Here is a 115343-nt window from a genome sequence, read left to right on the forward strand (position 1 = left end):
GTTTTGTTTTATCGAACCGAGCCCGGCATCTTCTTCCTAACCGAGTTTACGTCGAACCCATTGCGCTCTTGGACGCCAGTGATCAACGCGTTTCCCATTCCCGCCTCACCGCAGCTCATCGGTACTTTAACGCTCTGCTCGATGCAGTGACTGATGACGGCGGCGATCAACATCGCTTCGGGCCCTCTTTAACTGCCACCTCAAGCGCCTGGCTTAGAGGCACCGCCTTGGAGAATAGGAAGCCCTGAGCAGTTCTGCAGCCGAGCTTGTACAGAATTTGCCGGTCCGCCTCTGTTTCGACGCCCTCGGCCATGACATCGATCCCGAGCGCCCGACCAAGATCGATCACGGTTTTGACAAGCAGCCGGTCCTCCCGAGACTTGGCCAAGCCGCGAATGAAGCCTTGATCTATTTTCACCTTGCGTATCCGGCTGTCCTTGAGCGATGCCAACGTGGAAAAGCCGGTGCCGAAGTCATCGAGCGCGATGGAAATGCCGGCATGTGAAAGCCGTCCGAGCTTTTCATCCAGTCTTTCCGGGTCCACTGGAGATTCTTCGGTAATCTCGATTTCGAACATCGTTGCAGGGAGGTCTTTTGCCGCCAGACCATTCAGAACCATGTCGTCGATATCGCCGGCTTCCAATTCGCGCGGTGAAACATTCATTGCCACACGAACATCTCGACGGTCAGCTTTCACCAGGCCGTCGATAAGAGCACAACAGTCGGAGAATACCCTTTGCGTTAACAGTTGAAGCATTCCGGTTTCGCGCGCGGCTGTCATGATTTCGGGTGGAGAGATGGAACCATGGATCGGATGGGACCATCTCAGCAAGGCTTCAAAACCGATCACGGCCTCGGTATCGAGTCTTACGATGGGCTGGAACCAAGGTGCCACCCTTCTCGCCTCTATCGCCGAATGAAGGTCGCGTTCGATGGACTGGCGACGTTGCAATTCCCTGTCGAGTTCGGCATCGAACAGGCGAAATTCGTTCCTGCCACGACGCTTGGCCGTGTAAAGAGCGACATCCGCCCGCAGCAACATTTCCGTCAGCCCCGGCCTTTCAGCCAAGTATATTCCGATCGATGCACCGATCCGGACGGACGCGACCTCACGATAGGGGCTGGCGACTTTGGCTATGATGTTGGATGCGAGGGTACTGGGAGAAAGCGAACTCCTGAGTGAGGGAAAAAACAGCACAAACTCGTCGCCGCCGATACGGGCGAGCGTTGAGCCTGCCGGCGCTTCCTGCTCTATGCGGCGGGCGATCATGGCGAGCAGTTCATCACCGGTCCTGTGACCGTAGGTATCGTTGATAGATTTGAAGCCGTCTAGATCAATCAGCATTGCAACGAACGGGCCGTCTGTATTCTCGAGCTGATTGATCGCGTGTTCGAGGCCCCGTCTGTTGAGAAGGGCCGTCAGGGGGTCCTCTCTGGAATTGCGCTCCATTTCCGCCGCAAGCCGCTCCGCCTCATGTCTCAGGCGGCTTGCTTCGCGGAAGCGGGTTTGCCCTACAAACGAGCTTCGAACCAAGCCGCCCATGAAAAGCAGAACGGCAAAGGCCAGAACGTAATCTTCAAAGTTGCCTTTCGCCGACAAGCACCCCACCGTGATCAGGAGTGGCGGTGTGATGAAGTTGGTCGCTACTGCCGCGTATGAACTGCCGTATGTAACCGCACCAGCTGAAATGCCCGCCAAAATGATCAGATGCAGCGGCGCTTGAGGTGTCGTGTAGCCAACAGTAAGGACGGCAAGAAAGGACCAGGCAAACCCTGCCAGAAGAGCAAGGACGCCAAACCAGCGAAGCTGCTGCGAAATCCCTGTTACCGTCTCCTTTAGCTGATAATGGGCGAGTGCAAGGCGGGCGGCATTTATCGCATTGACGACTAAGAACCAGATTGCGGCGGCAAAGCCGTTCCCGGAAAGGGCCTGCACGGTCAAAATCAGGCCGGATAGGACCATGCTTATCGGCATTGACACGAAGAGACCTGCCCTCAGATCACAAAGCTGATCCTGAAGGATTCTGGCCTCCAGCGCGTCTTCTTCTTTCAGGGTCGGGCGGGTCAGCTTGCATCTCCTGCTTGTACGCAGCACATGCCTATGCAAGCCTACTAAAGGAGGGGTTAACTACTCAGCGCGATATCAGCGTTTGGGCTGATAAAGCGCTGACACAATGCCTCTTCGGGCGACATTTAGCGCCTGCCGCGGGAAGCTGTCGCCTCTGCGTGCAGGGGCAGCGACTACTCCGGGGAATGTAGCCACTCTGTCCCAAGCGCCCCCAATACACGAGCAAAAGTCCAAAGCTGCTGGTACGGTTTCATCGCCTAAGCATGGCCGAAATGCCGTGCCGCACAAAGGGAACATGTTGGGCGAACCGAAGCCCCACATGTCTTGCAAGCCGCGCCGCCGGGTGCTCGCTTGAGTAGAGTCCGACGAGAATGTTCGTGCTATGGAAGAGCGGCGCCGCTGACAGGCGCAGCCACCTTTCGTATCCGTGCAGCATGTCGGAATCGGCAATCTCGCGACCGTCGCGACATGCTGTTAGGATTCCATTGGCGAGTTGCTTCTGGCTGCTGATACCGATGTTGAAACCATGCGCAGTCACTGGGTGCATGCCGATAGCAGCGTCGCCAATGAGTGCGGCGCTCGGAGCTCGGAATTTGTGCGCCCAAGTCGTGACCAGCGGGTAGGTATAGCGCTTGCTTGCCAAGGTCATTTTTCCAAGGCGCCCTCGACACCGGTTCGTCAATTCCCTCAGAAACAAATCGTCGCGGAAGGCAAGCAGTCTCTCGGCGTCGTTTGAGCGGAGAGTGAGCAGCAGCGACGACACGCCCTCCGCCAGGGGCAACATCGCTATCGTTTGATGGTGATCGAACCATTCGATTGCCACCTGGTGGTGGGCGTGCTCATGCCGCACCCGGCATATTAGCATCGAGTAGCCAAGCCGATTGATATCGGCGCCTATGCCGAGCAGATCACGAGTGGCGGACAGACGTGAATCGGCGGCAACGACAAGCCTAGCGTTCAACTGCATGCCATCAGACAGCGTTACGACTGCTCCTGTCTGGCTGGTTGTTGCATCTACGACCGAGTGGCCGCACAGGAGCCGCGCGTGTTTCTGCAAGTGGATGATCTTGAACAGCGCGTCGCGGATCCGGCAATTTGGGACCAAAACTCCGAGGGGTTCTCCAGACCCGCTGGGAGGATCGAAGCGCAGAGCGAAAGGGCTCGAACCGTTTAGCACGCGCGCGCCGTGAAGCGGTGATTTGTCCGAAGCGGGGATGGCGTCCCAGGCGCCGAGCTCGCGAAGGATTCTGATCGAGGCGTGGGTCAGCGCGATTTCGCGACCATCAAAAGGCGGATTGGCGAGACTATCGATTGAGTTCTGTTCGACAACTGCGACTTTGAGTTGGCTTTGAGCGAGTGATGCAGCGAAGGAAAGGCCGACCGGCCCGGCTCCGACGACAACAATATCGAATCTTTCATCAGGGCCGCCCATCAGCGTGACGCCGTCGCGGTGGCTATCCTCGTGAGACGCTGGTTGAGTTCAGCCTCCTGTTGTGCGCTGCGTTCCAATGCCCATCGCACAGCCTCAAGGCGCAGGGCGGGAGAATCCGCATAAATCAGCAACGAAGCAGGCAATCGCCTCAAACGCGTACGCGGGTGATCGGACCAGCGCTCGCGTCCGCGCAGCCAAGCACATAGCCAGCCACCAAGCGAGATTGTCACGTGGGCGGTTTTTGACCGACGCAGCGCCCATACCTGCCTGTATGCAGGGTCGGCTCCAATCAGGTCGTGGAACTCGTCAACCAGAGCACGGACCGGTGGACCACCCGCCAGACAAATGAAAATGTTATTTGAGGCTTCTGATGACTGCATGTTGTCGGCATTCATTGGTTGAGAAGTGGCCTCTCCATACGGCGACAGCGCTGAATTCAGCTTTCCAGCAGCCACACTTGCATGGAGCCTTTCGCCCGATTGTCCCAGAGATAATATGGCAGAGCGGTTAGCCGACAGCCTGAAACGATCGGGGGCGCATTCCTGTACAGGCTGTCTCCCCACCCTTGGTCTTCGACACGCTCCGCGGAGGCAGTCAGTGTGACCACGCCGTCGAAGAGATCGCCCCGTTCCACCGTTTCGATCCAGGCGTCTCGCGGCAGTTTGAGCTGCTGCACCGCCCCCCCGGGATTGTCGACCTCTTCAACGCAATAAACCAACGGCCCGCGCTTGAGCGCCACCCGGCCGATGTCCTGCTTGACCAACGGATGAGCATAGATGCGCTCGGGAGACATCGGTAGCTCGAGGGCGATGATGTCTCCGGCATTCCATAGCCGCGAGATCGAAAGATAGCCATTTCTGGTGCATGCCGTCACGTCGACTGCACATCCCCCAACCGAGGCTTCGGCTTCATGAGCCCAACCGGGAATGCGGAGGTTGATGGTGAACTCGGCCGGCGCGTGAGGGCTGACCTCGATCCTGATCGAGCCGAATAACGGATAGGCGCTGGTTTCCCGTAGGAACACATTGCCCGTAGCGAGCTGGATGTTCGTCGAAATGCCGCCGTAGAGATGGAACGCGATTGCGTTTTCACTGGCCGAGACGAAATAGCCTCCGACCGAAGCAATAAGACGAGACGTATTCATCGTGCAGCATGGGCACGGGTGCCAGGCCCATCTGCTGCGTCGCCCATCGCTCGCGAGCGGATTGGAGTAGAAATAGCGCTCGCCATCGCGCGAAAGGCCGGTCAGCGCTCCATTGAACAAGGCCTGTTCCAGAACGTCGGCGTATCGGCCGTCGAGTTCGAGATGCAGCATGCGATGTGCCCAGAAGATCAGGCCAACCGACGCGCAGGTCTCCGCATACGCCGTATCGTTCGGCAGGTCGTGGTCCTCAGTAAAGCCCTCATTCGCTGCAGCCGGACCCAAGCCGGACGTGATGTAGATTTTCGAGGAGATGACGTCGGCCCAGAGCACCTCGCATGCTTTCTTGAGGCTGTCGTCATTCAGTTCCGCCGCGAGGTCGGCCATGGCAGAAAGCATGTACATCGCTCGGACCGCGTGTCCGACCACCTTGGTTTGCTCGCGCACCGGCCTGTGCGATTGGTTGTACTCATATCTTTTCGCCCAGAGATCCCTGAGGTTCTCCCCGCGCGCGACCGCTTCCTGATCGAAGTAGTGCGGCTGGCGCCCGCGCTCATTAATGAAATAGGCCGCGAGATCGAGATGTATTCTCTCTCCCGTCAAGCGATAGAGCTTAACGAGAGCCAGCTCGATTTCCTGATGGCCGCAATAGCCGCGCTGCTGGCCGGAGTTCGGGCCGAAGGTCTTGCGCACATGGTCAACATAGCGCTCAAGGATGTCCAGGAGCCGGCGCCGGCCCGTCGCGAGGAAGTAGGCGATGCCGCCCTCGAGCAGATGTCCAAGATTGTAGAGTTCGTGATTGTCGCGCAGGTTGGTCCAGCGCTTGTCGGGCTCGCGCTGCAGGTACCAGCAGTTCAGATAACCGTCGGGGGCCTGCGCCTTTTCGAGATCATCGACGATCTTTTCGATCCGTGCCTCGATGTCGGGGTCACGCCTGTGTGACAGCGCGTAGGATGCTGCTTCTATCCACTTGCCGGCGTCGGAATCCCAGAACACCTGCCCGAAATCGTGCTGGTTGCCTGGGACGTTCAGTGGCAGCGACTGGTTCGGCAGTGTGAGGGATAGCAATACACCTTGCTTGCCAAGCTGGACGTGCTGGCTGGGGATGGTCCGTGTCAGCACCGTCTCCAGCCGCTCGCGCCAGAATTGCCCCTCCAGCGCGACATCAGCGAACCGAACTGGCTTGAACTCGCTCATTCGAACGCATCGGCTCCTGAAATGACGTGCACCGGCCCGCTCGCGGCTTCGACGGTGCCCGCGCCACCAGCGAACACGGCCAGCACCTGATGCCGCTCAGCTTCCGTCCGGCTAGGCATGCGTTTCCCCTTGAAAGACTGGTCGATTGAAATCAGGCCGACGAGGAGTCAGCACTGATCTGGGTCAGCCAGACACGACAAACCCGCGCCGCGGGTACACGATCGACCGGTCGATCCGCTCCGTTGCACTTGGAACACGTACATCGCCAAGCGCTCGTCCGGCCGTGCGAGGTACTTCGTGGCATCAGCCGCTTGCATCGCGGAATAGGCGACGCGGTCTTCGAGCGACAGAGGCATTTCACAAATCCGGCTTGGGAGGCTAGCTGTGGAGCCTCAGCGACGAGGCCGACGGGCTGACGACCCACGCCCGCACAGTCGTCTGCACGGCGGCTTGAATCAGCGTTCCGGCCTCTCCTCCCGGTCAATGAGGATACGCTCGGCGGCTCCATCGAGATCCTCGTATTGACCGCTCCTCAAGGCCCACAGGAAGCCGGACAGTCCCAACGCGCCGAGAAAAAGAGCGACAGGTATGAGATAGACAAGCGTCGTCATGAGGATCGTGCCAATGCGCCGATACTGGAACGTTTGCCGTGCGTACGAACCGTCTCGGGTGGGCTCGCTGCAAAGCCTTGCAGCCTCAGCGCATTGCCAATGACAAGCAATGAAGAAGCCGACATCGCGATTGCCGCGATCAGCGGCGTGACGTGTCCCAGGATAGCGATCGGCACGGCGATGGTGTTGTAGACGATTGCGATGGCGATGTTTTGCCGGATCAGCCGTCCGGCCTTTCGCGAGACGTCGAGGGCAAGGGGTACTACCGAAAGGCTTTCGCGCAGGAACACGAAATCCGCTGCTTTGCGGCCGACATCGGCCGCCGTCGCTGGAGCGATCGAGACGTGTGCCGCGCCCAGCGCAGGTGTGTCGTTGAGGCCATCGCCAACCATCAGCACCTTGTGGCCATCCTTCGCGAGCGTTTTGATACACTCGACCTTGCCCGACGGAAGCAGCGCCGGGACAAAGTGATGGATGCCCAACGTCGCCGCGACCTCGCCACAGGCAGCTACAGTATCGCCAGACAGCATTTCCACGGAAACCCGCGCGTTGTTTAATTGCTCGATAGCCGCTCTGGCGTCTGCACGCAGCACGTCCTCGAAGATAAAGGCCGCCACGATGATCCCGTCTTTGGTCAGAACCGTTCCGCCGTATCTGCTTTCCTCGCCGGCTCGGGCCTTCCACCCGGCCCAGCCGCGTCGGCCAAGCCGCCAGGTGCTGCCAGCGGCGGTGGCTTCTATCCCGAAACCAGGGTGCTCGCTGACGGACTCGAGCTTCGGCTCACCGCCATAGCCGGCACAGCCGGCTATGGCCCTTGAGAACGGGTGGCGGGAATGCGCCGCCATGTCGGCAGCGATTGCCAGCATGGCCGGATCGATCGATGACGCGTTGACGAGCCGGGGCTGTTCGAGCGTAAGCGTTCCTGTCTTGTCGAACACCGCCGTGTCGATCGCCGCCAGGCGCTCCATGGCCGAACCATCCTTGACCATGACGCCGCGTTCGAACAGACGCCGCGCGGCGACCACCTGCACGATTGGCACGGCGAGACCGAGCGCACATGGGCAGGTGATGATAAGAACGGCGATGGCGATCGTCATTGCCCGGTGCCAGTCGCCGGTGGCCACCATCCAGCCAAGGAACGTCACGAATGCGGTCAGATGGACCACTGGAGCATAGAGCGCTGAAACGCGATCGGCGATCCTGCGATAACGCGCGCGTCCGCCCTCGGCGGCTTCCATCAACCGGACCATTTCGGCCAGGAAAGAATCCTTCGCGGCGGCCGTCGCCTCGACGGTCAGCGGGCCTGTGAGATTGAGCGTGCCGGCCTGCACCGATTCCCCCGATGTCACGGTTCTGGGTGTGCTCTCGCCGGAAACCAGAGAACAGTCGAGATCGGAAGAGCCTCGAATGATCTTGCCGTCGACGGGGATCCTTTCGCCGGCGGTGATCAGCAGCTGCAAGCCAGGTTCGATCTCCTCAACCGGCAGGTAATCGCGCGAACCGTCCTCGCGCAGCACCATGGCGCCCCGCGCCGCCAGCCGTGACAGGCCGTTGACGGCGGTCCGGGCACGCTCGCGCATCACGTGATCCAGCGTGCGGCCGATCAACAGGAAGAACAGCAGCGACACCGACGCGTCGAAATAGGCGTGGTCGCCATGGTTGATGGTCTCGTAGAGGCTCATTGCGTAGGCGAGCGATACGCCAACCGCAATAGGCACGTCCATGTTCATGCGACCGTGACGCAACGCATTCCATGCCGAGCGGAAATAGATTCCGCCGGCGAAGGCGAGCGCCGGGATGGCGATCAGCGCCGAGACCCAATGGAACAGGTCACGCGTCGCCCCTTCAGCGCCTGACCAGACCGAGACGGAAAGCAGCATGATATTGCCCGCAGCAAAGCCGGCGACCGCGACGGCCCGGATCAGCTCCGAAAGCGTTTTATCCTTCTCGCCAACCTGCGGGTCGAACAGATGCGCCGCGTAGCCCAGCCGTCCAAGCGCGGCGGCGAATGGCGGAACCTCATTCCCACGCCACCGGATCGATACCCGTTTCGTCGACAGGTTGACCCGAACGCCCTCGATGCGATCGAGCTTTCCGAGAGCCGTCTCGATCGCCTGGATGCAGGCCGCGCAGTGAACCGTCGGCACCGACAGATCGGTCTGGCTAAGGTCATCGCCAAGCGAGCGGCTTGCTAGCCTGATCTCGTGGCTAGCTGGCAAGCTGGATGTCGCCCCGTCCAGATTCAGCGCCATTTCAGCGCCCGGCGCACAGCAGCTCATAGCAGTGCTCCCTGAGAAACCATGATCCGCCGGACGTCGCGATAGGGTTCCGTGAGCCCCGCATCGGCATCGACTTCTACGATCCAGACGCCGTCCCTTGGCGTATGCTGGGCGGCAAATTCCTGGCCCGAGGCGAGCGCGAGACTGACGGCTTTATCCTCGGCCTCGTAGGCGGGATGACGGAACAAGACCCTGACGCCGTGCAACTCGAGCGGTTTGCCGGCGGCATCGCTGAGGCTGTAGCGGACCTCGCCCCATGCGATGGTCAGTTTTCCGGTCCAGCCGAGTGCGGCCTGCGCGCGCCCTTCCTCGGCCTTTCGGTTGAACTGCTGGCTCGCGACATAAGTGTTTTCGACGATAAGGCCGGTCCAGCTCGTTGTGGCGAGTGTCGCCAAGGTTAGGTTCACACCAACGATCACGCCGAAAAAGCTAAGAATGATAAGCAACATATGCCTGCCGGTGAATTCGTGGGGCCTTCGCGCATTGACGCTCATCTAACGATCTCCGGTGCGTTGAAGGTGGCGGTGTATTCGTCCGTTTCGAAACTAGCCTTGTCCTCGACGCGGAATTTGAACGTTTGGGTTGCGCTTCCGACCTGGTCTGTCGGCTGGCGCACGAAAACCTTCAGCATCTTCAGGCGATCGGGTTCGACCGCGACGGCGAAGGACCGGTCTGCGGGAAGGTCGATGCCAACGACGCTCATCTCGGCGCCCCGCAGGCCCTGCATGGTGACAACGATCGTCCTTGGCTCGGGGATCATGTTGAGCAGCTTGACTGTGTAGCCGTTGCGAATCGAACCGTCGGACAGCGTGACGAACTGCGGGTTGCGCTCGTGCAGAACGTTGACCTCGAGCCGGTCGCGCGTCAGCAGCGAATAGAGCAGCGCAATGCCGACCGCCGACCATGCACCCATGTAGATGAAAGTGCGCGGCTGAAAGACCTTGCGGATATGGAAATCGGCCAATTTGTCGGAGAAAGCGCCGCCTGCAGTCGCCACCGCCATGTTGGCGTTGTAATCGGACAGCGTCGCATAGGAGATCAGTCCGCGCTCCTTGCCGAGTTTGTCCATGACGCTTTCGCAGGCATCGATGCACAGCGCGCAAGTGATGCATTCGAGCTGCTGGCCATCTCGAATGTCGATCCCCATCGGGCAGACGGCGACACAGGCATTGCAATCGACACAGTCTCCGACCGACTGCCCGGCGGCCTGGACCTTCTTGGCGTGCCGCGAGCGAGGTTCGCCGCGCCAGTCGTTGTAGGTCACGGTGAGCGAATTTTCGTCGAGCATGGCCGCCTGAATGCGCGGCCACGGGCACATATAGGTGCAGACCTGCTCGCGCATCAGCCCGCCGAATGTGTAGGTGGTTGCCGTCAGCACGCCGATGGTGATGTAGGCGACCGGCGCAGCGGTGCCAGCGAAGACCTTGCCAATCAGCGATGGCGCATCGGCGAAATAGAAGATCCAGGCGCCGCCGGTCGCTGCCGCTATGACCAGCCAGATGGCGTGTTTCGACACACGCAGCACAAACTTGCGTGCAGTCCACGGTCCGGCGTCGAGCTTCATGCGGGCATTGCGATCTCCCTCGATCGCGCGCTCTACAGCCAGAAACAGATCGACCCATACGGTCTGCGGACAGGTATAGCCGCACCAGGCTCTGCCAACTGTGGATGTGATCAGGAAAAGGCCGATGGCGGCCATAACGAGAAGGCCGGCCACATAGAAGAACTCCTGCGGCCAAATTTCGATGAACAAGAAATAGAAGCGGCGGTTGGCAAGATCAATCAGCACGGCCTGATCGGGAGCAAATGGACCTCGATCCCAGCGCAGCCAGGGCGTCAGGTAGTAAATGGCCAGCGTGATCGCCATCACCAGCCACTTGAAGCGACGGAAATTACCCGAGATTCGCTTAGGGAAAACCTTCTTGCGTGGGGCATAAAGCGGCTGACGGGTGTTGGGGAGGTCGATCGCTTGTGCTTCGGGCGGTTCTGTCTGCGTTTTATCACGCACGTAGCATCTCCAGTCCCGCAGCCGATGTCAGGGCCGCCCGTGGAACAGCCTCCCCGTAGGGCGGTCCGTGCCGCAGCCGGAATGGTGTCGAGGCCCGGCTCACGCCGGGCCCCGTCGCTTGGCAGGGGGAGGGCCGAGAATAGGCTTCCGTTCCTATTCTCCGCCGCCAAGCGAATGGATATAGACTGCAAGTTCCTTGATCTTGACCTCGCCGAGACGCCCACCCCAAGCCGGCATAACGCCATGCTTGGGGGCGCGGACCTGCGCGGCGATTGCCGTTTCGTTCGACCCGTAGAGCCAGATCGCATCAGTCAGGTTGGGTGCGCCAAGCTCCCTGTTTCCCTTTCCATCATCACCATGACAGGCGGCACAATTCTCGGCAAAAACATCGGCCCCGACCAACCTTTGATCGCCAACAGCGCCGGAAAGACTCGAGACATAAGTGCTGACCTGTCTAATCTGCTCGGGTGTAATGATGTCACCAAAGGCCGGCATTTCCGACAGGCGCGTATCGGGATCGGAGGCAAAGCGGATGCCATGCGTGATTGTCTCCTGGATCTGATCGGCCTTGCCGCCCCACAGCCAGTCGTCATCATTCAGGTTGGGAAAACCCTTCGAACCCTGGGCGCCGGAGCCATGGCACTGAACACAATTGACCTTGAACGCGGCGCCCCCCGCAGTGATGGCGAATTCACGCAGCGCATCGTCGGCCGCGATCTCCGAGACGGTTTTGGCCTGAAGGGCGGCAACATACTTGCCCTTGGCGACCTCGGTCACCGCAAGCTCGTTCTTGACATCGTTGCGGCTCGAATAGCCAAGCACGCCTCGGGTGGCGGATCTCAGCATAGGCCATGCGGGATAAGCGATCGTGTAGCCGATCGCCCAGACGATGGTGACGTAGAAGGTGATCACCCACCAGCGCGGGAGCGGATTGTTGAGCTCCTTGATCCCATCCCATTCATGGCCGGTGGTCGAGACGCCGGAGACTTCGTCAATGTACTCACCGCTCATGATCAGTCGTCCTTGAGAGGGATTTGAGCAGCTTCATCGGCTCGCGTCCTGCTGCCGGGACGGAGCGCAATGGTGATGCATCCGACGAAGAACAGCGCCATAGCGAGCAGGCCCCAAGTGTCGGCAAACGCCCGCATGAAGTTGTAGGTCATCACCATTTCTCCTCAGCGGTAACCGGCGGCTTCATCGTAGTTTTTGAAATCGACCAGAGTGCCAAGCATCTGGAGATAGGCGACCAGGGCGTCCATCTCGGTGACCTGTTGCGGATCCCCATCGAAGTCACCGAGCTTGGCCTTTGGATACCTCGCTTCAAGACCGGATGTGTCGACGTTAGGATTCGCCTGCGCCATGAGATCGGCATTCGCGTTGGCGATCATGTCATCGGAGTACGGCACGCCCACACGGCTGTTCGCGATCAGGTGCGTCGAGAAGTCCTTCACCTCGATCGGCCTTTCCTTCAAGAACGCGTAGCTCGGCATAATCGATTCCGGAACCACTGAGCGCGGATCCACAAGATGCTGAACGTGCCATCCGTTCGAGTAACGGTCGCCGACGCGGGCGAGGTCCGGTCCAGTCCGCTTCGATCCCCACTGGAAAGGGTGATCGTACATAGACTCAGCCGCCAGGCTGTAGTGTCCATAGCGCTCGACCTCGTCGCGAAATGGCCTGATCATCTGGCTGTGGCAGAGGTAGCAGCCCTCACGCACATAGATGTTGCGCCCGGCGAGTTCGAGCGGCGAATAGGGCCGCATGCCTTCGACCTTCTCGATCGTATTGTCGAGATAGAAGAGCGGTGCGATTTCGACAGTGCCGCCGATCGTCACCACCAGGAGGGAACCAACGAGAAGAAGCGTGGCGTTCTTCTCGATAAGCGCGTGTTTGTCCATCAGGCCCATTTTCAGGCTCCTGATCGCGCTGGTCGGACGGCGGCGATAGGACGCGGCATCGGTTCCTCCTCGCGTTGGTAGCCGAGGATTGTCATGGTGACATTCCATGCCATGATCAGGGCGCCGGACAGGTACATCGCGCCGCCGATGGCACGCATGATGTAGTAGGGATGCATGGCGGCCACAGTTTCGGCGAAGGAGAAGACCAGGAAGCCCTGCTCGTCGTATTCGCGCCACATCAGGCCCTGCATGACGCCAGAGACCCACATCGCCGCCGCGTAGACGACGATCCCCAGGGTCGCCAGCCAGAAGTGCCAGTTCACCAGCCGCAGCGAATAGAGCCGGTCGCGGTTCCACAACTTGGGCACCATAAAATAGATCGCGCCGAACGAGATCATGCCTACCCAACCGAGCGCGCCGGAGTGCACGTGCCCGATGGTCCAGTCGGTGTAGTGCGATAGCGAATTGACCGTCTTGATCGACATCATCGGGCCTTCAAACGTCGACATGCCATAGAAGGCTATGGCCATCACCATCATGCGGATGATCGGGTCCGTCCGCAGCTTGTCCCAGGCGCCGGAGAGCGTCATCAGACCGTTGATCATGCCACCCCAGGAGGGCATCCAAAGCATGATCGAGAACGCCATGCCGAGCGTCTGGGCCCAGTCGGGCAAGGCGGTATAGTGCAGGTGATGCGGGCCAGCCCAAATATATAGAAAGATCAGCGCCCAGAAGTGGATAATCGACAGGCGATAGGAATAGACAGGCCGGTTGGCCTGCTTGGGCACGAAATAATACATCATGCCGAGGAAGCCGGCGGTGAGAAAGAAGCCGACGGCATTGTGGCCGTACCACCACTGCGTCAAGGCATCCTGGACGCCGGAGAAGGCTGAATAGCTCTTCGAACCCACAAACGAGACGGGCATCGACAGATTGTTGATCACATGCAGCATCGCGATCGTCACGATGAAGGATAGGTAGAACCAGTTGGCGACGTAGATGTGCGGTTCCTTGCGCTTCAGGATGGTGCCGAGGAACAGGACCAGGTAGGCGACCCAGACGATGGTCAGCCACAGGTCTACATACCATTCGGGCTCGGCATATTCGCGGCTCTCGGTGATACCGAGCAGATAGCCCGTCGCAGCCATAACGATGAACAGCTGATAGCCCCAGAACACGAACCAGGCGAGATCGCCGCCGAACAGCCTGGCGCGGCAGGTGCGCTGAACTACGTAGAGCGACGTGCAAAGCAGCGCATTGCCGCCGAAAGCGAAAACCACGCCGGATGTATGCAGCGGCCGCAAGCGGCCGAAGTTGAACCAGGGCTCGATGTTGAGATCCGGGTAGGCAAGCTGCAGCGCGATGACGACGCCGACCAGCATTCCCACCACGCCCCAGAACATAGTGGCGATTGCACCGTAGCGGATCGGCCCATCCATATAGGCGGATGGGTCGATTGCAGCAGGCGCTGCGAAGCTCGTGTTCCGAAGAAGAATGGCGATAAAGCCAAGCAGCACGATGAGCAGCACCAACATATGCTGCCGAAAAGGTTCGTCCACCCCGAAGCCGGCAGCCACCAGGGCCGCAAAAGCAACCAGGCTTAGAAGGACGATCTCTGTGCCGAATTTCATCGCAGGTCCCGATCTCGAATCCGGTGAGCGCCAAATCCACTGTGCACTCATTGCGCAGCCGCCGCCTGTTCGCCCTGACCCATGTCAGGGCCGCAAGATTTTTCGGCAGCTAGGTTGACCTAATGTCGGCGTATGAAAGGCAGATGTCGGGAGGAACCGCGCCACGGCGCGTGTTTTCGCTCGCCTTGCTTTCCGCCTTGCTATGCTCGACTGCACTGGTTGGCGCGAGCGGAAATGCGGCCGCTTTCGAGATCTTCGGCATCAAGCTGTGGGGATCGTCGGAAGATGAAGATGCCGACATCGTCGATCCGCTGCGCTATGCGGTGACCATAGAGGCGCCCGACGCCGACGAGGATCTCGCCGAAAAACTCGAAAACGCCTCGGCGCTGAAGGACGACGAAGAACGTCCGGTCTCCGGTTCGCTCGGCCTGCTGGCCAAGGCGCGTGCCGACCGCGATCAGCTTGTCGCCGCACTTTACGCGGACGCCCGCTACGAGGGCGTCGTCACCATCACCATCGAAGGCAAGCCGCTCGACGATTTGCCGCCTGACGCCGAATTTTCGGGTCCGCAGCCGATCCCGGTGGTGATCAACATTGCGACCGGGCCGAAATTCACGCTTGGCGACATCAGGCTGGAGGGCGATGCGGCGGGGCTGGCGGGCGCCGATTTCGGCCTGATCGCCGGCGGCGATGCCGGTTCCGGTGCCGTGCTCAAGGCCGAGGCGTCGATCGTGCGGGCGCTCAAAGAGGAAGGCAGGCCGCTGGCCAAGGTGACGGACCGCGAGATCGTCGCCGACCACGCCACCTCGACGCTCGACGTAACGCTGACCGTGGCGGCCGGGCCGGTTGCCGGCTACGGCGACACCACGGTCGAGGGCACCGAAAAGGTCGACCGCGATTTCACCGAATATATGACCGGCCTGAAGCGCGGCCGCCAATATTCGCCGGAAGAGATCGACGAAGCGCGCGACCGTCTGCTCGGGCTGGAAGTCTTCAACAGCGTGACGCTGAAGGAGGCCGACGGTCTCGACGCCGACGGCAACATCCCGATCGGCGTCGAAGTAAGCGAGCGCAAGCCGCGCTATTTCGGCCTTGGCGGTACCTTCTCCAACACCGAGGGGCTCGGCCTCGAAGGCTATTGGGGTCACCGCAATCTGTTCGGCCGTGCCGAAAAACTGCGCATCGAGGGTGAAATCAGCGGCATCGGCAGCAACGAACTGACCGAGCTGAACTACAATGCCGGCATCATGTTCGAAAAGCCGGGCATGGTCGGGCCGGCGTCGAAATTCTTCGCCGGCGTCAGCACCGTATTAGAGCATCCCGACGCCTACGACAATTTCTCGGTCAAGGGCAACACCGGCCTGTCTTATGAACTCGACAAGCAGCAGACGGTTTCCGCCGAAGTCGCGCTCGACTATTCGAAGATCACCGATTCTTTCGGCAAGCACACCTATCTGATTGCCAGCGTTCCGCTGCGATATGTCTATGACAACCGCGACAACCGGCTGAACCCGACGACCGGATTCAGGGCGCTGGCCTATGCCGAGCCGAGCTACGACATTTTGAACGGTGCGGCCTTCGTCAAGCTAAGAGGCGAAGGATCGGCATATCAGTCGCTCTATGCGGCCTCGAAGTTCGTCTTGGCCGAACGTGTCGCCATCGGCTCGATCATCGGTGCCGGCCTTCAGGATGTTCTGGCCGACCGGCGCTTCTATTCCGGCGGCGGCGGCTCGGTGCGCGGTTATGCCTATCAGGGCATCGGTCCGAAGGACGCCCACGGAGAGCCGATCGGCGGGCTGTCCTTCTTCGAGACCTCGGTCGAGATGCGCATCGCCATCACCGACACGATCGGCGTCGTGCCGTTCGTCGATGCCGGCACGGTCTCGACCAAGCAGTTCCCGGATTTTTCCGACATTCAGGTCGGCGCCGGCGTCGGCCTGCGCTATATTACGCCGTTCGGACCGCTGCGCATCGATGCGGCGGTGCCGCTCAACCGGGGTCCCGATGACCCGCATTTCGGCATCTATGCCGGCATCGGCCAGGCGTTCTGATGACAATGGTCAAGCGCATCCTCCGCATTGTCCTTTTCACGCTGCTCATCGTGGTGGCGGCGGTGGTCGGTGCGCTCGTCGTGCTGACCAAGACCGAGCGCGGCCGCGCCAACCTCGCCGGCATCATCTCGACCGTGGCGTCGACCGATGACCGGAAGGTCACGGTCAGCGGCATCGACGGCATCTGGTCCGGCGCGCTGACGGTCGACCATGTGGTGCTGGAGGATCGCCAGGGCGCCTGGCTGGTGGCGCGCAAGGTGGCCGTCGATTGGTCGCCGCTGGCGCTGCTGTCCAAGAACTTCAGTGCTGATTGCCCGCGGCCGAGCGCATCGAACTCGCACCTCGGCCGGTGATCGGTACGCAGCCACCGGCGCCGAAGCCGCGCCGCTGACGGTCGAGACGGTGCTCAACGTCACCCGCCAACACGGCAAGCAAGGCAATGATGATGCGAACGTCCGTTTTTCGCCGGCGGACAGCAAGTTCGCATAATCTCAAGACGTCGGAGCCGGCCGGCGGCGTCATCGCGATCTGTTCGGTCAGCCGGATGCGCCTCCGCATCGTCGTTTCGGTCACCGGGTCGGGCGTAGAGGCGATCGCGGGCGATGTGGATGAGGCAACGTCTGCAGAGCGGCAATCTTGCCTCCACCGGCCGGTTACGCGTTGGCCACCCTAGCATGGTCATTGTGATCCGTTAGAAAGCGCGGAAGGCTGTTGCGATCGTGCTACGCGGCTCCATCGAAGGCTGGCGGCGACACGCATAGAACGCGAACATGTCCTGCCGCGGACCCGAATAAGCGACGTGGGCCTCGCGGGTTAGGGTTGCCGCGCGCCTAGGCCGCCACAGCGCTGCTCCAGCCGGCTCATGCTGTCCACCATCACATGGCGTGTGTTCTCGATCCGGATCACGCCGTCAGCCCGCAATCGCGTCAGCTGCCGGGTCACAGTCTCGTTCGTAATTCCGAGGAAATCAGAGATCTCGGCACGCGTCAGCGGCAGATCGAAGGACGCTGACCTGGCTGCCGGGTCAACACTGGAATCCATATTCCGAGCGATCATGAGGAGAAAACTCGCCACCTTTTCCGATGCGGTCTTGCGCCCCAACGTCACCATCCACTCGCGTGCTTCATCGAGTTCATTCAGCGTCTGCTTGAGCAGGCGATGCTCGAATTCCGGCGACTTCTTCATCATCCGTTCGACGGCTGCCCTTGGAAACGAGCACAGCGTGACAGCTGTCACCGCTTCCGCATTGATCGAGCTTTCCACCTTAAAAGGACGTCCCACAAAATCCGGTGCAAACTGGAGACCGACGATCTGCTGGCGCCCATCCGAAAGGCTCTTTGTCAGCTTCACCACGCCTGAAAGCACGTTCGAATAGCTGTCGACCGCCTGTGCGTCGCCGATCAGTTCCACTCCTGACTCGATCTGGCGCCGAGAGCAAGTCTTGGCGAGCCCAACCAAATTATCTGGATCGAGCGCACCGCAGACGCCGCGACGCCGTGCCTCGCATGAGAGGCAAAGAACGGGAATGCCGGAAGTATGAATGTCTTGCCGTACTGTCATGCGCTCGCTCCACCCGATCCCAATTGCCGGCAGGATACCAATCTAGGGTAGAGAAATCCTTGCGGCAGTTTGTCCTTGCTCGTGGTTTGATCGAAGTCAGGGATTTGGCTCACCAATGCGTCCAGAGTTCCAGCGATGCAAACACGGTGGACAAGGACATGCAATCGGCATTAGCTGCCAGGATTGGCGAGAACGTCCCGCGCTATACCAGTTATCCGACTGCGCCGCATTTTCACGCAGGTGTCGATGCCGCCGTTTATCGCGACTGGCTGGAGGCACTCGAAAGTGGCGGCGAGATCTCGCTTTATCTGCACATCCCCTATTGCGACAGACTGTGCTGGTTCTGTGCGTGTCATACCAAGCAGACGCGTCACTATGAGCCGGTGGCCGCCTATCTGCGGTCGCTAAAAGCGGAGATCGCGACGGTTGCGGGTCTCGTCAGCAGCAAGGGGCATGTCCGCGCAGTCCACTTCGGCGGCGGTTCGCCCACCATGCTGAAGCCCGGGGACATGGTGGCTCTTGGCACGTTTTTGCGCGACAGCTTCGATTTTGTCTCGGATACGAAAATCAGCGTCGAGATCGATCCAAACGAGATGGATGAGGCGCGTCTTGATGCGCTCGCCGGAATCGGCATGACCAGGGCGAGTCTCGGCGTCCAGGATTTCGATCCAAAAGTGCAAAAGGCAATCAACCGCGAGCAAAGCTTTTTGCAGACGAAGGCTGTCGTCGACGGAGTTCGCTCCCGCGGGGTCGGTTCTGTGAATCTGGACCTGCTCTACGGCTTGCCGCACCAGACCAGGGAGAGCGTCTGTTCCACCCTAGCGCAGGCGCTGACCCTGGAACCGGACAGGATGGCGTTGTTCGGCTACGCGCATGTGCCCTGGTTTAAGAAGCACCACACGATGATCGACGAAGTGTGGCTGCCGGGCCCTGCTGAGCGGTTCGTCCAATCGCAACTCGCTGCGCGAGCGATTATGGATAAGGGATATGAAACAATTGGGCTCGATCATTTTGCCAAGCCGGGCGGTGCCTTGGCGATAGCGTCCCGCGCAGGGGCTTTGCGTCGCAATTTTCAGGGCTACACCGAGGATCGCTGCGAGACTTTGATCGGACTTGGCCCCTCGTCCATCGGACGTTTTCGCCAGGGCTACGTACAGAACAAGACTACAACCGCCGAGTACGAAGGCATGGTTGCGCATGGCGGGCTGGCGACTGTCCGGGGTATCGCGCTTTCCGACGACGACCGCGTTCGCGGCTGGATCATCGAAAGGCTGATGTGTGATTTCGCCTTCTCGGCAGTGGATCTGGTGGAGCGCTTCGGCAAAGCCGGCCAGAAGCTCCTTCTTCAGTCAAGTACCATGGCCCTCCACGATCCCGTTCGATTGCTTGAACTCGATGGCGACAGTTTCGTCGTGCCGGCTGAAAGTCGCCCCTTCGTCCGAAGCATCGCGGCCAAGTTCGACAAACATTTCCAAAGCGGAACGGCCAGGCACTCGGTCGCGGTTTGAGCCAGATGGTGCGGTCGCGGTTTGAGTCGGTCGCGAACCGACTGCTCGACGTTTGACTAGCCATTGGCGACTTAGCAACAAGACGCGTTCAGAACCTGATGGGAAAGTCGTTCGCCATAGGCGACGCTATCGTCCGCGTACCTGAAGATACGAAAGTTAAGGTCTCTCTCTCGTTGGGGAAACGAACGACAAGGCACAGCCATTTCCAATCGAAGACGGGCAAAGTTAAACTGATGCGCAGCATCTACGTGCTGCCGATGATGACATCGACGCAGTGTTACTCCGCATCCTTGGTATACCCCGGTGCCTGGCTTCGGCACGACACGCTAGGCCGCGACAGCCAGACAGGATTCGTGTTCCTCTAGCGATAGAGTAGATGGACACCCGGCGATCGGGTGGCGAGCCATGGGTGGACTTACCAACTCTCTGCCTCGATTACTCGGAATCTGAGCCTCCCAGGCTTTGGGGCCTGTCCGGTATGTTGGCCGTCAAACCTTCTTTTCTGGCCTTGGCAAACGCTCGGTCGCCTTCCAGAAACCCCGCCAGCATAAATGGAATGAGTTCGGCCACCGTTTCCGACTCGCCGTAGGTCTCCCGGTAAAGCGCCGCATAGTCCTGGAGCGCTTGGCTCAGATCCGCGCTAACGGTGATAGTGATCTTGGAAGGCGTCCGGTCTGGAAGCTTTCCCAATTTCAGGTTGGCCATGACTACTCCTGTTCAACTCGGGTACTCCCGCAGCACGAGATCCTTGTGTACGACAACGCGCAGCGGCCAACCGGGGCGGACGGTGATGGTGGGTTGAATATTGAGGTTCTTTTCGGTGATGCGCTGGCCGGCCCGACTGACGTTCTGCTGGGCGGATTCGCGGATTGCCTTCACCAGATCGCTTTCGTCTTCCCCGAGGCTCAATTCCGTGCCGACGCCAAGCAATGTGGCTAATGCAACTCCCTTGATCAGCTGCCAGGTGTGGAAATCCACCTTGTCCTCAAGGCCAGCATAGCCGGCAGTGTCTGTCGCGGGCAGATTGTCGATTTCGATTGACGAGCCGTCGGGCAGCAAAATGCGTTGCCAGACCAGCAGCGCGCGTCTTTGCCCGAAGGCGACAACGCTGTCATAGGTGCCGATCAGGCGAGACCCCTGTGGGATAAGCAAGATACTGCCGGTGACCGTGTCGTGCACATTCTCGGTGACCTGTGCGACGACGAGGCCGGGCACGTCGGAATTGATGCCGGTGATCAGGCTTGCTGCGATCACGCTGCCGGCCATCAGCTGATACGGCGAAGCCGGCGTCTGCAAGGAATGCGGGTTGTAGATCCCGCTTGTGTTCCGCTGGCTGATAAAATCGAGCTTGCGCTGCTGATTGTTCTGGTCGCTCTCGGCCGGGGCAACGGAAGCCGACGCGCGTGCGGCATCGGATTGCCGAAGCGGCTCAATTGGCCTCTGCACATCCTGCCCACTGCCGGCGACGTCTATCTGCCGGGATCGATTCTCGACCGAAAAAAAGACTTGCGATTCACGTGCCTCAATCGCCTGATGAGCAAGGCGCTGTTCCTCGTCGGAAATCTCGTGCCCCGGCGCGATGCCGAGCTGGCGCTGGCGTTCGAGGATCGGCCGACCCAGATCGCCTGGTAATGGCGGGCCGAGCACAGGCGCGTTCGGCTTCATGCCGGAATAGTCTCTTGGAAGCGTTTCAAGTCCCTCGGCGGTTGGCTTGCGCTGGGTGTTGTAAAGCTCTTCCGCCTGCTCTTTGATGCGCAGTGCCGGTCCCTGCAACGCCAGGATAGTGACGCCGAATATGGCGCTGGATCCAAGTGCAGCGATCGCGATGATAACACCGCGCTTGAACCGCACCGCACGACGGGGTGAGGCCCGTAACTGCAGCTGTTCGGGATCGAGTTTCGGCGGAGCATTGGAGTGGGAAGTATCGGTCATGAGCGCTTCCCCCTCACCTGCCGGAACGCGCAAAAAGTGCTATCCGCCGGGGCGGTTGCCGGCCGTCAGTTCTGGTGATGCGGACCACCTGCTGCTGCTTGGCGCCGAGCCGCAGTTCGGCCGCGGCAAAGAGGCGATCGACGATGTAATAGTTGCCGCGCATGCGGTAATTGACGAGCTGGCTGTCTCCGTCAGCTCCGACGACGAAAAGCGGCGGCGCCTCGCCCTGATCGATGCGGCGCGGGAATTCGATATAGACCTTGCTGCCATCGTCGAAGGCACGCGTCGGCCTCCAAGGCGGCGAGTCGCCAGCGATCGAATAGCGGAAGCGGATATTCTCGAGCGCCAGATTCGACGCCACCGGCATGGCTGCCTCGGCTTGAGCGTTGCTCCGGCGAAGCGCGATGATCTGGTCCTCGCTGTAGGTCCAGGAAATCGCCGCCATAGCCGTCTTTTCCGTGCTTTGAAGCTGCAGGTGATAGGTCCGCCGGTTGGTGCTGATGACCAGATTGGTGCTGAGCCCCGATGCGAAGGGCTTCACCAGCACATGGGTTCGCTGGTTGTCGCCGGATCCACTGACGGTGTCGCCAATCACCCAGCGCACCGTGTCGCCGGCCGAGACGGATGAGAGTTTCTCGCCTGGTTGCAGCGCGATGTCGACGACGCGCTCGGGTGCGGCGTAGAGCTGGTAAAGTGCGCCTTCCGTGTAGGGATAGACCTGTACCGCGTTGACATAGCCATACTTGGTGGGCTGCTGCGTCGCCGCCTTGTTGGCATCTGCGACACGTTCTTCAGGGGAGCGCTTGTCTGCAACGATTTTGCCCGGTTCGGGCTGCAGTTGGCCGGGTAGCGGCAGGGGCTTTGGCACCTCGACGACCTTGACCGGCTTTTCCGGGGCCTTTTCAATTGCCGCCGGTTTGAACTCAGCAGCGTCATAAGAAATCTGAGGTGGCGGTACCGGCTTCGCTGCACAGGCGCAGAGGACCGCTGCCGACGCCGATAGAATCAGCGCGGCACGGACCGAGGACATTTTATTCTTCATTGGCGGACTCCTTCGGGGAAACGGGTGTCGGCGCGGCGCTGTCGAGTTCGCGCGACCAGTCGATGGCATTGATGAAGACGCCAAGGGGATTTCGGCGCAGCTGGTCTGCATTGCTTGGCGGGCGGATCACCACTGTAAGGATCGCGGTCCAGCGACTGGTGCTGGCAAGGCTGCCGCGCTCATAGACCTGTTCGGCCCACTTGACCTGGAAGGAGTTGTCGGAGGCTCTCACGACACTGGTGACCTGCACCGAAACACTGCGCGTACCGATCTTTCCGAACGGGTCGTTCGCCTTTGCGTATTCATTGAGGAAAAGAGCGGCACGGTCGGTGGCGAAATCGTAGGCCGAAAGCCAGTTCTGGCGCACCAGCACCGGATCGGTGGAGATGGCGCGGACATTCGAAACGAATCGGCCGAGGTGCCAGGCAATTTGTGCATCCGACGGCTCGTAGTTCTGGATCGCTGGTGCGACGGCGCGTGCTTCGCCGAACCGGTCGACCTCGACGACGTAGGGAACGTCGCGGCTTTGCATCGATTGCCACATCAGCCCGCCGGAAAGCCCGATCGCCAGTGCCAGGCTGCCGAAGGCCATGAGCCGCCAGTTCCTGGCTTGAACGCGGGCGGACCCGATACGCTCATCCCAGAGCTGGCCGGCCTTTTGATACGGTGTGACGGGTTCGGGTGTCTTCCCGTAACGCTGAACGGGTCGCTTGAAGAGCATCTAGTCGTCCTTATCGTTGAGGGAGGGATTGGCGCTGCCGCCCGGCCGATCGCCCTCACGGAGGGCTTGCATCGCGGTGTGACGATGGGCTCGCGCGGTCTGTTCGGCACGAAGGCGCCTCGCCCAGGTCGGCGCAGTGTCGGAGCTCGCAGCGGCAGGACTTCCGGTCATTGACGCGGTCGGCGTACCGCCGGTCGCAGTCCAGGCGACCTCACGGCCGGCATCGGCGCTGCGCCTGACAGGTTCGGCAGCTGATCGCGCTCTGCCTATCGCGGCGCCGGCGACGGCACTTGTGACGCCGTGCATTCCAGCAGCTACGCCGGAAAGGCCGGAGTCGGGCGAGGTTGCACGTCCGATCTGCCAAGCCGTGGAAGCAGCCGATCCCATGGTTGTGCCGGCGCGGACTGCGGCAAGACTGCCGCCGGTTGCCATGCGCGCGCCGGCAAACGCCGCACCTCCGGCAACGAGCGATGCACCAGCGGCGGCCGCCGTGGTTCCGAGCGCGGCGCCCGCGCCAAGCTGCGGTGCACCAGAGACAAGACCCGAGGCGATCCCCGGCCCGAAGACGCCAAGCCCAAGCAGGGCCAGCGCGCCAAGCACCTGTGCCATGGCGGCGGCCAGATCCGGCTCCTTGCCTTGCAGCGCGGAAGCGAACTCGCCGAAGAGCGTGGAGCCGATGCCGACGATGACGGCGAGCACCATGACCTTTATGCCCGATGAGATCACATTGCCGAGCACGCGCTCGGCCAGAAAGGCCGACCGATTCCAGAGTGCGAAAGGCACCAGAATGAAACCGGCCAGCGTCGTGAGCTTGAACTCCAGGATGGTAATGAAGAGCTGGATGGAAAGAATGAAGAAGGCGATGATGACCAGGAACCAGGCCACAAGCAGCACGAAGATGGTGAGCGCGTTGCCGAAGAACTCGGGGAAGCCAAGAAGCCGGCTTGCGTGATCGAGCAGCGGCCAGGCGCCCTCGAAGCCAGCGGCGGCAATGCGGCCGGGGCGCAGGAGATTGTCCGGGGAGAGAGTGCCTGATGAGGCGTTTATGCCGAGGCCGGCAAAGGAGCGGTAGATGAGGTCGGAGAGATTCTTGAAATTGTTCAGGATGAAGGCGAAGACGCCGACATAAAGCACCTTCCGGGTGAGCCGCCCGAGAACATTGGGTTCGCCGCCGAGCGCCCAGGCCAGGCCTGCCAGTGTGATGTCGATGCCGATCAGGATCGTAGTTAGGAAGGCGACGTCGCCCGAAAGCAGGCCGAACCCGCTATCAATATAGCGGATGAAGGTCTCCATGAAGCGATCAATGACGCCGAGGTCGTTCATGCCGCCGCCTTCCTCGTTCGAAGAGATGCTTGTCAGTTGCCGGGATAGGCTGTGCCGGAGCCAAGGAAGCGCCGCGTGGTCTCGCGGGCAGCTTCCTCGGACTGCGCCTTGCGCGCCGCATCCTCAGCCTCAGCCCGAAACTGCGTCGCGAGCAGCGTCTGGATCTGCATCTGCTGCTTGGTGGAGAGGGCGATGAGCTGGTTGGTGGCCTGGCTTGCCTGAAGCGAACCGGCCGCGCCTTGGCTGCGGTTGACGAGATCGGACAGCAGGTCGCCATCGGTACGGACGTTCTCGACAATCTGCGACTGGACGCCCATGGTCTGGCGGAATGCCTGCATCGCGCTCTGCCAGCGCTCGCGCGCGGCGCTCGCCACGTCGCTGACCTTGATCGCGGCGTCGTAGCTTTCCGGATATTGCTTGCGCCACTGGTCTTGAAGCTGGTCGAGATCAAAGCTCAGCCCGCTCGCCTGCTCCATCAACCCGTCGACGCGATGGAGCGCGCCGGTGAGTTGACCAACCGAGGAAAAGTCCAGACGCTGAAGGTTGCGCGCCATGTTCTGCAGCATGGTCGCCTGGTTTTGCAGCGACTGAATCTGGTTGTTGATCTGCTCCAGCGAGCGTGCCGCCGTCAGCACGTTCTGCGCATAGTTCGACGGATCGAACACGATCAGGGCGGAGGCCGGCTGGATGTAGTCGGCCATCGGTTTGGCGATCAGGGAAACGGTGATCAGGCTGGTGAGAAGGCGGCGCCGCATCATGACGATTGCTCCTTGTTTGGTTGATGGAATTGCCGGAGAAGCTCGGCGGCCCAATCGAGGCCGCGTGCGCTCAGGAAACGCGATGCAAAGCTGTCCTGCCCGTGCTCGGACAGGATGGTGTCGATCAGGCTCTGAGTGGCCGGATCGGAAGTGCCGCACAGCGCCAGAGCAATGGGGCCAAGCCCGAGTTCGAAGAGACGGTTGCCACGGCGCGACTGCAAATAGTAATGGCGCTTCGGCGTGGCGCGGGCGATCAGTTCGATCTGCCGCTCGTTCAGACCGAAGCGCTCGTAGGCCGCCCGCGCCTGCGGTTCCACGGCACGGTCATTGGGAAGAAAAATGCGCTGTGGACAGCTCTCGATGATCACCGGCGCGATCGAAGAGCCTGCAATGTCGGCAAGCGACTGCGTCGCGAAGACAACCGACACGTTCCGCTTTCGCAGCACCTTCAGCCACTCGCGGATGCGGGCGGCAAAGAGCTGGTTGTCGAGATACACCCACGCCTCATCGAGCATGAGCAGCGTCGGCCGACCGTCGAAGCGCTCCTCGAGCCGGTGGAACAGATAGGTGAGCACCGGCACAACGGCGCCTTCCTGATGCATCAACTCCTCGGTCTCGAAACACTGCACATCCGACAGAGCCAGCCGATCATCATCAGCATCGAGCAGCCGGCCGAAGGGGCCGTCCAGCGTGTAGGGCATCAATGCAGACTTCAGTTCATTGGACTGAAGCAGGATCGACAGGCCGGTCAGCGTACGTTCCTGCGCCGGCGCGGTGGCAAGGCTGGTCAGTGCCGACCAGATCGCCTCCTTCACCTCCGGCGTAACGGTGACGTTCTCATGGGCAATGAGGCCGGTGATCCATTCTGCTGCCCAGGTGCAGATAACCTGCTTGTCGATGTTACGCAGCGGCTGAAAGGCAGACGTGCTGTCGGCGCCTAGCGCGTGGTGCTCTCCACCCATGGCAAGCGTTGCGGCACGCGCGGAATTGCCCTTGTCGAAGACGTACACCTGCGCGCCGGCATAGCGTCGGAACTGCAGAGCAATCAGGCCAAGCAGAACCGACTTGCCGGCACCGGTCGGACCAACGACCAACATATGGCCGACATCGTCGACATTGGTGGAAAGCCGGAACGGTGTCGACCCGCTGGCCTGGGCAAACAGAAGCGGCGGGGCCTCCCGCTGGGTGATCTTGGCCAGATGCTCGTTCGCCGCCGGGCCGGCCCACACCGACGACAGCGGCATGAGATGGGCAAGGTTCAGCGTGTGAACGAGCGGCTGGCGAATGTTGGCATAGACATGACCGGGCAACGAGCCGAGCCACGCCTCGACCGCATTGGTGCTTTCACGGATTGTGGTGAAGCCGAGGCCGTTGACGATGCGTTCGACCGCGCGAAGTTTTTCCGCGGCGGCTTGGTGATCCTCGTCCCACACCGTCACCGTTGTCGTGAGGTAGCCGAAGCCGACGTGATCGCCGCCCAAAGCCTGAAGTGCTGCGTCGGCATCGAGTGCCTTGTTATCGGCATCGCTGTCGAGGAGCGGGACGGGTTCATTGCTCACGACCTCGCGCAGGATGGCCGCAATCGACTTGCGCTTGGCAAACCACTGCCGCCGCAAGCGCGTCAGTGTCTTTGTGGCTTGCGTCTTGCCGAGCGGAATGAAGCGCGTCATCCAGCGATAGGCGAATTCCTGATGATTGAGCGCATCGAGGATTCCGGGCCGCGCGACGTTTGGGAAACCGAGGATTGTGAGCGTGCGCAGGTGCTGGTCGCCCAGCATCGGCTCCAAGCCACCGGTAAGCGGCGCATCGACGAGGACGCCGTCGAGATACATCGTTGTTTCTGGCACGGCCACTGGATGGCGGCCGGTCGAGATTGTGCCGTGGAGATAAGTCAGCGTCTCTGCATCGTCGAGAACGCGCACTTCGGGCATGAAGCCCGACAGAAGATCCAGAACCCGGTCGGTCTCGTCACGGAACCGCGCCAACTCCTGATGCCAGTCTCTCGCGCCTTCGCAACGATGCGCATCGACCAGCGCGCTTTCGGCACGTGCCTGGCCATCCGGCGGCGGCATGAACAGCAAGGTCAGGTGATGACGGCTCTCGAAGTGCGCGACCTTGCCCTCGAACGCCGCGCGCCGTTCTTCGTCGACCAGCCATGACGCTGCGTCGGGAAAACGCGAGCTCGGATAGTCCAGCGCTTCGATGCGCTCGGCCTCAAAGAACAATGCCCAGCCGGAGCCGAGCCTTCTCAGCGCATTGTTCGCCCGCGCGCATATGCCGACAAGTTCCGCTTCCGTCGCGCTTTCGAGATCGGGCCCGCGGAACCGGAAGGTCCGCTGAAAGCTGCCGTCCTTGTTGAGCACGATGCCTGGCGCGACCAATGCGGCCCAGGGCAGATGGTCGGCAAGCCTTTCGGCTTTGCTGCGGTATTCTGAAAGCTTCAGCATCCAAACCAACCCTTCTGACGAAGATGACGGACAAGCACGCCCGCGAAGTCCGGATCGCGTCTTGCGGCAAAGACCGCGAGCGTGTGTCCCGCGATCCAAAGCGCCAGCCCGGCAATCCACTGCTGCAAGCCAAGGCCGATGGCGGCGGCCACTGTGCCATTGAGGATCGCCACGGCTCGCGGCGCACCGCCCAGCAGGATCGGTTCGGTCAGGGCCTGGTGAACGGGAACTTCAAAGCCCTCGATATGCTGCTGTCCGCTCGCCATCAGACGAGCGCTCCGCCGCCGAAGGAGAAGAAGGAGAGGAAAAAGCTCGATGCCGCGAAGGCGATCGACAGGCCGAAGACGATCTGGATCAGCCTGCGGAAGCCGCCTGCCGTGTCACCGAAGGCAAGCGTCAGGCCGGTGGTGATGATGATGATCACCGCGATGATCTTGGCGACCGGTCCCTGCACCGACTCCAGGATCTGCTGCAGCGGCTGTTCCCAAGGCATCCCGGAGCCAGCCGCATGAGCCTGGGCTGTGAGAAGAAACACGAGCGCGGCTGACGAACAAACGCGAAGCTTATTGCGCATGGAAGTGACCTTTCAAAATTGCTGAAGTTGCGGGAGCGTGAGTTGGGTGACGGCGTAATCGCCGCTGCCGTCGAGGCCACCGACCTCGGCGATAGCCTCAATGCGACGCGACGAGCCGCGCCCCGCGATGAACACGATCAGGTCGACGGCATCGGCGATGAGGCGGCGCGGAACGGTGACAACTGCTTCCTGTGCGAGCTGCTCGATACGGTAGAGGGCGGCGCGGGCCGAATTGGCGTGGACCGTGGCGATGCCGCCGGGGTGCCCGGTATTCCATGCCTTCAGCATGTCGAGTGCTTCCGCGCCCCGGACTTCGCCGACAATGATGCGGTCGGGTCGGAGCCGCAGCGTTGAGCGCACCAGATCGGCGAGTGTGACCGAACCCCGCCTCGTCCTCAAGGCAACGCAATCTCTCGCTGCGCATTGCAGTTCGCGCGTGTCCTCGAGCAGGATCACCCGCTCGTCACATTTTGCGACCTCCGCCAGCAGCGCATTGGCAAGCGTTGTCTTGCCCGAAGACGTGCCGCCGGCGACCAGGATGTTGCGCCGTTCGCGAACGGCCCTCTTGAGCGCATCGACCTGCAGCGGCAGCATGATTCGGTCCGCGACATAGTCGGCCAGCGTGTAGAGCTTTGCCGCTGGTTTACGGATGGCAAAACATGGGGCGAGCACGACCGGCGGCAGCAGGCCCTCGAAGCGCTCGCCCGACGGCAGTTCGGCACTGACAATCGGATTGTCCGCATGCGCCTCGACCCGCACATGGGAGGCGACCAGGCGGATGATGCGTTCCGCCTCGGAAGGGTGCATATGCACGCCCGTATTGACTCGACCCTCGCCCAGCCGGTCGAGCCGCAGTGCACCGTCGGGATTGACCATCACCTCGATGACGGATGGTTCGGCAAGGGCTTCGGTGATCGCCGGCCCCATGGCAGTGCGCAGCATGGCACGGCGGCGATGGTCGGCTTCCGGATGAGAACTCATTGTTCCCCTTCCCCGCTATTGTCGCTAACAAGCGACCGTTTCCCGGAAGCGATCTGGCGGCCGACCTGCTCGACGAATTTATCGAAGCGCTCTTGGGCAATCGCTTGCGTCGCCTTGTCCGGCACCGGGGTGTGAGCATGAAGCGTGATCGAAAAGCGGATGAAGAGCGCCAGGCTCTCCAAGATCATCTCGACATCGCGCCTGACATGTCCGACGTCCCGGGAAAGACGGTCGAGCCTCTTGCCGTAGCGCTGGTCGAGTTCATTCTCCCCACGCCGCTCGATAAGGGCCTCGACCGCCTTCGCCACGACCGCTGATTTGGTCGTCGAGGGATTGCGGCTGAGCTTCTCCAGCTTCTCGCTCAATTCGGGCTCAAGCAGAAACTGATGACGAATGCGGTGCGGCTTCATGCGGCTCATTCCAACTGGCCGGCGCTGCTGCGCCGGGTGCGGAAAGAGCATCGGCCAGACACTCGAAATCGCTTATGGCCGTTATCTACGCTGAAATGCGCCTATGCAGCGGAGCTCAGAAGCCGGGCACGATGTCCTTGTCGTCGCCCATTCCTTCATTGATGCCATAGACGCGCGCCGCGGTGGAAATCCGATCCATGACGCGCTTGTCGGCGACCACCTCGCTATCATCGTCGATGGGCTTGAACAGGTCGCCCTGATCAGGCGCTTGGGCAGTGACAGTTTGTTCTTCGGGGAGGCCTGGATGACGCTGCTGCTGGACACCGCCGTCGTCGTCGATCGCTGCGCCGGCGCTTTCATCGTCGGCACCAAGACGGAGGTCGACGCCGCGCACCTGTCCGCTCCAATCATCGGTGCGCGACATAGGCCGGTCCGCATAGGCACCGTTTCGCAGCACCGGCGAAGGCAACACCCGCTCCGTGAAATTCTGATCCTGATAGTAGCGCAGCTTCTTCGCGCGGATCGGCGGCAACCCCGAAACCAACACCAGTTCATCAGTTTGCGGCAGCTGCATCACCTCGCCTGGCGTCAGTAGTGGCCGGGCGGTCTCCTGGCGGCTTACCATGACGTGCGAGAGCCAGGGCGCCAACCGATGGCCGGCATAGTTGCGCATGGATCTGAGTTCCGTCGCCGTGCCAAGTGCGTCCGAGATGCGCTTGGCCGTGCGCTCGTCATTGGAGGAAAAGGCAATCCGCACATGGCAATTGTCGAGAATGGCGTTGTTTTCGCCATAAGCTTTCGAGATCTGATTCAAGGATTGCGCGATCAGATAGGCGCGGATGCCGTAACCGGCCATGAAGGCGAGCGCGGTCTCGAAGAAGTCAAGGCGACCGAGTGCCGGAAACTCGTCCAGCATCATGAGTAGTTGATGCCTCCGGCTCTTTTTTGGATCACCCTCCAGGCGCTCCGTCAGGCGCCTGCCGATCTGATTGAGCACCAGTCGCACCAGCGGCTTTGTGCGCGAGATGTCGGATGGCGGCACGACCAGATAGAGTGACGTCGGTCGCTCGGCATCGAGGAGGTCGGCAATGCGCCAGTCGCAGGCTGATGTCGCTGCCGCCACCGTGGGATCGCGATAGAGGCCGAGAAACGACATGGCGGTCGAAAGAACGCCTGAACGCTCGTTCTCCGACTTGTTCAATACCTCGCGAGCTGCCGAGGCCACGACAGGATGGACCTGGGGCTTATCCGCCGCACCGAGATGGTTGGTCGTCATCATCCGCCGCAGTGTCGCGGCAAACGAGCGTTGAGGGTCCGACAGGAAGGTGGCGACCCGAGCGAGCGTCTTTTCCTCTTCGGCGTAGAGCACATGCAAAATGGCGCCGACCAAGAGTGAGTGACTGGTTTTCTCCCAGTGGCTTCGCCGTTCCAGCGCGCCTTCCGGATCTACCAGAATGTCCGCGATATTCTGGACGTCGCGGACCTCGTCTGGACCTTTTCGTACCTCCAGCAGCGGGTTGTAGCGAGCCGACCTCGGATCGGTCGGATTGAACAGAAGACAGTAGGAGAACTTCGACCGCCAGCCGGACGTCAACTGCCAGTTCTCGCCTTTGATGTCGTGAATGACAGCCGAGCCGGTCCAGGACAGAAGCGTTGGAACAACCAGTCCCACGCCCTTGCCTGATCGTGTTGGGGCAAAGGCCATGACATGCTCGGGCCCGTCATGGCGCAGATAGCGATCCTTCAGCTTGCCTAGGAATACGCCAGCCGGCTGAAACAGCCCTGCCGTCTCAATCTCCTGCGTTGCGGCCCACCTTGACGACCCATAGGTGGTGACCGACCCGAGTTGTCGCGCGCGCCAGAGCGAGCCGGCGATCGCGGCGGCACAGCCCATGAACCCACTGGCGCCGGCAAGCGCACCGGCCTTATCAAAGACCTCGGGCGCATAGGCGTCAAACTGGAACCACCATTCGAACAGTTTCCACGGCTCGTAGATCGGCCAGCCAGCCGCGACTAACCATGGCGCGCCGAGTGGCGACTGATGGCCCAGCATGTGGGCGCACCACTGCGTGGCCGCCCATACGCCGAGTATGACGATTGCGAACACGACGGCGATCTGCCCAATCAGCAACTTCGTAGGCGTCATTGGCTTGCTCCGCTGTTCTGGATGTGTGGGGCAAGCATCGCGCGGCGCGGTATGAACTGAAATGCACACTACGCACGATCAGTTGCGATGAGGGAATGGGCAGGGACTGCTCAGACTGGAAACGCGAGAGGCCAGTGGTGCGCCGGCAAAGACTTGGGACAGCGCCGCTTCGGTTCGCCCCCGGGATACCCAGCCTGTAGCCGAGAGTCGCTCGGCTACAGCATGGCCGCAAGATGCGCTGGTAGCCAAACCGCCGCCGTCCGACGATTATGTCGCCGTTTTGTTCCCGAATAAGCGATTGCGGTAAGAGAACGCTTTAGAAACTCGACTTCGTCGATGTTTTCCTAGATCGCAAACACCGCTTCAATTTTTGCTTCGGTCTAATCAATCGCAGGCATCAACGTTCAGCGCCGCCAATGGTCCGTGCACGCTCACGCTCGCAGAAACACGCGCGTTCGGACGAGCCCACGTAGCACATGCTATGCGAACGGTCGCCGGCGAGTCACGCCCTTCGCTGAAAAAGACTTCGGATGGTCGCGCACAATGTCGATAGACCAATAAAGATATGGCCAGTGGCCGCGGACCTGATCTGGGTCTCGTCGACATCCAAGTGCCGGTGACGCGCACTTGGTCCGGTTGAAGTGTATTTCCGATGGACTGGCGCCATCTATGAGCGCGTCATAATCATTCGACGGTGACCGATTTCGCGAGATTGCGCGGCTGGTCGACATCTTTGCCCATGAAGACCGCCGTGTGGTAGGCGAGAAGCTGTATCGGAAGCGAGAAGATCATCGGCGCGATAATCTCGTCGACGGCCGGCAGTACGATCGTATGCATCGTGTCGAGTTTCGACGCAGCGGCCCCTTTTTCATCGGTTATGAGGATAATCCGCCCTCCACGGGCGGCCGCCTCCTCCATATTGGAGACGGTTTTGTTGAAAAAGCGATCATGTGGCGCGATGACGATCACTGGCATGTTCTCGTCTATCAATGCGATTGGACCATGCTTCAATTCACCAGCCGCGTAGCCTTCAGCATGGATGTAGGAAATCTCCTTGAGCTTCAGCGCACCTTCCATCGCCAGTGGGAAACTGGTGCCGCGGCCGAGATACAGGACGTCACGACACTTTGCCAGTTCGCGCGACAGGAGCTCGATATCTGGCTGGATGCTGTTCAGTACCCGGCCCATGATGCACGGCATTTCGGCAAGGCTCCCGACGAGCGCCTTCACCTCATCTTCGGTTACCGTTCCACGGGCCTTGGCAGCGCTAATGGCGAGTGTGGCAAGTACCGCAAGCTGGCAGGTGAAAGCCTTGGTGGAGGCGACGCCGATCTCCGGGCCGGCAAGGATCGGGAAGACCGCGTCGGCCTCCCGAGCGATGGTCGATTCGCGGGTATTAACGACAGCGCCGGTTTTCAGCCCACGCTCCTTGCAGTACCTTAGGGATGCGAGCGTATCGGCGGTTTCGCCGGACTGCGAAATGAAAAGAGCCGCCGATTGCGGCGGCAACGGGATCTCCCGGTACCGGAATTCGGACGCAACGTCGATTTCGACCGGCAGGCGCGCATAGCGCTCGAACCAGTATTTTGCGATCAGTCCGGCCAGATAGGCGGTGCCGCATGCCGAGATCGCCACGCTCGGGACGCTGGCGAAATCGATGCAAGAAGCCGTATCGACGGAATTCCCTTCGATGTTGATGTAGTGACCGAGCGCACGGGCGATGACCTCGGGCTGCTCGTAAATTTCCTTCTTCATGAAGTGGCGATGGTTGCGCTTATCGGCCAGGTATGCCCCGGCCATTGAAGTCTGGCGCGGACGCTCGACGGGATGGCCATCGAAATCGAAGATATCGGCGCCTGTCTTGCCGATAACGGCCCAGTCACCGTCGACGAGATAGGTGATTGCATTCGTGAAGGGAGCAAGCGCGATGGCGTCGGAGCCCAGGAACATTTCGCCATCGCCGTGACCGATCGCCAGCGGTGGTCCATTGCGCGCCGCCATTATGGTCGACGGATCATCCTCGAAGAGAATGGCAAGCGCGTAGGCGCCCCTGACGCGCTTCAGCATGGTATGCATTGCCTCACCTCGCCCCATGCCCTCCCTGCGGTGTCCTGCTAAGAGATGCACGACGACCTCGGTGTCGGTGTCGGTCTGGAACTTGGCGCCTGCCGCCGCCAGTTCGTCCTTCAATTCGGCGAAATTCTCGATAATCCCGTTATGAACGACGGCCACACCGTCCGTAAAGTGCGGGTGCGCGTTGCGCTCAGTTGGCGCCCCATGAGTTGCCCAGCGCGTGTGTGCGATGCCGATGGTGCCACTCAGCGGCTCTTCCTTCAATCTCGCCTCGAGGTTGAGGAGCTTGCCCTTGGCGCGCCGACAGTGCAACGAGCCCTCGGCGATGGTGGCAACGCCGGCTGAGTCATATCCTCGATATTCGAGACGCTTCAATGCGCCGACCAACCGCTCCGACACCGGCTGGTGCCCGACGATGCCAACAATTCCGCACATGCTCGTCTCCGAATTCTTCCCGGTTGCGTCAGTCGACCCGAAGGGCACCGCCCGGCACCGAGCCTCCTAATAGCAGGTGGTAAACTGGTAAAATCGATTGTTGGGATAGCTGCCATCCAGCCAGTGGATAGGCGAGGACGTGTTTGACCATCCGGCGACGCGGACTGCTCATCTCGGCCATCCGGGTTTCCTGACGCAAAGGTGAGTTTGCATCAACTTCATCTTCCCAGACAGTGAGGAACCAATCAAATTCGCCCGAATTGCCGCGACTTGCGGCTTGGTTCAATGCTTTTCGACCTGCCCAGCGGGACGATTATTCCCTGGCATGGCGTCGCCACTCTGCCGACTTGGGCCATGACGCTGTTCATCCAGCGCGCCGAGCATCGTGATACTCAGACTCTGCACGCCGGGTGGGGAAATTCACCCGCGGCGGTCAACATAGCCAGGCTGCCTACGCTGCCGCCGCAACCGGGCCCTGTCTATCTTGAGCAGGGCCGAATGCCAGGCCCTGCTGATGGCGTTAAGGATAAATTGCATTTCTACCTCGCTATGCAGCCCACGGCATTACCACTCTGCGTCAGGCGACTTGATCGTCCTTCCAAAGATCGCTCTCGATGCGAATCGGGTCGCTATCAGTTCGCTTTTTGGTTGGCTATGCAATGCATTTGAGCGCCGTCCTTCGCACGGCGGTCTTCCGCCCTGCAGCGAGGCGAAGCGGAAGCGGCGCGCAAGACCGCCGTGTCGTCAGCGCGAGTCTTACCGGCTGCAGGCAGCAACGTCACATCTCTCGGGCCGGCGCCATGCTTTGCGGAACTTACGCCGCTCGTTCGCCGGCCATTCCAGTTTTTCGGCGCTGTTCGGGTGGTCAGCCCTCTACGTCATGAGGTCGGGCCGCGGCAACTCGGGCTCCGCCGGCAACAGGCACGCTGCAGGCTCTTACTCACAGTGTTTGTGGCTGCACCGCCAGCGGAAAGTGGGACCCAAGGAAAAGGTGACCTCCGGCTTGCCCACTTGAAGGCCTTGCGTGTCCCGCCAGTGAAAGCAATCCTTCTGTTCGGAAAGCATGCACATGATCCCCAATGCGCTGTGTGTCGAATCATCTCGGCGCAGGCATCGTCGATGCTTCACCTGAAGGCATCGCTGTCAGATCGCCGGCGCCTCGACGAACAGGCTGGTCATTGGCGAGCCCCTCCTGTCCAGTGCAGGCTCGCCGACGATTGCGTCGTGGATGGCGTAATTCTCACCGCGGGGGTTTGGGTCCTGAGATGGGCGGTGCCCGGCAAGTCGGCCTGGGCGTCAGCCAGATACTCGGCGTGTGGAAAACGCACTGTGACCTTCCATCTGGATATTGCGAAGACAAAGCGTAGCGTCGAACAACGAGGGATTTAGACCTTTGTATCCATGGCATCGATGATTTTCATTCAAAGAATCGATTTTCCGATGTTGCCCAGCCCTACTACAAAAGCGCGAAATTCACCCGGTGTCCGGCGCGGGATCGCCGGCCTCGGCTAGATTCAGCCCGAATTGAAGTGGCGGCGATCGAGCAGACGGATCCGACCGATCGCCGAGCTTTTGATGAGCTCGGCTGTGAGAAGGAACTCCAGCAGGCCCGCAAGCTGGGATCGTGGAGAGGGGTCGGGCGGCGACCGAACGATGCCGTCGGGTATTCGAATATGGTGGGATTTGCTCGGCACGGCAGGAGCGTCGTTCCGTATCCCCGCTGCCGAGCGTGAGCTAAATAGCACCGTCCAGCAAGCTGGAAAGAAGACCTCCTCGGGCTCCGACGCCTCAAATGATATCGCGGCACCGGAGGGCTGACGCTAAAGCTAGGGCGGAGCATACGGTCTCGGAAAACTAGTTCCAGATCGCCGTATAAGCCATAGCTTATCTTTTTGGAGCGCTTCGTAGCGGTAGATCACATCTCGATGACCTGCATGGATACTGCTGACAAGTGCGGCGCTTCGACTGGACGTTATGATACAGGGCGGCAGGAGGAGCTTTCCGTGAGTATGAGAATTCCGATCCGGATCGAACTGGAAGCGCTCAACTCGCGTGTTATCGAGCTTTTCGAAAGGTCTCTCCGGAAGCATTCAGTAATCGAGGAATGCTACGCTGTTGCTGGCAACACCGATTACCTTCTGTTCGTCTCCGTAAAGGAAATCCAGGAGTTCGAGGCGATACACCGTAATGTTCTTTCGAAGCTTCCCGGTGTGAAGAAGATCAAAGCCGAGTTCCCCTTGCGGCGCGTGCTCCCGATTTGATGGAAATTGCTCCACGAGCCGGGCTGGTATACACCTTGGATATTCTCGGCCCAATTTTTTGAGGGCCGTCCGCTTCGCCGATTGCCAGGGCTGCCAGAATGTTGCCTCGGCCTCCAACATCACGCCGCGAGGAACGAAGCATCCGACTGCCTTCGGCATTACGACTCCGTCTTTCAAGGACACTGCGATTTCATATCGAGCGACGACGGCGGTCAGGACGTCCTGGTAGGAAGCCCGGCCTTGGGAGTGAAGCGACGGTTGCCGTGAGATCATGGGGATGCTGCCGCACCTGCGCATGGCTGCCACGCAAGTCATGAAACGCTGGGCCCACTCCTTTGCCGACCGATGTTCCAGGAGATACCCTCGCGCTGCACCATGCCAGAAACCTCTTTGCCGATATGCCGCTCGAGCACCGGCCGCCACGGGACCAGCACGAACTCGCGCGATTTCTCGATAATGGCGTATTTGCCGCTGGCGAGCTCAACTGAGCGGCGGAGCGTGCCCTCTACCCGGTCTCCGGCTCGCGCTTCAGCATAGGACAGACCGAGCTCTTCCGAAAGCTGACCGGCAACCCGGTTCAGCTCACGCTGGCGGAGGATCGAAATCATGTTGGCGCGATAGACGGTCCGGTCCTGCTCTTCAAACGCGAGTCCTTGAGCAATCAGCCACTGCCGCCTGCGGGCTTGCGCCTCCCGCACCTCACGGCCAAAGCCGGAGTTGCGCAGGGCCTCCGGTGTATCAGAAGCCATCTCCCGGTCGATCCATGTGGCACCGTCGAAACCGACCTGCTGCTCCAGCGGCATTGATGAGAGCTCGTCGACGACAACAGGCGCAGCCGCGGCTCGCTTGCGCTCGTAGTCGGCGACGTGGTCGAGATGGTTGGGCGCGATGGTCCATGTGCCGTCGGCTTCGCGCCTGACCGTGCCGGTCTCGCGGCGAATGGCTTCCAACCGTCGCACGTGGGTTTCGGCGAACGGTTCGCGGGCAGATGGATCATGCTTCAGGTGGATATCAACATTGTAGCGCCCGCCATGGACGGCGGCGATCTCGACGACGGTGCGGTCAACCTGCCTCGGCTCGGTGCTTCTCGGGGTGACACGGACGATGCAGCCCTCGGGCGTCGGTCCGGTGGCCTCCCCTTTGCCGACATCGATGTAGTGGCTTTTTCCGTCCACCCCATCCACGATGAGGTAGTGGCGGTCGTTGATCTCGTCGGCAAGGCCGCGCGCGACAACGCGGCCAACGACAGGTTGCGCGAACTGCCTGGATCGTTCGTGGATCACACAGTCGGCGGCACTTCGGAATAGTCCTTTGCCGGCAATTTCGCGGTGCATCGTCTTGATGATGTCACCGTGCTGGCCGATGCGCCGCAGTGTTGCTTCGAGTTCATCGTCGAGGCGCCAGCGGCCAGAGCTGATCTCCTCGGCCAGACCCATCCGCTCGAGTTTGCGCAGGCGACCCTGGTGCAGCGTCTGTCGAAAGGCGTCGCGACCGACCGGCGCAACCAGTCCGTCGTCGCCGCGCATGCTGATCAGCTGCCGGTCGATGCTGGTGAAGCGCTCCTGCTCCATTTCCTGGCGCAGGCGCTGCTCGATCTCGCGATCGGTTCGCGGACCGAGATCGAGGCTGACCAGCTCGGCCGCCCGTTCGCGCATTCCGCTCGAGATATATTCCCGCGCTATGACGAGGTTCTCGCCGCGATCGTCCTTGCCACGGATGATGATGTGGATGTGCGGGTGGCCGGTGTTGAAATGATCGACGGCAACCCAGTCGAGCTTCGTGCCGAGATCCTCCTCCATCTGCGCCATGAGCCGGCGCGCGAGTGGCTTCAGGTCATCATACTCGGTGCTGTCTTCGGGTGCGACGATGAAGCGGAACTGATGTCGATCGCCCTCGGCACGATCGAGGAAGGCCGTGCCGTCGACGCTGTCACTGTCAGCGCCGTATAGCTCGCCAGGCGCGCCCTCCCGGGTAACGCCGTCGCGCTGGATGTAGCGCAGATGCGCACGCGCCCCATCCTGGCCTTTGCCGGCCAGCTTGACGACGCGCGCCTTGACCACCACCCGCCGCTGCCGGAAGGCAGCATATCTGTCGCGTGATTTCAGCAGCGCGGCGGCCGCGCCGCCGCGCCCTGCCCGGCTGCCGTTAAAGCGGCCGCCGCGCGGGGGCCTGCCGCCGGCTCTGTTGATCGCCGCCCGGACCTGGCTGGCGAAGCGTTTGCCTGCCTTCGAGCCGCGCGAGCCTATTCTGCCTAGCTTCGGCCTGAATTCGTCATCCTGCACCGTGGCCTCCCGACAATTTCAAGCAGAGTCAGAGACTTGCGCGTTCCACCCTCCCGGCTCGGCCGGCAGCCTCCGCGAAAAACGATGTGCAGACAAAGACTTCGCCGGCTCCTGGAGGCGATGCCTTTATCTTGCCTTACGCCGACCTTCCGCACCCGCCCTTTCCCGCGCCGCAAAACCCCGCCCCGCTCGCCGAGTCACCCGCCATTCGGCTCTTTCGTCCGAGCGCGATCAGCGCCGAGCGGCACGAAGAGATCGCCTTTCGCTTCGCCGGTGGGAACGCCATCACGGGGGAAGAAGAGCGAGCGTCCGGAGGGGGCGTTCTGGCTGTTTGGCGCCTTGGACTCCCCTTCGAGTTCATCCATGTCGGTGGCTAAAGCCCCCTTTTCCCTGAGCTGTTTAAGGTAGGCAACCGTCTCCTTCGGCAGCGGCTTCCCACGCTTCAAATGCTCTTCGTAACGCTCGGGTCCTGCGTTGTAGGCGGCAAACAGGCCGGGGAATCCGAAGCGGTCATACATGGCGCTGAGATAGGCGGTTCCGGCCAGGATATTGTCACGCGGATCGTGCGGATCGGCTCCCAGACGGTATTCGGCACGCATGTCCTCATAAGTTTCGGGCATGACCTGCATCAGGCCCATTGCGCCCGCGCGTGATGTGATGGGGCGGCCGTCGAGCATGGTCCTGCCACCGCTTTCGGCATCCATGACGGCGTAAATCCAGGCTTCGGGAATACGGAAGCGTCTGCTTGCTTGCGCTGTGAACTCGTGCCACCTTTGAAGCTGCGGACTTTGGGAGATGGCGACCGGCTCAGCGCCGATCGAGGCGGAACAGACGCATGACGCAAAGGCGATCGTGCCGAACATCAGGAGAGTCATTCGGTCCATATCGGCACGAGCCTCCCGATGACATTTGGAGCTGGGACAGGCCCGAAATAGCGGCTGTCGAATGACCGGATATTGTCGTTCCCGAGCAGGAAGACTTCAGTGTCGGCGAGCGTGCGGCATCCGTTCCACCATGGCAGCGGGCGGCCTCTGGTGTCAGTTGGCAGCCGTCGCGCAACGATCTCGCCGGCGATGATGATGGCGTCATTGAAGGCGCAGACATGGTCGTCCGGCAGCGCGGCAAGACGTTTTACCAGCGGCACGTTGCGGGGCAGATAGCCGCGCTCGGCGGCGAGTTCGGCGACCGATTCTGGCGGACGGACGAGCACGAGATGACCCGTAGCCGGTGCTGCAAACCCGACGCGATAGAGGCCGACGGGCGCGCTAGCGGAGGCGTTCCAGACCAGCCAGGGCGTTGGTTTGACGAAGCCGGCGAAGCCGATCAGGGCCAGTCCAATCACGGCAGCGGCGATGGTTTTGCGTGCCCGGAAGCGCCGCAGACGGCTGCCGATCAGATGGATGGAAGGGTGCCGGCTCATGAGCGGCCTCCCTGACCGGTTTGGCCGGAACCGGCCTCACCACCCTCGGCAGTGGAGTGCTGCGGGTGTCCTTTCGACCAGCCGTCGAGTTCGTCGATGTGGTAGCGGACGTAGCGGCCGTGCTTGCGGAATTTCGGGCCGCCGCCCGTGAGCCGCATCTTTTCCAGCGTGCGCTGGGAGAGCCCGATATAGAAGGCGGCTTGGGCTGTGCTGAGAAAGGGACTGCCCTTTTTGGCGCGGGCCGCGCGTTCGTTTTCGTCGTCCATGATGGTCCTCGTTTCGCTTCGGACAAGTGAGGACGAGGATGGGCGAGCGAGATCGTCTCAGGGACGGGCGAACACTCGGGGGAGAGTTTTCGCCGCCCTTTCGGGCGGACGGGGTTTGAGTGGAGCTCTTGGGAATGAGCCCCGCGCCGGCTCGGCGCGAGGCTCAAGGTCGGCCGATCAGTCGGCCGGGTTCCAGATGATGGCGTAGGTGTCGTCATCGTCCTGGCCGGCGGCGCGGCCGAGATTGGCGTAGAGCTTGCGCGGTCCGAACTCCGGCGCTGCAATCGACAGGCTCACATAGTCCTTGCCGGAAGTTTCGCCGGTGCGGATCCAGCCGGCGCCAACTTCGACCCCTTGCGTCAGCACCCGGAAGTCGGGATGGTTGTCGGCGCACTTGGCCTGATTGGGGACGATGTCGATGTCGGCGCGGACGCTGAGCGTCTTGAGCTGGCCCTTGTAGCCGCCGTTTTCCTGCTTGTTGACGTAACCGATCGCGGTCATTTCGAAGTCTCCTTTTGCTGTCGCCGGGGACCATCCCCTGCGATGGCGGACCGTGATGGGCGCGTCCGGACCGCCTGAACCCGACAGGGCCGAAGCGCTAGCGGAGGACCCGAGCGGGCAGCTTTTTTGAAGCGAAGCGGCGCGAGGAAGCCGCCGCAGGCGGCGGGGAAAAAAGCTGATTGGCGAGGGTTTCGGGCGGCCGGATCCGCCCATAGGTCACAAGCCAGCCGCAGGGGATGGTCCTTTAAGAGAGCATGGAGATCGATCGTGGGAAGCGCGGTCGCTGCAGCCAGGCAGGAGGGCCGGAATAAGGCCTGCGGGCTGATGCGGTGCCCATGCCGATCGAGATCGTACCCACAGGTCGGGCGCCCGAGCGGGCATCCAGCGGGCTGATGGATCCACCGAACCAAGGAGTTTGCCGGCCGGATTTTGCTGCACAATGCAGGGCAAAGGATGCTCGAACATGCAGCTAGTGCGACCGTGGTACGGTGCCAGCGCGGCGGCTACCGCGAAGCCGCTATACGCAGACGAACGGCGCCGGACCCGTGTCCATTGATCGGCCGTGGGAAGCCGGCTCGATCAGTGCAGCTTTCGACCGGGAATTTCATCCAGCGCTGCAGCCAGGCCTCGACCTTCTGCCTGCCGTTTTTCGCCCGAAAGAAAGTCGCGGATGATCTTATTTTGCGTCTTCACCTTCTCGGCGACTTTGCCGTCCGCGACTTGCTTGCCGCCGACTTCGGCAAACAAGGTGGAGGCGGGCGATGACCTCGATCAACGAGGTTTCGAGGGCGGCGGCGTCGCCAGTCCATGATGGCGCAGGGCAAAGGATCGGGCCTCGCCGCGCTTGTCGGGGAGCGATTTCGCGGCGAAATAGCGTCGCCGTCCTGCACGATCTCTAAACTTCCGGCGAGCCGTTGGGCAGCACCAGAAGCGGCACGAGGACGCCGCGCGCGAACGGACGGGAGGATGTCGGCAATCGGCGGCGCGTTTTGCGTTGCGCATGTTGAGGGCGGACATGTTCAGTCGGTCAAGTGGAATATCGGCAGCTGCATGGTCTTTCTCCCTCGTTTGGGGTGCGGGTGTCCCGCCGGGAAGGCCGAAGGTCGATGCGGCGGGACGATTTTGCTCTAGCGGCGCTGTTCCGCAGCGTCGGGCGGAAGCTCGGAATGGGATTTGGCAAGTGCTTCCGCTGCCTGCCGCAGAAGCCGCTCGGCTTCGGTGATCTGGCCGGCGCTGCGCGCGGCCCTCGCATAGACGGACAGCGGAAAACGCGCTTTGAAATGAAGGTCGCGCTCGATGCCCAGTCCGAGCGGCCCCTTTACGGTTTCGAGTTCGGCAAGGCTGACGCTGCCGAGTTCAGGGAAGCCGAAGCCGAGGTCGCAAAGGCCGAACAGCGTGTCGCCGTCGGCATCGAGTTCGGTTAGAAGCCAGGTCGCAGGCCCAGTCGAATCGAACAATTTCACGACAGGTGCGTGGTCGGTTTCTGTGTCGGCAGCGCCATTGGCGAGAAGACGGGCGCGCAGTTCATCGGTGATCAGGATCATTGCGGAATTCCTTCAAAACGGTTCGGGCTGATTGAGGGCGGCTTTTTGAAACAGGCGGATACGAGCGGCTTCTGCGCCGCGCGGGGGCTATCGGCGCCCCCGTTAGAAGCGCGCAAGGCGGTCGCGCATGGCGATTGAGCGCGCTCATGCGGCGATATCGGCATGCGCCTCACCTTCGACGTCGGCATTGAGACCAAGCAGGAAATCGGCGGCTTTCGAGGCATGGCTGGCGGCGCGGAAAATGGCGCGATTGTCCTCGCGCAGAACCGTCAGCCATGAGCCGATGTAATCGGAATGGCGCACCGTCGGCTCAATGCCGAGACTGGAGCAGACGAAGGCGGCGGTGATTTCGGCGACCAGTTCCTCGCGCGCATAAGTCCTGGAGCCGAATGAGCCTGACAGGTCGCGCGCGAGTCGCGTCGGGTGGCCGGTCCAGTGGCCAAGCTCGTGAAAGCAGGTCCGGTAATAGTCGATCTGGTGGAAGAACGCCGGCTGGGGCGGCACGTGGATGGTGTCGCTGCCGGGCATGTAGAAAGCGCGATCGCCACCGATACGGAAATCCGCACCGCTTCTGAGAATAAGTTGCTCGGCCTGCGGAACGATTTCGCGCGCCGGCAGCGGCTCGGCGGCGGCGTGGAGATGGTCGGGCAGATTATCGCACTGCGCGACATTGAAGACGGTAAAGCGCTTCAAAAAAGGCACGGCCTGCGGTTCGTCGCCATCGGCCTTGGCGCGTTCCTTTTCGTCCTTGGGAACGAAGCGGTCAGCATGAACGATGGTCGTGCCGCGCTCGCCCTTCCTGACATTGCCGCCAAGGGCAAGCGCCTGCCGGAAGGTGAGCCAGTTCTGGCTGGGGTATGAGCGCTCGATGACGGCGCCCCACAGGATCAGGATATTGATGCCGGAATAGCGGCGCTGGGTGGCTGCATTCCTGGGCAGGCCAAGGTCTGCCTTTGCTGTGCCCCAGGGCTTGACCCACGGCACGGTGCCGCGCTCCAGTTCGGCAACGATGCGGTCTGTGATCTCCTGATAGAGGCTGGCGCCTGAGCACCCGCCCTTGCGTGCGCCAGCCGCTCGGCTGCCGGAACGCTTGTTGTTTGCACGCATTGTCTGGTCCTCCGTTCGCCAATCGCGCCCTCCCCCGGAAGCGGGGTGGGCGGCGAAAGCGACCGGAAAGGCCCGCCGTAGAAGGCGGACCGCATCCGTAGGACCGGAACGAAGAGGAGGACCCGGAGCCGCAGGCGGAGGGTTGCGGGATGCCGCGGCGGGCCTAGAAGGGAGTGCCGCCCACCCTGCGCCACCGGGGAAGGCCACCACAAAAATCGACGCCGGCCGACTGGCCGGCGACCGTCAGCAGCCGACAGGCTGCCCGCGTCAGGGGGCGAAGCCGGATGGCCGAGACCGCCTGAGCCTGTCGAAGAAAAGCGGGCTCGGTGCACGAGCACCCGGCGCGCGCCTTCAGGCGCGCGGGCGCTCAGGATTCTGGTCCTCGAGAGCAGTTGATGCGGTCAAAATACCGATTTTGCAGCTGTGGAAGACTGAATCTTAGCCTTTGCGCGCACATCAGCGATGCAGCGTTGCAGCCCGGCCATCTCGACCACCCCGGCTAGCACTTGGTCGCCGACCACCAACGCTGGCGTGCCGGTGATGTACAGAGCGTTGGCGAGCGCGCGATCTCGTGCGATGGCGTCGGTGATGGCCGGGTCTTGCATGTCCCGCTTGAGGCGCTCAACATCGAGGCCCACACGTGCCGCAACGGCTAGAGTGGTCCTTTGGTTGACCGGGCCGGGGAAAGCAAAAAGGGCGCGATTGAACGTTTCATATTTTCCCTGTTTGCGAGAGCGAGCGCCGCGCGCGCGGCGAATTGGGAAGGCGGTCCCAGGACCGGGAACTGTTTACGCACAATCCTCAGATTGGGATCATGCTCGACGGCTTGCTGGAGAATGAGGTCCATTCGCTCGCAGTGCGGACAGTTGTAGTCGAGGAATGAGACGATGGTAACGTCGCCTTGCGGATTGCCGGCGATCGGCGAGGCGGGGTCGTTGAGGAGGGCGTCGCGATGCTGCGGAATGAGTATCCGCCAGTCCGCCGCGAGCAGGCGACGGCCTTCCGGCAGTTGCAGGTTCCCGAGGGTATGTCGATTTTGCATTAGCGCCCCCAGCACGGACACGGCGAGGGCTAAGAGAGCGATCACGGCGGCATTTGGCTTCGGCATGGGTAGGGCTCCAATCAGCAGTGAACGGCAGGGCAGCAATGGCTGGCCCGTCGGCGAAAAAGTTGGTCGTTGCTTTGGACCGCTTGACCCGCAGTTCCGCCAGTATCGGCAGTCGCGGGGAGCAAATAAGTGTCGGTGCCGGCGCCATCTGGCGGTTCCTCCATGTCGCCTTCGCTCCGACGAGCCGACCCCAATCGCCGAGCGGCGTTCGCGTGAGTTGACCAGCAGCGGCCGCCGTTCGTCACGCCGGGCGACCTGAGCTTCCAACGCCAGAGCGCCGAAGGACTCGCTCGTGAGAGCCTCTGACAAACCTCCTTTATCCGGCTCGCTCTGTACCGTGCGGCAATGAGCGTTCCCACTGCGTTGCGGAGAAAGATCGCCAGCACACGGCACTCCGATATAAAGTGGTCGACGCGAAGAATAAGCGCCACGCCGGCACCCGGGACGGTCGGAACGACAAAGAGCATTGCAGCGAACGTGACGAGGCCTGCATCGGTGATGCGAATTGTTCTCTTCGAAGGGAGCAAGGCGACGAACAGCAGCAGGATCCGACCGCCGATCGACAGATGCGTGTGCGTCGCCTGGGCGATGAACAGGGCGGGCAACGTCATGTAGATATTGATGCCCTCTCGATTGAAAAAATGTCCGGCCGGGATGACCAGGCCCAGGACCGAACGCCTGGCGCCCGCCCCTTCAACAAGCGCGGCTTGCATCAGGATGCCGACCAGCTTGAACACCGGCGCGAGGAGCGCCTGAAGCAAGGAAAGCACAGGCTTGCCCGTGTCTCCGGCCATCGCCAGCGCGATGCCGAACAGAACCGAGAAGAACAGGACCTGCAGGATGTCGCCTTCGGCGAAGGCACCAATGATCGTTGACGGGATGATGTTCATCAGGAAGCCGGTCACCGACTGCTCGTGGGCCTTGGCGGCATAGCCCTGCACGGCCTGGCCATCGAGCGAGGCCGGATCGATGTCGAGGCCGGCCCCAGGCTGAACGACATTGCCGACAATGAGACCGACGATCACTGCGAGGCTCGAGAAGGTGAGGAAATAGATCATCGCCTTGCCGGCGACCCGGCCGACCTTCTTGAGATCGTTCATGCCGGCAATGCCGGTCGTGACGGTCAGAAAGATCACCGGCGCGATAATCATCTTCACCAGCTTGATGAAAGCATCGCCGAGCGGCTTCAGGGCCTCTCCGGTCCCCGGATAAAAATAGCCAACTGCGACGCCAAGCGCGATGGCGGCAAGCACCTGCACGTAAAACCGCGCAATATGGGGCTTACGAGGCCCGGCGTTTGCGCTGTGGACTTGTGGAGCTAACACCGTCGCTTTCCCTGACCGGATCTGGGCGGGCTCTTCCTCGCTTCAAGGCTTCTCCCGGGCGGCGCTCCGGTCGAACGCTGCTGCCTCTCGGGCGCAAGTGCCATGCCAAACAGCGGCGGCGCGACAACGTGCGGGACCTTTCACGCAGTGCTGCATCGCCGCAGGCGTGTGCCCGTCTTCGAAACAAGGGCAGACTGTTGGGGATTGGAGGACACGCAACCTGACAGCGGCCGAAAATCCGTCGAGGCAACCTGTTCCCTTGGGTGGCTGCGATCGGGATTTAGATGGTCGATATCTGGCTATGGCAATGTCCAAGGCCTCGCTCAGTCGGCTAGTATGTCGGATATCGAACAACTCGGTCGACAGGCGATCGCTACCACGACCGTCTAGTCTGCCGCCCCACAAGATGGAGTAAATCGACCGGCCGTGTTTATGACACAGGCCCTAAGCTGCCTCCTGGCGCGCGATCGTGCTGGTCGCACCACCCGCGAGCCACAATAAGTTTATCCCGTCTCTTACAATGATCCATCAAAGCGTTTACCTCGGCAATCACGAGGTCGGGCGTGATGTCGAACTTGCAGCGCACTTTGATCGGACAGCGCCGCACTTTGTCCAGACCACATCCGCGACATTCAATAACGCTCATAAGCATGCTGACCAGGGGACCTCGAAACCCCCAAATTTCCGGCAGGTGTGACGCGGTGAAAATGCCGACGGTAGGGCGGCCAAGCTGGGCAGCGACATGCCCAGCGCCTGAGTTGTTCGACACCACGAGCGCGGCCGATTTGATGAGATGATTGAATTCCAATTCTGACAAGTCGACAGCCGTTCGAATCTCCGCGGCTCCACGGTCGCGAGCTATCTTCGCAACCTCCTCAAGCGCTTCCCGGCTTTCGCCACGACCCACGAGAACCACCTCACCACGGGTAGAAAGAGCAGCGACAAGTTTGCCGAAATTTGCAAGCGGCCAATCTCGAAGGCCGGAATTCGAGAACGGGGCCACGACGATCGGGGCCTTGCTTTTCGTTGAACTCTGGCGGTGACCCGCTTGCCCTTCGCCGTCGAAACAGGCCGCTGCCTTCGCGACCAGAAAGAGGAGGATTTCCGACACATGCTGGAGACGTACCTGCTTGCGGTCAACGAACCAATCAAGCCATCTGCGAGGGAATTTGTCGGCGATCCTTATTTTTTGGGCCAGCTTGTAGAAGATGGTTCTGCGCAATTTGAGATTGAATGGCGCTATCGCAATATCGATCTGCTGCATGCTGTGACGATCAACTATCGCTGCACGATGCCTGGCTGGGACTTCCAGCAAAATCGGCCTTGTCTCATCCGGAACACGCATATCAATGGCAAGATCAAACTCTCCGGTCAGCAGCGGCCTTATGTCGGCCGCTTTTTTGCGCGTTTTGACCGTTGGGTCGCGATGAAAAAAATCAAAAGCAACGTAATCGTCGGCGAGGTCGAACTGTTTTGCAGTATCGATGTTCCAGCTTCCGACCACCAGCGTAATGTGGGCATGCGCAAAGCGCTGACGCAGGTCCTTCAGGGGCGCCAAAGACATCCAAAAGTCGCCGACATAATCAAGCTTGAGCACCAAAATTCTCATTTTTGCGCTTGACTGTTCCGGTTCTTCCCAGCTGCGGTATATAATTTTATTGGCGTCGTGCTTCGTAAAGTATCCCATTGCGATTCCGAAGATTATACGGGGTAACACTGCTAGCCCAGTGATGCCTGTGTAGGTTGTAGTGCTTCCTGTTTTATCCGCGTCAACAAGGCAACCGGCAATATTACTTAAACGATCTTGGAACGACTGGTCATTGCCGTATCTCGCCGCCGCGAGTGAGAGGAATTCCAGCGTCCAGACCCCGTCGGCTGGGAAAGCTTTTGCCGACGAGCGAGCAATGAGGGCGGAAAGATGGGTTGCCGAATTTCTTTGCGGGAAAGCGGCCTAGGCGGCGCTAGCCGTTCGAGCGTTCTGACAGGGGAACCTTGCACCTACCTGAACGAGAAGTCGCAGAGTTCGAAATCGTCGCCCTGCTGCAGCTCATTCCCAGGACAATTTCCAGCGCACGTCTGAGCTCATCAAAGATTTCCCCTTCAGGGTCCCTTTTTACGCGACAGAGGCAGCGGATGATCGCTGCGGGTCCGGTGCTGTCGTCAATGCGAGATTCCGGAAGATTGTTAAAATCGATAGTTTGGATGAAGCCCATCCACGCTATGGATAGTGGAAATGCCAGCCGCGATCAGCACCGCTTAACTGATGATGCCGGCTTTCGGCACTTCCGGACTGAGGCGCCCGCGCGCCCTTTCCTTTGGCGGGCGCGGGCGCCAAGCCTCGACGAAGTGTTCGTAACCCTTCTGGGCCTGCTCGGCGACACGCATCTCTTGGTTCCGCCGCCAGCCCCGGCATTGCCGAGCACCGCGGCAATAACCAGTCGGTCATCGGTCTCGATGATCTCGCGCACCAAGTCGTTCATCGCGTTTATATTGCGCCAGGATTCGTCGGCGGCGCTGTCGGCGCCCTCGATGATGCCGAGATGGATGCCGTTCGGCCAGCGATCCGCGTCACCCGCAGCACAAGAACCGGAAGCGAGCGTGCCTTGGCCCTCGTGATCGCCTTGCGCAAGGTATCGCAATCTTCCGACGACATCGCGCCGTTGTGGAAGCGGAATTCGAGAAGTCCGACGCCGTTCTCCTCCCGGTAACGGCAGGGTTCGGGTCCTTCGATGATGGGCAGATTGCTTGCTTTGGCACCGAGCAGCCGGAGCGCCGGCAGTTTCAGCGAGCGGGAATCCGGTCGCCGGAGATGGCCGATCCACAGCGCCCCCTCACGGAAGACCATGGCGAGAGCGTGCCGCGAACGGCCGATGAGCGCGCCGGCAGGCCCCGGAAATCCTTCCGCACGCTCAGCGTCAAACACCAGGAAAGTCTGTCCGGCGATCGTCATCGTAGCGCCGGGATCTCCGTCCGACGCCCGGATGATGCGTAGCGCTTCCTCGGCCGAGTGTCGGGTCGGGTCGAGGATACGGTCGGACCTCCGGCAGGCGGGTCGCACCCTCTGCCCCAGTTCGCCGGCAGCGCCGCCCCTTCCCTGCGCTCGATGCGGCCGATCGCTTCGAAGACGCAGGCTACGGCAACCTGGGTCACTTCATGTCAGTAGAGGCTCGACTTCCGAGCGGGGCGCATCGGAAATTCCGCCCAAGCCCAGACGGGCCCCGCATCCATTTCCTCCCGAGGCTCGATCAGTGTGACGCCCCAGGTCGCTTCGCCGTCGAGGATCGCCCAGCACGAGGGCGCTCGGGCCGCGATCGCCACGGATGCCCGGATGGACGATCAGGCAGAGCGTTCCGCGCCAGACATCGGCCGGGATCGGCCGCTTGAGGAAGGGCGCGATCACGAGGTCCGGCGAAAAGAGAACGACCGCCTCGCGAGTGAAGTCGTCATGGATGTCGAGATCGACCGTCACTTCGTGACCAGCCCGTCTCAGGTCGACATGCAGGCGCTGGGAGAGCGAGTTGAAATCGTGGCAGAGAAGCAGGATGCGCATCACCCTCTCTTAGCAGATCCGGGGCAGTTGTTCGCCCGACAGCCAGTCGACAATCCGGCCGCCGCCAAACGAGGTCGTCATCTGGACAAAGCAGTTGTCGTCGGCCACGACGTGGCCGACCAGTGCCGCCTCACTGCCAAGCGGATGCGCGCGCATCGTCGCGAGCACGGCGTTAGCGCCCTCCGGCGCCACGACTGCTACCAGTTTCCCTTCATTGGCGACATTGAGCGGATCGAGGCCGAGGAACTCGCAGGCTGCAGCCACTTCCGGTTTGAGCGGGATCTTGTCTTCGTCGATGCGGAAGCCGACCCGCGACTGGCTGGCGATCTCGTTCAGCGTCGCGGCGATGCCGCCGCGCGTCGGATCGCGCATTAGCCGGATATGCGCCCCGCCAGCCGCGATCATGTCTGCTACCAGCCCGTGCAAGGCCGCGCTGTCGGACGCAATGTCGGTGTCGAATTCCAGGTTCTCGTGTTTCGACATCACGGCGACGCCATGGTCTCCGATCGAGCCGGAAATGATCACCGCATCACCGGGCCGGGCGGCGTCCGACCGGAGATCGAGCCCGTCCGGAACCATGCCGACGCCGGCGGTCGAAATGAAGACACCGTCGGCCTTGCAGCGCTCGACGACCTTGGTGTCGCCGGTGATGATCGGCACGCCGGCCTCGCGCGAGGCGGCGCCCATGCTCTGGGCGATGCGCTCGAGATCGGCGAACGGAAAACCCTCCTCGATGATGAAGCTTGCCGACAGATAGAGCGGTACCGCGCCCGCCATGGCGATGTCGTTGATCGTGCCGTGCACGGCGAGGGTCCCGATATTGCCGCCGGGGAAGAAAAGCGGCGAAACGACGTAGGCGTCCGTGGTCATCACCATCCGCCCGCCAGGCACCGAAAAGGCCGACTGGTCGTTGCCGGCCCTCAGCCAGTCATTGTCGAAAGCCTTGTGGAAAATGCCCTCGATCAACTGGCCCATGGCGCGCCCGCCGGCCCCGTGCGAAAGGTCGACACGGCCGTTCGCGACATCGAGCTTGCGCCTGTAGGCCTTGATCATCATGTTCATGCGACCGCCCTCCCGACATCCACCTGCCGCGCCCTCTCGCGGAAGCGGCCATAGGTCCAGTGCGCGGCGCAGGCGCCCTCCGACGACACCATGCAGGAGCCCATCGGTGTATCGGGCGTGCAGACCGTGCCGAACAGCTTGCAGTCGGTCGGCCTCCTGACGCCGCGCAGGATCGCGCCGCATGCGCAGGCCGGGTTGTCCTTCGCGGCGGGCGTCACCATCGAAAAGCGCTTCTCGGCGTCGTAGGCCACATATTGCGGCCGAAGCCGCAGCGCGCCATAGGGCACTTCGCCGAGACCGCGCCATTCGAAGCTCTCGCGCAGCTCGAAGAAATTCGCCACCTCGGCCTGGGCCTTTTCGTTGCCGAGCGCGGTCACCGCGCGGATATACTGGTTTTCGACCTCGTGCCTGCCGTCATTGACCTGGCGCACGAGCATCAAGATCGCCTGGATGACGTCGAGCGGCTCGAAGCCCGCAACCACCACCGGCTTCTGGAATTCCCCGGCGAAGAATTCGTAAGGTTCGGTGCCGATGACGGTCGAGACGTGCGCAGGACCGACGAAACCGTCGATCTTGATCGTGCCGAGCTTGCGAACGTCAGGGCTTTCCAGGATGTTCTGGATCGCCGCCGGCGTCAGCACATGATTGCAGAAGATCGAGAAATTGCCGAGCCCCTTGGCTATCGCCGCCTTGAGCGCGAGCGCGGTCGGTGGCGTCGTGGTCTCGAAGCCGATGGCAAAGAACACCACTTCGCGTTCGAGCTCGGCCTCGGCGATCCTGAGCGCATCGAGCGTCGAATAAACCATGCGGATATCGGCGCCGGCCGCCTTGGCCTTCAAGAGGCTCGATCCGTTCGAGCCCGGCACGCGCATCAGGTCGCCATAGGTGCAGAGCGTGATCTCCGGCCGCATAGCGAGCGCGATTGCCGCATCGATACGGCCGATCGGCAGCACGCAGACGGGACAGCCCGGTCCGTGGATCATCCGCACATTGGCCGGCAGCAGGTCCTCGAGACCATAGCGGGAAATAGCATGCGTATGGCCGCCGCAGAACTCCATGAAGTGATAGGAACGCCCTGGATCGGCGAGAGCGGCGATCTGCCGGGCGATATCCTTGGCGAGCCTGCCGTCGCGATATTCGTCGATATATTTCATGCCGCATCTCCCATGGCAGCAGCTTCGCGGATGAGGGCGAGCGTCCTTTCCGCCTCCTCCGGATCGATCTTCGCGAGCGCATAGCCGACATGAAGGACGAGATAGTCGCCTGGCCGGACATCGTCGACCAGCGCGGTCGAAACGATCTTCGATACGCCGTCGAGCGTGACCTTGGCCATGTGGTCGGGCAGTACTTCCTTGACCTGGACCGGTATCGCTAGGCACATGTCCGGCTCTCCTCCGCTGATGCATTCTCGTTCATGATGACCTGCCGCGCATGAGCGGCCTGCCCGAGCGCGATGCCGCCGTCATTGGCCGGCGCAAGACGTGGCAAATAAGCTCTGAGACCGCGCTCCCGAAGCGCTTGCGCAAGTCCGGCCGCAAGGACCCGATTCATCAAGCATCCGCCGCCGAGCGCGACCTCCGGGATGCCGAGGAGTGTCGCTTCCCTCGCGGCCCATTCCGCAAGCCCCGCGATCAGCGTACCGTGAAAGAGATCGGCCGCGTCAGCGCCGCTCAGTCCTTCCCGCGCAAGATGCAGGATTAGCGGCCGGAAATCGAGCACCCCGTCCCGAATTGCATAGCCGTCGGAGAGACAGCGCGGCGCCCGGACCAGGGCCTCGAGCTCCATCGCCGCCTGCCCTTCGTAGCTCTGGACGAGACGAATGGCTGCTATCGCCGCGGCGGCATCGAAGAGCCTGCCGAGGCTGGTTGTCCGGGACGGCTGCATACCGCGTTCGAACATCGCCGTGAGCTGCGCAACACCCGGATGACCTGGCCAGAGCTGCGACGCGAAATCAAGGCATCCGGCCTCCTGCAGGGCTGCCACCCCCATGCGCCAAGGCTCACGCGCCGCGCGGTCGCCACCAGGCAGCGGCAGCGATGTAAGCGATCCCGCTCGGCGCCAATGACCCCCATCGGCGATGAGCATTTCGCCCCCCCAACTCGTGCCATCGGCGCCGAAACCGTGGCCATCGAGCGCAAGCCCGAGAACCGGGCCGGAAAGCCGATGCTCCGCCACCACGGCCGCGACATGGGCGACATGATGCTGGACTGCCACTACCGGCAGGCCCAGGCTCTCTGCCATCCGCACCGAACGGAAATCCGGATGCAGGTCCGAGGCCGCGAATTCCGGCTTCACGTCCAGGATCGAACAGAGATGGGTGATCGCCTCGCGCTGGAAACGGATCGCCTCGGCGTTATTGAGGCCGCCTATATGCTGCGAGAGAAAGGCCTCGCGCCCACGTGTGACGCAGATAGTGTTCTTGAGGTCGGCGCCGGTCGCGATCACCGCAGGTCCATCCTCGCCGAGATCGACGGGCTCGGGCACGAAGCCGCGGGCGCGACGGATGAACGCGGGGGCGCCATCGATGACCTGCATGACGGAGTCGTCGGCGCGGACGGTGATGTCGCGATCATGGGTGACGATCAGATCCGCAATCGCGGCAAGGCGGCGCGCGGCGTCGGCGTTGTCGGCCACAAGGGGCTCACCACCGGGATTGGCGCTGGTCGCGACCAGCGCTGCAGGTCGGTGCGGCGAATGGCAGGCGAGTTCGTCGAGCAGCACATGATGCAGTGGAGCATAGGCGAGCATCAGCCCAATCCGCGCGAGGCCGGGCGCGATGAGCTTAGAGAGCGCACCGGCATGTGCCTCGACCAACACGATCGGGCTCGCGGGCGAGGTCAGCAAGGCTTCTTCGGCATAGCTCAGTCGTGCGAACTGCCGCGCCGCCTCGATGCCGGCGACCATGACGGCAAACGGCTTCTGGTCACGAGCCTTGCGCAGCCGGAGGAGATCGATCGCTGTATCGTCGCGGGCGTTGCAGAGCAGGTGGAAACCGCCGATGCCCTTGAGCGCGACGATGGCGCCGCCTTCGAGCCGCGCCGCAATCTCCGCGATCGAATGGCTGAGACTCGGGCCGCAATCGGGGCAGGCGACCGGCTCGGCATGGAAGCGCCGGTTCTCCGGATCGATATAGTCCGAGGCACAGGCACGGCACATCGGAAACGATGCCATCGAGGTCTGCGTCCGGTCATAGGGCAGCGCGCGAGTGATGGTGAAGCGCGGGCCGCAATGGGTGCAGTTGACGAAGGGATAACCGAAGAAGCGGCTCGCGGGATCGGTCAGCTCACACCGGCATTCGGCGCAGGTCGCGGCATCCGCGCCGATCCGGGTCGCGCTCTTGCCGCCAAGGCTCTCGAGTATCTCGAACCGCTCGCCACCGGCTGGCGAGAGTTCGAGCACGTGGATCGAGTCGATGCGGGCGAGCGGCGGCGCCTGGGTCCGGATCGCGTCGGGAAAGCGGCCCGCATCCGGACCCTCGATCTCTATCAGCACGCCGGCACTGTCGTTCAGCACGAACCCAGAAAGCCGCATAGTCCGCGCGAGCCTGTAGGCGAAGGGCCGGAACCCGACACCCTGCACGGCGCCGCGCACCCGGAGCCTGAGCCGCCGGATCGGGTTTTCGATCGGTCGTGCGAGCGCCCTCGCCATGGTTCATGCCACCTTCGGTCACGCGGCCCGGTGGGCGGCGGATGCCTCGAGCCACGCATAGAAGGCTTCCATGCCCTCTCCCGTGCGGGCGGAGACCGTCAGCGTCTGGAGGCGCGGATTGACGCGCAGGGCGTTGGCGATGCAGAGGCCGACATTGAAATCGAGATGCGGCAGCAGGTCGGCCTTGTTGAGGATCATCAGTTCGGCGGCGGCGAACATGTTGGGATATTTGAGCGGCTTGTCCTCGCCTTCGGTGACTGACAGCACCACAACCTTGTGGGCCTCGCCGAGATCGAAGGCGGCGGGACAGACGAGGTTGCCGACATTCTCTATGAAGAGCGCAGAGCCTGGTTCGAGCGCGAGATCCTCAGCCGCGTGGCCCACCATGTGGGCGTCGAGGTGGCAGCCCTTGCCCGTGTTGATCTGGATGGCGCGGGCGCCGGTCTCGCGGATCCGGGCCGCGTCGTTCGAGGTCTGCTGGTCACCTTCGATAACCGAGATCGTGAGGCGGTCCTTTAGGTCATCGATCGTGCGGACCAGCAGGCTGGTCTTGCCCGAGCCGGGGCTGGAGACGAAGTTGAGCGCAAAGATGCCCTGGCGCTCAAAATATCGCCGGTTCTCTTCCGCATAGGCGTCGTTCTTGGAGAGGATGTCTCTCTCCACCTGGATGATCCGCTCCTGGCTCATGCCTGGTACATTGACGCCGGCGATCCCCTTGCCATAATGGTCGCTGCAGTCCGCGGCATGGTGATGATCATGCCCGCCATCGCCATGGTGGTGGTCGTCGTGGTCGTGATGATGGTCATGGCTGTGACCGTGCCCGCGCTCTTCGTGCTTTTCACCCTCGACGGAAGAAGTCCCGCAACCGCATACCGTGCACATCATCTCACCTCCATATCCCTGATCTTCAATTCGTCGCCTGCCGTCATCTGGACCCGATGCCGTCCGCAGTCCGGGCAGGCGCCGAACCGCTCCTCCAAGGCGACCGTCTTGCCGCAGTCAAAACACCAGCCCTCGCCGGCAATGCGGTTGATCTCGAGCGTCGCCTCGTCCGCAATCGTGCCGTGTCGCACGGCCTCATAACAGAACATCAGCGCAGCCGGTTCGACGTGGCTCAGCACGCCCACGTCGAGCCGGACCGACTTCACGCGTGTCGCGCAGTTCTGCCGCGCCGTGTCGCAGACGATCTCGATCACACTCTCCATCAGCGACATTTCATGCATGTGCGGCCTCGCGAACATTGACCTCAAAGGCCACGCAAGGATCGAACAGGACCGCGAGCCGCGACACCGATCTCACGGCGGCCTCATCGGTCCCGACGGGTGACGACAGCAGTGTCTCGACGAAGGGGCCGGCGGGATGAAAATTCCATTCGGTCGGGGCAAGGATGCGATAGGACGAAAGCCTGCCGTCACCGCCGATCTCGGCCTGATGATAGAGCCGGCCACGCGCGCATTCCACAGCACCATAGCCACCGGCGCCCGGCGTGGTCCCGCCGCAGGCGAGTGATGCTCCGTCGTGCTTGCCGGTTGCTGCGAGAGCCGTCAGTTGTTTGAGGCAGAGGCGCACGTCGTTGATGCGGGCTAGCAGTCGTTGGACCAGATGGGAAGCCTCCACGTCATCGGCGGCGAGCCGGGCATAAGCGCCCGTCTCCGCGACGCGGCCTAGGAGATGCGGCAGGCTTGCATAGCCGGGCTCAGCGCAAAGCCGGGCGATGACTTCCGGATCGTCATTAATGGTCAGTGGATCGGGCCGCCGGCGATTGAAGACCCGATCGTCGCCTATATCCTGCAACATCGCGGCGCAGGCTGATTCCGGCAAAGGTGTGTCGCCCTGGCTCGGGATGCCGAGCTTGCTGGCCGCCGCAGACAACCGCGCAGCGGCGGCCGCCAAATGCGCCCTGTCGATTTGCCCGGCCTTGGCCGCGGCGATGATTGCTTGCGAAGCGGCCAGCGCTTCGCGGAGATGTCTACCGGCGGTTGCGCCGAGCGATGCCGGCAGGGGGCATGGCCAATGGAGGATGAGTGCCCGCAAGGGTTCGAAAATCCGCTCGGCGAGCAATCCGGCGCCGGAGCCGATCCGTTCGTCCACCCTCATCGCCATATCCGCTGCATTCAGGACAGCGAGCCGCGCCGCTACGGATTGCGCAAAACCGCAGAGCGAAAAGACTTGACCGGCAAGAGGGGACGCCTCTTCGGGCCTGCGGCCGACGAACATGCGCGTCAGCCCCTGGGGGCGGTTCGCCTTCACCGCGACGGAACAGGCAAGCGCGCGCGACACGGTTACGTCGATCCTTATCGTGCCTGCCCCGAGAAGGAATGTCATTCCGACGCCTCCTCGCGCCTGCGGAAATGCCCGCCCAACAGGTCACGCCGGTTGACCGCCGCGGGCGGGGCGGGCGGCGGTTCGAGCGTGGCAGGATCAAAGAAGGCCCGGGCCGCTTCGTCCGCTGTTTCGAGGGCAGCCTCCATCGTCGCGAACTCGAAGACCGGAGAAAACAGCGAGCAGGAATCGACACGGTCAATCGCATCGAGTTCACCGGCAATGAACCCGACCTCACCCGCCGGCAGGCCGACACGGAGGGTCGTACCGGTGGCAGCTGGGGCGGAGGAAGGGCCCTGCGGCAGATCCGCTGCCACGAGATTCATGAACCATGGTGTAATCACGATGCCGAACGCACGACCGCCGTAAGTCCGAAAACCGGTCGAGGCAATGCCAAGCGCGGGATTGCAGATCGGCACATCGGCCATGGCGGTCGCGTAAATGTGCCGGTAGCAGGCCTCGAGCCGCCGGCCGAGCGCCTGCGCGGGATCGATCTCGGACATCTCTGCGACGTCAGCGTCCATCACCTAGCCTCATGAACTTTGATTGCAGCGCATCGCAATTTGGGCAGCGCCAGTCTTCCGGCAGGTCTGCAAACGACGTCCCCGGAGCAATCTGCCAGACCGGGTCACCCTCAGCGGGATCATAGACATGCCAGCAGATACCGCATTCCATCTGGTCGTCGTCCGACACGGTCTCGCGCTTGCCGAAATTCTCGAAGGCGCTCATTTGAAATAGGCCTCCTCGATCTCACGCAGTCTCGCCTCGGAGTCGCGGAAATCATCCTCGGCGGCGATCGCGACCGAGGGAATGTCGCAGATCTCCAACGTATCGAGGATGATCGTGTCCATGGCGTTGTAGAACTGAACCGACCAGACATTGCGCGCGCCGGTCACCACGATGCGGCAGGTGCCATAGCCGCGCGAGGTGAGCTGCACCGGCCCGGCACCCAGCGTTTCCTGCAGGAAGGCCATGTCCTCCGGGCTCATCGGGAAGAGCGAGAAGGTGATGATATGGCCCGGATCACCGTCGCTGTAACGGGCGATGCGATCACCGATCTCGGTCAGCACGGGCATGACGTTCATGGCGCCGGTCGGCGCCGGCCCGTGGCTGATCGACTCCGGCAGCGCCGAACACGCCTGTTTGACAGCGGCGGGAATGCTCGCGACCTCGACATAGTCGGCAATGAGCCGGCCCTCACCGTCGGTGAAACGGACGCGCCAGACGCCAGCCATCACCGCCTCCTGCATCTGGGCCGTGATGCCGTTCGCCAATGCCGCGATGCCGGCGACCTCGCCCTCGCCGAGAGTCTGGGCGATCAGTTCCTTGTCGTCGTCGGGGAAATCGGTGATGTCGAATAGCCGGCCCGGCCGGTCGGCCTTCTGAACGGCGAGCGCGTCAGCGAGTTCCGGCAGGAGCATCGCCGTCCGCCGACATCGGTGGATCATTTCCTCGGCGCTGCTGGTGGCGAGGAAATTGAGCTTGCGGGCACGCAGCGGCGCCTCGGCGCCGATCGGCATCACCGTCATCGCCGCATCCTCGCCCTCGGGGGCGACCCAGAGTCCGGCCTTCATCGCGCGATCTCCTTGCCGGCATGGGTGATCTCGACCTTCAGTCCGCCCGAGGGCACCATGACCGGCGCGTTGGGCGCGAGCCAGGCGCTGATCTTCTCGACATATTCGGACCAGTCGCGGATCTTGCCCAGCACGCCGACCGGTTGGTCTCGACGAGTCACGGCGAGGCTCGGCATCACAACGACGTTAAAGCGGGCCTTTAGCTTGTCTGCGGCCGTGCGGAGGACCACGGCGCCGCGCAAGCGGCCTTGGAAGGCCTTGAGGATATGCGGGAGGACGACGGCGACGTCATCGGCTTCCGGACGCTGCGACGGATCGCCGGTGAAGAACAGCACGGCATTGTCGGGTTCACCCGCCGCCGGAGCGAGGAAGGCATCGATGTTCGTCTCGTCGATGAGGGGCAGGCGCGCCCGCTCGCTCAGGGCGCGGACCAGGACAGATGGCATAGTCTCCTCCACAAATCACGATGCAAAGCATTCGAAGGAAATGAGAAGCAAGCGGCGTGCCAGACTTGGGAAAGTGAGCACCAAGATTCATGCAGCTGGCGATGCGCTCGGGCTACCGGTTCGCCTGATCGCCAGCCCCGGACAGCGCAACGATATCGCCTTTGCCCATGATCCCGTCGATGGCTTCGAGGCTGGTGCCACGATCGCCGACAAGGGCTATGACGCCGACCACCTGCACGAAAAGATCGCTGAAAGGGGAGCTGAAATCCGTCATCCCACCGAAGCGCAACCGCAAGGTCCAGCGTCCCTACGACACTCACCTCATCGAGCGCTTCTTTTGCACAAGCAGTTCCGCCGTGTCGCAACCCGCTACGACAAGCTGCTGGCAAACTTCATGGGCTTCGTTAAACTCGCAGCTATCGCTATCTGGCTCAGATGTTAAATCGTCACTACGGCCGAGGTGGAAAGTCCTTCCCCTTTGGAAATTTTTTTCTCACTCGCTACGCAGATGCGGCGGCAGTTCCGGCTCGCGCGAGGTGAGATCGGCAAAGAGGGCGTCGAAAGCCCTCCCCTCGACAGCTTCAGCAAGACCCGCGAGTGCGTTGTCGATGGCGCGGGCCTCGTCGGCGTCCAGCACCCGGATGGCGGAGGCGAGATGGGTGAGTAGGTAGGTTCCCGGCGGTTGTGGGCCGACCAGCATGAGGGAGATCGAGGATATCCGGCCATGTCGCTCGCAGTGCGCGACGAACTCATTGCCGGCGACGACCCGCATGGGAATGCCGATGCACATGATGCTCCTCCTCCGTCGTCCAGATCTTATGAAATCGGGAGCCGCGGTGTGCAGGGTCCCCACACGACTACCGACCGGCCTCAGCCCTGGGAGAAGTCCGGCCTCAGCCCTGGGAGAAGTTCAGCCGGCCAGCTGGACTGCACCGGCAAGGGCAATGGCCACGCCGGCGGTCCGCGCGGCAACTCGCTGGGCGTTGCCGAACCTCAACAAGGCCAGCCCGAAACCGGTGAGATGCAGGATGACCGTGGCAGCCATGAAGCCCGCCACATAGCCGCCCGCATGCGCCATCGCCGGAAGTTCGGTGCCATGGGCGTGGCCATGGAAGAGCGCGCATGTTCCAACCACCGTCGCCGCGACCGACGTTGAAACCTTCACTTCGAAAACAACCAGCAGACCGAGCAGCGCGACGGTCAGCGCGATCCCGGTTTCCACCATTGGAAAAGCGAGGCCATAAATACCCAGGCCGCCGCCCACCGCCATAACCGTCACGAAGGCCAAGGGAACGATCCATCGGGCTTTACCGCCCAGCGTCAAGGCCCAGAAGCCGACCGCGACCATCGCCAGGATATGATCGAGACCACTGAACGGATGGCTGAAGCCGGCAACCGCGCCGTCGGTGTGAAGGCCGGCATGCGCGTGGGCGATGTCCGGTAGCGCCATCACGACGAGCGTCGCCGCAACCCTACGGAAATTCATGATATCCTCCTCAATAGCGCAATGCGGCCGATTCGGCTCGGCGCTCGTAACGTTCGAAATCGATGTCGTTTTCAAGTAGTGGCGAAACCCCGGCCCCTTCCGGTCGCGCGGTGACGACGACGCCCCAGTCCCGCAGTATTCCTACTGCCGTTTCGATTGCGCGCGGTATGACTGCCTTGACAGGCGTCGTCAGCGGGCCGCCCCAGTCCTCGAGACCCAGCGGCTGGCACCCGATGAGAACCAGCCGATCGGGACAGTGCCCCATGAGGTCAGCGGCGCTCAGCACCTCCTGGAAGCCGGTCTGATGCAGGCTCATCTTCTTGGCGCCAGTAAATTTCGGCACCTCGTCGTCTTCCACGATCTTTATCGTGCCCGGCTCGAGGCCGTAGTCGATGGCGTCGAACACGATCAAACGATCGTGTTCATTGACGAACTGCACGAGATAGAGCCCCTGCGTGCCGCCATCGAGGACGGTGACGTTGTCGGGCACCCGATACGCCTTGTGGAAGGTTTCCACCGCGCGCACGCCGAAGCCTTCATCGGCCCAGAGGATATTGCCTATGCCAAGCACGAGAATCCGAGGGGAAGGCGAAGAGGCCAAGGGATTTGGGGCGACCATCTAGTCCTCACTGTCCTTGAAGAGCCGTTCGCCGGAAATCATCGACGAGATGATGCTCTGTCGGCTCATAATGTCCTCGCGGATCGCCACATAAATGTGAACCATGACGAAGACGAGGATTACCCACATGCCGAGATGGTGGAATGTGTGGATGTCCTGGCTGTTGGACCAGATCGAGAACACCCAGCCGAAAAGCGCATATTCCCAGCCGTCGCGGCCGGCACCCTCGCTATAGAGCCCAAAGCCGGTGATCACCATGAAGAAGAGCGGCACGGTGAACATCAGGAACATGGTGAACTGGGAAAGCGGGTTGTGGCCGACATACTTCGGCTGCCGGGCCAAGAACGTGTACCACCGCAACTCATGCAGCCATTCCTTCCAGAAGCGGCCGCTCCAGAAGGGCACATAGAAGATCTGGCGGGCATGGATATTGCCGACAAAGGCCCAGTAGACCCTGAGGATAAGGAACACGGCAAGGACCTGCCCCGCCGCGAAGTGGATGAAGCGGATATACCCCATCAGGAAATTGGCGATGGCCTCGCCCGGCACGGAAGGCAGCGGCGAGCTGATGAAATAGCCGGTTAGCGCGAGCGTCAGGATCGAGACGGCGTTGACCCAGTGCCAGATGCGCACCGGGGCTTCGTAAACATAGATGCTCTTGTGCTCGACGGCCTTTTCACCGTCGGCGTCGGCGGCTGCGAGAGTTTCATGGATATGACTTATCCTCCTCACCGGACCTGGACCTTGGCCATTTCCTGACCGTCCGGGCTCATGACATGCGTCGAGCATGCTAGGCACGGATCGAAGGAATGGATGGTCCTGAGGATTTCGAGAGGTTGGGTGGGGTCTGACATCGGCGTATCCATCAACGAAGCCTCGAAGGCGCCAATATTTCCTGCCGGATCGCGAGGGCTGCCGTTCCATGTGGTGGGCACGACGCACTGGTAGTTGTCGATCTTGCCGTCCTTGATTTTGATCCAGTGCGCGAGCGCGCCGCGCGGGGCCTCGGTAAAGCCGACGCCCCTGACCTCCTTGGGCCAGGTTTCCGGCTTCCACTTGTCGACATGGGCCGTAGAGAGGTCGCCGGCCCTAATATTGGCAATCAGCTTGTTCCGGAAATAGCGCATCTGGTGGCCGGCCCAGCTCGATTCGAGCGCACGGGCTGCCGTGCGGCCGAGTGTCGAGAAGAGGGCTGAAACTGGAAGGCCGAGATCCTTGAGCACCTTTTCGATCGGGTCCTTGAACTCCGCCTTGTTCTGGGCGTAGCCGACGACCCAGCGGGCGAGTGGCCCGACCTCCATCGCATGGCCGCGCCAGCGCGGCGCCTTGATCCAGGAATATTTAGCGGCCTCGTCGAGCTGCTCGATATTGGTCTTCGTCCCCTTGGCGTTGGGGCCGAGTTCGTAGTGTGGCTCGGTAACCCCGTCCCAGGGATGCAGGCCCTTTGTCTCGTCGGGATATTTGTACCAGGAATGGGTAACGAATTCCTGGATCTGTTCGGGATCCTCATGGTCGACCGGCAGCACTTCGACGAGATTGCCATTGATGATCGCGCCGCGCGGCAGCTTCAGGCTTGCCTCGGAGTAGTCGTTGACGTGCTCGGGTACGTCGCCATAGGCTAGCACGTTCTTGCCCGACAGACCGCCTCCATAGAGCCAGTCCTTGTAAAAGGAGCCGATGGCCATGATGTCGGGGACGTATACCTTGTCATTGAACTCGATAATCTGGTCGATGATCGAGGTGACCATGTTAAGCCGCTCCATGTTGATCGCGCCGACCGCACCAGTACCGTCGATATTGATCGGACAGGGTACCCCGCCAACCAGCCAGTTTGGATGCGGGTTCTTGCCGCCGAAGATCGTGTGGATCTTGACGATCTCCTTCTGGAAGTCGAGCGCCTCCAGATAATGCACCACCGCCATGAGATTGGCCTCAGGCGGCAGCTTGTAGGATGCATTGCCCCAATAGCCGTTCTTGAAGGGTCCGAGCTGGCCTGACTCGACGAATTTCCTGAGCCGAGTCTGGATGTCTTTGAAATAGCCTGGAGAGGAAAGCGGCCAGTCGGACACGGACTGCGCGAGCGCCGAGGTCGCCTTCGGATCGGCGGAGATCGCAGAGATCACGTCCACCCAGTCGAGCGCATGAAGATGGTAGAAGTGCACGACATGGTCATGCACCTGCAGCGCCAGCTGCATCAGGTTGCGGATCGAATTGGCATTGTCCGGGATGGTGATGCCGAGCGCATTCTCGACCGCGCGTACAGAGGTCAGCGCATGCGTGCCGGTGCAGACGCCGCAGATGCGCTCCGTGAATGCCCATGCGTCGCGGGGGTCGCGGTTCTTTAGGATGACTTCGATGCCGCGCCACATGGTGCCGGTCGAGACCGCATTCCGGATGATGTTGTTCTCATCGACATTGACCTCCACCCGCATATGTCCCTCGATGCGGGTGACGGGATCGACGACGATGCGCTTGCCCGAATTGTCCAGTGTGAAGCCGTTGGGTGTTTGAATTGTCACGATGCTGTTCCTCCCCGAGAGTGATTATGATGCGTCGGCTTTTTCGCGCTTGGTGGTCACGCGCTTGAAGGCGGTTACCGCGGCATGGGCGGCGATTACGCCACCCACGATGCCGGCGGCGGTCATGCCGACCTTGTCGGCGTTGGCCTCGACGCCGAACTGGTGGAGGTTCGTCAGACGGTCATAGAAGCTGCCGTTGTCCCAGAAGCCGTCTTCCGAGCAGCCGATGCAGCCGTGGCCTGACTGGATCGGGAAGGAAACGCCCCCGTTCCAGCGCACGGTAGAGCAGGCATTGTAGGTGGTCGGGCCCTTGCAGCCCATCTTGTACAGACAGGAGCCCTTGCGTGCGCCCTCATCGTCCCACTCCTCGACAAACTGGCCGGCATCGAAATGCGGTCGGCGGTAGCACTTGTCGTGGATGCGCTGCGAGTAGAACATCTTGGGCCGGCCCTGCCGGTCGAGTTCCGGCAGCTTGCCGAAGGTCGTGATGAAGGTGACGACCCCGGTCATCACCTCCGCGATCGGGGGACAGCCTGGTACCTTAATGATCGGCTTATCGAGGATGACCTTGTCGATCGGTGTCGCCTGGGTCGGGTTCGGATTGGCCGCCTGGACGCAGCCCCAAGAGGCGCAGGCGCCCCAGGCGATAATCGCCATGGCATCCTCGGCCATCCACTTCAGCTTCTCAACGAAGGGTTTGCCGCCGTCGATGCAGAACATGCCGTCCTCGTTGAGCGGCGGATTGCCCTCCACGGCGAGGATGTACTTGCCCTTGTACTTCTCCTTCGTCTCTTTGAGAATCGCCTCCGCTTGATGGCCGGCGGCCGCCATGATCGTATCGTCGTAGTCGAGCGAGATCATCGACAGCACGACGTCTTTGACGAGCGGATGGGCCGAGCGGATGAAGCTCTCCGAACAGCAGGTGCATTCGAGCCCATGCATCCAGATGACGGGAACACGTTCCTTGGTCTCGAGTGCTTCAGCCATCGCTGTCGCGGCACCCGGGCCGAAACCGAGGCTCGCGGCCGTCAGGCTGCAGAACTTGGTGAAACTGCGCCGGGTAATCCCCTGGCGACGAATGACGTCATATAAGGTTTCGGCAGCTGCCATGTTGCTACTCTATGCCCCATCGCATCGCCCGGATGGAGGCCGGGCTCTGTCAGAATGCTTGCAGCAAGAAGCGGACCAATTTTCATTATTTCGACCATTTTCTTGCTACAGATTTGAAATGTTTGGCGTTTTTTTAAACGGCCTCCGGTGGGCGGTCGGCATGGCGAAAGCGGGCCGGAAAGTCGGCTTTCACCGCTGAAAACTGTCTTACCGCCGCCGCGCGGCGCCAACTGCATCCCAATGCGCGGTGCAGTCATGCAGGGATCGAAGGAGCGGATCACATGCTGCAGCACCGCGGACTTCGAGCCCAGTCCACCGGTATCGAGCCCGGCAAGCGCCGCTTCGAGCGGCCTCTTCTTGGAAGGCCGCCTATAAATCGGGCAGCTGAACTTCTTCGGTGAGATCGCCCATCTGACGGAGCCCGCCGCCTTCAGTCGCCGGCTTGCCGAGGTCCTCCGCCGCCGCGAGTGCTGCGGCTGCCGCCGGTTCGCCAACGGGGTTCTGGCGCATGTCTGGACACCCGGCGGTCCAACAGGCTCTGCGCGACCACTACTTCGACGAGCTCGGTCTTCCTCGCCTCTATGTCTCCGCCCAAGCTTAATTCGGTCGAACCGTCGTGGTACGTGACCCGTATGCCCGGTGGTGGGCAGGGGCACCGCCGCGAGGCGGCTCCTATCCGACCAATGTCGGATTTCCGACGATGTCGGATTTCCAACAGGATGGCAAATCCGCTAGCGCATTGCGTGACGCTGTCACGTTGTCTGCGTATGAACGCGCTGAAGCGGTGTACGCTACTGTCAGCAGAGCGCAGTCACGGCCTTCCACTCCGCCATTGCGTTCAGACGGTGAAGATGGATCTGAAACGCGGAGTGTCTTGAGCGAGGTGGAACGAAGAGGTTGCGGAGGGGCGGAGAAGATCGAGACGAAGCGCTGAGGGATTTCCGGTGATCGGAAGCCCTGCATCGTTCGCTCCCGTTTTCGCAACGGCATATGGCCCCAGTGCATTATTGGGACATAGATTACGGTAGGGATGTCGGCGATCATGAGGCGCCAATCCTAAGCGGCAGGAACCCTTCACCATCGACCATGAGATGGTCTGACCAGACGTAATCGCCCGTGATGTTGATATGGTCCCAGCCCAACGGCGAGAGCTGGTGGATTATCCGCTTATCGAATGCCGTTCCGCGCCGGCGCAAGAACGTGCGCTCCATGTACGCTCATTGCGGAATTGCTCGCGGCGGATTCGCTTACAGAATGCGGATCGATCGTGATCGATCAGTACTTGGGCGCTTCATAGCATAGGCGAAACATTTTAGACTCTCATTTACGAGCATTTGCCAGAGGTCAGCCGGAGCGCGAGCCCGGCGTCGGCGGTGAGCCACTTGGACGGCAGCAACGTCTTCAAAAACCGTTGGAATGTGCGTGGGGCCGGTGGACGAAGGCGTGGGATCGGCCTAGACGACGTTCGCAACTCCCTGAATCCCTCCGAAAGTACCACTATGAGGCAGCAGCAGCGCCCCTTTGTCGTCGAGATCAAACAGAAGCGTGGGCTCGTGAAGCGGCCACAGTCCATCTGGGGCGGCGTCGACCTGGCCGCGATCGCGAACGATGTCGCGGAAACGAAGACGGACGGTGCGATCGCGGAAACGACGCCGCAGCCGATATTTCCCGATGAAGATGTTCGTTCTCAGCCCATACTCACCACCGGTGAAGTAGTATCCGACGCCAAGCACGTGACCATGCCCGACGCGTCGCTTCCCGAGCCGTCAATGGCTGAGGAAGCGAAGATTCCGGAGACATCGAACGCACCGGCTGGCGTCAGACGGACCCGCAGCAAGAAGCGGTAGCAGAAAGATGCGCCTTTGCCGTGTGGTGAACGATGGAAGGGACGCGGCGCCTGCCAGTGAGTGCTGCGGCAGAGCCGACATCACCGATAGGCGACGGCATCAGGATTGGAATCTGCCCTTGTCGAACTATCCGATGGCGGGAAAATTTCTTCTTTGGCGGCAGTACCGTGCTGACGTTGGCCCGCCGAATTTCCGTCCTGCCGGAACGCGCATCGTCACCAACATGATCGATACAGCCATCGCAGCTGCCGAAGAACACCGGCACGTCATGCTGGGCGGCGATTTCAATGTCGATTTCCAGACCGCGACAGTATTTGCCGGTCTGCGTATCTTGGCGATCAGCACGATATCGCTTTCATCGCCGTGCATCCAGCGCTTAGCGTCTTCGACCCATGAACAGGCGCGGAAAATCGTCATTCTCGCCGATCACACCAAATTCGGCTCGTTGGCGCGCTACCGGATCCTTCTCATTCCGCGAAACGTCACGCATCGGCACTCACGACGATCCGTATGCGCCCTGATGATAGATCAATGCCGGGCCCGGCTCTCCGCTCGCCACATATCGGACGCTGCCGAGGATCAGCGCGTGGCTGTGGCGGACGATCATGTCTTCGACCGCGCAGTCAACGGCGGCAAGCGCCCCGTCGAGTGCCAACGCGCCGGTTGCAAGTCTAAGCCAGCGGGCCCCCTCGTAACGTTCTACCCCCGCCAGGCCATCGCGTCCGGCGAAGCGGTCGGCAATCGCAACCTGGTCGGCACGCAGCACGTTCACGCAGAAATGCCTATGCCGCCTGATTGCTGCCCAGGTTGACGAGTTCAGGTTGATACTGACGACCATCACCTCCGGCTCGACGGACAGTGAGTGGGCGGTCGTAACGGTTGCGCCCGTCCTTCCGTCGCCAATACCTGCAGTAACCACGGACACGGCTCCAGCCAGGTGACGCATGGCAGATTTCAGGGGGATCCGGGTTTCAATCAGGGGAACGCGCTCGGTTAATGTCATCTGGACAGCCTCATTGTGTTTTGCAGCTTCACGACGCCTCACGACGCAAGGCCGTCTTGGTACCCAAGCCAATGGTGGATTTCGGCGGCGATGCGCTCGGCATGCGCGGTGACTTCGGGAATTCCCATCAGTTCGCCAACGCTGCCGCGCGCCAGCGGCCCACTGACGAAAATGCTGCCAAACGGCCGCCCGGATGTGCCGACCGCACGGCCTTGGCTGTCGGTCTCCAAGCCGAGTCCAATCGGGTCGAGCCGGGCCAATCCCATCCGCGCGAGCGCCGCAATCGCCGTTCTGGTCCGCAAGATATCGGCATGCGCCGGCCCGGTTGTCACGATCACGCTGTCAAAAGCCTCGGCAATGAGACGCCGTTGGCCACGCAGTTGCTGCCTGACGCGAATGCGTCCGTCGATCTGATCGGCGCCGACAATCGATGCGGCGCGATAGGCAAGCCTGCCCTCGGCAACCTGGCGATCGAGCACGTCCATGATCTGTGGCGCAACACGGAAGCGATGCACATCCCACAGCGCGCGAAGATGGCGCACCAGACGGCGCTGCTCAGCGAGCGGCAAAGCCTGCCAGATGACCTGTCCCTGCCGCCGGACGGCGTCGAGGACGGGATGCCAGTCTTCGCCAGCCCGAGCGGCTGTAGCAATCGCGGTGCGGATGCGCCTGAGCAGCACTGTGGCGCTGCGTGAAGGCAGGGTGGTAAAGTCGCCGGCCGGATCGACTGCTTTCAAAGCATGTCCGCGCGATCTGTAACCATGGCGCGAAAGTGCCGTGATGCGGCCGCGATGGCCCTTGCGGTGAAGCGTCGCGATCACGTCCGCCGATGTCAGTCCGGTGCCGACGATGAGAACATTGTCATTGCGGCCGACCGCTTCCAGCCTCTCCAGATCATAGGGATTGGCCACCAGCCCGGCCTTGCCAGCCACGGACTGCAGGGCCAACGGCAAGGCCGGGGGCGGATGCGTCGTCGCAATGACCAGAGCGTCTGCCACAAGCGCTGCGCCGTCAGCAAGGATCAGCCGGTAGCGCTCACCACTGCGTTCGACCGAAGCAACGGCGGATCTGACATGCCGGATCGTTTTGCTTTGGAGAAAGCGCTGGAGGTGGTCTTCCACGTAACGGCCGAAAATACGGCGCTGCGGGTAGAGCGCTCCATTGGCGGCAATAATCCCGGCATCGTCCGCAATGGCGCTGGTTCGCTCCAGCCAGTCGGCAAAGTGGCTGTCCTGGCCAGAGATCAGCGTCATCCGCGATGCCGGCACATTGGTGCGGTGTGAAGGATCACCGGTCGAATAGGCCAGACCATAGCCGAGCCCTTCGCGCGGTTCGATGACCACGATCTCGGATGCGCCCGCCGGCAGCAGCCGCGCCAGGTGAAACGCAGTCGCCGCGCCGGAGAATCCGCCCCCGACAATCGCTACGATCGGTTCGCCGGCGCTCAAGACTGGCTCGCGCGCAGCGCCGAGGGCCGATGATCGCCGGCCACTGTTTCACCGAAGGGCCCCATATTGACAGCCGTGGGGCGCGACGAGATTTCGTGATCAAGTGGCAACAGCGGCAACACCAGTTCGCCGAAGCGATAAGCCTCCTCCAGATGCGGATAACCGGAGAGGATGAAGGTATCGATTCCGATACGCCGGTATTCGTCGATCCGCTCCGCAACAGTCGCCGCGTCGCCGACCAGCGCGAGCGGATACCACCAGTTCAAATCCGGCGAGATGAAGCGCACCGATCAACGCGGCATGCGTGAGGTTACTTGGACTCCAACAACCTGTCCGCGGCCGGTTCCGCGGACGAGACTCATAGAGCCACCGCCATCTGCTACTTCCAGGCAAGGTCTGCAAAACTTCCCTGTGCCTGAATGCCCTTGGAGGAGCATTGCCCACCTTCGGTAGTCCAGATCCTACGCCTCCAGTAAGGCCAGCACGAATGATCCATCCCTTCTCGGTCCAGTTGAGGGGTTCCGACCTCGACAATCGGATTCGAAGCGTAAACCTCCGCTCGTTTTATTTCTCAGCCTCTACACCACTTCCGACTTTAGCTCTACGCCAGCGACGTCGATCGAATGGGAACATAATGTAATCGCGCACGGTGAGCGGCTCGGGCTGGTCTCGGAGGCCAACTTCCGGCCACTCGTTCTTTTTTGGCCAGTATGCCGTTAGAAAAATCGTGTCCCAGAGAGTTGTAAAGAACCCGTAGTTTCGGTGCCGGTGACGCGGCTCCAACGAGTGGTGAATGCGGTGGAACTTATTGTCGCCAAGGATATATCGAAGCGGCCCAAGATTGATGCGGGTGCTAGAGTGTGAAAGATGGGCCTGAAAAGTAATCAGCGTCATGGCAACAGCGGGCACTACGCCAGATTCGAAGTGGAACAGCGCGAGTGGTAGTGCCACAAGACCTGCGTAAACGAGTGGCTCGGAAACGTGATGATGGCAATTCCATGCCGTCAATTCGCGGATCGAGTGGTGAGTAGCGTGCATGCGCCAGAGGAATGGAACAGCATGCTGAGCGCGGTGCATCCAGTAGTAAAAGAAGTCGCCCGCAATCGCGACCAAAACGCCTGAAAGGACGGCCAATCCATTGCTAATGATTGCGTTGTCAGAGTGAAGCAACGTACCGAAATTGATCGTCACGAGCGGCTTTATCCCTAACCAGGCCAAGCCCACAGCGTAGAAGTGCCAGATAAAAGCACCGAATCCGAGGCGAATAATCCAATTTCGTACGCCGCGAACGTATGATGCAAAGCTGTATCGATAAGCCGGAAAGGTTAGCTCCAGCGCGGCGCAAAAGGTTGCGAACATTACAACCAGCCCAAACGATTTCACGAAGATCTGGGTCACGTGGTTAATATCGAGAACGTGCATTTGTTTGCTCCTGCGAATCCTTCAAAATGAGGGACTCTCATCAACGCAGTGTCTTCGTCACGAGGGCGAGACCAATGTTATAAATCTCCAGCGCAGCCCTAAACTCGAGCCGGCATCCGGACCGATATCCGCGCAGAAATCACGGCGCACCGCAGGATGTGCTATGCAGCATTTTCACAGATCGGTAAAATCAGTTGGTTGGATAGGACCCATCCATGTCCCAAATGGTTGGAGGAGCCCAATAGACAAGAGGTTTGCGCGAAATGACCAACTATGCGCCGGTGTGTCGAGGCGGTACAGCAGAGGTTGCCTAGCCAGCAGCGTTGCGAACGGAGATCGTGTCTCAGGAAGTTCTCTAATCGCCTTCGTCAATAGGCTCCTTCTCTCCTCGTTGGTGCAGCGCCTGCCGGGCTCAGGGTTCTCTCCGGGGTCGATCGCAAGGATCGCCGCATGTTTGCGTTGGAACGGGTGGGGTCGAAGTGGTGTTCGCGGTTCCGTAGGACCGCATGCATGGGAGCGACCTCATCCGCGCAGCGTCCCGGCAAGGACGCATCTCGGGAACTGGAGTTGATCGGGAAATCGAAAGCTCCTTGTCAGGCTGCAGCGACGGCGCGGCGGAACGGCTCATTCGTCTTCCATATGGCGTGGAGGATGACGGCAAGCTTGCGCGCCACCGCGACCTTCGCCTTCTTGGGATCAGAACAAGAGCAGTGCGAAAATCGATGGGATGGAAGGCTCCCGCTCCGCCGGTGCTAGATACGCATCGGTTAGGATTGACAAACCGGGAGCGTTCGAATGGAAGAGAATTCTACCGTTGACATCGACCTTGCGAAGTCAGTGTTCCAGATTCATGCGATTGATGCCCGCCGGCAATGTTATCGTCCGGCGACAGTTGCGTCTCAGCAGATGTTGAAGTTCTTCGAGCAGTTGGCGCCTTGCCCATTGGGATGGAGGCGTGCGGCACTGCCTACTACTGGGCGCGAATTAGGTATCGGTGACATGGGCATGGCCGAGGTAGTGTGCTGAGGGCAACGATTTGGCGGCCGACGGCATCGCGTGCCGGCACTGCTCGTCTTCGGTGCTTTCTCGCTCTCTTCACTTCATCAACATCTTCCAGCTGCTGATGAATTTCACTGGCGAGCGCGAGTAGCGACTGTCCGTTGTGGGCGAGGGCGAGGTAGCCGGAGAGATCCTCCGGCCACAATTAGTTGCGCAACACCCAACCACACCTTGAGTCCCCAAGAGCTTTTGCTTAGTCTGCCACAGCACCGGCCTTCAACAGCGGCCCGCGAGGACATGTGGCACAAGACAGCCAAACCCTTCATGGCGACGGCATCTCGGCTGTCATAATCGGGCAGGGTGCCGAACTTGTGTCGCTGCAGGATGCGCAAGGATTTGAGTTCCTGTGGCAGGCCGGGCCGGCCTGGCGGCGCCATTCTCCGGTGCTGTTTCCAATTGTCGGCCGGCTAAAGGGCGATCAACTGCGTCACCGCGGCCAGACCTACACGATGACGCAGCACGGCTTCGCGCGCGACAAGCCTTTTGTGTGGGCGGACAGGGGGCCTCGATCCTGCACGCTGGTTCTTACCGACGACGCCGACACCCGCGCGCACTACCCCTTCGCTTTTCGCCTGGCCGTGACTTACACGCTGGAACGCCAGCAACTCGGCGTGACCTTCGAGGTCACCAACACAGGCGACGAGCTGTTGCCGGCCTCCATCGGTGCGCACCCGGCGTTCAACTGGCCGTTGCTGTCGGAGTTGCCTAAGGAGGCCTACCGCCTGACCTTTGCCGATGATGAGCCGGCGCTGATTCCTCGCCTGAAGGATGGCCTCCTGCTCGCAGCACCGCGGCCGACGCCGATCGAAGGCAGGACGCTTGCACTATCCGAACGGCTGTTCGATGACGACGCCGTCATCCTGGATCGGCCCGCAAGCACCAGCGTGCGCTACGCGGCAGAGCGTGGTCCGGCGATCGAAGTGTCATGGCAGGGATTTCCAGAACTGGGCATCTGGTCAAAGCCGGGCGGCGCCCCGTTCCTGTGCATCGAACCCTGGCACGGCATAGCAAGCCCTGTGGACTTCGATGGCAACTTCATCGATAAGCCGGGCCTGATGCTGGTTGCACCGGGGGCGAAGCGGTCGCTTAATTACCGGATCAGGCTGGAGGGTTCGTTGCGCGTCCGAGACGCCGAAGGTCATGATGGCCACACGTGGCAATGATCATTCTCAGCATGTGGCAGACGTGGACCGCGCATTTGGCTGTTTGTGAGCAGCCATATCACGCGATGATGAGCGGCCGATTCGCCCAACCTGTTCATTGATTCAGGTGTTTGCGGCTGCGTCAAGAGCATGGGCGCGAGCTTGTGTTCGCATGCTTTCTCGGTGAGTCGAAGGCGGTAAGCGTTGTGAACGAGGATGATGACACTGGTGCGCTCGTAGAGCTTCGAGACGAGGTGGAAGAGCAACTGCCCGCCGCCCTGGGCGAGGGGGAGTTAGCCGACTCATCGACATCGCCAAGCGGGTCGGGCCGCATACGCTACGCAACAGCTTCGCCACCCACCTTCTTGAAGACGGCACCGACATTCGGGGCATCCAGGTCCTGCTTGGGCAGCCAAGCTCGACAACACCGCCTTCTACACCAACGCCGGACCCGCACGGTACGCTCCGTAACCAGTCCGCTCGACAAGCTTGGCCTGTTCAAGCAGGCACAGAGCTCGCCCGACGGCTGAGCGCCTCGATCGAGTCGCCGACATGTTCCGTGCTTCCTGGCCTGCCTACCGGGTCGCCCATGCAGGGCAGCTCAGCCTCGTCCACCTCAAGGTCATGTCGGCGATCGAGCATTGTCGCACCGCAGCACTTGGTGGACAGGTCGAGGCCTGCGAGGACTGTGGCCACTGACGCATCGCACAACAGCTGCCTTATGGGCAGATCCAGTAATGGGGAGCTGGAGTGCCGGCATCGGCATTTTTCGGTGAATTGTTGCGCTTTTTGTCTCCATAACAACGCGGTCCTGCGCCTCCGTCAGCTCGGCCACCGATGGCCGGTCACAAACGGAGACAAGCATGTTGGAGACTTACTTCTCGGCATCGAAGCTTCTGGGGCATCTGCGGAGCGGGCCAAGCGGACCATACCTTGACGGTTTCGCGGCCGCGCTCGAACGGCAAGGCTATAGTGCCGGCACGGCCGCGCGATATTTGCGGGCGGCAGCTCACCTCGGCCATGTCGTGGCTCGGCAAGGGGCAATGCCCAGCGACATTGATCTGGCGGTGTTCTGCGAGCACTTGCGCACTTGTCGATGTCCGCGCGCCATGGGCGGGCGTCGCAACCACCACACCATTTTCGGCGCCAGGCTCTTTCGCCAGCACCTTGTCGAAATCGGCGTTTGCCAGTCCGCCGCTGCCGCATTGCAGCATGCCGAGCCGTGCACCGCGGGGCGTCCGCTCCCACCATCAAGCTCTACGCCCGCGACGCCGCCCATGATGGCGGCACTCGGGGACGATCCGAAGGGCCTTTGCGCGCCGCTAGTCAAAGTCGCCGCCTGGCTGTCGCCAGCAACGCTGCACCTCAGCGTCAACGACCCAATGGCGCCGTCTCTCGCGTCGCAGATAGTCCTGCATCGCGGCGACGAGCGCCGCCCAAGAGCGATCGGCGAGATCGCTCCGGTGCCTCGGACACACTGTCGAGCCCTAAATCCCCATAGCCTCGCCCGCCATCCCGCGGTTCAGTTCAATCAGGCTTCAATGTAGTCGCGACCCGTGCGTGCCCGCCCAATCGCGCCCGCGACTACACAGAACCCTCCAGAATCCCTTAAATCGCGACACGCTTTTAAGTGGTCAACAAGGACTTACAGAACGCGGGAGTGAGCTTGCCGCGGTGGATTGCGACGCTTTCGTGGGTCGCAGCACGGGCCTCCTCCCACTGCCGATTGTGACCACGCTGTTGATTGGATTTGACATGGCAAGCGGCGAACTCGGCGGTGTCCAGCGTTGCCAACTGCCGCGCATATACCGGGCGTTTCGTATGAATGTGGACCCACATCGGACTCGGCTTTGTACCATTGTGCAGCGCCTTGGGCTGGAGCCTGATCTCGAACAGAGAGCCCGGCTCGTGATGCAACGTATACGGCTGACCCGGTGTGATCAGCTCCCCGGCCGTCCGCAATTGCTCAAGGTACTTCTGCGACGGAAGTGCGTAGGTCTTCATGCAATCGATCGCAATAGGTTGCTCGTTCAATGCCTTCGCCAGTCCCTGAGCCTGGCTCAACATGTTGTTTAGCTGTTCTTTGTCTTTGTGGAATTTAGGTATTTGCCCACTCGAGAGCAGGAGGAGCAAACGCGGCTCCTTAAACGCTGCCAGACAGGCCTCCATCTCGGCGGCTTGGGTCTGAAGACGATCGACCACAGTGTCGGCGATGTGTTCGGCGTCCTCGGGGCTCATCTTGCGCGCTTGCGAGATTTTGCTTTGCAGACCAGCCAGATCGAACTGCAGGAGTTCGGTCAACCTTGCGAGTAGTGGCGTCAGCATCTCCTCCTTGGCTGGGGGGGTGTGCCAGGTCTCCAAGCGTGCTGCCGCCTCCTCTGCACTCTTCTGCGCCTCCTCGGCACTCTTCTGCGCCTGCTCTGCACTCAAGAGCTTCTTCGTACCTAGATTCGTGCGTATGAGCACCTTGGCTGCCGGCGCCGGGTCTTTGACGCCCGCAGCGATTTGCGGCGACTGTTGGCCGACGGCCGAATTGCTAGCGCCGGCGACCGAGGTGCTAGCGCCAGCGGCCTGCTTGGACTTGCCTTTCCCCTTCCCCTTCCTAGGCGCTGCGGCCGGTATTCCAGCGCCCGTGTCCGCCGGCGGTGCAACGATGGCCGGCCAGTCCGGCTGCAGTGCCAGTAGGTGCCCAACATGGTCCGCAGTGATCGACGCGTCCTTCGCGATCTCGTCCAACAGTTCTAGTGGGAGGCCGCCACTTGTAGGCTGATCGCTCAGGTTAGCGTGCATGTCCAGTAGCGCCGCTTCAAATTCCGAAAGCCGCTTGACGACGCCTTCCAAAACGGCGCAATGATCTGCGTCGAGCGGGCGTCCCGTGTCGTCCCTAACAGCAGGTACTGCCGACGTGAATGCCGGAGCAACGTCGTCCACGAAGGTATCCAGCAGAGGCAGCCGCCCCTCTTTAAACATGAGGATTTCCCTCACTGCTGGTTCGAACGTGCCCTCCTGCGACTCAATTTTGACGTGCGCCGAATCGATCCGCGCCAATCCCAGCGCGAATCGAGCAAGCATCAGCTCGCCGGTCGTCCTGCGCATGAGGATCTGATTTTCCCGCCGTATGTCGGCCGTTGGATTTGGTAAGCTGGCTCTGGTGGCGGCGGCGTATCGCTGCCGTTCGCAGCCCGAAATCCTCTTTTCCCACCAGTTTATTTGGGCAACATGCGCCTTCGCCACGCTGAGGTACATTTTGGTCACCTGGTCCGGGCTAGCCCGGGATTTAAGCTCCCTGACCATTTCTAGCGATTGGGTTATGTACGCTTCCAACTTCGTGCGAGTCGGTTCTGTCAGTTTGCAGTGGTTCTCCACCGCAACAAGCATGACGTCGCAGCATTGACGCACTTTCCTGTCGGGCATAGTGCTCCGCGCCAAAGCTGGCGACGGGCTCAGGCTCGCGTAATGATCCAGAACTGCTAAGCCTGCAACTACGACCCGGTCCATCGGTTCTGGCTCGTCGGGGGTTTGCACCGCGGACTGACGGCAAGCGAGCAGTTCCCCAAAGAGCTCGTCCATTCGTCCCTGGGGTGACACGGAAATGGGGACCGCCACACCCGAAGGTGGCGGCTGGCTGGCGAGCGGCGCCAGGGTTTCGCCGTCAGACATTGAGTGAACACTGCGCCGCCGAAGACGAGCTGCACGTGACGGGCCGGCTGCATGCCGCGCAGTGTCCAGGGCTCGGTCTACGCCAACGGAGGAACCGGACTGCCTGTCGCGCAGGGTATCATCGGCACCGCGATTCATTGGAACGGAGGGCGTCCTTCTATCTATGGCAACAGAGCGCATCTGCTCCACGACGGCATCGAACGACTGGCCGCCTTCCCCAGGCGCAAGACTTGATTGCGAGCGCGAACTGCTCGCCTCCCCCGCCCTGCCGGCTCTGTTTTCAGTCCGCGATCTCCCAGATGTGCCAATGCCCGTCATATTCCGTCTCCGTTATAGGCGAGAATGTGTTTGTCTATTGATGTTGGGGCTGATGTCGCTGAGCGCTCGTGCATCCAGGCTTTCATGAGTGCAATGCGCCTCGTCAGCTTCGCCAATGCGCGTGTGGTGCGCATTGGACGGGCGACCGATTCACTATTCCAAGATTCTCACGCCGTCTTTCCGCGCCGCCAGGCCAGTTAGGCACGGCGCGTCTAGATAGATCGCTTGGCTGACGATTAGCTGACAAAGAGTTTTTTCTGGACGCGCGAAATCCGACCTGCCTCAAGCGTTTAACCATTGGTGGAAAACCCAGGCCTGCACCGGCCTCGCGAAGCGCCGGATCAGGTCGTCTGGGTTGCGAAGGGCGCTGTCACTTTGTCGAGGGATCACGTGAAGGGACAAAGACGCGGTAGCACACGCAGTGCTGGGTCACCGGTTTGCAACCGCGTTGAGGCGATGGGAATGTGTGGCATTCAGAGCTTTGGAGCAGACAGATCGGGACGAAGAGATTAGGCAGAACGATATGATCGACATGAAGCGTTTCCACCTCGCTTGCGGCCGCCGCGTTTTGCTAAAGCGTGTCGCGATTTAAGGGATTCAGGATTGATCGGGATAGGGGGACGCCTCGCGGCGCCGCCCCTCCCACACCACCGGGCATACGGATCACGTACCACGGCGGTTCGACCGGATTACGCTTAGACAGAGACATAGAGACGGGGGAGGCCGAGCGACTCGAAGTGATGGTTGCGCAGGGCCTGTTGGACCGCCGGGTGTCCTGACATGCGCCAGAATCCCGTCGGTGAACCGGCAGCAACCGCGGCCCGGAGCTTTGGCACGCCACGACGGCGCAGCTCCTTGTAGCGGTTGTGCCCGTTCCCCCATTGCCGCCAAAGATACATGCGTAGTCTTCGGCGGGTCCACGCTTCCAAGTTCGTAAGCACCCGCGGGGTCTGGCAGAAGCCGAAGTAGCCGCGCCATCCGATGAGGTATGGCTTCAGCTCCTTGACCAGCTGCGGCAGACTTATGCCCCGGGTCCGGCGTGTCATATCCCGGATCAGCGCCTTGAATTTGGCGAGGGCCTTCGGCGCGATGCGCCGCTCGCTCCCGTCATTCGCGATGCTGAATCCCAGGAACTTCCGCTCCTCCGGCCGCGCCACCGCGCTCTTCGCCTCGTTGACCTTCAGCCGCAGCTTCTTGGTCAGGAACCGGCTTACGGAAGCCATGACCCGTTCGCCGGCGCGGCGGCTGCGAACATAGATGTTGCAGTCGTCGGCGTAGCGGCAGAAGCGGAGACCACGTCGGGCCAGTTCCCTGTCGAGGTCGTCGAGCAGGAGGTTACTCAGGAGGGGCGAGAGCGGACCGCCTTGCGGGGTTCCCTCGTCCACCGGACGGACCAAGCCGTCCTCCATCACCCCGGCATTGAGGAATGCCCGAATGAGTTTGAGCACACGCTTGTCCGCCACCCTCGCGGCGACGCGCGCCATCAGACTGTCGTGATTGACTCGATCGAAAAATCTTTCGAGATCAAGATCGACCACGTAGCTGTAGCCCTCGGCAATGTAGCATTGCGCTTGGGCTACCGCCTGATGAGCGGAGCGTCCCGGACGGAAGCCGTAGCTGTGCTCGGAGAATGTCGGGTCCCACTGCTCCTGGAGAACCTGCTGTCGATACCGGATCAATACTCCCCAGAAGTGCCGTTTGAATCTTCCCCAGTTTAGCGTTGCCGCCGGTCTTCCGGGGCGCGCCCCGGAGGACCGGCGGCACGTCATCACCGATACTGCTCTCGATGGTCGAGAGGGGAATGGCGGTGATCAAACTCGGGGAGATAGTCATGATCTTGGATATGCACCGGCAGGGGCTGTCGGTGTCAGCGATCGCCAGGCAGACCGGTGTCGATCGAAAGACAATCCGCAAATACATCAAGCGTGGCCTTGAGGCCCCTGCCTACGGACCAAGGAAGCCGCGGGCGACGGTGATTGATCCATTCACCGCCTATCTGCGTGAACGGGTTGCTGCCTATCCCGGCCTTAGCGGTCGGCGGCTCCTGCGAGAACTGAAGGATCGTGGGTACGCCGGTGGCTACACTACCGTCACGGACTTTCTCAGAGACGTTCGTCCGACCTCAGAACCCGGCTTTGAAGTTCGGTTCGAAACAGCTCCCGGCGAACAGGCCCAGGTGGATTTCGCCCAATTCCATGTCGTCTTCACCGACGAGCCGGCAACCCCCAGGATCGTCTGGCTGTTTTCTATGGTGCTGGGCTATAGCCGTCTCATCTGGGCGCGCTTTGCTATGCATCAGGATCTGCCGACGGTGCTGCGATGCCACGCCGCGGCGTTCGATGCGATCGGCGGCGTTCCGCGCGAGATCCTTTACGACCGAATGAAGACTGCCGTCATCGGCGAAGGCGAAACGGGCGGCATTGTTTATAACCGCGCTCTGCTCGATCTCGCCCGCCATTTCGGCTTTCATCCAAAGGCCTGCAAACCATATCGGGCCAAGACGAAGGGAAAGGTCGAGCGACCATTCCGCTATATTCGTGAAGACTTCTTCCTGGCGCGCTCGTTTCGCAACCTTGATGATCTTAACACCCAACTGCGGCAATGGCTGGATGTCGTTGCCAACCCGCGCGTGCACGCCACAACGCAGCGCGTCGTCGTCGAGGCCTTCGCGGAAGAGCGCCTTCATCTGCGTCCCTTGCCACTGGCTCCGTTCCGATCGGTTCTGCGGCTTGAGCGCAGGATATCCCGAGAGGGCATGGTGAGCGTTGGTGGAAACGCCTACAGCGTGCCCGACGCCACCAGAAGGCGGCTCGTCGAGGTTCACACCTTGGCCAATGAGGTTCGAATCTTCGAAGACGGCGCGCTGATTGCTGTGCATCCGGTGTTGGAAGGTCGCCATCAGCGCCGCGTCGAACCAGGACACAGAACCCTTCGCTCACCGCCGCGATCGCGATCGCGCGTCAACAATGACGAGATCATTCTTCATGGATCCGGAGACCGGGTCACACAGCGGCCGCTCGCCTTCTACGACGCCGTTGCCAGAGCCATGGCCCAGGAGAACCGCCCATGAGCGCCGCTCTCGATGCCGTGCCGTCGATGATCGACCGCATTCGCCATGACCTTGTCGGCTTGAAGATGCCACGTGCCCTTGAAGCACTCGACCATATTGTCCGCCGCCTGGAGCATGGCGAGCTGTCGGCGCTCGAAGCGATCGACATTCTCCTTTCCGAAGAGCTGACCCTGCGCGAGAACAGCCGCATAAAAACGGCGTTGAGGATGGCTCGGCTGGCAACCATCAAAACGCTCGCCGGCTTCGATTTCTCTTTCCAGCCCTCCCTCGATCGCGATCGGATCTTCACGCTCGCGCAACTGGGTTTCGTCGAAAGGCACGAGGCCGCCCATTTCCTCGGGCCGCCAGGAACTGGCAAAAGCCATCTGGCTATCGCGCTCGGCGTCGAAGCTGTCAAAGCGGGCAAGAGCGTCTACTTCTGCACCTTGGCCGATCTCATTGCAGCGCTGTCCAGGGCCGAGCGCGAGGGACGGCTGCAAGAACGCATCCGCTTCTTCTGTAGGCCAAGTCTGCTGATCGTCGACGAGATCGGTTATCTCCCGGTCATCGCCGGCGGCGGCAATCTGTTCTTCCAGCTCGTCAACGCCCGCTACGAGAAAGGGGCAATGATCTTGACGTCCAATCGCGGCTTTGCAGAGTGGGGCGATGTTTTTGGAGACGCCGTGGTCGCTACCGCGCTTCTCGACAGGCTTTTGCATCATGCCGTCGTCGTTCAGATCGAAGGATCAAGCTACAGGCTGCGACAGCATGCCGAATTGATGCCTGAACACGTCCGTTCGAAAGCCCTGATTACTCCCCCGTCCTTCGCGCCACCATCACGGCCGCGCGGTCGGCCACCGAAAAATACCCAATTCTCAATGCCGTCCGAGACGGCATAATTGGGGAATTTTACTTCGGCACTTTTGGGGAAATTTCACCCGGTATTGACACCTGCAGCAGGGCTTGCTGGATCAGCCTGTCGACGACGCAAGGCACGCCGAGCTTTCTGACCCCGCCCTCCGGCTTGGGGATTTCGACCCGCTTGACCGGCTGCGGCTGGTAGGTTCCCTTGAGCAATCGATCCCGAATGCTTGGCCAGTGCTCACGCAGGTAGCCCTTGGCGTCGTCGATGGTCATCCCATCCACGCCTGGACCGCCCTTGTTGCTTCGAACGCGTTTCCACGCTGTTTCCAGATTCTCTCGGCTACATACCGTCTCCATTAGCTGTTCTGTCCAAGCCGGGCTTTCGGGTGCGGACTTCGCCACGAGTGGTCTAACCCGATCCTGCCCCTTAACCTGCGCCCAGGATTTGCTGGCCGGCGTCGCCATCGTCGAGCGCGCCGGGCCTGCGGTGCTCGAGATGCTTCACGCCCGTACGATAGGTGAAAACCGCACCCGCTTCGGCATTGTCGTTGACTATCTTCTTGCCCAAACCCGTTGCCGTCCGGTTCACAGCAGTTGTGGTTAATTTGAGACTCAGTGCTCGGTCATTCTCGCAATTAAGCGCAGCGTCCCGTCTAAACAGGCGCATTCTTACGTTTAAGTGCAGTGCGACACCATGGGCTCTCGCCCCTCTCCCTTAGCCACACGAGGCGCGCCAGCTCACGTGTCGTAGGTGCGCGCCACGGCAACCGCTTCATCTTGTCAACCAGCCGCTCCAGCGATCCTGCGTTCCAGGTCCGCAAAGAAATGATGCGGCGTGACGCTACCGAGACGGTGCATCTCGGCCAGGTTCCACACATACGGATAGGCGACCATGGAAATCGGATCGAGGCGAGGCCTTGGACGGTTCAGCCTTGGTCAGAATGCCGCCGCCCACGAGCCGATCAGCCTTCTCGATGATTTGACGCACCCTCGTTTTCGACAGGCTATGTTCCTGCGCCAGGTCGGCGAAACTCTTGCCCTTCAGAAAGCCTTCGACCAAGGCGACGTTCGTATCGACGGTCGGGCTAAATCCCCAGCAGGCCCGCAGTTTTTCCAGTATCATCAGTTCGTTCATCCGGTTGTTCACGCCCTGGCTCGCTTCACGAAAATGGGGCTGCTAAAAGCCTCAGCGTTCATTCGTTCCCCTCCACCTGCTCCATAGCCAATTTGCACGACCCGGGCCGCATCGACGCCCGCCGACCATTGCAGAAATGTGCTGTCAGGGCGATGACGATTCAAGAGGAAGAAGATGCGTGATCTGCATCCTCGGTAAGCAGTTCGGCTGCGCATCACCGCGAAGTCCGGCGAAGCCTGCTCAGGCATCTATCTTCCTTCCTGGCCTGATCTGAGGAGAACATACCCCCGGGTGCCGTCATTCTCTAACGGCGGATGAACCACACAAATTGAAAGGCTCCGATTAACTGCCGAGCCACAATATGACCGCCTGCGAAGTGAGGGCCCGCATGAACTGCCCGATGACCGCCGACGCAACCTCGCAGCTTCGTGAGATCTGACCGGCTGACAACTATTTGCCAAGACATTCCTGATGCGGCGGCTATGCACGGAACTGAGCATCTGTTCAGGGCCACGGATGTGCTATACGGCTTTGATGGCTATTGGTTCGATGTTGCGCCGGCGCTGGCTGCCGGAAAAGAGCTTTCCATCCTATGCGTATCTGCCGGGCAGGCAACCGCATCCCGTGCGCGATCCCGCGGGACATAGCTACAATAGCGAAGCCATGCCGTTGGCGGCAGAGGCGTCGCTGGACTCAGACATATTCCTTTGGGGTCTCGACCTCTTCAACCATGGTTATTACTGGGAAGCCCATGAGGCGTGGGAGGGTCTGTGGCAAGTTGCAGACCGAGGCGTTCCGCTTCGGACGCTCTTCAAGGGATTGATCCTGTTATCGGCGGCCGGCGTGAAGATCCGCGAGGGCAAGCAGGCGGCGGCGATGCGTCATGCCGGACGCGCCGCGGCGCTTCTACGTCGGCTGAACATGGCGGATCATACCTTGGAGTGTGCGCTCGGCATGTCACCCGCAGCGCTCGCCGAATACGCAGAAGCCGCGGCACGGATCCCGGCAGCCTTGCGGGCGACAGCGCTCGGTCAGCCCCAACCCGTGTTTGACTTCATTCTCGGACCAAGCTCCGGCGAAAGGCCGATCAGCTCGCAAAAAAACAAACAGTCATGACGAACGACGAATGCCAGGTTTCGTTCACTTGGCCGTATTTTCGTGTAGCGCGGAATTTCGTCACGTTTGTTTCGGAATTACAAAAGCTCAAGACGGCATGGCTGCATATCGGTTCCGGCGCCTGGCAGCCGAAACGATTTCCGGGGCGAACGCCTATTAGCAATCGCTTATGGCGATACTTATGCTGCCAAGACATTTATTGCCTTCAGCTACAATCATCACTATGTAGCAAGACTTCGCCTGCTGTCTTCAAGCCACCCGGAGAATTTCATGACAGAAGAAGCCGATCACAACCTCGACGCCCTCATCGAGCTTACCGCCGATGTCGTCTCAGCCTATGTCTCGAACAATCCGGTCCCAGTGGGCGATCTCCCCGCCCTGATCGGCCAAGTACATGCAGCACTGAAAGGAACGGCCGGCAGCGTTTCCGCAGAACAGCCGCAGGCTCTCAAGCCTGCTGTTGCGATCAAGAAGTCGGTGATGGCAGACTACATCGTCTGCCTTGACGATGGAAAGAAGTTCAAATCGCTAAAGCGCCATCTGTCGACCCACTATGGCCTCACGCCGGACGAATATCGCGCCAAATGGGGCCTGCCGGCGGACTATCCCATGGTCGCGCCGAATTACGCCGCTGCGCGCTCGGCCTTGGCCAAGACCATGGGTCTCGGCCGCAAACCGAAAGAGTCGGAAACGCCGGCGCCGGCGAAGCGGACCGGCAAGAAGGTCGCAGCTTGACTTTATCGTCGAGGGTCGTTCTGGAGCGCGTAGCTGCTATCGGCATGATCTGCGCAGAATAGGAAAAGGAGGGAGACCAAACCACGCCTTACCTCGCGTGCATTCGCTCTTGCCGGGACGCAGGAGAAAATTTCAGCCAGTCTTCGCATAACCCACGCATCTACAAGGATCGCATCGTTGGCGACTACGCAGTCAATAGCACGCCATCACCATATCAGTGGCGGATCGGCCGCAGCCCGGCATGAAGCTGCAAGCATGGCTAATCGGTTTCCGTCACCGCGTACTCCAGCTGAACATCGACATCATGTGCGCCAACAGCCCGCAGGCCAAGGGCTGCCTCGAACGCGCCAACCTGGCGCTGCCGTCTTGTGAAGAAGCTACGCCTGGCGACATCAGCACGATCGACGCGGCGAACGCCTACGCGGCCGAGTTCGCTATCCCTTCGCCTCCCTCAATCCGCGCCATCGCGTCCGCCGCATCTCAACCGAAGCCGCAATCGTCAGCGGCTTCTCGCGCGAAAGGCCCGAGGAGCGCATGTTCCGGCTTCTTGTTCGCGTCGGGCTTAGCTGCAGTGCGGCCGATCAACGCCGGCACGCTTTTTCGGGAGGCCAAAGGCAGCGCATCGGCCTGGCACGCGCGCTCATGCTGCAGCCGGATCTGCTTGTGTCGCCGACGACCGCCGGCGCTCGACGTATCGATCCAGGCGCAGATCTGCCCTCCTTGCGGCAACGCAAAGGAGAGCAAAATGACCAGCACCATTAACCTCTACAGCCGCCAGCTACGCGATCTGCTGGAATTCCTCTTCCAGATCCATGATCCGACGAATGTCATCACCATTCAACGGCGCTGCGGTGATGCCTACAGTGGCTGCGACCACGAAAGCGGCACCAGCAACAAAGGAGCCCGCAACTCGCACCGTGAATCACAAAGTCGGCCTGCCGCAACCGAAACGCGCTAAGGCGTCGAGTGGCGGATCTGGAAACGGAGCGGAGGCGACAGCGTACGTAGCGGCTATCGACGCGCGAATTAAAGGTGTCGAAGAAGATTTGAAACCTAGCGCTGAACGCCTCAAGCAGACGGTCTCTCAGAAAGTCGAAAAGCTCGACCAAGCATCACCCACGAAACGGCGGAACTATCTCGACATTTTCGCAACGACGGTCCCCGATCCAGTCGAACTTGGGCTGGAGGCCGTGGAAGCCCCAGCATAAAGAGCTACGAATTGCGGGCTTTATGCGAAATTCACACAGCGAAGTGTAGCGCTCAGAAGAAAAGTGCAATGCCAGCGTATCCATACGGCCGAATACGGCCGAGACCGCGTTGGCTATGGTCTCGGGCGATTTCCTCGGCAGGTCTTGGCGGACCGTGACCGGGTAGCCAACCGCCTTCAGAGAACATCTCGATCAAGCGATCGCGCAAGACTCTAACCATGAAGACTCTCGTCATCTGCCACGGCGGACTGGATTCCGTTTCGCTTGCTCAAAGGTGGCGGCGGAACGCAAAACCTCAAGGCGGGCGATTAATGCTCGAGATTATTCAGCTTCGCCCGTTCAGGCGCTTCCGCGATCCAAACGAGGTGGCTTCGGTCTCCAACCCGGTCAGCGACAAGCTGGTCAAGGACCTGCCCAACCCCCGGATCAACTCACGATAAGAACGCCTGAGCGCCGCTGCCCGACCGGCCATCGCCAAGCGTATAAGCAGTTCGGGCCAGGAGCTCCCCGTCCTTCAGCGCCTTGATACCGCCTGTGCGATCGGCAAACCCTTCTCGGTAGCGGCCGCCTCGCGTGCTGCCACGGTGACCAGAGTACGGTAGGCGATCGCCCGGACATCTCGCAGCTCAAGAGCGGCAATGATCTCGCGCGCATGTTCCCGGCATGTTTCTTCACGTCGCGCATAGCGGCTGAAAACGGCAGAGCTGATCGGCGACTACCGAGATAGTTGCCTGAGGACGGAGCTTCGTCCGCCCGCAGAGGCCGCCCCAAGTCCCGGACCAACGCAAGCTGGATCGCAAAGTCCAACCGGCTGTGCGAACGGCAATGCCCTTGGCGAACGCAATATCCTCGACCGAAAGCGCATAGCGCGCCAAGGCCTCTTCATACGCTTCGGGTGGCGCAAACAGTGTGGCATGCGACTGCGCATCGAGGGAGGACATTGATCATACCCGCCCTTAAAGCGAGGTTTCAGGCGCTTCTTTCTTCGGGCCCGGTCCATCCCATCCGCCTCAGTGTACCGATAAGCTTGGATCGCGGCACTTTGAAAGTCCGGCAAATAGACGCCTTGCTGGCGCCGCCTTCGAGGGCAGCAACAATCTGATCGACCTTTCGGCGTCGATCACCGGAGGCCTGCCGCCTTGCGACCCCGCCGGCGCGCCGCGCACCATCGCCGCGGGGTCAAAATTATCCCTCGCGGACACTACGCGAAAATCACCTGTTCCCGTCAATCACCTAAATTTCTTAGACGGGTATCGTTGTAGAGATTCCCACAATGCCCCTTGAATACCGGATCACGTCCTCCTATTCCGGCGAAAGACGCTGGAATAGGCCGCGCTAAGGGACACCTGGTGTCAGGTTTGTTGACTCTGCGACACAGTTGCATTCGTCCCGGCTTCCTGCACTCGCATTCAAGCCTTTGAATATATCTCAAATTGCGACCCGGGGGCACCTCCTGCGGCTGGCACGGTTCTTGCGCGCTCCCTCGTCGCAAGGCGGCAGGATCTGCCGGCCGACTACCATGCCGAGTTTGATATTGCTCGATGGAGCGAAAGATGGAGGTGACATGAAAGAGGCCGCGCCCACCATTGAAAGGACGGGTTAAGGGAAATGCCATGCTTCGATATCTCAGACGCTGGTCGCGGTGACGCTGATATGAGCAGCGCTCTGACCGGAATTTTGCCACTCGGGGAGGGACGCTCAGCGCTGGCAGCCCGGTCTCCAGGCTGGATCTATCGCGACCTCGGGGTCGAACCGATAATCAATTGCACCGGCGTTCGTACCAGCTATGGCGGTTGCAATCAGACGGCCGAAGTTCTGGCCGCAATGGTGGCAGCGAGTGAGGCCTTCGTTGACGTCGACGAACTGCAGGAGGCTATCGCGCGCCGTCTATCCCGACTGACGGGCGCAGAATGGGGAATCGTGACCGCAGGGAGTGTCGCAGCCTTGAGCCTAGCGGTGGCGGCTTGCGTGGCGGGGAACAATCCCGAGAAAATGCTATTGCTGCCACACGACTTTGGAAGGACCGTTTTGGTCGCGTATGATCAACGAATGCCCTACGAGCATGCAATCAGAGCCGTGGGTTGCTCAGTTACTCCAATCAAAACCCCGTTGGAGATTGGAAACTATTCTTCGGAAAAAGCCGCCGCAATATGCTTGGTCGGCCACGATATTGCCGTTTCAACACTTCCGTTCGAAGAAACCGCCAGTTTCGCAAAGCGACAGGGCATACCTCTCATCGTAGATGCGGCAGGGCTCGCCCCCAGATTCCCGAATGAGTGGCTCGCCGGCGGCGCGGATCTGATCGTCCACTCAGGCGGCAAATATATCCGCGGCCCCCAGTCGACCGGCTTTCTTATTGGAGACGAAGCGCTTTGCCGCGCCGCCTTTTTGAACGGGCCACCGCACCAATCATTCGGCCGATCCATGAAAGTCGGGAAGGACGAAATGGTCGCCGCCTATGTCGCTTTGGAGCGCTGGGTGCAAGACGACGAGTTGAGCAGGAGAATGTTGAGTTGGCGCGATTGTATCCATGCCATGTTGGAACAGTTTCGGCTGAGCCCATTGGTCGAGATCGAGATTCTTGAGCCGGATGGCGCTTTCTGCAATCCGAGGCTAGCTATCTCCTGGGCCGATCTGGACCATCTGCCTACGGCTCATCTGGTAGCCGACCGCCTATCGAAAGCTCGGCCGCGCATTATTCTACATGACTACTGGCTTCGGCCACGACGAATTATCGTCGATCCGACGAACCTCACAATCGACGAGGCGCGGATCGTCGCGGATTCTATTATCGCCAGTCTATCCAAACCCCCTGATGAGTTTAGTCGATCGGCAGAGGAGCCAGCGGCAAATGTCGACGGCACGTGGGATATAGCGATTTCATTCCTATTTGGAGCATCACAGCATCGGTGGTGCCTTAAGCAGCTAGGAAACCATGTTACTGGGCGCCACTTCGGCGATCTGTCGTCAGGCCCGGCACGCGGGCAGATCCACGGTGCTTCAGTATCGCTAATAAGCGAGGTCGCCGGCGACCCAATGACTAGGCATTTCGCATTCGAGGGCACCGTGTGCAGAAACACGATGTCGGGTTCCGTGTGCCTAGGTGCAGCCACGGCGAAACACGCAGGGTCGACATTCAAGCGACAGTTTGGTGCCGCGACTTGGTCCGCTGTCCGGAGATCACCAGAACAAGAGCGGGAGTAACTCCATGACCGATCATCACAAACAGACGTTCGGAAACTTCTCCCTCGTGGCGGATTCCTACACGAAGCGCCCACCTTTTTCGGGATTGTTGCTCGAGTGGCTTGTCGATCATGTGCGTCGATCGTCCGCGGAGCCAATTTTTGCCGACATCGGCGCCGGCACCGGTGCGATTGCATATGCGTTGGCGGAGTTGGGTCTAAGCGGGTACGCCATCGATCCAGACGCTAAGATGGTGGCGGTCGGAAGCCGCTCCAGTTCAAAGTATTCGGATGTTACCTGGATAAACGCGCCGGGCGAGAGCACTACCCTTTCGGACTCATCGCTCGACTGGGTTTGTTACAGTTCTTCATTTCATTGGACTCAAACCCAGGAGGCGGTCCGTGAAAGCCTCCGAATCCTCAAACCAAAAGGGCACTTCACGATTACCTGTCATCTGCTCGATCTAACCACAGATCCTTTCCACATCGAAATCGAAAACCGCATCCGCCAGATGGCTCCGGCTCTTAGGCGCGCTCGGCCGCCGATAATGGCACAGATGGATACCTACGAGTCTATGCTCGGCCAACACCCTAACTTCGGCAATTGCCTCGCAATGGGAATTACCGAAGCAATTCCGATGTCGAAGGAGCAGTACGTAAATTATTGGGCAGGCTCCCACGACATTCCCAGCCAGACTGATCCAGCTTTGTGGCAGGAGATTCTTGAGATGATCGGGAACCTCTTCGTCCATCGCAGCCCGTCCGAACTTAGGTTCAGGTCGACAGCCTGGCATGTGCAGAGGAGATGATCTGGAATGCGTTATGGTCATCGAGCAACCCCAATTGCCGCTTCATGAGGCCGCAGAGCAAGACGACCGTTACATCTCGTATCGACGAATACGAGCGCGCCCGTGCTGCCGGCCCTACGTGGGATTTAACATCAGGGCCGTGGCGTCTCCGGGTCGTCTACGATGGCGAGTTCATTTATGGCGATGTTCTTCTCCACGAGGCGAATGGTGCCATCAACGGATCCCATCGCTTCGGAAACGTAGACTGCTGTGTGTTCGGTACAGCGACGGCAGGAATGGTAGCCATCATTCTATGCGATGTGCCGCAATTTTCTCGCAAACCGTGCGAGCTCATTGGACTGCTCGCGGATAATTTGCTCGTCGGCCACGCTAAACTTGGCAGGATTGTGGACGATCGGGCATTTGAACCCGATGTATCCTGCCTCCCGTTTTGCTGGCAGGGGGAACGGATGGTCGTTTAGGAGCGAGGGATGTCTAGCCTCGGCAACGAACACTCCACCGGGAACTCGATGGCTGGCGCATTTGGCACGGACGGCGTATCCGTTACCCCTCCGACTGGAACGATCGTCTTCGTCCTTGGCGTAGTGCAAATCCTTAGCTACGGAACGCTATATTATAGCGTGGCGAGCGTGTCGGGCGCCGTGGCTGAAGACTTCGCCGTGCCCGCCTCTTGGGTCTATGGTGCGTTCTCTCTGGCGCTTTTCGTTTCCGCTCTCTTGCCGACGGCTGCCGGCAGGCTGATGGACACCTATGGCGCGGGGCGGTTAATGGGCGTCGCCTCCATCGCGTCGGCAATCAGCTTGGCAATCGTCGCGAGTTCGCCATCGGCCGCCCTTTTTTTGGTCGGCCTGGTTGGGATGCAGATTTCATCGGTGTTTCTATTCTATGAGGCGGCATTCATATATTTGGTTCAATTTCACTCTGCGACGGCGCGGAAACATATCACGCAACTAACGCTGATCGTTGGATTTTCTTCGACAATATTCTGGCCGCTAACCGAATTTTTAACGGACGTTATGTCTTGGCGATTCGTCATGGCCGCCTATGCGACAGTCAATCTGGGGGTATCGGCGCCTATTAATTTTTGGCTTAACCACCAATCGTGTGCGCATCGGAGTGGTCCCACACGCTCCCTGTCTCAACCCCTTGAACTTGCGACGCAGAGACTGAGACCTGACGTCAATCGCCTCGTGATGTTCCTGGTGACGCTGGGCTTTACACTCACTACGTTCATCTTTTCAGCAATCCTCGCTCAGATGGTTCCGATTCTCAGCGCGCTTGGATTGGGTCCAGCCGCGGTCTTAATATCGGCCGTCTTTGGGCCCGCTCAAGTGCTAGTACGCGTTCTGGCAATAGGTTCGATTGCAAAGTGGAACGCGCTGGTTCTTACGCTGATTTCCTGCGTACTTGTCTTCGCGGCGCTCGCAATGCTTGCTGCAAGTTTCCCGCTGGCTCTGGGAGCAATTGGATTTGCTTTCATATTCGGCTTCGCCTCTGGGCTAAACAGTATTTGCCGCGGAACCCTTCCACTCGCTCTATTCGGCGAGGTGGCGTATGGCGCTCGCGTTGGGCGTATCGCCACCGTTCGCCTGACCGTAGCCTCCCTGGCGCCATTCATTTTTGCGATCAGCCTAGAAAGATTGGGCGGTGTTGGCGCTATCTCCTTTCTGCTCGTGACAGCGGCGTTGAGTGTCGCCGCTTTTCTGACAGTTGGCTTTCTCATGTCATCAAAGAGGTTCGTTGCACAAAATTGAACGGTGTTATCTTGGGCCGGTCACCTACAATTCGCCTTCTGGCTCAATGCAGAACTCCACGCGGTCAGCGCACCACCGGGTTTCTGAGTAACCTAGAACGGTGCCATCAAGGGCAACGTCCGTCTTCTTGGTTACGAGGATCGGGCGGGATTTTGGTTGGTTCAAACGCCGCGCTTCATCATTCGTCGGGAGGCGTGACCTGATCTTGGTACCACCACGCTTATATTCATGCACTCCCGCCTGCGCGTAGATTGCAGATATGCTTTTCAACTCACGAAAAACCGATGCTGCCTGCGGCAATCGCTTCCTGCAGAAATACAGATCACTGTTGGCAATGATTACCTCTCCCGACAGAGAGTCGACATTTAGTCTGAAAACCGGTGCATCCTGTCCTATCCTGAGGAAGTTACTTACTTCCTCAGTCGCCTCACACTCTTCTACAGACCGCAAGGCATAACGAGGCTCACGACCAAGCCGCTGCAGATTCTCGGTGAAACGCGATCGCTCGGAGAGGCGATAGTGAAGGATCGAGTCGTGCACGAATGTGCCCCGTCCCTGCTCTATGCGTACTAGCCCGTTCGCTTCAAGCATCGCCATTGCTTGTCTCAGTGTGTGTCGTCCAACGCCGAATTGCGCGATCAATTCGGGCTCGGTGGGCAGCTTTGTCCCGGGCGGATAGCGGCCGCTCGTGAGCTCCCCTACTAGCCACTCTTCAATTTGCTTCCATACGACTGGCCCGGGACGGCGCCCACCCCGTGGAGCTTCGTTTGGAAAGAAAGGTGTTGGCTGGCCAAGAATACGATTACGCACAGATGTGACACCCGTTGTCATAATGCTGAAATGATCCGGATGTTTTATCCGCGAAACCTCGCGAAGCCCGGAGTCTTATGATGCAATCACTGAAGCGCAGCCCACATCCGTCCAAATCCAAATCTCGCCCCCTCCAGCGGGTATCATTTCGTTCTACACGAATATTTACCTTCATAGCAGTCCTCTGCGGCGGAATCGCAACCCTGGGGAGCACGGCGACGAGCGCAACTCTCCGCGTTGCACACGAACTTGGCTACGGTGGCCGCGAATCATTGGATCCAATATCGCCAACGCGTTTCTTCCCGGCAATCCAGATGATTTACGATCCCCTCATCCAAACCGACGGAGTTGGCCAGCCAAATCCAGCTCTGGCTTTGTCGTGGTCGCATTCAGATGATCTGAGGGTTTGGACATTCAAGCTCAGAGACGGCGTGCGGTTTCACAATGGCGCATCGTTCGAGGCGCGAGATGTCGTCTATTCTCTGAAACGAGCCCTTAGTGCAAAGCTGGCGAGCCCAGTGAAGTCAGTATTGGGTATAATCGACCGCGTCGAGGCAGTGGATCCGCTGACTGTGCGAGCTGTTCTGCAGCAGCCGCATGCCGATTTTCCACGTCTTCTCATGGACTACCGTGTCAAAATTGTCTGGGCTGGAAACCACCCGGAGGACACCGACTCGCCGAACAGCACCGGTGTTGGAACCGGGCCATTTAAGGTCGAGCAACTACAGCCCGGTGGAACGACCGTCCTGGCGGCCAATAGCGCTTACTGGGGCGGAGCCCCGGGGGTTGATCGCATTGAGCTCATTGGAATCGCCGACTCCGACACGCAGACTCAGGCATTGCTGGCAGGTCAGATCGATATGGCCACGGTCGCCGCCAAATCTGCCGCACTTTTCGCGGACCGGGCCGGTTTCGTGGTTCAACGCATCCCAACGGGCGCGTGGAATCCGATCGTCATGCGGACCGACACGAAACCTTTCACGGATGTCCGCGTTCGAAAAGCTTTGAAACTAATAGCTGACCGGCAAGCGATCATTGATACTGTCGCAGGCAGAGGAAACGGCGTTATTGCATGCGACAATCCGCTTTGGCCTGGCGATCCGTACTATGATCCCAGTATAAAGTGCCCTGCCGACGTTGACGGCGCAAAGCAACTTCTAAGCGAGGCCGGTTTCAAAGATGGTCTGACCTTAGATTTATACACCTCAGACGTGAACCCCACGATGGTGCAGGTGGCTCAAGTCTACCAGGCCCAAGCGGCAAAGGCCGGAGTCACCGTGAATATCAAGGTCGCGCCATCCAATGGCTATTGGACCACGGTTTGGCTGAAGCGGCCATTTCTGGTCGGGAATTGGGGGCAGCGACCAGCAGATCAGGTTCTAAATGAAGTGTTTCGATCTGGCGCAAAATGGAATGAGACTTTTTGGGCGACGCCGGAGTTCGACGCGCTGCTAGATAAGGCTCGCCGCACACCTGAGTTCGGTGAAAGACGAAAGCTATACCAGCAAGCTGCCCGTATGCTTACGGACGAAGGTGGTTCTATCATCCCCTTCTTCTTGGTCCAGGCGCGGATCGTCAGCGAAAAACTTGGTAACGTTCCCACAGTGCCGGACATCTCGTTCGAATGGAACCTCGTCACCAAGCGCGACTAGGGAGCGACTAAATGTTTGGCTCGTCGTTCCTCACGAGGGTGCTGTCAACCGTCGCCATCCTTGGTCTCTCCTTCATCGCTCTACAGCTGCTGCCGGGGGATGCCTGCACTGCCTTTCTCGGACAAGACGCTTTTGGCGACACCTTGGCGAAATGCCGCCTCGATCTTCAGTTGGACCGCCCGCTTCTTCTACGCTTCTTTGATTGGGTCTCCGATATGGCAGCGGGCCGCTTTGGGACATCGCTGACAACCGGCACCCCGGTTGCGGAGATCCTTGCGCCGCGTGTTCGCAATACATTTCTTCTTGGCGGAACAGCCGCATCAATCTCTGTCCCCCTATCGATAGGACTTGGTGTCCTCGCAGCCGTCTGGCGGGATTCAGTCTTCGATCTGCTGGTTTCATCGACTGTCCTCGTTGCGGTGGCTACGCCCGAATTCGTTATCGCGACCATTCTGATTTTCGTATTCGCCCTCGAACTCCAATGGCTCCCAGCCATCTCCGTTTTTCCGGCCGATGCTCCTATCACCGCCATGTTGCCGAGCCTTGTTCTGCCGGCAGTCGTGCTATCGTTTCACATGTCGGCTCATATCATGCGTGTCACTCGAACCCGTATGATCGAGGCGCTCTCCAGCGATTTCATCTTGGCAACTCGATTGCGTGGCATTCGTCGGCTGAGGCTTTGCGTCGTGCACGCACTCCCGAGCGCGTTACCGCCGGTCCTAAGCATTTCGGCATTGAGCATAGCATCCTCGCTCGGTGGCGTCGTCGTCATCGAGCGAGTGTTCAACTATCCCGGGATTGGAACCCTCACGCTCCAGGCCATCTATGACCGAGATATGCCGGTTTTGCAGGCAACTGTCCTTGTCTTCGTGTGCACATACGGGGCACTGACTTTTCTCGCTGACATCATTTCAAAGAGGATCGATCCTCGGATGGGAAAGTCGGCATGAGCTCGTCGACCCCAACACAACTCGCATTTAGCGGAACCACCTCTATTCTGGGACAGATCCTCTCGCGGCCATCGGGAATGGTTGGCGCCGGGCTGACGATCGTGCATCTGACCCTCGCAGTCTTCGGCGGGTTGCTTATTCCGCACGATCCGCTTGAACAACTGTCGAATACGATCCTGCTGCCGCCTTCGCTCGCGCACTTCCTCGGAACCGATGGTCTCGGACGAGATGTATTCTCACGTACGATCGTTGGTGGGCAATCGGCGCTGCTCGTTACCGGCGTCGCAACTTTGCTTGCCGTGACATGGGGCGCCATGGTGGGTGTTTTGTCCGCCTATAAGGGTGGGACGGTCGACGAAGTGATCCAGCGCCTCGTCGAGGTGATCGGGGCCTTTCCTTATCTCCTTGCCCTGCTCCTCCTCGCTGGAATAGCGAACTTTGGGGTGTTCGCGCTCATACCTGCGCTGGCGATATTCTACGGCAATGGCGCTGTTCTCGTTGCGCGATCGGCGACGAGAGCTGTAGCGACGGCTGATTTCGTTGCTGCCGCACGGGCCAGAGGCGAGACATCCATAAGGATTCTCCTCAGCGAGATCCTACCCAACATCGTCGATGTCATAGCGGTCGATGGAGCCATACGTTGGTCCTCGATGCTTCTGGGTTTCAGTTCATTATCATTTCTTGGCTTTGGCGTCGCGCCGCCATCACCCGATTGGGGGCTTATGATTTCCGACGCGCGCAACGTCCTGAGCGTCGCCCCATGGGCTATCTTAAGTCCTTGCGTCGCCCTAGCGAGTCTCATCGTTGGCTTGAATCTTCTCGCAGACGCTAGTGCCAAGGCGATCGGAGTCGATCGAGCTCTCCAAATCTCGTCGCAGGAGCAATAAATGAGCGGAAACGCACATCCACACTCGTCTCGGCGGCGAGTCTTGGAGGTTCGGGATCTGACGATCTCCTGCGCCGACGGTCGAGGGCGCCCGGTAGTGGACCGAACGGCATTACGTCTATTCCCAGGAGACGTACTAGGAATTGTCGGTGAGTCGGGTAGCGGCAAGAGCACGCTTGCGCTAGCCATGTGCGGCGCCATTAAAGCCGGACTTGTGGCTCGATCGGGGAGCGTACGGATCGACGAGCTTGACCTCCTGAGAGCCTCCGCGCGTCAGCTGAATGACGTTCGACGCCGGGAAATCTCTTACGTTCCGCAGAACGCAGGTCTTGCGCTAACGCCGACGCGCTCCATTGGCGCGCTGATCCGAGAAGTCTTGAGGTTCAGAATCCGGGGTGATGTTCGACGTCTAAACGCAATCGCACAATCCCTTCTCAACTCTCTCGGTCTTGATGGCGAAGCGGTAATTTCGCGGCACCCACACGAGCTCTCCGGCGGTCAGCAGCAGCGCAGCGCCCTTGCTCTCGCGCTCGCCGCAAAGCCGCGAATTCTAATTCTGGACGAGCCGACCGCTGGCGTCGACGCGAGCGCCCAAGAGGCGATTCTTCATCTCCTGCGGAACTTCGCGACGAAGGAAGGCGTAGCGATCGTCTGCATTACACATGATCTCCGCGTTGCCGCCAGCTTATGCACACGTCTCGCGGTGATGTACGCGGGACGTATTGTTGAAGACGGGCGATCCTCGTCGCTGCTTGCAAGTCCCAAGCATCCCTATACCCGAGCTCTTTTGGCGGCTCTCCCGCGGATGGACGAAAGAGTTCTCCCTGAGGTCATAGAGGGGCAGGCGCCTAGCACGAACGAGAGGATCTCTGGTTGCGCATTCGCAGAGCGCTGTGTGAGGGCAACCGCCGAGTGTCGCAACGCCGAGCCGGCACAAGCGACGTTCCTCGAAGGGTCGCTTCTTTGCCATCACCCTTGGGGGCGGCACCTTCAGAAACCGAAATCCGCGGCGCGAGCAGAGCAGAGAGTTGAGATCCCATGCTCTCCGCTCCTGACGATCTCACAGGTCTGCGTCGACATTCGCTCTGGCCGGCCAATTGGCGATCGCGCTTATCGAGCGAGCAAGCGAGGGTCTAAGCGGCTGCTGGATTCGGTCGATCTGTCGGTCAATCGCGGCGAGACCTTGGGCATTGTTGGAGAGTCGGGTTCAGGAAAATCCACGCTCCTCAAAGTTATGGCCGGTGTGATTGCGCCTTCGGTAGGCGAACTTCGGATCGATGACAGGCTTTGCCCTGACCGCGCACTCGAACTCCGCCGCCGGGTGCAGCTCGTGTGGCAGAACGCGGCAGCAGCATTGAACCCCCGCCAGACTGTGCTGCAGGCGATCAGCGCGCCGCTGAGACTATACTTTCGAATGAATGGCGAGCAGTGCCGGCGAAAGTCCATCGAACTTCTCGAGCTCGTTCGTTTGCCGTCGGATTATCTAGATCGGCTGCCGCTACATCTATCCGGCGGCGAAGCCCAACGAGTCGCCATTGCGCGAGCATGCGCTGCAGGCCCCGACCTACTACTTTGCGACGAAATCACGTCCGCGCTCGATGTCTCAGTTCAAGCAGCTGTCCTCAAGCTAATTGATGATGTCCGCTCTGAAACCGGTTGTGCCATCGTCTTCGTGTCGCACGATATGGCCGTTATACGCTCGATTGCGGATCGGGTTGCCGTCATCAAAGATGGTGTTATTTGCGAGATCGGTCGTTCGGAAGATTTGTTCGAGCGACCGCAGCATCCATACAGCAAAACGCTCATCCCAGTCGCCCGTCTGATGCCGTGGTCCGAAACCACCGATAATGGACGTGAGCGGTTATCTGCATCGTGAAAGAAGTCTTATGGCGAAAAAGAATAAAGTCATCTTTGTACTTATCGATGCCCTCGGCGCGAACTATTTTTTGGAACATAGAGAACGCATGCCCTATCTGGCGGCTCTTGCGGATAGCAATCTTTTTGCGGAGCGGGTTCAGCCCGCCACCCCCGGGACGTCCAGGCCAGGAAGAGCGACGATTCTTACCGGGGTGGATACTTCCATCCATGGAGTTTATGGCAACTCTATTCTGGATGGTGACTTTTTTCGTCCAGCAACCGAAAACGATGTTCAGGCTACGACCGTCGCTCAAGCGGCGCTCGAAGCCGGCCTTGATGTTGTGGGCCTCGGCTTCGGTCTGCTGAGACCTGAGGATACCACTGTACAGATCGACCCTTGGTGGGAACATCTGCAATACAAGGGGCCGTCGAACATCAAAATCCCGTCCCGCCGCGAAAATGCAAATGTGGCACCGGTGCGCCGAGACCCAAAACGGCGGCTTTCCCCATTCCTGAATGCTCCGCTCACCGCTGGGTCGAGCCAATCGGCGGATGTCAGGCTACATCCTCACATGATCGGCCTAGCGAGCGATCAGTTGATGCTTCGGCTCGCCGGCGACTTGGCCTGCGGTGATCAACCGCCAGATCTCATCCTAACCGAATTCTCAATCACAGACGTAATCCAACATCATCACGGCTTCGATTCTGCTGCGACAAACTGGGCATATCAGACCGCTGACATGGCGGTGGGACTCTTAATGCACCGCTTGTCGAAGGCTGGTCGATTGAATGACTACGTCGTGATTATTGCGAGCGATCACGGGCAGGCTCCGATTCACACGGCGATTTATCCCGAGCTTGTCGTGCCACACGATAGTTGGACGAGCGAGGGCGCTTCTCTCAATGTTGTTGTGACAGATGTCAACGAGGCGCTGATCATAGCCGATCGGCTGTCTCGCCTGGGTGTGGCTCCTCTCGATGGGATGCATTTGCCCGCCGCCGTCCGCGCCAAGGGGCTTATAACGTTCGTAGCCCCCACGGGCTACGCGTTCGAACGGCGCCCCGACAAATCGGCGATGACGGAGACGACCGGTTCGCCTTCGATTGTCTCCACACATGGTCTCAGTCCCGGACATCCGGGTGATGATGCAATCGCAATCGTGGCCGGCGCCGGAGCTCGCGGATGCATCGCCTCGGGAGACCTGACGCAGGTTGCTCCGACTATCGCACAGGCCCTCGGCCTCGATTTGCCCAGCGCGCACGGCCTGGCCTGGATATAAAAACAGAGAAAAGGTGATGTTTCCCATGCTTATGGAGAGGGTGCAACCAGCGGCAAGTCAGTCGAACCATTTGTACAATGCCCGAATCGTCTCGAACGGAGAAGTACTTACTGGATCTTGCTATGTCGAAAATGGTCTTATTGCCGCAGTAACAAACGACAATCAATCGTCTATCGGCGGTGTCGATCTTGGCGGCGATTACTTGCTGCCCGGATTCGTCGACCTTCATACGGACAATCTCGAGAATCATTTCTATCCACGGCCCAATGTACAATGGCCATCTGCGGTCGGAGCTGCGATGGCGCATGATTGGCAAATGATCGGCGCCGGGGTTACAACGGTCCTCGACGCGCTTTCTCTTGGTGACTATGACAGCGGTGGCTCGCGCAGCTCCATGCTGCGGTCGGCGATCGAAGCTTTGTCTGAAGCCAAGCAACGCGGGATATTGCGGGCCGACCATTTCTTCCATTTTCGGTGTGAAGTCTCAGACCGGACGTTGATGGAGATCGTGGAGCCTTATCTCGGTCATGAGAGTCTAAAGCTACTCAGCGTAATGGATCACACGCCCGGCCAGAGACAATGGCGCGATCTCGCTATTTATCGAGACTTCCGCCGGAAGAAGAAGGGGCTGGTCTGGACGGACGCCGAGTTCGAACTCCACATTTCTGAGAGCCGACAGGCGCAGGTGACATATGTTCCGTCGTTCCGCAGGCAGATCGCATCTGTCAGCGGCGAGCGGAAGATCCCGCTGGCGAGCCACGACGATACGACCACCGCGGATGTCGACGAGTCGTATGCTGAAGGGGTCACACTCTGTGAGTTCCCGACGACCGTCGCGGCGGCGCGACGAGCGCGCGGCCTCGGGATGCAGATCGTGATGGGATCTCCGAATATTGTGCTCGGCGGATCCCATTCCGGCAACGTCAGCGCGAAAGCCCTGCTCGCCGAAGGTTTGCTCGATATTCTAACTTCGGACTACGTACCCTCGAGCCTACTCCAATCGGTTTTCGCGCTGGCCGATCAAGGAGTGGCTTTATCGGACGCGGTTGCGATGGTCACGAACAACCCCGCTCGGGCGATCGGTCTAACCGATCGAGGACGCATCGAGCCGGGTCTACGTGCAGACCTCCTTCAAGTCGCGATTTTTGATGGAACACCGGCGATCCGGGGCATTTGGGTCGAAGGGATTCGGGTTCTATGAATACTGATCGAGCTTTTCCTGAGCGGAAAGAGCACATAGTCGAAACATCTTCGCGGGAGCGCCAACGCTGGATGGGAATCCTCGCATGCGCTTCGCGTGAGGCTCTTGAAGAGGCCGCCGAAAATATTGGCAATCGTCCGCCCATCGAATGGCTCCGAAGGCCGCACATAGGTCTTGTACTGGTCCGGGGGCGGTTAGGCGGCACTGGAAATCCGTTTAATCTGGGCGAAATGACTGTGACCCGGTGTGCACTTCGGCTTGCATGCGGCACAGTAGGGCTCGCCTACGTGCAAGGCCGTGACCGCCGGCACGCCGAGCTGGCCGCGATCATGGATGCGCTGCTCCAAAAGCCAGAAAAGTACGACGCGGTTATGTTGAGCGTTATTCAGCCGCTGCTGGCGAAGCAAATCGAGCGGCGCACTCTGGCTAGCCGCAAAGCGGCTTCCACCAGAGTGGACTTTTTCACCATGGTTCGCGGGGAGAATCCGGCATGATCATCACTCCAACGATGGTCGCCTTGCAACCCGGTTTTGATGATCCTGTCTTCGATAGTCAGGGAGTGTTTCGCAGTGTCATGTTTGCGACTGCCTACCCCGGGCGGATCCAAACCTTGGAGTCCCCATCCACAGCGCCAACGCCGCTTTCTCGCGCGGCGGCCGCACTGTGCTTGACCCTGGCGGATATCGACACACCGCTGTGGCTCGATGAGGCGACGGCCTCGAGTGAGGTGATCGCATACCTCCACTTCCATTGTGGCGCACGCATTCTTCGAGAACCGGGAGTTGCGGTCCGCTTTGCCGTTCTTTCGGATCTTGGAGCCATGCCTCCGCTATCCTTCTTTCATCCTGGTGACGACGCATATCCGGATCGCTCGACCACGTTGGTGGTCGAGGTGCAATCGCTCACCGAAGGACCGAAACGTCGCTGGACGGGGCCGGGAATTAGGGGAACGCTTGAAATAGGAATAGCCGGGATGCCGGAGAGCTTTTGGTCCGATTGGGATCTCAATCGAGAACTCTACCCCCGTGGTGTCGACGTCGTTTTCACATGTGACCGTTCGGTTCTCGGTCTCCCGCGCACGATCAAGGTGGAGAGCTGAATGACATATGTCGCTGTGAAAGGTGGCGAATTTGCCATCGTCAATTCGCACAAACTGATTGCCGAGGCGCGGCGCGGCGATCTGAAATTTGGCGAGCTCAGCCTGGGCCAAATTCGGGAGCAATTTGGCCTGGCAGTCGACCGAGTAATGGTGGAGGGATCCGTCTACGATCCTGACCTTGCGTCACTGGCGTTGAAGCAAGCCCAAGGCGACGCGCTTGAAGCAATTTTCCTTCTTCGAGCGTATCGCACGACATTGCCACGTATTGCGATCTCCGAGCCCTTGGAGACGGCAAATATCAGCTTGAGGCGACGGATTTCAGCAGCTTTCAAGGACCTCCCTGGCGGCCAAGTGCTAGGACCGACTTATGACTATACGCATCGCCTGCTGGACTTCAGACTTGCGGCCGATGGGGATGTCGAACGGCAACAAGCGGAGGTCGCAGACGTACCACTGGATACGGCAATGCCGCGGGTCCTCGATATTCTCGGCGACGAGGGTTTGATTGAGCCTGAATTGGCGAATCGCAATCCGACCGAGCCGGTGTTCGACCTCACCCGAGAGCCGACTGTCTTCCCGGCAGGACGTGATCAGCGCATGCAGAACCTCGCACGCGGCGACGAGGGTTTCCTTTTAGGCCTCGCGTACTCCACGACGCGAGGATACGGCGGCGCCCATCCGTTTGTCGGCGAGATCCGGATGGGTGAGGTCGCAGTTGTGATTGTTCCAGATGAGTTAGGCTTCGCGATTGAGATCGGAGAAATTACAGTTACGGAGTGCCAAATGATCAATCAGTTTCGGGGGTCCGAAACAGCGCCTCCGCAGTTTACACGTGGATACGGCCTTTCCTTTGGGGAATGCGAACGCAAGACCTTGGCGATGGCGCTCGTTGACCGCGCCTTGCGCAGCAGGGAGCTAGGCGAACCGGTCCGATATCCGGCCCAGGACGAGGAGTTCGTCCTTTCGCATTCTGATAGTATCGAAGCTGTTGGGCTCGTCTCTCACTACAAGTTGCCGCACTACGTCGATTTTCAAGCCGAACTTCAACTCGTGCGGCAGCTACGCGCTGAATACGAGGCCAGCCAACCAAATGAGGCGGCGGAATGACCGATCGTATCGAGTTAGATCCGGATGAGAGCGCCTACAACTTCGCGTATCTCGATGAGCAGACAAAACGCATGATCCGGCGCAGCCTACTCAAGGCTCTTTCGATCCCGGGGTATCAAGTGCCCTTCGGTGGACGCGAGATGCCACTTGCCTATGGGTGGGGAACTGGGGGAATTCAAGTTACCGCAAGCGTCATCGGGCCCGACGACCAGCTTAAGGTGATCGACCAAGGTGCGGACGACACCACCAATGCCGTCTCGATAAGGCGATTCTTCGAGATCGTTGGCGACATCCGAACGACGGAACGAACTGCAGATGCCACAGTGATTCAAACTCGCCATCGGATTCCCGAGGCGCCCCTCAAAGAGGGCCAAGTTCTTGTTTATCAGGTTCCGCAACCGGAGCCATTAAGAAACCTGGAACCCCGCGAGACCGAGACGCGAAAGATGCATGCATATTCCGAATACGGTCCCACGCAGGTAACACTCTACGAAGACATAGCTCGCTTCGGCCACATTGCGAAGACCTATGACTACCCCGTCATCGTTAATGGTCGACACCTAATGTCACCCAGCCCGATCCCGAAATTTGACAACCCGAAGATGCAGGACTGCCCGGCAATCCAACTTTTTGGAGCTGGTCGAGAGAAGCGCATATACGCAATCCCACCTTATACCTCGGTGCGCAGCCTGGATTTCGATGATCATCCGTTCGAAGTGCAGACCTGGAAAGGTTGCTGCGCGCTCTGCGGCTCAACCGCTAGCTATCTGGACGAGGTGATCACTGACGACAAGGGTAGCCGGATGTTCGTCTGCTCGGACACCGACTTCTGCAAAACCCGCCAGGCATCTGCCCCCCAGGGCTCCGGGCAACGGCGATAGGGAATGACGATGGGCGCGATCAACAAGCTTCTCCCAAAACCGCCTCTGCTGCATGTCTGCGGTCTTTCGAAATCCTATGGGGGTCAAGTCGGCTGCCTCGACATCTCCTTCGCAATCCGACCCGGCGAGGTGCTCGGCATCGTCGGTGAAAGCGGCTCAGGCAAATCGACGTTGCTGGCGTGTTTGTCGGGAAGGCTGGAACCGGATGCGGGCGCTATAGTCTACGACGTGCACAACCGCGGACCGATGGATATTCTTGCGTTCTCTGAGCCGGAGCGGCGCCGGCTCGCGCGCACGGATTGGGGCATTGTCCACCAGAACCCACGCGACGGCTTGCGAATGGACGTTAGCGCAGGTGGTAACGTAGGCGAGCGGCCGATGGCTATCGGAGCGCGGCACTACGGCAACATTCGAGCCGAAGCACAGGACTGGCTGAGGAAAGTCGAGATCGACATCGAGCGAACCGACGGTACGCCTAATACCTTTTCCGGTGGCATGCAGCAGCGCCTACAGATCGCTCGCAACCTTGTCACCAAGCCCCGCCTCGTCTTCATGGATGAACCGACCGGCGGGCTCGACGTTTCTGTGCAGGCCCGACTGCTCGATCTCATGCGCGGCCTCGTACGTGAACTTGGCGTGGCAGTCATCATCGTCACCCACGACCTTGCCGTAGTGCGGCTCCTCGCCGACCGGTTGATGGTCATGCAGCGCGGCCGCGTCATCGAGGAAGGCCTGACCGACCAGGTCCTCGACGATCCCCATCATCCCTATACTCAACTGCTAGTCTCCTCCGTCCTGCAGGTTTGAGGCGGCAAGGATATCATCATGACCATTCGCCTGCATGCAAAGGGTCTTACCAAGACCTTCACACTCCACACCCAGGGAGGCATTGTCCTCCCGGTCTTCAAAGACATCGACCTCGCGGTGAAAGCCCGCGAATGCGTGTGCCTGCACGGCCCGTCCGGCGCCGGCAAGTCGACGCTTCTGCGCTCGCTCTATGCCAATTACAAACCAGATGCCGGACAAATTCTCGTCGAACATCTCGGTGAGACAGTCAATCTGCTTTCTGCGGAACCCTGGGAAGTCGTGGAAATCCGCCGCCGCACGGTCGGTTACGTTAGTCAGTTCCTGCGTGTTATCCCTCGCGTAACCGCCCTCAATGTCGTTGCGGAGCCCGCGATCGCCAACGGTATGCCGGCAGACGAGGCCAAAGCGCTCGCAATGACCCTGCTCACTCGCCTGCGCATCCCCGAACGGCTGTGGTCGCTCGCACCTGCCACCTTCTCCGGCGGCGAACAGCAGCGCGTCAACATCGCCCGCGGTTTCATCGTCGACTACCCAATCCTGCTCCTAGATGAGCCGACTGCATCGCTCGATGCCGCCAATCGCGCAACCGTGGTAGACCTCATCAACGAAGCCAAGGCTCGCGGCGCCGCCATCGTCGGCATCTTCCACGATGGAGAGGTTCGAGATTTCGTCGCGGACCGCCTGTTTGAGGTCCGTGCGATAACGGCCGCGCGAAAGACTATCTCGAACATTGAGGGAGAGCCGGTCGGTCTCAGCATGCGTTCGCCAGACTCTATTCCGGTACAATGACATCTGGTGTTTGCTAAGCAAGGTGCTGTCCGCCGTCCAGGGCTATCATCTGACCCGTCATCGACGGAAGCGGTGCAGCTGAAGCCCACGAACATCGACAGCCAGAGAATGGTCATCCGCATCGAGCAGGGCAAAGGTCAGAAGGACCGCTATGTGATGCTGTCGCCCAAGCTGCTGGAGATTCTGCGCGACTATTGGAAGATGCGCCGGCCAGAGGCGTGGCTCTTCCCCGGCGATCGTGCCGGCCAGCCGATCACCAGCAGTGCGGTGGGACAAGCCTGCGCGAAAGCGCGCGACCTCTCCGGATTGTCCAAACCGGTCACGCCACATAGTTTGCGGCACGCCTTCGCCGTCCATCTGTTGGAGGCCGGCGCCGACGTGCGCACCATTCAACTGCTGCTCGGTCACCGCAGCCTCGCGACCACCGCCCATTACCTGCGGATCGCCACCAACAAAGTCTGCGCCACATCGAGCCCCTTCGAGCTCTTGCCGCGTCCGGCGCCCACCGTGCCGCCGCCCGCCAAGCCGCAATACTTCTGAGCGGCGCGGCAATGGCCCGCTCGGGGCCGGAAGTGGCGGATATCTTCCGTTGCTACGGCGAAGCCTATCGCGCACAGCATGACGCGTCGCTGTCGACCGCCCAACGCCGAGTCATGACGGCGATCGAACTGTGTCGGACCGCCGCGCTCGGCGGGCACATCGAAGCATGCGATCAATGCGGCCACCGGCGCATCGCCTTCAACAGCTGCCGCGACCGGCATTGTCCCCGCTGCCAATCACTGGCCCGCGCGCAATGGCTGGAGGATCGTCGCGCCGAGCTTCTCGATACACAATACTTTCACGTCGTCTTCACGCTGCCGGAGCCCATTGCCGCCATTGCCTATCAGAACAAGGCGCTCGTCTACAGCCTGCTCTTCCGCGCCGCCGCCCAGACCCTGCGCACCATCGCCGCCGATCCCAAGCACCTGGGCGCCGAGATCGGCTTCTTCGCCGTGCTGCACAGCTGGGGCCAGAACCTGCTTCATCATCCGCATCTGCACTGCGTCGTCGCCGGCGGCGGCCTGTCTGCCGACGGTCGTCGGTGGATCGCCTGCAAGCCCGGCTTCTTGCCGGTCCGGGTGCTCTCACGCGTGTTCCGACGATTGTTTCTGGAGCACCTGGAGAAAGCCTTCGACGCCGGCCAGTTGCAGTTTTTCTCTGGCCTGCAGCACCTGAGCGAGCGCGACGCCTTCCGGCGCTATTTGGCGCCGCTACGAAAGGCTGAGTGGGTCGTCTTGCCAAACCGCCCTTCGCGGGACCTGCCCAGGTCCTCGACTACGTCGGCCGCTATACCCATCGCGTCGCCATTTCCAACAATCGCCTCGTCGCCATCGAGGACGGCAAAGTCGCCTTTCGCTGGAAGGACTATCGGCACGGCAGTCAGCAAAAGGTCATGACCGTTGCCGCCGATGAGTTCATTCGCCGCTTCCTGTTGCACGTCCTGCCCGAGGGCTTCCATCGCATCCGCTACTACGGCTTTCTCGGCAATCGTTACCGCGCGCAAAAGCTCGCCCACTGCCGCGACCTGCTCGGCATGCCGGTTCCCGAGCCGTCGGATGGCTCATCCGAAAGGGATTATCGCGACCGCTATGAGGACCTCACCGGGCATTCCCTCAGGCAATGCCCCGCCTGTCGTCAAGGCCAGATGATCATCCTCGAAACCTTCGACGGCACCACTGGACCCCCGCCATACTGGGATACGTCATGAAAGAACCGCTCCGCTTTCGCCGTCACCCTATCGCACGAGCCGTTCGGCCGGAAAACCGAGCGGCCCCGCGAAGCTGCGCGCCGTCACCCCCGGCAGCCTCTGCCGGGCAAGGCGCGACGCCGGTCCTCACTTTGCCGAACCTATATCCGTGCCGCTTTCGGCGCACGCGACCCCTGCAATCCCTTCGTCCACAACCCATCCGCGCCCACGCCATGCCTGTTCATGGCCACGGCCTGATTGAACGCCCATAGCGGTCACCCGTGCCGGCGGCTTAGTCCAACACGTTTTTAGCTCACCGTCGCGATACACCTCAGCGCGCTCTCGCCACCCGCTTTTCTGCGCGACGCCAAGCTAAAAACGCTCTGCATTATGCCGCGCGCGGCATAAGCAGGTGTTGATCAGCGGGTTCTGTCGCAAACGGAATTGCAACCCATATCTGGCACGAAGGCCTCTCTTCTTTCGGGGAGTTCGCTTGCTATGTTCAAAGGCCGTCATTTCGACCGATCAGTGATCTTGCTGTGCGTGCGCTTGGTATCTGGCCTACAATCTCAGCCTGCGCGATCTGGAAGAGATGATGGCCCAACGCGGCCTGAACGTCGACCATTCGACGGTGCACCGCTGGGTCGTTCACTTCTCGCCCCAGCTTCTGGAGCGCTTCAACGGGCGCAAGCGCGCCGTCACCGGCAAGTGGCACATGAGACATACATCAAGATACGCGGCCAATGGATGTATCTCTATCGTGCCGTCGACGGCGTCGGCGACACGGTCGAGTTCATCTTCGGCGAACACTGCGACCTGCCGGCAGCCAAGCGCTTCTTCCGGAAGGCCCTGGAGCGCCACGGCAGCGGATCGCATCGTCATCGACGGCAGCCCGACCAATCATGAGGCGATCATTTCCTGCGACGCCGAACACCGTCTGCGGAATCGATCTCGACGAGCGCTGAAGCCGATCCGCATCTGCAAGAGCAAGTATCTCAACAATTGGATCGAGCAGGACCATCGGCGCATCAAGCGCCGCACTCGGTCAATGCTCGGCTTCAAGTCGATGGCGAGTGCCGATGCCGTCCTTTCCGGCATCGAGATGGTTCACATGATGCGCAAACGGCAGGCGAGGTTCGCCTATAATCCACGTCCCTCGATCGCCGAGCAGTTCGAAATCCTTGCAGCATGATCATCGGCGCGAAAGCGTGCCGTTGTAACAAAGCACGATTTGCGACAGAACCCTCCGCCGCGGGCATACGAAAAGTCACCGAGGACGCCCTGCGATCGGCAGGCTTGATGCACTAACGTCGCCGAAACAACACAACTTTCAGGACCACTTTATGGTCAGCAAAAATTCGATATCGGGCCATTCCTGTAGGTCTGGCATGACTTTCGTCCCGGTTCGGCAGGTGCCAGCAAGACATTTGTTGCCTTTTCCAGAATGTCTCGCCACGGATTCGGGCAGGCCAGGCTTGGTCGGACCATCCGGACGATTTCTTTCAAGACCGTTGGTGAACTGAGGGAAGCTCTTGGCGGGCGATTTGGACACGAAGCGTTGGAAGAGCTATGTCCGTGTGGAGCTGGGCGCGCGCGACAAAGGATCAATATCCCTTCGACCCGAGCGGCGGCCGAGTGTCTTCTCCGCAGCTGGCCGACGGAATGGGGTCCGCGCCACAAGCCGGGCCCGCGAGGCGTGTTCTGAAGGGCGAGCAGCCGCCCGAATTCGCGCGACAGGCTTTCGTCGAGGCGCCCGCGACGCCGGAATACTGGCCGGCTGACGCGTCTAAGGAAGCGTTCGCGAGGCAAACCGCCCGTCGATAGCGAGGGCCAAACGTCTCGGAACGCGCGCAAGGGTAGTGGTTGAGCTTGAAATATGCGAACTCGGTATAAGCGTTGCCGCATATCGGCCCGAGCTCCTATGGCTCGAAGAGCAGCATCGAAGGCCTCGACGCTATCTGCGGACGAATTTCGTGACGTGAGGCGCTCGCCGCGCCGGGCTGCATTTTGCGGACGCGGCGACGACCAATGGCTGCACGCCTTTCAGGCATAGTGCGATGCCGCCATTGGCCCCTTGAACGGTCAAGTCGGACACGCGTACCATCGCGCCATCTGAATTGAGTCTGCTTCATTCGTCCGGGCTAATGTCCCGGAGTGGTCTGGATATTTCCCTTGCGTATGGATGCAACCAGCGGCGCGGCGAAGCGCGGCAAATCGTTTGTCCATGTGGCGGAAGCCTTGTGGGGCAAAGGCCTCAGCACCCTGCTGCGTATCGTGCGAATGACGCTGCGCCATCCCTGGCAAGTCGCCATCACCATCGTTTCGACCTTCATTGCCGCGACGCTGCAGCTTTTCATTCCACGCTTGCTGGGACGCGCCATCGACCAGGCGCAGGGTGTCTTAACTGCCGGTGCTGGTCCTGCGGCAGAGCACGCGCTGTGGAACACGGCGCTCACGCTGCTCGTCGTCAGCATCCTGCGCGGCCTCTTCACTATGGCGCAGAACTACTATGGCGAGGCCGTCGGCCACCGGACCGGCTATGAACTGCGGCTGGCTTTCTATGAGAAGATCCAGCGCCTGAGCTTCTCCTTCCACGACCGGGTCCATACCGGCGATCTCATCACGCTCGGCCTGCTCGATCTCGACGGCGTGCGCATGTTCTTCTCCACCGGCATCCTGCGCGTCGTGCTGCTCGGCGTGCTGATCGGCGTCGGCGCTTATCTGCTGATCAGCACCGATCTCGTGCTCGGGCTGCTCAGCCTGAGCTTCGTGCCGTTCGTCGCCTGGCGGTCCTCGGTCACGCAACTGGCGCTGCGCAGCACTTGGCTGACGTTGCAAGAGCGGCTGTCGGTGCTGAGCCGGGTGATGGATGAGAACCTCGGTGGCATCCGTGTCGTGCGTGCTTTTGCGGCGCAGCGGCAAGAGCTGGAAAAGTTCGACCGCGCCAAGCAGGATGCGCTGGACCTCGCCAACCAGCGCGTCGGCATCCGCGTCAGCAACACCAGCGCCATGAACTTCTCGTTCCTCGCCGCCATGGGCTTGGTGCTTTGGTTCGGCGGCCAGAAGGTGATTGCGGGCCAGATCAGCGTCGGCACGCTGGCCCAGTTCCTCACCTTCATGACCATCTTGCAGATGCCAGTGCGCCAGCTCGGCCTGATGGTCAATTCATTCGCCCGCGCTTCGACCTGCGGCACACGTCTGTTCGAACTGCTGGACACCGAACTCGATATCGAGGACGCGCCCGACGCCAGGGATCTTGTCGTCACTGATGGTGTGCTGCGCTTCGACAATGTCGGCTTCCGCTACGCGGGCGCTGGCCGCCCGACGCTATCCGGGATATGCTTCGAGGCAAGATCCGGCCAAACCATCGGCATTGTCGGTCCGCCCGGCAGCGGCAAGTCGACCATCGCGCACCTGATCCCGCGCTTCTACGATGTGATGTCAGGTGCCATCACCATAGATGGCCAGGACATCAGCAAGGTCACGCTGCAATCGCTGCGCAAGGCGGTCGGCGTGGTGCAGCAGGACGCATTCCTGTTCACCACGTCGATCGAGAACAACATCGCCTACGGCAATCCATGGGCGCGCGAGACCCGCATCGGGCAAGCCGCCGAGTATGCCCAATTGCACAACTACATCATCGGGCTTCCCGCCGGCTACACCACAGTCGTTGGCGAACGCGGCGCGTCGCTTTCCGGCGGCCAGCGCCAGCGCCTGACCATCGCCCGCAGCCTGATGCTGCGGCCATCGGTGCTGGTCTTCGACGATTCAACTGCTGCCATCGACGCCGGCACCGAGCAGCGGATCCGGGCAGCGATGAAACGCTTCGCCAAGGACCGCGTGACGCTCATCATCTCGCACCGGCTGAGTTCACTGATGCATGCCGACCAGATCCTGTTCGTGGAGGGCGGCCGGATCGTCGAGCGCGGCACGCATGAGGAACTGCTGGCGCTCGGCGGACGCTACCGCGCCCTTTACGACCTGCAGCTGCGGCCGGACGATGACCGACCCGTTGTAACGGGAGCCGCGTGATGTCGACACATAGCGGCGACGAGAAGGAAGACACCAGCGGGCGGCCGACAAAGGCGGTCGTCGGCTCGCACCGGGACGAGGAAGAAGTCTTCGGCAAGGCCTATGATCCGCGCATCGTGCGGCGCATCTGGAGCTTCGTGAAACCGTATCGGGGCCGGATTTTCATCTCGGTCGCCGCGGTCCTGGTGTTCACGCTGACGCAGCTGGCGATCCCGCTGGTCATCCGCTACGCCATCGACCAAGGCATGGCGGCGGGCACGCTCGACCGGTCGGTGATGATCTGGGCGACGGGCGCCTTCGCGACGATCATCCTCATCAACTACGGCGCCAGCTATATGCAGGAGAGCGTCGTCGGCAAGGTGGCCGAAAACGTGCTCTCCGACCTGCGCCGCGCCATGTTTAGCCACCTGCAGCGGGTCTCGCTGAGCTTCATGGACAAGACCGAGGCCGGCCGGCTGATGTCGCGCCTGCAGGGCGACGTGAATTCGATGCAGGAATTCCTTGAAACGTCGGTGATGTCGGTGGGCGACATCGTGCTGTTGTTCGGCATCGTCAGCGTCCTGCTCTGGCTCGATTTCCGGCTCGGGCTGCTGACGCTGTCGACCATGCCGGTGCTGTTCATCGTGCGCCTTTTCTGGCTGCCGCGCGCCAAGGTCGCCTTCATGGCGGCGCATGAAACCAACTCGATCGCCAACGGTGCGCTGGCCGAAGGCATCCATGGCGTGCGCACGGTACAGAGCCTGGAACGCCAGCATGTCAATTTCGATCTATATGACGAGAAGGTGCTGGCCAATCTCAATGCCCATCTGAGGTCGGCCAGGTATGCGCAGGTGATGGTGCCGATCGTCGACACGCTGACCGGGTTCGCCATGGCGACAGTCATCGTCGTGGGCGGCTCGATGGTGCTGTCGCACAGCCTCGACGTCGGCGTAATGGTGGCGTTCCTGTTCTACATCCAGCGCTTCTTCGACCCGATCCGCTCGCTCACCATGCAGTACAGCGTGATGCAGCGCGCCATGGCTTCGGGCCAGCGCATCTCCGAAGTGCTCGACGTGCCGGTGGACGTCAGCGACAAGGACAATGCTGTTAAGCTGTCGCGCGACATGGACGGCTCGGTCGAGTTCAGGAACGTCACCTTCGGCTACCGGCAAAATCTGCCGGTGCTGAAGAACGTCTCCTTCCGCGTCAATCCGGGCGAGACCGTAGCACTTGTCGGCCCCACCGGATCGGGCAAGTCCAGTTCGATGGCGCTGGTGCACCGCTTCTACGATGTCTGGTCGGGTCAGGTCCTGGTCGGCGGGCACGATGTGCGCGACCTGACACAGGGTTCGCTCGGAGAGCAGGTGGCAATGGTGCTGCAGGAGCCGTTCCTGTTCTCAGGAACGGTGCTGGAGAACATCCGCTATCATAAAACCGGCGCCAGCCGCGAAGAGGTGGTCCGCGCCGCACTGGCCGTCGGCGCGCACGACTTCATCGAGAACTTGCCCGATGGCTACGACACCGAACTCGAGCAGCGTGGCGGCAATCTCTCGCTCGGCCAGCGCCAGCTGATCAGTTTTGCGCGGGCGCTGGTGGCCGACGCCAAGATCCTTGTACTCGACGAAGCCACGGCCAGCATCGATTCCTATACGGAGATGCTGATCCAGAAGGCGCTGATAAAACTGCTGGAAGGCCGGACAGGGCTGGTTATTGCCCATCGCCTGGCCACCATCCGCGGCGCCGACCGAATCATCGTGCTGCAGAACGGCGAGACTGTCGAAAGCGGCAACCACGAACAGCTGATGGCAAAAAAGGCCTCTACGCCCGTCTCTACAACATGAACTACGCTTCGTTCGACGACATATCCGAGGACGAGATGGGAATGGACGCGGCCGTCGGCAAAGCGACGTGAGCAGGACTCGCGGAGCCGGACAGATAGCCTCTGCCGCCTTCTGCTAAGTGGAAGTAACGACCGTGCACAGAGATTCTGACTGTCTAGCGTTGGCTTTGGGAGGCGACGTATTGTGATAGAAACCCCACCGCCGTAAATCGCCGTCCTGCACTTCGCCAGCATGAGCGGCGACGCCGAGCAGGATGCTTCGGACTTCCAAGTCCTTTCTTGCCCTGCCCGCATTCGACAAACACTTTCTGGCCCTCCACCAGCACGCTGAGTCCTGAGCGGTTCAACGCGGTAGCATGAATGAAGCGAAGCCTTTTTCGGGATTGTACCATTTGACCGTGCCATGGCTCTTCAGCTGCGCACCCGTATCAGCGGTGGACTCTCCAGCGCGGCGCGTATCTGCCGGCGTTTCGCGATCTGATCGCTGATCTCCAGCACTTGCACCACCTGATGACCTCTTGGACTTTCTTCAACCGAGACCTTGAGAGAACAGCCTTCCCATCAATTGATGAACATCGTAACAGCATCGTCGGTGAGCCCTGGCTGAGTTTGATGACATGCGCCACGATCAGAGCGTGTCGACGACTGGCATTGAAGTCGTTGGCCAGCCAGGCCGGCGTAGCATTGCCTTCACGGATCATCTGGTCCCAGCGGCCAGATGATATGCGGACCTGCAGTTTCGGATCGATCTCCAGCGTCCGCAGATAGGCGATACGGTCGGCGAGCCCGACCAAGTTCGATGCACCAGGTGCTTCTGGCGAGGATCGCAGCCAAGAAAGCGCGTCTGCCCGATGGTTTGGTCAACCTCCAGAAGACGGTCGAGGGATTGCAGCCTATCAGACGAAAGGCCTTCGATCAGCGTCTTTTCCGCACGCCGACGAGCTATAGCGCGACCCGCGATCCCCATCCGCTCGATAATGTTGGCCGCCGGGAGCAGCGAATTTCGATTGCGGAACTCCGCCACAATGGCGCCAGCTATCGAAGCACCGGCGTCTGTTGTTGAGCCCGTCTCGATAGCCGTCAGCAATGCGGCACGCCGATCTTCGGCAGTTGCGTTTCGCTTCCGTAGATAACCTAGGAGATGAGCAATGTGATTGCTGCGGGTCTCCTCACGACGGGCATACAACCTGAATGCGGTCGAGCTTGCACCTACTTGCCCAGCAACATAGTCAAGCATAGCTTTCCGCGGAACCCTCGTTGGCGAACAGTGGCCGGCCGGGATAGCGCATTAAGCAGAGTTGGATCGCGAAGCCGAGCTGATTGTGTTCGCGCCGCCGTAGCTGGATTTCCAACAAATCGGCCGGCGCAAGAGAATAGTGCCGGATCAGACTGTCTTCGTCGATCGGAATGGCGAGTAGCGTCTTTCGTTCGTGTTCTTTGAGTAGCGCACGTCGGGCCACTTTCCACTCCACTCTAGAACGGTAGTGGCCAAGCCTCTGTCCAAAGCAGCCTAGCAGTACAGGAGGCAAATGACGTATCCACAGCGAACATCCGGGTGTTCACTTTTCGTTCGGGCTTAGCGCAAATTCTGAACAGCTCTTGTTCCGGCCCCATTCCGTCGGACCTGATCGCGGCCGCACGGGTGATCCTCGATCGACCAGAGTAAATCGGCATCGGGGGATCAGCGCCGATCTGCAATCGGCGCCGCTTCGACTTGGAACATTGCGATCTGGATTGGCAGGTCAAGGCCGGCCTTGACGATCGATGGCACAGCGCCGAGATTGTCCGAAGCACCACTACCCCCAACGATCCCGTTGTAAAGGCAGATGGCGTCGCCGACGAGAATGGCTGGACAATCGTTGTGATACCTCCTCGCCGATCTACGAGCGATGCAGGCTACACAGCCATTGCGCGCGAGGCGCTCCGCGGGATTTGCCAACCTCCCCATTTTTTCATGCAGTCGGGCGTCGGCGGCGTGGCCGCTGCCTGGGCGGCCGCCTACGGCCCCTTTGCGCGACGGTCGCGAAGATCGAGGCGACCTATGCCTGGCTGGAGATTTCGTTGGATAGCGAGGAGCCGTTCCACGTCGGTCACATCGCTTTGGCGACGGTTCTCTTGGATAGAGTTTCGCCGCTCCCAGCGGGTCCGGCTTGAGTGGCTGTCCTCGCTGCGCTATATGATGCGTGATGATTGATGCGCACCAGGAGGTCGATATGAGAACGACACTAGCGATAGATGACGACGTCCTGCTCGCGGCCAAGGCCATGGCCCGGCAGCAGGATCGCAGCGTCGGTGAGATCATCACCGATCTCGCCCGGCGCTCACTGCGCCGCCCGCAGGCCGGCGGCGAGCGCAACGGGATTCCTCTGCTGTCGCCTCGGTCGGATACACCTCCTGTCACGCTTGAGACGGTCAATGCCTTGCGTGACAAGCTGCCGTGACCTTCCTGCTCGACGTCAATGTACTGATCGCGCTGATCGATCCTGGCCATGTCGGCCATGACGACGCGCATGGCTGGTTCGAAGCGACCGGTCACGCCGCATGGGCCACTTGTCCCATCACCGAAAACGGCGTCATCCGCATCATCGGCAATCCGAAATATCCCAATTCTCCCGGTTCGCCTGCTGTCGTCGCGCAGATCGTTACTAAGTTACGCGCCCTGCCCGGCCACAGCTTCTGGCCCGACGATGTGAGCCTCGTCGGCTCAGGCGACATTGATGCGGCAAAAGTCCTGACTTCAGCACAGGTTACCGACATCTATCTTCTTGCGCTCGCTAAGGCGCATAGTGGCCATCTGGCGAGCTTCGACCGCAAGCTGTCGACGGCGGCCGTGAGAGGCGGGAAATCCGCACTGCATCTGATCCCCGCAAGATAGATCGCCGGAGTGTCCTTACAAACTGGGCCCAAGGCAAGATGTCACCGAGTTGCGCCTCCGCCGTCTCCGGAGGGCATTGCCGCGATGTCCAACGTCGCAGCGTCATTTACGACGCCACAGCCCAGCAGACGGCGGCTCCACGACAGCAGGCGCCGGCCGGCGGCTCGGTCGCCCTATTGATCAAGGAAGCCATCAGGGTTCATGCCTTCGAACACGCCTATGCGAAGGCCAACCTCGATCATCGAGCGACCAAGCCAAAGCACCCATGGACATCACGTCTAGTCCTCCAGCAGATAACCCTTTCGATGCGGCAGAGGCTTGTTACCCGCGACCTTGGCAATGATCTGCTTGGCGGCCGGAGGCGATGGAGTCCGGCGATCGAAGGGCGCCGATCAGTCGCGGCTTTCGCGGCTGCCGAGCGCGACAGCTAGCAATCGACCTGAATCTATTCAAAGCCTTGCGTCCTCCCCGCCAACGCAAAAAGCAGTTCACGGCGATGGCCATTTATCTGCTGGAGGCGGAAGGCAAACCGAGCCTGGACGACCACCCTGGTGCTCTTCTTCTGTCCGGCGCAGACGGCGCCGATCACTTTGCGCGCCATGTTGCGGACATCCCGGCCGACGGCGACGACGTCGCCAGCAACGCGGCGGCCGTGCGTCGCCTTCTCGGGGATTCGGATCTTGCGGAGGCCTGGCGCCAGGGCAGATTGTCCCATCAACGAGCGCCTCCCGCTTTGCTCGAGCAGCCGCAGGCCAAGGCGACGACGGCGCTGCTGCACAATCCACTGCGACCGGAGGGCTCGGACCGGCTCCGAGTCCTCGCGCTGGTCGGCAGGGAGATCGGGCCTAGCTGACATTGGCGTGAAGATGTTGGCCAAGCATAAAGGACAACTATGCAAAGCATCTCCGTACCGCTGGGATTGAGATCGACCGCGATGGCAGGCAAGGCAAGATGAACAATTGTCAGATCGATGGTGACTACAAACGTCGGGAACGCCAGCACGGCGAGACCGAGCCAACTCCACTATGTAGAACCACGCTTCTCAATGCCAGGGGTCATAGTCACAGGACTAGGCGACCATGGTGTAGGTGAAGTAGCCAAGCCCACGACGACCACCACGTTTGCTAAAGGTCGCATTCATTCCGACATTGCTTTGCCATGTAAGAGACGCAACATCCGTGTGCCCATCAGAGGCCAGGCTTTGAAGCGTTGCGTCAACGAGCACTGAGCCGATCCCTCTGCTTCGGTGATCCGCAGACACCAGCACAAGGTCGATACTGGAGCTGTCTTCCGTTTCCCCTCGCTGCGTGGTGTGGATGAGCCCGATACGATCCCCGCTCTGGTCGATATAGAAGAAAGAGGCCCCCAACAGAGTGTCTATATCCTGTAGCTCTCCCAGAATAAACTCAGATGGAATCTCGCCGACTTTGAAAGCGGTAGGCACA

Annotated in this window: 104 protein-coding genes and 12 pseudogenes (1 of these 116 only partly in view); 40 read left to right on the top strand and 76 right to left on the bottom strand. The window is 60.7% G+C overall.

The genetic code is table 11. From position 1 onward, the window contains the following. Positions 1-166: 166 nt before the first annotated feature. From IHQ72_RS32090 to ccoN, 13 genes are all read right to left on the bottom strand, one after another. Positions 167-2095 (bottom strand): putative bifunctional diguanylate cyclase/phosphodiesterase, encoded by a 1929-nt coding sequence (locus IHQ72_RS32090; RefSeq protein ID WP_258119736.1) that lies wholly within the window; start codon positions 2093-2095, stop codon positions 167-169. 223 nt (positions 2096-2318) lie between these two features. Continuing rightward, positions 2319-3500 carry a 5-demethoxyubiquinol-8 5-hydroxylase UbiM gene (gene ubiM, locus IHQ72_RS32095; RefSeq protein ID WP_258119738.1) on the bottom strand — a complete coding sequence of 394 codons (1182 nt, stop codon included), beginning with the start codon at positions 3498-3500 and terminating at the stop codon, positions 2319-2321. Continuing rightward, positions 3500-3895 carry a globin domain-containing protein gene (locus IHQ72_RS37250; RefSeq protein ID WP_374120293.1) on the bottom strand — a complete coding sequence of 132 codons (396 nt, stop codon included), beginning with the start codon at positions 3893-3895 and terminating at the stop codon, positions 3500-3502. The genes ubiM and IHQ72_RS37250 overlap by 1 nt, the downstream gene beginning before the upstream one ends. Positions 3896-3936: 41 nt before the next feature. Next, on the bottom strand, positions 3937-5838 hold the full coding sequence (locus IHQ72_RS32100) for a glycoside hydrolase family 127 protein (RefSeq protein ID WP_258119740.1): 1902 nt from the start codon (positions 5836-5838) through the stop codon (positions 3937-3939). Beyond that, a complete protein-coding gene (locus IHQ72_RS32105) occupies positions 5835-5957 on the bottom strand; it encodes a hypothetical protein (protein ID WP_258119741.1) in 123 nt (40 codons plus the stop codon). The genes IHQ72_RS32100 and IHQ72_RS32105 overlap by 4 nt, the downstream gene beginning before the upstream one ends. A gap of 336 nt (positions 5958-6293) precedes the next feature. Continuing rightward, positions 6294-6449: a cbb3-type cytochrome oxidase assembly protein CcoS gene (gene ccoS, locus IHQ72_RS32110; protein ID WP_258119742.1), complete on the bottom strand. Its 156-nt coding sequence runs from the start codon at positions 6447-6449 to the stop codon at positions 6294-6296. Continuing rightward, on the bottom strand, positions 6446-8728 hold the full coding sequence (locus IHQ72_RS32115) for a cation-translocating P-type ATPase (RefSeq protein ID WP_258119743.1): 2283 nt from the start codon (positions 8726-8728) through the stop codon (positions 6446-6448). The genes ccoS and IHQ72_RS32115 overlap by 4 nt, the downstream gene beginning before the upstream one ends. Further along, positions 8725-9222, bottom strand: coding sequence for a FixH family protein (locus IHQ72_RS32120; protein WP_258119745.1), 498 nt, complete (start codon positions 9220-9222; stop codon positions 8725-8727). Before IHQ72_RS32120 ends, IHQ72_RS32115 begins: the two co-directional genes overlap by 4 nt. After that, positions 9219-10736 (bottom strand): cytochrome c oxidase accessory protein CcoG, encoded by a 1518-nt coding sequence (ccoG, locus tag IHQ72_RS32125; protein WP_258119747.1) that lies wholly within the window; start codon positions 10734-10736, stop codon positions 9219-9221. The genes IHQ72_RS32120 and ccoG overlap by 4 nt, the downstream gene beginning before the upstream one ends. 153 nt (positions 10737-10889) lie before the next feature. Continuing rightward, entirely contained in the window at positions 10890-11747 is an 858-nt protein-coding gene (gene ccoP, locus IHQ72_RS32130; RefSeq protein WP_258119749.1) for a cytochrome-c oxidase, cbb3-type subunit III, read from the bottom strand. Between the two features lie 2 nt (positions 11748-11749). Continuing rightward, positions 11750-11899 carry a cbb3-type cytochrome c oxidase subunit 3 gene (locus IHQ72_RS32135; protein ID WP_258119751.1) on the bottom strand — a complete coding sequence of 50 codons (150 nt, stop codon included), beginning with the start codon at positions 11897-11899 and terminating at the stop codon, positions 11750-11752. Positions 11900-11911: 12 nt separating this feature from the next. Beyond that, entirely contained in the window at positions 11912-12643 is a 732-nt protein-coding gene (gene ccoO / locus IHQ72_RS32140; RefSeq protein ID WP_258119753.1) for a cytochrome-c oxidase, cbb3-type subunit II, read from the bottom strand. A 2-nt stretch (positions 12644-12645) separates the two neighbouring features. Then, positions 12646-14265 (bottom strand): cytochrome-c oxidase, cbb3-type subunit I, encoded by a 1620-nt coding sequence (ccoN, locus tag IHQ72_RS32145; protein ID WP_258119755.1) that lies wholly within the window; start codon positions 14263-14265, stop codon positions 12646-12648. A gap of 122 nt (positions 14266-14387) precedes the next feature. Between ccoN and IHQ72_RS32150 the strand changes: the two genes are divergently transcribed. Both IHQ72_RS32150 and IHQ72_RS32155 read left to right on the top strand, forming a co-directional pair. Further along, positions 14388-16316 (top strand): autotransporter assembly complex protein TamA, encoded by a 1929-nt coding sequence (locus tag IHQ72_RS32150; RefSeq protein WP_258119757.1) that lies wholly within the window; start codon positions 14388-14390, stop codon positions 16314-16316. Between the two features lie 5 nt (positions 16317-16321). Further along, on the top strand, positions 16322-16669 hold the full coding sequence (locus tag IHQ72_RS32155; RefSeq protein WP_258119758.1) for a translocation/assembly module TamB domain-containing protein: 348 nt from the start codon (positions 16322-16324) through the stop codon (positions 16667-16669). A 460-nt stretch (positions 16670-17129) separates the two neighbouring features. On the opposite strand, the gene IHQ72_RS32160 is transcribed toward IHQ72_RS32155, so the two are convergent. Then, on the bottom strand, positions 17130-17876 hold the full coding sequence (locus IHQ72_RS32160) for a Crp/Fnr family transcriptional regulator (RefSeq protein WP_258119760.1): 747 nt from the start codon (positions 17874-17876) through the stop codon (positions 17130-17132). A 158-nt stretch (positions 17877-18034) separates the two neighbouring features. Between IHQ72_RS32160 and hemN the strand changes: the two genes are divergently transcribed. Further along, complete coding sequence (hemN, locus tag IHQ72_RS32165) at positions 18035-19384, top strand: oxygen-independent coproporphyrinogen III oxidase (protein WP_258123999.1); 1350 nt, start codon at positions 18035-18037, stop codon at positions 19382-19384. 435 nt (positions 19385-19819) lie between these two features. On the opposite strand, the gene IHQ72_RS32170 is transcribed toward hemN, so the two are convergent. From IHQ72_RS32170 to IHQ72_RS32235, 14 genes are all read right to left on the bottom strand, one after another. Further along, on the bottom strand, positions 19820-20089 hold the full coding sequence (locus tag IHQ72_RS32170) for a DUF2274 domain-containing protein (protein ID WP_258119762.1): 270 nt from the start codon (positions 20087-20089) through the stop codon (positions 19820-19822). A gap of 12 nt (positions 20090-20101) precedes the next feature. After that, a complete protein-coding gene (locus tag IHQ72_RS32175; RefSeq protein ID WP_258119764.1) occupies positions 20102-21316 on the bottom strand; it encodes a TraB/TrbI/VirB10 family type IV secretion system protein in 1215 nt (404 codons plus the stop codon). Positions 21317-21329: 13 nt separating this feature from the next. Then, positions 21330-22358 carry a P-type conjugative transfer protein TrbG gene (gene trbG / locus IHQ72_RS32180; RefSeq protein WP_258119765.1) on the bottom strand — a complete coding sequence of 343 codons (1029 nt, stop codon included), beginning with the start codon at positions 22356-22358 and terminating at the stop codon, positions 21330-21332. Further along, positions 22348-23079 (bottom strand): conjugal transfer protein TrbF, encoded by a 732-nt coding sequence (gene trbF, locus IHQ72_RS32185; protein ID WP_258119766.1) that lies wholly within the window; start codon positions 23077-23079, stop codon positions 22348-22350. Before trbF ends, trbG begins: the two co-directional genes overlap by 11 nt. Next, positions 23080-24402 (bottom strand): P-type conjugative transfer protein TrbL, encoded by a 1323-nt coding sequence (gene trbL, locus IHQ72_RS32190; RefSeq protein ID WP_258119767.1) that lies wholly within the window; start codon positions 24400-24402, stop codon positions 23080-23082. It lies immediately after the preceding gene. A 32-nt stretch (positions 24403-24434) separates the two neighbouring features. Continuing rightward, the gene (trbJ, locus tag IHQ72_RS32195; RefSeq protein ID WP_258119768.1) at positions 24435-25160 is read right to left on the bottom strand and encodes a P-type conjugative transfer protein TrbJ; all 726 of its coding nucleotides are present in this window, start codon (positions 25158-25160) and stop codon (positions 24435-24437) included. Then, positions 25157-27607: a conjugal transfer protein TrbE gene (gene trbE / locus IHQ72_RS32200; RefSeq protein ID WP_258119769.1), complete on the bottom strand. Its 2451-nt coding sequence runs from the start codon at positions 27605-27607 to the stop codon at positions 25157-25159. Before trbE ends, trbJ begins: the two co-directional genes overlap by 4 nt. Further along, positions 27601-27873, bottom strand: coding sequence for a VirB3 family type IV secretion system protein (locus IHQ72_RS32205; RefSeq protein ID WP_258119770.1), 273 nt, complete (start codon positions 27871-27873; stop codon positions 27601-27603). Before IHQ72_RS32205 ends, trbE begins: the two co-directional genes overlap by 7 nt. After that, positions 27873-28181 carry a TrbC/VirB2 family type IV secretion system protein gene (locus tag IHQ72_RS32210; protein ID WP_258119771.1) on the bottom strand — a complete coding sequence of 103 codons (309 nt, stop codon included), beginning with the start codon at positions 28179-28181 and terminating at the stop codon, positions 27873-27875. The genes IHQ72_RS32205 and IHQ72_RS32210 overlap by 1 nt, the downstream gene beginning before the upstream one ends. Positions 28182-28193: 12 nt before the next feature. Further along, positions 28194-29162 (bottom strand): P-type conjugative transfer ATPase TrbB, encoded by a 969-nt coding sequence (gene trbB, locus IHQ72_RS32215; protein WP_258119773.1) that lies wholly within the window; start codon positions 29160-29162, stop codon positions 28194-28196. After that, entirely contained in the window at positions 29159-29572 is a 414-nt protein-coding gene (locus tag IHQ72_RS32220) for a CopG family transcriptional regulator (RefSeq protein ID WP_258119775.1), read from the bottom strand. Before IHQ72_RS32220 ends, trbB begins: the two co-directional genes overlap by 4 nt. Positions 29573-29687: 115 nt before the next feature. Further along, on the bottom strand, positions 29688-31718 hold the full coding sequence (locus IHQ72_RS32225) for a conjugal transfer protein TraG (protein ID WP_258119777.1): 2031 nt from the start codon (positions 31716-31718) through the stop codon (positions 29688-29690). 684 nt (positions 31719-32402) lie between these two features. Beyond that, the gene (gene glmS, locus IHQ72_RS32230) at positions 32403-34226 is read right to left on the bottom strand and encodes a glutamine--fructose-6-phosphate transaminase (isomerizing) (protein WP_258119779.1); all 1824 of its coding nucleotides are present in this window, start codon (positions 34224-34226) and stop codon (positions 32403-32405) included. Between the two features lie 28 nt (positions 34227-34254). Continuing rightward, positions 34255-34512: a hypothetical protein gene (locus IHQ72_RS32235; protein ID WP_258119781.1), complete on the bottom strand. Its 258-nt coding sequence runs from the start codon at positions 34510-34512 to the stop codon at positions 34255-34257. A 1648-nt stretch (positions 34513-36160) separates the two neighbouring features. Between IHQ72_RS32235 and IHQ72_RS32240 the strand changes: the two genes are divergently transcribed. Beyond that, positions 36161-36487, top strand: a complete 327-nt coding sequence (locus IHQ72_RS32240; RefSeq protein ID WP_258119782.1) for an Lrp/AsnC ligand binding domain-containing protein — start codon at positions 36161-36163, stop codon at positions 36485-36487. Positions 36488-36798: 311 nt separating this feature from the next. On the opposite strand, the gene rlxS is transcribed toward IHQ72_RS32240, so the two are convergent. The 25 genes from rlxS to IHQ72_RS32365 all read right to left on the bottom strand — a co-directional run bounded on the left by rlxS (position 36799) and on the right by IHQ72_RS32365 (position 58642). Next, the gene (gene rlxS, locus IHQ72_RS32245) at positions 36799-38769 is read right to left on the bottom strand and encodes a relaxase/mobilization nuclease RlxS (RefSeq protein WP_258119783.1); all 1971 of its coding nucleotides are present in this window, start codon (positions 38767-38769) and stop codon (positions 36799-36801) included. A 197-nt stretch (positions 38770-38966) separates the two neighbouring features. Then, positions 38967-39653: a lytic transglycosylase domain-containing protein gene (locus tag IHQ72_RS32250; RefSeq protein WP_258119784.1), complete on the bottom strand. Its 687-nt coding sequence runs from the start codon at positions 39651-39653 to the stop codon at positions 38967-38969. Further along, positions 39641-40189 carry a S26 family signal peptidase gene (locus tag IHQ72_RS32255; protein ID WP_258119785.1) on the bottom strand — a complete coding sequence of 183 codons (549 nt, stop codon included), beginning with the start codon at positions 40187-40189 and terminating at the stop codon, positions 39641-39643. The genes IHQ72_RS32250 and IHQ72_RS32255 overlap by 13 nt, the downstream gene beginning before the upstream one ends. Beyond that, positions 40186-40455 (bottom strand): helix-turn-helix transcriptional regulator, encoded by a 270-nt coding sequence (locus IHQ72_RS32260; protein ID WP_258119787.1) that lies wholly within the window; start codon positions 40453-40455, stop codon positions 40186-40188. The genes IHQ72_RS32255 and IHQ72_RS32260 overlap by 4 nt, the downstream gene beginning before the upstream one ends. Before the next feature lie 177 nt (positions 40456-40632). Then, positions 40633-40956 carry a DUF736 domain-containing protein gene (locus tag IHQ72_RS32265; RefSeq protein ID WP_258119789.1) on the bottom strand — a complete coding sequence of 108 codons (324 nt, stop codon included), beginning with the start codon at positions 40954-40956 and terminating at the stop codon, positions 40633-40635. A 579-nt stretch (positions 40957-41535) separates the two neighbouring features. Continuing rightward, a complete protein-coding gene (locus IHQ72_RS32270; protein WP_258119791.1) occupies positions 41536-41703 on the bottom strand; it encodes a hypothetical protein in 168 nt (55 codons plus the stop codon). Positions 41704-42083: 380 nt separating this feature from the next. Further along, positions 42084-42500: a DUF2958 domain-containing protein gene (locus IHQ72_RS32275; protein ID WP_258119793.1), complete on the bottom strand. Its 417-nt coding sequence runs from the start codon at positions 42498-42500 to the stop codon at positions 42084-42086. A gap of 144 nt (positions 42501-42644) precedes the next feature. Then, positions 42645-43607, bottom strand: coding sequence for an ArdC family protein (locus tag IHQ72_RS32280; protein ID WP_258119794.1), 963 nt, complete (start codon positions 43605-43607; stop codon positions 42645-42647). A 401-nt stretch (positions 43608-44008) separates the two neighbouring features. Then, entirely contained in the window at positions 44009-44365 is a 357-nt protein-coding gene (locus tag IHQ72_RS32285) for a DsbA family protein (RefSeq protein ID WP_258124000.1), read from the bottom strand. Next, positions 44260-44715, bottom strand: a complete 456-nt coding sequence (locus IHQ72_RS32290; protein WP_258119796.1) for a thioredoxin domain-containing protein — start codon at positions 44713-44715, stop codon at positions 44260-44262. Before IHQ72_RS32290 ends, IHQ72_RS32285 begins: the two co-directional genes overlap by 106 nt. Positions 44716-44729: 14 nt before the next feature. Then, positions 44730-46040 (bottom strand): cation:dicarboxylate symporter family transporter, encoded by a 1311-nt coding sequence (locus tag IHQ72_RS32295; protein WP_374120294.1) that lies wholly within the window; start codon positions 46038-46040, stop codon positions 44730-44732. Between the two features lie 430 nt (positions 46041-46470). Next, entirely contained in the window at positions 46471-47727 is a 1257-nt protein-coding gene (locus tag IHQ72_RS32300; protein ID WP_258119798.1) for a glycosyltransferase family 9 protein, read from the bottom strand. A 798-nt stretch (positions 47728-48525) separates the two neighbouring features. Next, the gene (locus IHQ72_RS32305) at positions 48526-49098 is read right to left on the bottom strand and encodes a DNA-3-methyladenine glycosylase (RefSeq protein ID WP_258119800.1); all 573 of its coding nucleotides are present in this window, start codon (positions 49096-49098) and stop codon (positions 48526-48528) included. Positions 49099-49191: 93 nt separating this feature from the next. Continuing rightward, the gene (locus IHQ72_RS32310; protein ID WP_258119802.1) at positions 49192-49590 is read right to left on the bottom strand and encodes a formyl transferase; all 399 of its coding nucleotides are present in this window, start codon (positions 49588-49590) and stop codon (positions 49192-49194) included. Between the two features lie 9 nt (positions 49591-49599). Beyond that, the gene (gene hypE / locus IHQ72_RS32315; protein ID WP_258119804.1) at positions 49600-50652 is read right to left on the bottom strand and encodes a hydrogenase expression/formation protein HypE; all 1053 of its coding nucleotides are present in this window, start codon (positions 50650-50652) and stop codon (positions 49600-49602) included. Continuing rightward, positions 50649-51806, bottom strand: a complete 1158-nt coding sequence (gene hypD, locus IHQ72_RS32320) for a hydrogenase formation protein HypD (protein ID WP_258119805.1) — start codon at positions 51804-51806, stop codon at positions 50649-50651. Before hypD ends, hypE begins: the two co-directional genes overlap by 4 nt. Further along, positions 51803-52033, bottom strand: coding sequence for a HypC/HybG/HupF family hydrogenase formation chaperone (locus tag IHQ72_RS32325; RefSeq protein ID WP_258119806.1), 231 nt, complete (start codon positions 52031-52033; stop codon positions 51803-51805). The genes hypD and IHQ72_RS32325 overlap by 4 nt, the downstream gene beginning before the upstream one ends. After that, positions 52024-54300, bottom strand: a complete 2277-nt coding sequence (gene hypF, locus IHQ72_RS32330) for a carbamoyltransferase HypF (protein ID WP_258119807.1) — start codon at positions 54298-54300, stop codon at positions 52024-52026. The genes IHQ72_RS32325 and hypF overlap by 10 nt, the downstream gene beginning before the upstream one ends. Positions 54301-54318: 18 nt before the next feature. Further along, on the bottom strand, positions 54319-55182 hold the full coding sequence (gene hypB, locus IHQ72_RS32335; RefSeq protein ID WP_258124002.1) for a hydrogenase nickel incorporation protein HypB: 864 nt from the start codon (positions 55180-55182) through the stop codon (positions 54319-54321). Next, positions 55182-55523, bottom strand: coding sequence for a hydrogenase maturation nickel metallochaperone HypA (hypA, locus tag IHQ72_RS32340; protein WP_258119808.1), 342 nt, complete (start codon positions 55521-55523; stop codon positions 55182-55184). The genes hypB and hypA overlap by 1 nt, the downstream gene beginning before the upstream one ends. Beyond that, positions 55516-56625: a nickel-dependent hydrogenase large subunit gene (locus tag IHQ72_RS32345; RefSeq protein ID WP_258119809.1), complete on the bottom strand. Its 1110-nt coding sequence runs from the start codon at positions 56623-56625 to the stop codon at positions 55516-55518. The genes hypA and IHQ72_RS32345 overlap by 8 nt, the downstream gene beginning before the upstream one ends. Beyond that, the gene (gene hybE, locus IHQ72_RS32350; protein WP_258119810.1) at positions 56622-57146 is read right to left on the bottom strand and encodes a [NiFe]-hydrogenase assembly chaperone HybE; all 525 of its coding nucleotides are present in this window, start codon (positions 57144-57146) and stop codon (positions 56622-56624) included. The genes IHQ72_RS32345 and hybE overlap by 4 nt, the downstream gene beginning before the upstream one ends. Beyond that, positions 57136-57351, bottom strand: a complete 216-nt coding sequence (locus IHQ72_RS32355; protein ID WP_095494259.1) for a rubredoxin — start codon at positions 57349-57351, stop codon at positions 57136-57138. Before IHQ72_RS32355 ends, hybE begins: the two co-directional genes overlap by 11 nt. Further along, a complete protein-coding gene (locus IHQ72_RS32360) occupies positions 57348-58196 on the bottom strand; it encodes a hydrogenase expression/formation protein (protein ID WP_258119812.1) in 849 nt (282 codons plus the stop codon). The genes IHQ72_RS32355 and IHQ72_RS32360 overlap by 4 nt, the downstream gene beginning before the upstream one ends. Beyond that, positions 58193-58642, bottom strand: a complete 450-nt coding sequence (locus tag IHQ72_RS32365) for a thioredoxin domain-containing protein (protein ID WP_258119813.1) — start codon at positions 58640-58642, stop codon at positions 58193-58195. Before IHQ72_RS32365 ends, IHQ72_RS32360 begins: the two co-directional genes overlap by 4 nt. A gap of 22 nt (positions 58643-58664) precedes the next feature. On the opposite strand from IHQ72_RS32365, the pseudogene IHQ72_RS32370 reads away from it, so the two are divergent. Beyond that, positions 58665-59084 (top strand): annotated as a pseudogene (locus IHQ72_RS32370) (IS5 family transposase); the annotation flags it as partial. 51 nt (positions 59085-59135) lie between these two features. Here the strand turns inward: IHQ72_RS32370 and IHQ72_RS32375 are convergent. From IHQ72_RS32375 to IHQ72_RS32415, 9 genes and pseudogenes are all read right to left on the bottom strand, one after another. After that, positions 59136-59432 carry a HypC/HybG/HupF family hydrogenase formation chaperone gene (locus IHQ72_RS32375; RefSeq protein WP_258119815.1) on the bottom strand — a complete coding sequence of 99 codons (297 nt, stop codon included), beginning with the start codon at positions 59430-59432 and terminating at the stop codon, positions 59136-59138. 120 nt (positions 59433-59552) lie between these two features. Then, the gene (gene hupE / locus IHQ72_RS32380; RefSeq protein WP_258119816.1) at positions 59553-60128 is read right to left on the bottom strand and encodes a nickel permease HupE; all 576 of its coding nucleotides are present in this window, start codon (positions 60126-60128) and stop codon (positions 59553-59555) included. A gap of 10 nt (positions 60129-60138) precedes the next feature. Next, positions 60139-60747, bottom strand: a complete 609-nt coding sequence (locus IHQ72_RS32385; RefSeq protein ID WP_258119817.1) for a HyaD/HybD family hydrogenase maturation endopeptidase — start codon at positions 60745-60747, stop codon at positions 60139-60141. After that, entirely contained in the window at positions 60748-61479 is a 732-nt protein-coding gene (gene cybH / locus IHQ72_RS32390) for a Ni/Fe-hydrogenase, b-type cytochrome subunit (RefSeq protein ID WP_258119819.1), read from the bottom strand. Further along, the gene (locus IHQ72_RS32395) at positions 61476-63266 is read right to left on the bottom strand and encodes a nickel-dependent hydrogenase large subunit (RefSeq protein WP_258119820.1); all 1791 of its coding nucleotides are present in this window, start codon (positions 63264-63266) and stop codon (positions 61476-61478) included. The genes cybH and IHQ72_RS32395 overlap by 4 nt, the downstream gene beginning before the upstream one ends. 24 nt (positions 63267-63290) lie before the next feature. After that, positions 63291-64376 carry a hydrogenase small subunit gene (locus IHQ72_RS32400; RefSeq protein ID WP_258119821.1) on the bottom strand — a complete coding sequence of 362 codons (1086 nt, stop codon included), beginning with the start codon at positions 64374-64376 and terminating at the stop codon, positions 63291-63293. A gap of 369 nt (positions 64377-64745) precedes the next feature. Beyond that, positions 64746-64886, bottom strand: coding sequence for a hypothetical protein (locus IHQ72_RS32405; protein ID WP_258119822.1), 141 nt, complete (start codon positions 64884-64886; stop codon positions 64746-64748). Between the two features lie 287 nt (positions 64887-65173). Continuing rightward, positions 65174-65369, bottom strand: a pseudogene (locus tag IHQ72_RS32410) (IS6 family transposase); the annotation flags it as partial. 47 nt (positions 65370-65416) lie between these two features. Further along, positions 65417-65587, bottom strand: coding sequence for a Tn3 family transposase (locus IHQ72_RS32415; protein WP_374120295.1), 171 nt, complete (start codon positions 65585-65587; stop codon positions 65417-65419). 288 nt (positions 65588-65875) lie between these two features. Here IHQ72_RS32415 and IHQ72_RS32420 point away from each other — a divergent pair, with 288 nt between their 5' ends. Then, complete coding sequence (locus tag IHQ72_RS32420) at positions 65876-66223, top strand: hypothetical protein (protein ID WP_258119824.1); 348 nt, start codon at positions 65876-65878, stop codon at positions 66221-66223. Between the two features lie 126 nt (positions 66224-66349). Here IHQ72_RS32420 and IHQ72_RS32425 read toward each other — a convergent pair whose 3' ends face one another. The 5 genes and pseudogenes from IHQ72_RS32425 to IHQ72_RS32445 form a co-directional block, all read right to left on the bottom strand. Next, positions 66350-66640 carry a hypothetical protein gene (locus tag IHQ72_RS32425; protein ID WP_258119826.1) on the bottom strand — a complete coding sequence of 97 codons (291 nt, stop codon included), beginning with the start codon at positions 66638-66640 and terminating at the stop codon, positions 66350-66352. A 79-nt stretch (positions 66641-66719) separates the two neighbouring features. Then, on the bottom strand, positions 66720-67226 hold the full coding sequence (locus IHQ72_RS32430) for a flavin reductase family protein (RefSeq protein WP_309508716.1): 507 nt from the start codon (positions 67224-67226) through the stop codon (positions 66720-66722). A 38-nt stretch (positions 67227-67264) separates the two neighbouring features. Then, positions 67265-68674: an FAD/NAD(P)-binding protein gene (locus IHQ72_RS32435; RefSeq protein WP_258119828.1), complete on the bottom strand. Its 1410-nt coding sequence runs from the start codon at positions 68672-68674 to the stop codon at positions 67265-67267. Continuing rightward, a pseudogene (locus IHQ72_RS32440) lies at positions 68671-68919 on the bottom strand (alkanesulfonate monooxygenase); the annotation flags it as partial. The gene IHQ72_RS32435 and the pseudogene IHQ72_RS32440, both read right to left, overlap by 4 nt. 319 nt (positions 68920-69238) lie before the next feature. Further along, positions 69239-70096 (bottom strand): sterol desaturase family protein, encoded by an 858-nt coding sequence (locus IHQ72_RS32445; protein ID WP_258119830.1) that lies wholly within the window; start codon positions 70094-70096, stop codon positions 69239-69241. Positions 70097-70891: 795 nt separating this feature from the next. Between IHQ72_RS32445 and IHQ72_RS32450 the strand changes: the two are divergent. The 5 genes and pseudogenes from IHQ72_RS32450 to IHQ72_RS32470 form a co-directional block, all read left to right on the top strand. Beyond that, positions 70892-71079, top strand: a pseudogene (locus IHQ72_RS32450) (IS110 family transposase); the annotation flags it as partial. Between the two features lie 82 nt (positions 71080-71161). Continuing rightward, positions 71162-71246, top strand: a pseudogene (locus IHQ72_RS37255) (BAX inhibitor (BI)-1/YccA family protein); the annotation flags it as partial. A 148-nt stretch (positions 71247-71394) separates the two neighbouring features. After that, positions 71395-72318 (top strand): aldose 1-epimerase family protein, encoded by a 924-nt coding sequence (locus tag IHQ72_RS32455; protein ID WP_258119834.1) that lies wholly within the window; start codon positions 71395-71397, stop codon positions 72316-72318. 286 nt (positions 72319-72604) lie between these two features. Continuing rightward, positions 72605-72827: pseudogene (locus IHQ72_RS36975) on the top strand (tyrosine-type recombinase/integrase); the annotation flags it as partial. A gap of 22 nt (positions 72828-72849) precedes the next feature. Beyond that, positions 72850-72990 (top strand): annotated as a pseudogene (locus tag IHQ72_RS32470) (transposase zinc-binding domain-containing protein); the annotation flags it as partial. A 933-nt stretch (positions 72991-73923) separates the two neighbouring features. Here the strand turns inward: IHQ72_RS32470 and IHQ72_RS32475 are convergent. Together IHQ72_RS32475 and ltrA are read right to left on the bottom strand one after the other, a co-directional pair. Continuing rightward, complete coding sequence (locus tag IHQ72_RS32475) at positions 73924-75957, bottom strand: T3SS effector XopP-like protein (RefSeq protein ID WP_258119836.1); 2034 nt, start codon at positions 75955-75957, stop codon at positions 73924-73926. Between the two features lie 1013 nt (positions 75958-76970). Then, entirely contained in the window at positions 76971-77954 is a 984-nt protein-coding gene (ltrA, locus tag IHQ72_RS32480) for a group II intron reverse transcriptase/maturase (RefSeq protein WP_258119838.1), read from the bottom strand. Positions 77955-78082: 128 nt separating this feature from the next. Between ltrA and istA the strand changes: the two genes are divergently transcribed. Further along, positions 78083-79345 (top strand): IS21 family transposase, encoded by a 1263-nt coding sequence (gene istA, locus IHQ72_RS32485; protein ID WP_258123774.1) that lies wholly within the window; start codon positions 78083-78085, stop codon positions 79343-79345. Further along, positions 79342-80223 (top strand): IS21-like element helper ATPase IstB, encoded by an 882-nt coding sequence (istB, locus tag IHQ72_RS32490; RefSeq protein WP_258118938.1) that lies wholly within the window; start codon positions 79342-79344, stop codon positions 80221-80223. The genes istA and istB overlap by 4 nt, the downstream gene beginning before the upstream one ends. Positions 80224-80233: 10 nt before the next feature. On the opposite strand, the gene IHQ72_RS32495 is transcribed toward istB, so the two are convergent. From IHQ72_RS32495 to IHQ72_RS32505, 3 genes are all read right to left on the bottom strand, one after another. After that, complete coding sequence (locus IHQ72_RS32495) at positions 80234-80461, bottom strand: hypothetical protein (protein ID WP_309508717.1); 228 nt, start codon at positions 80459-80461, stop codon at positions 80234-80236. A gap of 154 nt (positions 80462-80615) precedes the next feature. After that, positions 80616-80756, bottom strand: a complete 141-nt coding sequence (locus IHQ72_RS32500) for a hypothetical protein (RefSeq protein WP_258119839.1) — start codon at positions 80754-80756, stop codon at positions 80616-80618. A gap of 273 nt (positions 80757-81029) precedes the next feature. Beyond that, a complete protein-coding gene (locus tag IHQ72_RS32505) occupies positions 81030-81323 on the bottom strand; it encodes a hypothetical protein (RefSeq protein WP_258119840.1) in 294 nt (97 codons plus the stop codon). 549 nt (positions 81324-81872) lie between these two features. Between IHQ72_RS32505 and IHQ72_RS32510 the strand changes: the two genes are divergently transcribed. The 4 genes from IHQ72_RS32510 (at position 81873) to IHQ72_RS32525 (ending at position 84822) form a co-directional block, all read left to right on the top strand. Beyond that, entirely contained in the window at positions 81873-82439 is a 567-nt protein-coding gene (locus IHQ72_RS32510) for a DUF309 domain-containing protein (protein WP_258119841.1), read from the top strand. Between the two features lie 270 nt (positions 82440-82709). Next, positions 82710-83174: a Ros/MucR family transcriptional regulator gene (locus IHQ72_RS32515; RefSeq protein WP_258119842.1), complete on the top strand. Its 465-nt coding sequence runs from the start codon at positions 82710-82712 to the stop codon at positions 83172-83174. A gap of 241 nt (positions 83175-83415) precedes the next feature. Next, on the top strand, positions 83416-84132 hold the full coding sequence (locus IHQ72_RS37430) for a hypothetical protein (RefSeq protein ID WP_441338641.1): 717 nt from the start codon (positions 83416-83418) through the stop codon (positions 84130-84132). 561 nt (positions 84133-84693) lie between these two features. Continuing rightward, complete coding sequence (locus IHQ72_RS32525; RefSeq protein ID WP_258119844.1) at positions 84694-84822, top strand: hypothetical protein; 129 nt, start codon at positions 84694-84696, stop codon at positions 84820-84822. 74 nt (positions 84823-84896) lie between these two features. Here the strand turns inward: IHQ72_RS32525 and IHQ72_RS32530 are convergent, their stop codons facing one another. Beyond that, positions 84897-85091, bottom strand: a complete 195-nt coding sequence (locus tag IHQ72_RS32530; RefSeq protein ID WP_309508979.1) for a DUF4158 domain-containing protein — start codon at positions 85089-85091, stop codon at positions 84897-84899. Positions 85092-86035: 944 nt separating this feature from the next. Between IHQ72_RS32530 and IHQ72_RS32535 the strand changes: the two genes are divergently transcribed. From IHQ72_RS32535 to IHQ72_RS32545, 3 genes are all read left to right on the top strand, one after another. After that, positions 86036-87586: a PLP-dependent transferase gene (locus IHQ72_RS32535; RefSeq protein WP_258119845.1), complete on the top strand. Its 1551-nt coding sequence runs from the start codon at positions 86036-86038 to the stop codon at positions 87584-87586. Between the two features lie 4 nt (positions 87587-87590). Beyond that, the gene (locus tag IHQ72_RS32540; protein ID WP_258119847.1) at positions 87591-88373 is read left to right on the top strand and encodes a class I SAM-dependent methyltransferase; all 783 of its coding nucleotides are present in this window, start codon (positions 87591-87593) and stop codon (positions 88371-88373) included. Between the two features lie 470 nt (positions 88374-88843). Then, complete coding sequence (locus IHQ72_RS32545; RefSeq protein WP_258119849.1) at positions 88844-90127, top strand: MFS transporter; 1284 nt, start codon at positions 88844-88846, stop codon at positions 90125-90127. 24 nt (positions 90128-90151) lie between these two features. On the opposite strand, the gene phnF is transcribed toward IHQ72_RS32545, so the two are convergent. Next, positions 90152-90958 carry a phosphonate metabolism transcriptional regulator PhnF gene (phnF, locus tag IHQ72_RS32550; protein WP_258119850.1) on the bottom strand — a complete coding sequence of 269 codons (807 nt, stop codon included), beginning with the start codon at positions 90956-90958 and terminating at the stop codon, positions 90152-90154. A 293-nt stretch (positions 90959-91251) separates the two neighbouring features. Here phnF and IHQ72_RS32555 point away from each other — a divergent pair, with 293 nt between their 5' ends. The 17 genes and pseudogenes from IHQ72_RS32555 (at position 91252) to IHQ72_RS32635 (ending at position 111095) form a co-directional block, all read left to right on the top strand. Beyond that, a complete protein-coding gene (locus tag IHQ72_RS32555; RefSeq protein WP_258119852.1) occupies positions 91252-92589 on the top strand; it encodes an ABC transporter substrate-binding protein in 1338 nt (445 codons plus the stop codon). Between the two features lie 11 nt (positions 92590-92600). After that, the gene (locus IHQ72_RS32560; protein WP_258119853.1) at positions 92601-93539 is read left to right on the top strand and encodes an ABC transporter permease; all 939 of its coding nucleotides are present in this window, start codon (positions 92601-92603) and stop codon (positions 93537-93539) included. Next, the gene (locus IHQ72_RS32565; RefSeq protein ID WP_258119855.1) at positions 93536-94426 is read left to right on the top strand and encodes an ABC transporter permease; all 891 of its coding nucleotides are present in this window, start codon (positions 93536-93538) and stop codon (positions 94424-94426) included. The genes IHQ72_RS32560 and IHQ72_RS32565 overlap by 4 nt, the downstream gene beginning before the upstream one ends. Then, positions 94427-96301, top strand: coding sequence for an ABC transporter ATP-binding protein (locus IHQ72_RS32570; RefSeq protein ID WP_258119857.1), 1875 nt, complete (start codon positions 94427-94429; stop codon positions 96299-96301). Next, a complete protein-coding gene (locus tag IHQ72_RS32575; protein WP_258119858.1) occupies positions 96279-97562 on the top strand; it encodes an alkaline phosphatase family protein in 1284 nt (427 codons plus the stop codon). Before IHQ72_RS32570 ends, IHQ72_RS32575 begins: the two co-directional genes overlap by 23 nt. A gap of 25 nt (positions 97563-97587) precedes the next feature. Then, positions 97588-98763, top strand: a complete 1176-nt coding sequence (locus IHQ72_RS32580; RefSeq protein ID WP_258119860.1) for an alpha-D-ribose 1-methylphosphonate 5-triphosphate diphosphatase — start codon at positions 97588-97590, stop codon at positions 98761-98763. Between the two features lie 71 nt (positions 98764-98834). Continuing rightward, the gene (gene phnG / locus IHQ72_RS32585) at positions 98835-99257 is read left to right on the top strand and encodes a phosphonate C-P lyase system protein PhnG (RefSeq protein WP_258119862.1); all 423 of its coding nucleotides are present in this window, start codon (positions 98835-98837) and stop codon (positions 99255-99257) included. Continuing rightward, complete coding sequence (gene phnH / locus IHQ72_RS32590; protein WP_258119864.1) at positions 99254-99862, top strand: phosphonate C-P lyase system protein PhnH; 609 nt, start codon at positions 99254-99256, stop codon at positions 99860-99862. Before phnG ends, phnH begins: the two co-directional genes overlap by 4 nt. Further along, positions 99863-100969, top strand: a complete 1107-nt coding sequence (locus tag IHQ72_RS32595; protein ID WP_258119866.1) for a carbon-phosphorus lyase complex subunit — start codon at positions 99863-99865, stop codon at positions 100967-100969. Continuing rightward, positions 100966-101850 carry an alpha-D-ribose 1-methylphosphonate 5-phosphate C-P-lyase PhnJ gene (locus IHQ72_RS32600; RefSeq protein WP_258119868.1) on the top strand — a complete coding sequence of 295 codons (885 nt, stop codon included), beginning with the start codon at positions 100966-100968 and terminating at the stop codon, positions 101848-101850. Before IHQ72_RS32595 ends, IHQ72_RS32600 begins: the two co-directional genes overlap by 4 nt. A gap of 9 nt (positions 101851-101859) precedes the next feature. After that, positions 101860-102657, top strand: a complete 798-nt coding sequence (phnK, locus tag IHQ72_RS32605) for a phosphonate C-P lyase system protein PhnK (protein WP_258119869.1) — start codon at positions 101860-101862, stop codon at positions 102655-102657. 18 nt (positions 102658-102675) lie between these two features. Beyond that, the gene (phnL, locus tag IHQ72_RS32610; protein ID WP_258119871.1) at positions 102676-103446 is read left to right on the top strand and encodes a phosphonate C-P lyase system protein PhnL; all 771 of its coding nucleotides are present in this window, start codon (positions 102676-102678) and stop codon (positions 103444-103446) included. Positions 103447-103509: 63 nt separating this feature from the next. Beyond that, a pseudogene (locus IHQ72_RS32615) lies at positions 103510-103986 on the top strand (tyrosine-type recombinase/integrase); the annotation flags it as partial. An 11-nt stretch (positions 103987-103997) separates the two neighbouring features. Next, positions 103998-105193 (top strand): annotated as a pseudogene (locus IHQ72_RS32620) (IS91 family transposase). A 477-nt stretch (positions 105194-105670) separates the two neighbouring features. Then, a pseudogene (locus IHQ72_RS32625) lies at positions 105671-106364 on the top strand (IS6 family transposase). Between the two features lie 986 nt (positions 106365-107350). Next, the gene (locus IHQ72_RS32630; RefSeq protein ID WP_258124005.1) at positions 107351-109204 is read left to right on the top strand and encodes an ABC transporter ATP-binding protein; all 1854 of its coding nucleotides are present in this window, start codon (positions 107351-107353) and stop codon (positions 109202-109204) included. Beyond that, positions 109204-111095, top strand: a pseudogene (locus IHQ72_RS32635) (ABC transporter ATP-binding protein). The gene IHQ72_RS32630 and the pseudogene IHQ72_RS32635 overlap by 1 nt, the downstream one beginning before the upstream one ends. A 469-nt stretch (positions 111096-111564) precedes the next feature. On the opposite strand, the pseudogene IHQ72_RS32640 reads toward IHQ72_RS32635, so the two are convergent. After that, positions 111565-112483: pseudogene (locus tag IHQ72_RS32640) on the bottom strand (DUF4158 domain-containing protein); the annotation flags it as partial. A gap of 753 nt (positions 112484-113236) precedes the next feature. Here IHQ72_RS32640 and IHQ72_RS32645 point away from each other — a divergent pair. The 3 genes from IHQ72_RS32645 to IHQ72_RS32655 all read left to right on the top strand — a co-directional run bounded on the left by IHQ72_RS32645 (position 113237) and on the right by IHQ72_RS32655 (position 114751). Further along, positions 113237-113464: a CopG family transcriptional regulator gene (locus IHQ72_RS32645; RefSeq protein WP_258119872.1), complete on the top strand. Its 228-nt coding sequence runs from the start codon at positions 113237-113239 to the stop codon at positions 113462-113464. Further along, complete coding sequence (locus tag IHQ72_RS32650; RefSeq protein ID WP_258119873.1) at positions 113461-113898, top strand: TA system VapC family ribonuclease toxin; 438 nt, start codon at positions 113461-113463, stop codon at positions 113896-113898. Before IHQ72_RS32645 ends, IHQ72_RS32650 begins: the two co-directional genes overlap by 4 nt. A 496-nt stretch (positions 113899-114394) precedes the next feature. Then, a complete protein-coding gene (locus IHQ72_RS32655) occupies positions 114395-114751 on the top strand; it encodes a hypothetical protein (protein ID WP_258119874.1) in 357 nt (118 codons plus the stop codon). 216 nt (positions 114752-114967) lie between these two features. On the opposite strand, the gene IHQ72_RS32660 is transcribed toward IHQ72_RS32655, so the two are convergent. Next, positions 114968-115343 carry the 3' portion of a GNAT family N-acetyltransferase gene (locus IHQ72_RS32660; protein ID WP_258119876.1) on the bottom strand. It continues 110 nt past the right edge of the window, so 376 of the gene's 486 nt are visible here — the last part of the coding sequence; its start codon lies off the right edge, out of view; its stop codon occupies positions 114968-114970.

Origin of the sequence: Mesorhizobium onobrychidis, assembly GCF_024707545.1 — a bacterium.
GTDB lineage: Bacteria > Pseudomonadota > Alphaproteobacteria > Rhizobiales > Rhizobiaceae > Mesorhizobium > Mesorhizobium onobrychidis.

Coding starts and splice junctions, on each gene's coding strand:
- ccoO (WP_258119753.1), bottom strand. CDS start 12,643: ATGGGCCTGATGGACAAACACGCGCTTATCGAGAAGAACGCCACGCTT.
- glmS (WP_258119779.1), bottom strand. CDS start 34,226: ATGTGCGGAATTGTTGGCATCGTCGGGCACCAGCCGGTGTCGGAGCGG.
- IHQ72_RS32535 (WP_258119845.1), top strand. CDS start 86,036: ATGAGCAGCGCTCTGACCGGAATTTTGCCACTCGGGGAGGGACGCTCA.
- IHQ72_RS32505 (WP_258119840.1), bottom strand. CDS start 81,323: ATGAACGAACTGATGATACTGGAAAAACTGCGGGCCTGCTGGGGATTT.
- phnG (WP_258119862.1), top strand. CDS start 98,835: ATGGGAATCCTCGCATGCGCTTCGCGTGAGGCTCTTGAAGAGGCCGCC.
- IHQ72_RS32415 (WP_374120295.1), bottom strand. CDS start 65,587: ATGGAGCGCACGTTCTTGCGCCGGCGCGGAACGGCATTCGATAAGCGG.
- ccoP (WP_258119749.1), bottom strand. CDS start 11,747: ATGAGCGGTGAGTACATTGACGAAGTCTCCGGCGTCTCGACCACCGGC.
- hupE (WP_258119816.1), bottom strand. CDS start 60,128: ATGAATTTCCGTAGGGTTGCGGCGACGCTCGTCGTGATGGCGCTACCG.
- IHQ72_RS32105 (WP_258119741.1), bottom strand. CDS start 5,957: ATGCCTAGCCGGACGGAAGCTGAGCGGCATCAGGTGCTGGCCGTGTTC.
- IHQ72_RS32385 (WP_258119817.1), bottom strand. CDS start 60,747: ATGGTCGCCCCAAATCCCTTGGCCTCTTCGCCTTCCCCTCGGATTCTC.
- IHQ72_RS32210 (WP_258119771.1), bottom strand. CDS start 28,181: ATGCGCAATAAGCTTCGCGTTTGTTCGTCAGCCGCGCTCGTGTTTCTT.
- phnL (WP_258119871.1), top strand. CDS start 102,676: ATGACCATTCGCCTGCATGCAAAGGGTCTTACCAAGACCTTCACACTC.
- trbB (WP_258119773.1), bottom strand. CDS start 29,162: ATGAGTTCTCATCCGGAAGCCGACCATCGCCGCCGTGCCATGCTGCGC.
- IHQ72_RS32565 (WP_258119855.1), top strand. CDS start 93,536: ATGAGCTCGTCGACCCCAACACAACTCGCATTTAGCGGAACCACCTCT.
- hypE (WP_258119804.1), bottom strand. CDS start 50,652: ATGAACATGATGATCAAGGCCTACAGGCGCAAGCTCGATGTCGCGAAC.
- trbE (WP_258119769.1), bottom strand. CDS start 27,607: ATGCTGAAGCTTTCAGAATACCGCAGCAAAGCCGAAAGGCTTGCCGAC.
- IHQ72_RS32345 (WP_258119809.1), bottom strand. CDS start 56,625: ATGACATTCCTTCTCGGGGCAGGCACGATAAGGATCGACGTAACCGTG.
- IHQ72_RS32100 (WP_258119740.1), bottom strand. CDS start 5,838: ATGAGCGAGTTCAAGCCAGTTCGGTTCGCTGATGTCGCGCTGGAGGGG.
- IHQ72_RS32630 (WP_258124005.1), top strand. CDS start 107,351: ATGGATGCAACCAGCGGCGCGGCGAAGCGCGGCAAATCGTTTGTCCAT.
- IHQ72_RS32360 (WP_258119812.1), bottom strand. CDS start 58,196: ATGAAGGCCGGACTCTGGGTCGCCCCCGAGGGCGAGGATGCGGCGATG.
- IHQ72_RS32150 (WP_258119757.1), top strand. CDS start 14,388: ATGTCGGCGTATGAAAGGCAGATGTCGGGAGGAACCGCGCCACGGCGC.
- IHQ72_RS32445 (WP_258119830.1), bottom strand. CDS start 70,096: ATGCACGTTCTCGATATTAACCACGTGACCCAGATCTTCGTGAAATCG.
- IHQ72_RS32240 (WP_258119782.1), top strand. CDS start 36,161: ATGGATACTGCTGACAAGTGCGGCGCTTCGACTGGACGTTATGATACA.
- IHQ72_RS32425 (WP_258119826.1), bottom strand. CDS start 66,640: ATGACGATTTTCCGCGCCTGTTCATGGGTCGAAGACGCTAAGCGCTGG.
- IHQ72_RS32645 (WP_258119872.1), top strand. CDS start 113,237: ATGAGAACGACACTAGCGATAGATGACGACGTCCTGCTCGCGGCCAAG.
- IHQ72_RS32205 (WP_258119770.1), bottom strand. CDS start 27,873: ATGGCGAGCGGACAGCAGCATATCGAGGGCTTTGAAGTTCCCGTTCAC.
- IHQ72_RS32280 (WP_258119794.1), bottom strand. CDS start 43,607: ATGCGTGCAAACAACAAGCGTTCCGGCAGCCGAGCGGCTGGCGCACGC.
- IHQ72_RS32220 (WP_258119775.1), bottom strand. CDS start 29,572: ATGAAGCCGCACCGCATTCGTCATCAGTTTCTGCTTGAGCCCGAATTG.
- IHQ72_RS32495 (WP_309508717.1), bottom strand. CDS start 80,461: ATGACCATCGACGACGCCAAGGGCTACCTGCGTGAGCACTGGCCAAGC.
- istB (WP_258118938.1), top strand. CDS start 79,342: ATGAGCGCCGCTCTCGATGCCGTGCCGTCGATGATCGACCGCATTCGC.
- IHQ72_RS32430 (WP_309508716.1), bottom strand. CDS start 67,226: ATGACATTAACCGAGCGCGTTCCCCTGATTGAAACCCGGATCCCCCTG.
- IHQ72_RS32600 (WP_258119868.1), top strand. CDS start 100,966: ATGACCGATCGTATCGAGTTAGATCCGGATGAGAGCGCCTACAACTTC.
- hypD (WP_258119805.1), bottom strand. CDS start 51,806: ATGAAATATATCGACGAATATCGCGACGGCAGGCTCGCCAAGGATATC.
- IHQ72_RS37430 (WP_441338641.1), top strand. CDS start 83,416: ATGAAGCTGCAAGCATGGCTAATCGGTTTCCGTCACCGCGTACTCCAG.
- IHQ72_RS32275 (WP_258119793.1), bottom strand. CDS start 42,500: ATGATCCTGATCACCGATGAACTGCGCGCCCGTCTTCTCGCCAATGGC.
- IHQ72_RS32570 (WP_258119857.1), top strand. CDS start 94,427: ATGAGCGGAAACGCACATCCACACTCGTCTCGGCGGCGAGTCTTGGAG.
- IHQ72_RS32525 (WP_258119844.1), top strand. CDS start 84,694: ATGCTCGAGATTATTCAGCTTCGCCCGTTCAGGCGCTTCCGCGATCCA.
- phnF (WP_258119850.1), bottom strand. CDS start 90,958: ATGACAACGGGTGTCACATCTGTGCGTAATCGTATTCTTGGCCAGCCA.
- IHQ72_RS32265 (WP_258119789.1), bottom strand. CDS start 40,956: ATGACCGCGATCGGTTACGTCAACAAGCAGGAAAACGGCGGCTACAAG.
- IHQ72_RS32135 (WP_258119751.1), bottom strand. CDS start 11,899: ATGACCTACAACTTCATGCGGGCGTTTGCCGACACTTGGGGCCTGCTC.
- hemN (WP_258123999.1), top strand. CDS start 18,035: ATGCAATCGGCATTAGCTGCCAGGATTGGCGAGAACGTCCCGCGCTAT.
- IHQ72_RS32300 (WP_258119798.1), bottom strand. CDS start 47,727: ATGGGATACTTTACGAAGCACGACGCCAATAAAATTATATACCGCAGC.
- IHQ72_RS32560 (WP_258119853.1), top strand. CDS start 92,601: ATGTTTGGCTCGTCGTTCCTCACGAGGGTGCTGTCAACCGTCGCCATC.
- IHQ72_RS32365 (WP_258119813.1), bottom strand. CDS start 58,642: ATGCCATCTGTCCTGGTCCGCGCCCTGAGCGAGCGGGCGCGCCTGCCC.
- IHQ72_RS32175 (WP_258119764.1), bottom strand. CDS start 21,316: ATGACCGATACTTCCCACTCCAATGCTCCGCCGAAACTCGATCCCGAA.
- IHQ72_RS32400 (WP_258119821.1), bottom strand. CDS start 64,376: ATGGCAGCTGCCGAAACCTTATATGACGTCATTCGTCGCCAGGGGATT.
- hypF (WP_258119807.1), bottom strand. CDS start 54,300: ATGGCGAGGGCGCTCGCACGACCGATCGAAAACCCGATCCGGCGGCTC.
- hypB (WP_258124002.1), bottom strand. CDS start 55,182: ATGTGCACGGTATGCGGTTGCGGGACTTCTTCCGTCGAGGGTGAAAAG.
- phnK (WP_258119869.1), top strand. CDS start 101,860: ATGGGCGCGATCAACAAGCTTCTCCCAAAACCGCCTCTGCTGCATGTC.
- IHQ72_RS32580 (WP_258119860.1), top strand. CDS start 97,588: ATGCTTATGGAGAGGGTGCAACCAGCGGCAAGTCAGTCGAACCATTTG.
- IHQ72_RS32405 (WP_258119822.1), bottom strand. CDS start 64,886: ATGCGCCAGAACCCCGTTGGCGAACCGGCGGCAGCCGCAGCACTCGCG.
- phnH (WP_258119864.1), top strand. CDS start 99,254: ATGATCATCACTCCAACGATGGTCGCCTTGCAACCCGGTTTTGATGAT.
- IHQ72_RS32375 (WP_258119815.1), bottom strand. CDS start 59,432: ATGTGCATCGGCATTCCCATGCGGGTCGTCGCCGGCAATGAGTTCGTC.
- hybE (WP_258119810.1), bottom strand. CDS start 57,146: ATGGACGCTGACGTCGCAGAGATGTCCGAGATCGATCCCGCGCAGGCG.
- IHQ72_RS32655 (WP_258119874.1), top strand. CDS start 114,395: ATGGCCATTTATCTGCTGGAGGCGGAAGGCAAACCGAGCCTGGACGAC.
- trbJ (WP_258119768.1), bottom strand. CDS start 25,160: ATGATGCGGCGCCGCCTTCTCACCAGCCTGATCACCGTTTCCCTGATC.
- ccoN (WP_258119755.1), bottom strand. CDS start 14,265: ATGAAATTCGGCACAGAGATCGTCCTTCTAAGCCTGGTTGCTTTTGCG.
- IHQ72_RS32510 (WP_258119841.1), top strand. CDS start 81,873: ATGTTGCGCCGGCGCTGGCTGCCGGAAAAGAGCTTTCCATCCTATGCG.
- IHQ72_RS37250 (WP_374120293.1), bottom strand. CDS start 3,895: ATGAATGCCGACAACATGCAGTCATCAGAAGCCTCAAATAACATTTTC.
- IHQ72_RS32255 (WP_258119785.1), bottom strand. CDS start 40,189: ATGAGCCGGCACCCTTCCATCCATCTGATCGGCAGCCGTCTGCGGCGC.
- IHQ72_RS32170 (WP_258119762.1), bottom strand. CDS start 20,089: ATGGCCAACCTGAAATTGGGAAAGCTTCCAGACCGGACGCCTTCCAAG.
- ccoS (WP_258119742.1), bottom strand. CDS start 6,449: ATGACGACGCTTGTCTATCTCATACCTGTCGCTCTTTTTCTCGGCGCG.
- IHQ72_RS32250 (WP_258119784.1), bottom strand. CDS start 39,653: ATGGACCGAATGACTCTCCTGATGTTCGGCACGATCGCCTTTGCGTCA.
- IHQ72_RS32545 (WP_258119849.1), top strand. CDS start 88,844: ATGTCTAGCCTCGGCAACGAACACTCCACCGGGAACTCGATGGCTGGC.
- IHQ72_RS32225 (WP_258119777.1), bottom strand. CDS start 31,718: ATGACGCCTACGAAGTTGCTGATTGGGCAGATCGCCGTCGTGTTCGCA.
- IHQ72_RS32325 (WP_258119806.1), bottom strand. CDS start 52,033: ATGTGCCTAGCGATACCGGTCCAGGTCAAGGAAGTACTGCCCGACCAC.
- trbL (WP_258119767.1), bottom strand. CDS start 24,402: ATGAACGACCTCGGCGTCATTGATCGCTTCATGGAGACCTTCATCCGC.
- IHQ72_RS32515 (WP_258119842.1), top strand. CDS start 82,710: ATGACAGAAGAAGCCGATCACAACCTCGACGCCCTCATCGAGCTTACC.
- IHQ72_RS32355 (WP_095494259.1), bottom strand. CDS start 57,351: ATGAGCGCCTTCGAGAATTTCGGCAAGCGCGAGACCGTGTCGGACGAC.
- IHQ72_RS32160 (WP_258119760.1), bottom strand. CDS start 17,876: ATGACAGTACGGCAAGACATTCATACTTCCGGCATTCCCGTTCTTTGC.
- IHQ72_RS32595 (WP_258119866.1), top strand. CDS start 99,863: ATGACATATGTCGCTGTGAAAGGTGGCGAATTTGCCATCGTCAATTCG.
- IHQ72_RS32290 (WP_258119796.1), bottom strand. CDS start 44,715: ATGCCGAAGCCAAATGCCGCCGTGATCGCTCTCTTAGCCCTCGCCGTG.
- IHQ72_RS32115 (WP_258119743.1), bottom strand. CDS start 8,728: ATGAGCTGCTGTGCGCCGGGCGCTGAAATGGCGCTGAATCTGGACGGG.
- trbF (WP_258119766.1), bottom strand. CDS start 23,079: ATGCTCTTCAAGCGACCCGTTCAGCGTTACGGGAAGACACCCGAACCC.
- IHQ72_RS32420 (WP_258119824.1), top strand. CDS start 65,876: ATGAGGCAGCAGCAGCGCCCCTTTGTCGTCGAGATCAAACAGAAGCGT.
- IHQ72_RS32120 (WP_258119745.1), bottom strand. CDS start 9,222: ATGAGCGTCAATGCGCGAAGGCCCCACGAATTCACCGGCAGGCATATG.
- IHQ72_RS32540 (WP_258119847.1), top strand. CDS start 87,591: ATGACCGATCATCACAAACAGACGTTCGGAAACTTCTCCCTCGTGGCG.
- IHQ72_RS32555 (WP_258119852.1), top strand. CDS start 91,252: ATGATTTACGATCCCCTCATCCAAACCGACGGAGTTGGCCAGCCAAAT.
- hypA (WP_258119808.1), bottom strand. CDS start 55,523: ATGCATGAAATGTCGCTGATGGAGAGTGTGATCGAGATCGTCTGCGAC.
- ubiM (WP_258119738.1), bottom strand. CDS start 3,500: ATGGGCGGCCCTGATGAAAGATTCGATATTGTTGTCGTCGGAGCCGGG.
- IHQ72_RS32310 (WP_258119802.1), bottom strand. CDS start 49,590: ATGCGCATCCTGCTTCTCTGCCACGATTTCAACTCGCTCTCCCAGCGC.
- IHQ72_RS32475 (WP_258119836.1), bottom strand. CDS start 75,957: ATGTCTGACGGCGAAACCCTGGCGCCGCTCGCCAGCCAGCCGCCACCT.
- IHQ72_RS32260 (WP_258119787.1), bottom strand. CDS start 40,455: ATGGACGACGAAAACGAACGCGCGGCCCGCGCCAAAAAGGGCAGTCCC.
- IHQ72_RS32155 (WP_258119758.1), top strand. CDS start 16,322: ATGGTCAAGCGCATCCTCCGCATTGTCCTTTTCACGCTGCTCATCGTG.
- trbG (WP_258119765.1), bottom strand. CDS start 22,358: ATGAAGAATAAAATGTCCTCGGTCCGTGCCGCGCTGATTCTATCGGCG.